The 114301-nt window shown below is 65.2% G+C and carries 106 protein-coding genes and 2 pseudogenes (2 of these 108 cut by a window edge); 37 read left to right on the forward strand and 71 right to left on the reverse strand.

What is annotated here, in order from left to right:
• Positions 1-1252, reverse strand: the 5' portion of a protein-coding gene (locus JYG32_RS36840) for an acetolactate synthase large subunit (protein ID WP_213268323.1). Its footprint begins 290 nt before the window's first position; the window shows 1252 of its 1542 coding nt (coding positions 1-1252); its start codon is at positions 1250-1252; its stop codon lies off the left edge, out of view.
• Positions 1253-1417: 165 nt separating this feature from the next.
• Here JYG32_RS36840 and JYG32_RS36845 point away from each other — a divergent pair, with 165 nt between their 5' ends.
• The gene (locus tag JYG32_RS36845) at positions 1418-2305 is read left to right on the forward strand and encodes a LysR family transcriptional regulator (RefSeq protein ID WP_213267667.1); all 888 of its coding nucleotides are present in this window, start codon (positions 1418-1420) and stop codon (positions 2303-2305) included.
• A gap of 20 nt (positions 2306-2325) precedes the next feature.
• Here JYG32_RS36845 and JYG32_RS36850 read toward each other — a convergent pair whose 3' ends face one another.
• On the reverse strand, positions 2326-2886 hold the full coding sequence (locus tag JYG32_RS36850) for a recombinase family protein (protein ID WP_174378089.1): 561 nt from the start codon (positions 2884-2886) through the stop codon (positions 2326-2328).
• A gap of 181 nt (positions 2887-3067) precedes the next feature.
• Positions 3068-3463 (reverse strand): hypothetical protein, encoded by a 396-nt coding sequence (locus JYG32_RS36855; RefSeq protein WP_174378088.1) that lies wholly within the window; start codon positions 3461-3463, stop codon positions 3068-3070.
• Positions 3464-3526: 63 nt separating this feature from the next.
• On the opposite strand from JYG32_RS36855, the gene JYG32_RS39375 reads away from it, so the two are divergent.
• Entirely contained in the window at positions 3527-4012 is a 486-nt protein-coding gene (locus tag JYG32_RS39375) for a LysR family transcriptional regulator (RefSeq protein ID WP_249744911.1), read from the forward strand.
• 244 nt (positions 4013-4256) lie between these two features.
• On the opposite strand, the gene JYG32_RS36865 is transcribed toward JYG32_RS39375, so the two are convergent.
• Complete coding sequence (locus JYG32_RS36865) at positions 4257-5594, reverse strand: MFS transporter (RefSeq protein WP_174378087.1); 1338 nt, start codon at positions 5592-5594, stop codon at positions 4257-4259.
• A gap of 159 nt (positions 5595-5753) precedes the next feature.
• Between JYG32_RS36865 and JYG32_RS36870 the strand changes: the two genes are divergently transcribed.
• The 3 genes from JYG32_RS36870 (at position 5754) to JYG32_RS36880 (ending at position 8291) form a co-directional block, all read left to right on the forward strand.
• Complete coding sequence (locus tag JYG32_RS36870; RefSeq protein ID WP_213267668.1) at positions 5754-6734, forward strand: asparaginase; 981 nt, start codon at positions 5754-5756, stop codon at positions 6732-6734.
• Positions 6731-7438: a GntR family transcriptional regulator gene (locus JYG32_RS36875; RefSeq protein WP_213267669.1), complete on the forward strand. Its 708-nt coding sequence runs from the start codon at positions 6731-6733 to the stop codon at positions 7436-7438. Before JYG32_RS36870 ends, JYG32_RS36875 begins: the two co-directional genes overlap by 4 nt.
• Positions 7439-7883: 445 nt before the next feature.
• Entirely contained in the window at positions 7884-8291 is a 408-nt protein-coding gene (locus JYG32_RS36880) for a DUF3224 domain-containing protein (protein WP_213267670.1), read from the forward strand.
• Between the two features lie 140 nt (positions 8292-8431).
• Here the strand turns inward: JYG32_RS36880 and JYG32_RS36885 are convergent, their stop codons facing one another.
• From JYG32_RS36885 to JYG32_RS36900, 4 genes are all read right to left on the reverse strand, one after another.
• Entirely contained in the window at positions 8432-9997 is a 1566-nt protein-coding gene (locus JYG32_RS36885; protein WP_213267671.1) for a methyl-accepting chemotaxis protein, read from the reverse strand.
• A 306-nt stretch (positions 9998-10303) separates the two neighbouring features.
• Positions 10304-10723, reverse strand: coding sequence for a VOC family protein (locus JYG32_RS36890; RefSeq protein ID WP_249744912.1), 420 nt, complete (start codon positions 10721-10723; stop codon positions 10304-10306).
• A 160-nt stretch (positions 10724-10883) separates the two neighbouring features.
• The gene (locus tag JYG32_RS36895) at positions 10884-11168 is read right to left on the reverse strand and encodes a cupin domain-containing protein (RefSeq protein ID WP_174378082.1); all 285 of its coding nucleotides are present in this window, start codon (positions 11166-11168) and stop codon (positions 10884-10886) included.
• A gap of 104 nt (positions 11169-11272) precedes the next feature.
• Positions 11273-12100, reverse strand: coding sequence for an SDR family NAD(P)-dependent oxidoreductase (locus JYG32_RS36900; protein ID WP_174378081.1), 828 nt, complete (start codon positions 12098-12100; stop codon positions 11273-11275).
• 99 nt (positions 12101-12199) lie between these two features.
• On the opposite strand from JYG32_RS36900, the gene JYG32_RS36905 reads away from it, so the two are divergent.
• The 3 genes from JYG32_RS36905 to JYG32_RS36915 all read left to right on the forward strand — a co-directional run bounded on the left by JYG32_RS36905 (position 12200) and on the right by JYG32_RS36915 (position 13666).
• Positions 12200-12574: a heavy metal-responsive transcriptional regulator gene (locus tag JYG32_RS36905; protein WP_034180335.1), complete on the forward strand. Its 375-nt coding sequence runs from the start codon at positions 12200-12202 to the stop codon at positions 12572-12574.
• A 385-nt stretch (positions 12575-12959) separates the two neighbouring features.
• Entirely contained in the window at positions 12960-13163 is a 204-nt protein-coding gene (locus tag JYG32_RS36910) for a cold-shock protein (protein WP_011549079.1), read from the forward strand.
• Positions 13164-13441: 278 nt separating this feature from the next.
• The gene (locus JYG32_RS36915) at positions 13442-13666 is read left to right on the forward strand and encodes a hypothetical protein (RefSeq protein ID WP_174378080.1); all 225 of its coding nucleotides are present in this window, start codon (positions 13442-13444) and stop codon (positions 13664-13666) included.
• Positions 13667-13858: 192 nt separating this feature from the next.
• Here the strand turns inward: JYG32_RS36915 and JYG32_RS36920 are convergent, their stop codons facing one another.
• The 3 genes from JYG32_RS36920 to JYG32_RS36930 form a co-directional block, all read right to left on the reverse strand.
• Complete coding sequence (locus JYG32_RS36920; protein ID WP_213267672.1) at positions 13859-14986, reverse strand: aminotransferase class V-fold PLP-dependent enzyme; 1128 nt, start codon at positions 14984-14986, stop codon at positions 13859-13861.
• A gap of 231 nt (positions 14987-15217) precedes the next feature.
• On the reverse strand, positions 15218-15757 hold the full coding sequence (locus tag JYG32_RS36925) for an AAA family ATPase (RefSeq protein WP_213267673.1): 540 nt from the start codon (positions 15755-15757) through the stop codon (positions 15218-15220).
• A 234-nt stretch (positions 15758-15991) separates the two neighbouring features.
• Complete coding sequence (locus JYG32_RS36930) at positions 15992-16702, reverse strand: TetR/AcrR family transcriptional regulator (protein WP_213267674.1); 711 nt, start codon at positions 16700-16702, stop codon at positions 15992-15994.
• A gap of 53 nt (positions 16703-16755) precedes the next feature.
• Between JYG32_RS36930 and shc the strand changes: the two genes are divergently transcribed.
• Positions 16756-18810: a squalene--hopene cyclase gene (gene shc, locus JYG32_RS36935; protein ID WP_213267675.1), complete on the forward strand. Its 2055-nt coding sequence runs from the start codon at positions 16756-16758 to the stop codon at positions 18808-18810.
• Positions 18811-18944: 134 nt separating this feature from the next.
• Here shc and JYG32_RS36940 read toward each other — a convergent pair whose 3' ends face one another.
• Positions 18945-19607 (reverse strand): ankyrin repeat domain-containing protein, encoded by a 663-nt coding sequence (locus JYG32_RS36940; protein WP_213267676.1) that lies wholly within the window; start codon positions 19605-19607, stop codon positions 18945-18947.
• Positions 19608-19723: 116 nt separating this feature from the next.
• Between JYG32_RS36940 and JYG32_RS36945 the strand changes: the two genes are divergently transcribed.
• Both JYG32_RS36945 and JYG32_RS36950 read left to right on the forward strand, forming a co-directional pair.
• The gene (locus JYG32_RS36945; RefSeq protein ID WP_213267677.1) at positions 19724-20008 is read left to right on the forward strand and encodes a hypothetical protein; all 285 of its coding nucleotides are present in this window, start codon (positions 19724-19726) and stop codon (positions 20006-20008) included.
• Positions 20005-20376 (forward strand): cupin domain-containing protein, encoded by a 372-nt coding sequence (locus tag JYG32_RS36950; RefSeq protein ID WP_174378075.1) that lies wholly within the window; start codon positions 20005-20007, stop codon positions 20374-20376. Before JYG32_RS36945 ends, JYG32_RS36950 begins: the two co-directional genes overlap by 4 nt.
• Before the next feature lie 30 nt (positions 20377-20406).
• On the opposite strand, the gene ampC is transcribed toward JYG32_RS36950, so the two are convergent.
• On the reverse strand, positions 20407-21576 hold the full coding sequence (gene ampC / locus JYG32_RS36955) for a class C beta-lactamase (RefSeq protein ID WP_213267678.1): 1170 nt from the start codon (positions 21574-21576) through the stop codon (positions 20407-20409).
• 605 nt (positions 21577-22181) lie between these two features.
• Between ampC and JYG32_RS36960 the strand changes: the two genes are divergently transcribed.
• The 3 genes from JYG32_RS36960 to JYG32_RS36970 are packed head-to-tail and all read left to right on the forward strand — an operon-like array spanning position 22182 to position 26271.
• Complete coding sequence (locus tag JYG32_RS36960) at positions 22182-23483, forward strand: hypothetical protein (protein ID WP_213267679.1); 1302 nt, start codon at positions 22182-22184, stop codon at positions 23481-23483.
• Positions 23477-24268, forward strand: coding sequence for a DUF1266 domain-containing protein (locus JYG32_RS36965; RefSeq protein WP_174378072.1), 792 nt, complete (start codon positions 23477-23479; stop codon positions 24266-24268). Before JYG32_RS36960 ends, JYG32_RS36965 begins: the two co-directional genes overlap by 7 nt.
• Before the next feature lie 14 nt (positions 24269-24282).
• Positions 24283-26271, forward strand: coding sequence for a DUF4034 domain-containing protein (locus JYG32_RS36970; RefSeq protein ID WP_249744913.1), 1989 nt, complete (start codon positions 24283-24285; stop codon positions 26269-26271).
• Positions 26272-26317: 46 nt separating this feature from the next.
• On the opposite strand, the gene JYG32_RS36975 is transcribed toward JYG32_RS36970, so the two are convergent.
• On the reverse strand, positions 26318-27130 hold the full coding sequence (locus tag JYG32_RS36975) for an alpha/beta fold hydrolase (RefSeq protein WP_213267681.1): 813 nt from the start codon (positions 27128-27130) through the stop codon (positions 26318-26320).
• A gap of 89 nt (positions 27131-27219) precedes the next feature.
• On the reverse strand, positions 27220-27690 hold the full coding sequence (locus JYG32_RS36980; RefSeq protein ID WP_213267682.1) for a hypothetical protein: 471 nt from the start codon (positions 27688-27690) through the stop codon (positions 27220-27222).
• A 406-nt stretch (positions 27691-28096) separates the two neighbouring features.
• Here JYG32_RS36980 and JYG32_RS39540 point away from each other — a divergent pair, with 406 nt between their 5' ends.
• Positions 28097-28231 (forward strand): hypothetical protein, encoded by a 135-nt coding sequence (locus JYG32_RS39540; RefSeq protein ID WP_283842758.1) that lies wholly within the window; start codon positions 28097-28099, stop codon positions 28229-28231.
• 105 nt (positions 28232-28336) lie between these two features.
• Positions 28337-28489 carry a hypothetical protein gene (locus JYG32_RS36985; RefSeq protein ID WP_213268354.1) on the forward strand — a complete coding sequence of 51 codons (153 nt, stop codon included), beginning with the start codon at positions 28337-28339 and terminating at the stop codon, positions 28487-28489.
• Positions 28490-28640: 151 nt separating this feature from the next.
• Here the strand turns inward: JYG32_RS36985 and JYG32_RS36990 are convergent, their stop codons facing one another.
• From JYG32_RS36990 to JYG32_RS37025, 8 genes are all read right to left on the reverse strand, one after another.
• Positions 28641-29828, reverse strand: a complete 1188-nt coding sequence (locus JYG32_RS36990) for a YncE family protein (RefSeq protein WP_213267683.1) — start codon at positions 29826-29828, stop codon at positions 28641-28643.
• 121 nt (positions 29829-29949) lie between these two features.
• Positions 29950-31452 carry a M81 family metallopeptidase gene (locus tag JYG32_RS36995; protein ID WP_213267684.1) on the reverse strand — a complete coding sequence of 501 codons (1503 nt, stop codon included), beginning with the start codon at positions 31450-31452 and terminating at the stop codon, positions 29950-29952.
• Positions 31449-32738, reverse strand: coding sequence for a Zn-dependent hydrolase (locus JYG32_RS37000; RefSeq protein WP_213267685.1), 1290 nt, complete (start codon positions 32736-32738; stop codon positions 31449-31451). Before JYG32_RS37000 ends, JYG32_RS36995 begins: the two co-directional genes overlap by 4 nt.
• A gap of 34 nt (positions 32739-32772) precedes the next feature.
• The gene (locus tag JYG32_RS37005) at positions 32773-33474 is read right to left on the reverse strand and encodes an ABC transporter ATP-binding protein (RefSeq protein ID WP_174378063.1); all 702 of its coding nucleotides are present in this window, start codon (positions 33472-33474) and stop codon (positions 32773-32775) included.
• Positions 33471-34238 (reverse strand): ABC transporter ATP-binding protein, encoded by a 768-nt coding sequence (locus JYG32_RS37010; protein WP_072440446.1) that lies wholly within the window; start codon positions 34236-34238, stop codon positions 33471-33473. Before JYG32_RS37010 ends, JYG32_RS37005 begins: the two co-directional genes overlap by 4 nt.
• Positions 34235-35278, reverse strand: coding sequence for a branched-chain amino acid ABC transporter permease (locus JYG32_RS37015; protein WP_213267686.1), 1044 nt, complete (start codon positions 35276-35278; stop codon positions 34235-34237). The genes JYG32_RS37010 and JYG32_RS37015 overlap by 4 nt, the downstream gene beginning before the upstream one ends.
• Positions 35275-36135 (reverse strand): branched-chain amino acid ABC transporter permease, encoded by an 861-nt coding sequence (locus JYG32_RS37020; RefSeq protein ID WP_072440443.1) that lies wholly within the window; start codon positions 36133-36135, stop codon positions 35275-35277. The genes JYG32_RS37015 and JYG32_RS37020 overlap by 4 nt, the downstream gene beginning before the upstream one ends.
• Before the next feature lie 69 nt (positions 36136-36204).
• Positions 36205-37413 carry an ABC transporter substrate-binding protein gene (locus tag JYG32_RS37025; protein WP_213267687.1) on the reverse strand — a complete coding sequence of 403 codons (1209 nt, stop codon included), beginning with the start codon at positions 37411-37413 and terminating at the stop codon, positions 36205-36207.
• A 229-nt stretch (positions 37414-37642) separates the two neighbouring features.
• Between JYG32_RS37025 and JYG32_RS37030 the strand changes: the two genes are divergently transcribed.
• Positions 37643-38497: a FadR/GntR family transcriptional regulator gene (locus JYG32_RS37030; RefSeq protein WP_174378060.1), complete on the forward strand. Its 855-nt coding sequence runs from the start codon at positions 37643-37645 to the stop codon at positions 38495-38497.
• Positions 38498-38679: 182 nt separating this feature from the next.
• On the opposite strand, the gene JYG32_RS37035 is transcribed toward JYG32_RS37030, so the two are convergent.
• The 3 genes from JYG32_RS37035 to JYG32_RS37045 are packed head-to-tail and all read right to left on the reverse strand — an operon-like array spanning position 38680 to position 42988.
• Entirely contained in the window at positions 38680-40119 is a 1440-nt protein-coding gene (locus JYG32_RS37035) for an aldehyde dehydrogenase family protein (protein ID WP_213267688.1), read from the reverse strand.
• Between the two features lie 29 nt (positions 40120-40148).
• Positions 40149-41546, reverse strand: coding sequence for an aspartate aminotransferase family protein (locus tag JYG32_RS37040; protein WP_213267689.1), 1398 nt, complete (start codon positions 41544-41546; stop codon positions 40149-40151).
• A gap of 50 nt (positions 41547-41596) precedes the next feature.
• Positions 41597-42988, reverse strand: a complete 1392-nt coding sequence (locus tag JYG32_RS37045) for an APC family permease (protein ID WP_213267690.1) — start codon at positions 42986-42988, stop codon at positions 41597-41599.
• Between the two features lie 253 nt (positions 42989-43241).
• Here JYG32_RS37045 and JYG32_RS37050 point away from each other — a divergent pair, with 253 nt between their 5' ends.
• Complete coding sequence (locus JYG32_RS37050) at positions 43242-44336, forward strand: AraC family transcriptional regulator (RefSeq protein WP_213267691.1); 1095 nt, start codon at positions 43242-43244, stop codon at positions 44334-44336.
• A 326-nt stretch (positions 44337-44662) separates the two neighbouring features.
• Entirely contained in the window at positions 44663-47098 is a 2436-nt protein-coding gene (locus tag JYG32_RS37055; protein WP_213267692.1) for a PEP-utilizing enzyme, read from the forward strand.
• A gap of 213 nt (positions 47099-47311) precedes the next feature.
• On the opposite strand, the gene JYG32_RS37060 is transcribed toward JYG32_RS37055, so the two are convergent.
• Positions 47312-47686 (reverse strand): sugar ABC transporter ATPase, encoded by a 375-nt coding sequence (locus JYG32_RS37060; RefSeq protein WP_213267693.1) that lies wholly within the window; start codon positions 47684-47686, stop codon positions 47312-47314.
• A gap of 334 nt (positions 47687-48020) precedes the next feature.
• On the opposite strand from JYG32_RS37060, the gene JYG32_RS37065 reads away from it, so the two are divergent.
• Positions 48021-48998: a bifunctional helix-turn-helix transcriptional regulator/GNAT family N-acetyltransferase gene (locus JYG32_RS37065; protein ID WP_213268325.1), complete on the forward strand. Its 978-nt coding sequence runs from the start codon at positions 48021-48023 to the stop codon at positions 48996-48998.
• A gap of 25 nt (positions 48999-49023) precedes the next feature.
• On the opposite strand, the pseudogene JYG32_RS37070 reads toward JYG32_RS37065, so the two are convergent.
• From JYG32_RS37070 to JYG32_RS37080, 3 genes and pseudogenes are all read right to left on the reverse strand, one after another.
• Positions 49024-49314: pseudogene (locus JYG32_RS37070) on the reverse strand (N-alpha-acetyl diaminobutyric acid deacetylase DoeB); the annotation flags it as partial.
• A 178-nt stretch (positions 49315-49492) separates the two neighbouring features.
• The gene (locus tag JYG32_RS37075) at positions 49493-49861 is read right to left on the reverse strand and encodes a BON domain-containing protein (RefSeq protein WP_213267695.1); all 369 of its coding nucleotides are present in this window, start codon (positions 49859-49861) and stop codon (positions 49493-49495) included.
• Complete coding sequence (locus JYG32_RS37080) at positions 49861-50403, reverse strand: sigma factor (protein ID WP_213267696.1); 543 nt, start codon at positions 50401-50403, stop codon at positions 49861-49863. Before JYG32_RS37080 ends, JYG32_RS37075 begins: the two co-directional genes overlap by 1 nt.
• Before the next feature lie 997 nt (positions 50404-51400).
• Here JYG32_RS37080 and JYG32_RS37085 point away from each other — a divergent pair.
• The 3 genes from JYG32_RS37085 to JYG32_RS37095 all read left to right on the forward strand — a co-directional run bounded on the left by JYG32_RS37085 (position 51401) and on the right by JYG32_RS37095 (position 54687).
• Positions 51401-51730 (forward strand): DUF4148 domain-containing protein, encoded by a 330-nt coding sequence (locus tag JYG32_RS37085; RefSeq protein WP_213267697.1) that lies wholly within the window; start codon positions 51401-51403, stop codon positions 51728-51730.
• A 67-nt stretch (positions 51731-51797) separates the two neighbouring features.
• Positions 51798-52178, forward strand: coding sequence for a DUF4148 domain-containing protein (locus JYG32_RS37090; protein WP_174378045.1), 381 nt, complete (start codon positions 51798-51800; stop codon positions 52176-52178).
• Between the two features lie 880 nt (positions 52179-53058).
• Positions 53059-54687, forward strand: a complete 1629-nt coding sequence (locus JYG32_RS37095) for an adenylate/guanylate cyclase domain-containing protein (RefSeq protein WP_249744914.1) — start codon at positions 53059-53061, stop codon at positions 54685-54687.
• Positions 54688-54779: 92 nt separating this feature from the next.
• On the opposite strand, the gene JYG32_RS37100 is transcribed toward JYG32_RS37095, so the two are convergent.
• The 3 genes from JYG32_RS37100 to JYG32_RS37110 form a co-directional block, all read right to left on the reverse strand.
• On the reverse strand, positions 54780-55565 hold the full coding sequence (locus JYG32_RS37100; RefSeq protein WP_213267698.1) for an anti-sigma factor family protein: 786 nt from the start codon (positions 55563-55565) through the stop codon (positions 54780-54782).
• On the reverse strand, positions 55565-56104 hold the full coding sequence (locus JYG32_RS37105) for a sigma-70 family RNA polymerase sigma factor (RefSeq protein WP_174378042.1): 540 nt from the start codon (positions 56102-56104) through the stop codon (positions 55565-55567). The genes JYG32_RS37100 and JYG32_RS37105 overlap by 1 nt, the downstream gene beginning before the upstream one ends.
• Positions 56105-56645: 541 nt before the next feature.
• Positions 56646-56963, reverse strand: a complete 318-nt coding sequence (locus JYG32_RS37110) for a DUF4148 domain-containing protein (protein WP_174378041.1) — start codon at positions 56961-56963, stop codon at positions 56646-56648.
• 608 nt (positions 56964-57571) lie between these two features.
• On the opposite strand from JYG32_RS37110, the gene JYG32_RS37115 reads away from it, so the two are divergent.
• From JYG32_RS37115 to JYG32_RS37130, 4 genes are all read left to right on the forward strand, one after another.
• On the forward strand, positions 57572-58234 hold the full coding sequence (locus tag JYG32_RS37115) for a YceI family protein (RefSeq protein ID WP_433960892.1): 663 nt from the start codon (positions 57572-57574) through the stop codon (positions 58232-58234).
• Between the two features lie 321 nt (positions 58235-58555).
• A complete protein-coding gene (locus JYG32_RS37120) occupies positions 58556-59257 on the forward strand; it encodes a pentapeptide repeat-containing protein (RefSeq protein ID WP_174378222.1) in 702 nt (233 codons plus the stop codon).
• 380 nt (positions 59258-59637) lie between these two features.
• Positions 59638-59859 (forward strand): hypothetical protein, encoded by a 222-nt coding sequence (locus tag JYG32_RS37125; protein WP_213268355.1) that lies wholly within the window; start codon positions 59638-59640, stop codon positions 59857-59859.
• Positions 59860-60099: 240 nt separating this feature from the next.
• Positions 60100-61209, forward strand: a complete 1110-nt coding sequence (locus JYG32_RS37130; protein WP_213267699.1) for a polyamine ABC transporter substrate-binding protein — start codon at positions 60100-60102, stop codon at positions 61207-61209.
• A 66-nt stretch (positions 61210-61275) separates the two neighbouring features.
• Here JYG32_RS37130 and JYG32_RS37135 read toward each other — a convergent pair whose 3' ends face one another.
• From JYG32_RS37135 to JYG32_RS37170, 8 genes are all read right to left on the reverse strand, one after another.
• Complete coding sequence (locus JYG32_RS37135) at positions 61276-62493, reverse strand: porin (RefSeq protein ID WP_213267700.1); 1218 nt, start codon at positions 62491-62493, stop codon at positions 61276-61278.
• 64 nt (positions 62494-62557) lie between these two features.
• Positions 62558-64369, reverse strand: coding sequence for a tannase/feruloyl esterase family alpha/beta hydrolase (locus tag JYG32_RS37140; RefSeq protein ID WP_213267701.1), 1812 nt, complete (start codon positions 64367-64369; stop codon positions 62558-62560).
• A gap of 226 nt (positions 64370-64595) precedes the next feature.
• Positions 64596-65303, reverse strand: coding sequence for a substrate-binding domain-containing protein (locus tag JYG32_RS37145; protein WP_213267702.1), 708 nt, complete (start codon positions 65301-65303; stop codon positions 64596-64598).
• 14 nt (positions 65304-65317) lie between these two features.
• On the reverse strand, positions 65318-66001 hold the full coding sequence (ligK, locus tag JYG32_RS37150; RefSeq protein WP_213267703.1) for a 4-carboxy-4-hydroxy-2-oxoadipate aldolase/oxaloacetate decarboxylase: 684 nt from the start codon (positions 65999-66001) through the stop codon (positions 65318-65320).
• Between the two features lie 2 nt (positions 66002-66003).
• On the reverse strand, positions 66004-67029 hold the full coding sequence (locus JYG32_RS37155; RefSeq protein ID WP_213267704.1) for an amidohydrolase family protein: 1026 nt from the start codon (positions 67027-67029) through the stop codon (positions 66004-66006).
• A 68-nt stretch (positions 67030-67097) separates the two neighbouring features.
• A complete protein-coding gene (locus tag JYG32_RS37160; RefSeq protein ID WP_174378213.1) occupies positions 67098-68447 on the reverse strand; it encodes an MFS transporter in 1350 nt (449 codons plus the stop codon).
• Between the two features lie 123 nt (positions 68448-68570).
• On the reverse strand, positions 68571-69875 hold the full coding sequence (locus JYG32_RS37165) for a gallate dioxygenase (protein WP_213267705.1): 1305 nt from the start codon (positions 69873-69875) through the stop codon (positions 68571-68573).
• A gap of 83 nt (positions 69876-69958) precedes the next feature.
• Positions 69959-70513: a hypothetical protein gene (locus JYG32_RS37170; protein ID WP_213267706.1), complete on the reverse strand. Its 555-nt coding sequence runs from the start codon at positions 70511-70513 to the stop codon at positions 69959-69961.
• Positions 70514-70966: 453 nt separating this feature from the next.
• Here JYG32_RS37170 and JYG32_RS37175 point away from each other — a divergent pair, with 453 nt between their 5' ends.
• Both JYG32_RS37175 and JYG32_RS37180 read left to right on the forward strand, forming a co-directional pair.
• Entirely contained in the window at positions 70967-72220 is a 1254-nt protein-coding gene (locus JYG32_RS37175; protein WP_213267707.1) for a LysR family transcriptional regulator, read from the forward strand.
• A 190-nt stretch (positions 72221-72410) separates the two neighbouring features.
• A complete protein-coding gene (locus tag JYG32_RS37180; RefSeq protein ID WP_213267708.1) occupies positions 72411-73307 on the forward strand; it encodes an NAD(P)-dependent oxidoreductase in 897 nt (298 codons plus the stop codon).
• A 57-nt stretch (positions 73308-73364) separates the two neighbouring features.
• Here JYG32_RS37180 and JYG32_RS37185 read toward each other — a convergent pair whose 3' ends face one another.
• From JYG32_RS37185 to JYG32_RS37250, 14 genes and pseudogenes are all read right to left on the reverse strand, one after another.
• Positions 73365-73931 (reverse strand): DNA-binding protein, encoded by a 567-nt coding sequence (locus JYG32_RS37185; RefSeq protein WP_174378026.1) that lies wholly within the window; start codon positions 73929-73931, stop codon positions 73365-73367.
• Between the two features lie 78 nt (positions 73932-74009).
• The gene (locus JYG32_RS37190) at positions 74010-75257 is read right to left on the reverse strand and encodes an MFS transporter (protein WP_213267709.1); all 1248 of its coding nucleotides are present in this window, start codon (positions 75255-75257) and stop codon (positions 74010-74012) included.
• A 320-nt stretch (positions 75258-75577) separates the two neighbouring features.
• Positions 75578-75907: an H-NS family nucleoid-associated regulatory protein gene (locus tag JYG32_RS37195; protein ID WP_213267710.1), complete on the reverse strand. Its 330-nt coding sequence runs from the start codon at positions 75905-75907 to the stop codon at positions 75578-75580.
• 1122 nt (positions 75908-77029) lie between these two features.
• Positions 77030-78457 (reverse strand): aspartate ammonia-lyase, encoded by a 1428-nt coding sequence (aspA, locus tag JYG32_RS37200; protein WP_213267711.1) that lies wholly within the window; start codon positions 78455-78457, stop codon positions 77030-77032.
• Between the two features lie 226 nt (positions 78458-78683).
• On the reverse strand, positions 78684-79841 hold the full coding sequence (locus JYG32_RS37205; RefSeq protein ID WP_213267712.1) for an asparaginase: 1158 nt from the start codon (positions 79839-79841) through the stop codon (positions 78684-78686).
• A gap of 189 nt (positions 79842-80030) precedes the next feature.
• A complete protein-coding gene (locus JYG32_RS37210; protein ID WP_213267713.1) occupies positions 80031-81530 on the reverse strand; it encodes an aspartate/glutamate racemase family protein in 1500 nt (499 codons plus the stop codon).
• Entirely contained in the window at positions 81527-82816 is a 1290-nt protein-coding gene (locus JYG32_RS37215; RefSeq protein WP_213267714.1) for a dicarboxylate/amino acid:cation symporter, read from the reverse strand. Before JYG32_RS37215 ends, JYG32_RS37210 begins: the two co-directional genes overlap by 4 nt.
• 180 nt (positions 82817-82996) lie before the next feature.
• Positions 82997-83911, reverse strand: a complete 915-nt coding sequence (locus JYG32_RS37220) for a LysR substrate-binding domain-containing protein (RefSeq protein ID WP_175963913.1) — start codon at positions 83909-83911, stop codon at positions 82997-82999.
• 222 nt (positions 83912-84133) lie between these two features.
• Complete coding sequence (locus tag JYG32_RS37225; protein ID WP_249744915.1) at positions 84134-85483, reverse strand: reverse transcriptase family protein; 1350 nt, start codon at positions 85481-85483, stop codon at positions 84134-84136.
• Positions 85484-85752: 269 nt separating this feature from the next.
• On the reverse strand, positions 85753-85968 hold the full coding sequence (locus tag JYG32_RS37230) for a hypothetical protein (RefSeq protein WP_249744916.1): 216 nt from the start codon (positions 85966-85968) through the stop codon (positions 85753-85755).
• Positions 85969-86414: 446 nt separating this feature from the next.
• A complete protein-coding gene (locus tag JYG32_RS37235; RefSeq protein WP_213267716.1) occupies positions 86415-87380 on the reverse strand; it encodes a dTDP-4-dehydrorhamnose reductase family protein in 966 nt (321 codons plus the stop codon).
• Between the two features lie 258 nt (positions 87381-87638).
• Positions 87639-88052 carry a DoxX family protein gene (locus tag JYG32_RS37240; RefSeq protein WP_047904525.1) on the reverse strand — a complete coding sequence of 138 codons (414 nt, stop codon included), beginning with the start codon at positions 88050-88052 and terminating at the stop codon, positions 87639-87641.
• A gap of 548 nt (positions 88053-88600) precedes the next feature.
• Positions 88601-88705: pseudogene (locus JYG32_RS37245) on the reverse strand (IS5/IS1182 family transposase); the annotation flags it as partial.
• Positions 88706-88713: 8 nt separating this feature from the next.
• Positions 88714-89622, reverse strand: a complete 909-nt coding sequence (locus JYG32_RS37250) for a LysR family transcriptional regulator (RefSeq protein WP_213267717.1) — start codon at positions 89620-89622, stop codon at positions 88714-88716.
• A 93-nt stretch (positions 89623-89715) separates the two neighbouring features.
• On the opposite strand from JYG32_RS37250, the gene JYG32_RS37255 reads away from it, so the two are divergent.
• Together JYG32_RS37255 and fliD are read left to right on the forward strand one after the other, a co-directional pair.
• Positions 89716-90771, forward strand: coding sequence for an alpha/beta hydrolase (locus tag JYG32_RS37255; RefSeq protein ID WP_213267718.1), 1056 nt, complete (start codon positions 89716-89718; stop codon positions 90769-90771).
• 828 nt (positions 90772-91599) lie between these two features.
• A complete protein-coding gene (gene fliD / locus JYG32_RS37260) occupies positions 91600-93111 on the forward strand; it encodes a flagellar filament capping protein FliD (RefSeq protein WP_213267719.1) in 1512 nt (503 codons plus the stop codon).
• 198 nt (positions 93112-93309) lie between these two features.
• Here fliD and JYG32_RS37265 read toward each other — a convergent pair whose 3' ends face one another.
• From JYG32_RS37265 to rbsK, 4 genes are all read right to left on the reverse strand, one after another.
• Positions 93310-93957: a hypothetical protein gene (locus JYG32_RS37265; RefSeq protein WP_174378014.1), complete on the reverse strand. Its 648-nt coding sequence runs from the start codon at positions 93955-93957 to the stop codon at positions 93310-93312.
• A 610-nt stretch (positions 93958-94567) separates the two neighbouring features.
• Positions 94568-95515, reverse strand: a complete 948-nt coding sequence (locus JYG32_RS37270) for a dihydrodipicolinate synthase family protein (RefSeq protein ID WP_213267720.1) — start codon at positions 95513-95515, stop codon at positions 94568-94570.
• Between the two features lie 44 nt (positions 95516-95559).
• Positions 95560-96879, reverse strand: a complete 1320-nt coding sequence (locus JYG32_RS37275) for an MFS transporter (RefSeq protein ID WP_213267721.1) — start codon at positions 96877-96879, stop codon at positions 95560-95562.
• Between the two features lie 60 nt (positions 96880-96939).
• Positions 96940-97866, reverse strand: coding sequence for a ribokinase (gene rbsK / locus JYG32_RS37280; protein ID WP_213267722.1), 927 nt, complete (start codon positions 97864-97866; stop codon positions 96940-96942).
• Between the two features lie 241 nt (positions 97867-98107).
• On the opposite strand from rbsK, the gene JYG32_RS37285 reads away from it, so the two are divergent.
• Complete coding sequence (locus JYG32_RS37285; protein WP_213267723.1) at positions 98108-99193, forward strand: LacI family DNA-binding transcriptional regulator; 1086 nt, start codon at positions 98108-98110, stop codon at positions 99191-99193.
• Between the two features lie 34 nt (positions 99194-99227).
• On the opposite strand, the gene JYG32_RS37290 is transcribed toward JYG32_RS37285, so the two are convergent.
• Positions 99228-100298 (reverse strand): lysozyme inhibitor LprI family protein, encoded by a 1071-nt coding sequence (locus tag JYG32_RS37290; protein WP_213267724.1) that lies wholly within the window; start codon positions 100296-100298, stop codon positions 99228-99230.
• Between the two features lie 117 nt (positions 100299-100415).
• Here JYG32_RS37290 and JYG32_RS37295 point away from each other — a divergent pair, with 117 nt between their 5' ends.
• The gene (locus JYG32_RS37295) at positions 100416-100682 is read left to right on the forward strand and encodes a hypothetical protein (RefSeq protein ID WP_213267725.1); all 267 of its coding nucleotides are present in this window, start codon (positions 100416-100418) and stop codon (positions 100680-100682) included.
• A gap of 27 nt (positions 100683-100709) precedes the next feature.
• Here JYG32_RS37295 and JYG32_RS37300 read toward each other — a convergent pair whose 3' ends face one another.
• On the reverse strand, positions 100710-101627 hold the full coding sequence (locus tag JYG32_RS37300) for a LysR family transcriptional regulator (protein WP_213267726.1): 918 nt from the start codon (positions 101625-101627) through the stop codon (positions 100710-100712).
• Positions 101628-101755: 128 nt separating this feature from the next.
• On the opposite strand from JYG32_RS37300, the gene JYG32_RS37305 reads away from it, so the two are divergent.
• Together JYG32_RS37305 and wrbA are read left to right on the forward strand one after the other, a co-directional pair.
• Positions 101756-102481, forward strand: a complete 726-nt coding sequence (locus JYG32_RS37305) for a pirin family protein (RefSeq protein ID WP_213267727.1) — start codon at positions 101756-101758, stop codon at positions 102479-102481.
• Between the two features lie 61 nt (positions 102482-102542).
• Positions 102543-103145 (forward strand): NAD(P)H:quinone oxidoreductase, encoded by a 603-nt coding sequence (wrbA, locus tag JYG32_RS37310; protein WP_174378004.1) that lies wholly within the window; start codon positions 102543-102545, stop codon positions 103143-103145.
• A gap of 108 nt (positions 103146-103253) precedes the next feature.
• On the opposite strand, the gene JYG32_RS37315 is transcribed toward wrbA, so the two are convergent.
• The 6 genes from JYG32_RS37315 to JYG32_RS37340 form a co-directional block, all read right to left on the reverse strand.
• A complete protein-coding gene (locus JYG32_RS37315; RefSeq protein WP_174378003.1) occupies positions 103254-103559 on the reverse strand; it encodes a hypothetical protein in 306 nt (101 codons plus the stop codon).
• Positions 103560-103782: 223 nt separating this feature from the next.
• Positions 103783-104517, reverse strand: a complete 735-nt coding sequence (locus tag JYG32_RS37320) for an LrgB family protein (protein ID WP_213267728.1) — start codon at positions 104515-104517, stop codon at positions 103783-103785.
• On the reverse strand, positions 104514-104885 hold the full coding sequence (locus JYG32_RS37325; RefSeq protein ID WP_213267729.1) for a CidA/LrgA family protein: 372 nt from the start codon (positions 104883-104885) through the stop codon (positions 104514-104516). Before JYG32_RS37325 ends, JYG32_RS37320 begins: the two co-directional genes overlap by 4 nt.
• A 339-nt stretch (positions 104886-105224) precedes the next feature.
• A complete protein-coding gene (locus tag JYG32_RS37330; RefSeq protein WP_213267730.1) occupies positions 105225-106259 on the reverse strand; it encodes an alpha/beta hydrolase in 1035 nt (344 codons plus the stop codon).
• Between the two features lie 57 nt (positions 106260-106316).
• Entirely contained in the window at positions 106317-106742 is a 426-nt protein-coding gene (locus JYG32_RS37335) for an organic hydroperoxide resistance protein (RefSeq protein ID WP_105391976.1), read from the reverse strand.
• A gap of 223 nt (positions 106743-106965) precedes the next feature.
• Positions 106966-107532 (reverse strand): TetR/AcrR family transcriptional regulator, encoded by a 567-nt coding sequence (locus JYG32_RS37340; protein ID WP_096476322.1) that lies wholly within the window; start codon positions 107530-107532, stop codon positions 106966-106968.
• Positions 107533-107821: 289 nt separating this feature from the next.
• Between JYG32_RS37340 and JYG32_RS37345 the strand changes: the two genes are divergently transcribed.
• Complete coding sequence (locus tag JYG32_RS37345) at positions 107822-109675, forward strand: ABC transporter ATP-binding protein (protein ID WP_213267731.1); 1854 nt, start codon at positions 107822-107824, stop codon at positions 109673-109675.
• Between the two features lie 168 nt (positions 109676-109843).
• Positions 109844-110356, forward strand: coding sequence for a DUF4262 domain-containing protein (locus tag JYG32_RS37350; protein ID WP_213267732.1), 513 nt, complete (start codon positions 109844-109846; stop codon positions 110354-110356).
• 61 nt (positions 110357-110417) lie between these two features.
• Here the strand turns inward: JYG32_RS37350 and JYG32_RS37355 are convergent, their stop codons facing one another.
• The 4 genes from JYG32_RS37355 to JYG32_RS37370 form a co-directional block, all read right to left on the reverse strand.
• A complete protein-coding gene (locus tag JYG32_RS37355) occupies positions 110418-111908 on the reverse strand; it encodes an aldehyde dehydrogenase (protein WP_213267733.1) in 1491 nt (496 codons plus the stop codon).
• A 25-nt stretch (positions 111909-111933) separates the two neighbouring features.
• Positions 111934-113349 carry an amidase family protein gene (locus JYG32_RS37360; RefSeq protein ID WP_213267734.1) on the reverse strand — a complete coding sequence of 472 codons (1416 nt, stop codon included), beginning with the start codon at positions 113347-113349 and terminating at the stop codon, positions 111934-111936.
• A gap of 47 nt (positions 113350-113396) precedes the next feature.
• Complete coding sequence (locus JYG32_RS37365) at positions 113397-113777, reverse strand: cupin domain-containing protein (protein ID WP_213267735.1); 381 nt, start codon at positions 113775-113777, stop codon at positions 113397-113399.
• A 71-nt stretch (positions 113778-113848) separates the two neighbouring features.
• A protein-coding gene (locus JYG32_RS37370) for an NAD(P)/FAD-dependent oxidoreductase (RefSeq protein WP_213267736.1) crosses the window boundary here: on the reverse strand, positions 113849-114301 show its end. 840 nt of this gene lie beyond the right edge of the window; only the last 453 of its 1293 coding nucleotides appear in the window; its start codon lies beyond the right edge, outside the window — the gene reads right to left on this strand; it ends in the stop codon at positions 113849-113851.

Consider the following 114301-nt stretch of genomic DNA (forward strand, 5'->3'; position numbering starts at 1 on the left):
AATACATGGCCGAGCCGTCGGCTTGCAAACTGATCACCCGACGGTTGCCACGCGCGCCAATGGCGGCGCCCGTCGCAACCGGCAGGCCATCGCCGATCGCGCCGCCGGTCAGCTGAAGCCAATCGTGCGGCGCAGCGGCATGCGTATGACGGTAAAACGAACGGCCGTAGGAAATACTTTCGTCGGAGACGATCGCGTCGTCGGGCATCAGCGCGGCCAACGTGCGCGCCAGGCCTTCAGGGGTCGGCGCGCCGCTTGCGATCTCCGGACGTGGCCCCGGGTCGGGCATCGCCGCTTCAGGCGCGTTCAGCGCGTCGACCAGTGCCTGCAATGCAGCTTCGGGATCTTGGTCATAGCGCGACAGGACATGCAGTTGCGCATGCGAAGGATATTGCCTGGACGGCTTGTCCGGGTAGGCGAAAAAGCCGACGGGCGGCTTCGCGTTGACGAGAATGATGTGCTCAAAGCTGGCGAGCGACTCGATGGCGTGATCGGTGCCGTACGGTACGCGTTCGACCGGAAGCCGCCCCTGGCCGCGCGCGAGGCGTCCGTTTACAAAGTCGTAACGAACGGCCGCACCGGTGGCCCGCGCGATGCGCCATGCAAGCGCCTGCGATTTGGCGAGCACGCCGCGCCCGGCCAACAGGATCAGCACATTCTTGCGCTCGCGCAGCACGCGCGCGGCTTGTTCGACTGCGAACGGATCGATCGCCGGCGCGACCGGAACGACGAGCGCTTCGGCCACGACGCCGCCCGCACTCCACGATGCATCGGCCGGCAGGATCATCGTGGCGATCTGACCTGGCGCGGTGCGGGCCGCCTGCACCGCGCCGGCTGCATCATGTCCGACCTCGGCCGAGCTGCCGCTCGTGCGCACCCAACTCGACACCGTGCGCGCGAGGCTGTCGGTGTCCGCCGTCAACGGCGCATCGAACTGGCGGTGATAGGTCGCCTGATCGCCGACGATGTTGACGATGCCGCTGCGTGCACGCCTCGCGTTGTGGAGATTTGCGAGGCCGTTGGCAAGGCCGGGACCACAGTGCAGCAACGTGCAGGCTGGCTTTTCGGCGATCCGGTAGTAGCCATCCGCCATGCCGGTGACGACGTTCTCCTGCAAGCCCAGCACGCAGTGCATGCCGGGGATCTGATCGAGCGCCGCGACGAAATGCATCTCGCTCGTACCGGGATTCGCGAAACAGGTGTCGACACCCGACTGCAACAGCGTTCTTACCAGACTTTCCGCACCATTCACCAAGAACTCCTTATGTGTGGGTGATGCCGTGATGATGAAAAGATGATGCCGCGACAAAAGACCGATTCTATGCAAACATCGCAATGCTCACGACGAACGTTGACCGCGGCTGAGCCGACGCAATGCAAATCACGCATCACCTCTGATCGTTCATCCCTATTTTTTATGGATACGAAGCTCCTGCAGGATTTCCTGGCATTGGCCGCTACCGGCAACTTCACTCGCGCCGCCGAGTTGCGCTGTGTGTCGCAAGCGGCGTTCAGCCGCCGGATTCAGGCGCTCGAAAGCTGGGCGGGCGTGCCGCTGGTGGAGCGAGGCTCGATACCGAGCCGGCTGACCGACGCCGGGCAGCGGTTGCGCGTCACTGCGGCGGAGACCGTCGCCAAACTGTCCAGGGCAAAGGCCGATCTGTCCGGAGCCGCGCCGCGTCAACACGAACACATTCGGGTTGGGATCAGCTCGGCGCTGGCCACGCTGTATTTGCCGCAGTGGTGGCCCACGTGGACCCGCGACATCCAGTTGACCGCCGAAGTCATGGTCGGCAATATCTATGATCTTGTGACGGCGCTCGCGTCGAATCACGTCGACATCCTGATCACATACGAATGCAACGAATTGCCGCTGCCGTTTTCCCCGGAGCGCTACGAGTCGAAGTGGATCAGAAGCGACTGCCTCAAACCGTTCGCATCCCGGCAGTGGGTACAAGAAAAAGGCGTTGTCTGGCCTGGCACGGCTGCTGCCCCCATTCCACTGTTGATGTGGACGAGGGGTCATTATCTGGATCGGCTCGTCGAGCGCGTCATCGAAAAAGCGCCGTTTCCGCTGATCGGGACGAGAGTATTCGAGAATCGCTCGCACGAAGTGCTCCACGCAATGACGTCCCACGGGCATGGGGTAGCCTGGATGCTTGAAACCCTGGTGCTGGCCGCCGGCAATGATTGCGTGTCGCTGGGAGGCGCGGCCTGGAGCTTACCGATGCCGGTCCGGGCATTTCGCGAGATCGAGAACGCGAATCCCGCGCTGGAGTGCCTGTGGCAAATGCTCTGCGCATAGCACGCGAAAGCGACGCAGCATCATGTATCCATCGTATCGAGCTTGAGATACTTCCGGAGCGTCCGGACATGGATCTTGAGCAGGTCGGCAACCTCCGCCTCGGAATGCACCAGCAATAATGCGCGCGCACGCTCGCGTTCTGCAAAGGTCAGCGCAGGCGGACGCCCGATTTTGCTACCGCGCAGTCGAGCACTTGACATGCCGGCGCGTGTCCGTTCGCTGATCAACGACCGTTCGAACTCCGCGAGTGCCCCAATCATATGGAAAGTGAACCGACCCAACGGCGAACCCGTATCAATGCTTTCCGTGAGCGATACAAAGTGCACCCCGTCTGCGCTCAGCTTTCCGATCACCGCTATCAGGTGACTGAGCGAGCGGCCCAAGCGGTCCAGTCGCCATACCACCAGCGTGCAGCCGTTGCCGGCTGCTGCAAGCGCCCCGCCAAGGCCTGGTCGATCGAAGCTGGCGCCGGAGATGCCACTATCGGAGAAAACGATATCGCAGCCGTAAGACTGTAACGCGGACAGTTGTAAATCAAGATGCTGTTCGTCGGTCGAGACGCGCGCATAGCCGATTTTCATGGTCTCTCCGGACTTAAAGTGAAAAAAATACGCATCCCTGATTCCAGAAAATCGGTACCCCCGTTCCCCGAATCGTCACAGCAAAGCTGATTTCCTCGTACGTAACCAGCCGCAACGCTGCTACGCCGATAAAGAGTCCGCCGTCCACTTATCTGAATACCCCGACTTGGTTCAACTCAGACTACAACGCATACTTTCGCCGCACCCAGCTCGCGGCAATGATCGAAGCGATCCGGCTGCATGCCGACAGAAAAAGAAAAGCCGGGAGCAAGCTGCCCTGATTCACCGTAACCGGGTAACCGATGAACGTGAGTGCAATCATCCCCGAGAGTTGCCCATCCAAATTCATGATCCCCGTTGCCCGGTCGGCCAGCGCATCCGGGAAATACTTGTCGGCATCGAAAACAAGGCCACAGAAGTCAGCTTGAACGCCAGCCCGCAACAGGGCCGGCAAGCCACCACCATGACCAAGCGATGAAAAGATGATGCCGCGACAAAAATTTGATCCTATGCAAACATCGCAATGCTCACGGCGAACGTTGACCGCGGCGGGGCCGATGCAATGCAAATCACGCATCACCTCTGATCGTGCACCCCTATTTGTTCTACGGATACGCAGCTCCTGCGGGATTTCCTGGCATTGACCGCTACCGGCAACTTCACTCGCGCCGCCGAGTTGCGCCATGTGTCGCAAGCAGCGTTCAGCCGCCGGATTCAGGCGCTCGAAAGCTGGGCGGGCGTGCCGCTGGTGGAGCGAGGCTCGATACCGCGCCGGCCGACCGACGCCGGGCAGCGGTTGCGCGTCACTGCGGCGGAGACCGTCGCCAAATTGCCCGAGGCAAAGGCCGATCTGTCCGGAGCCGCGCCGCGTCAACAAGAACACATTCGGGTTGGGATCAACTCGTTACCGGCCTTGAATGGCGCACTGAGCGGCTTTGGCATCGCGCTGCTGCCCGATTACGTGGCGAACCACGCAATCCAGGGAGGGTCGCTCGTGTGCCTGAGCCAGCAATCGTGGACGACCGCACGTGCCTATTATTTGCGATGGCCACAATGGCGCATCGAGTTGCGTGCCCTGAGCCAGTTCAAGACATGGTTGCAACGCATCTCGCCGGCGCATCCTTAGGTGCTTTTGCTGCCCGTGATGGCCCAAAATGCCGCCGTTCCGGCGCGAAGCAGGACACACTCAGGCCTCCAAATAGCGCCCTGAAATCCCGTTCCGTCGGCTCGACAGGCTATCCATAGTTATCCGAATCATATCGCCCAGGCAGCCCATCTTATCGGGAGCGATCGCAAGACGCCGGCAAAGCACGTCGGGCCCGTACAGCCTCGTTCGGGCGATACCCCGACAGGGGTATCGAAGCCATGGATCATTCCGCAGCGGCGATGGCGCCCGCATTGCCCTGCACGCGAGGCCCCTCGCCCGGGCGAACCTGCAGCATGGCGAACACGCCGATCGCGGTGGCGACCGACGTGGCGATGAACATCGACGAGTAGCCATAGTGCGCCGACAGGATGCCGGCCAGCGTGGGAGCCAGCACAGCGGCGATGTTGGCGATGAAATGCATGATGCCGCTGAAGGTGCCGACGCGCGAAGGCGTGGTATCGATCACCACCGCCCAGTAGACGGAGTTCGGCAGTGCGTTCAGGGCATTGCCGAGCGTCATCAGCGCAATGACGGTCCACACGCTATGCGCCTGTGACACCATCAGAAAGCACAGGGTTGTCAGCAGCAGCGAACCGGCGGCGAACCAGCTTCTCGCGATGACCAGTTTGCCCGTGCGCTTCAGCAGCCAGTCGGAAATGCGCCCTCCCAGCACGACCGTAAAGCACGCGCCGACCCACGGAATCATCCCGATATACCAAAGCGACGAGAGCGTGAAATTGAACTCGTCGTGCAGGTACTTCGGAGTCCATGTCAGCAGCATGAAGTTGACATAGATAAAGGAGAAGTAACCGATGGCGTTAAACATCAGCGTCCGGCTCTTGAAGAACGCCCACCACGGCAACGCGGCACTCGCCCTTGCCGCGACAGGCGCTTCTTCGCGTTCGGCCCGGATCAGTGCGAGCTCCGCGGCATTGACCTTCGGGTGATCTTCGGGACGGTTGGCGTACACGCGCGCAAACAGGGCGATCAGGATCAGGCCCAGCACGCCGAGTACAACATACATGGTGCGCCAGCTATCGGTCAGCAGGAGCAGGCCGACCGCGACCGGGGCGGTGAGCAGCGCGCCCAGCGGTGTGCTCAGCAGGCCGATGGACACCGCGAAGCCGCGCTCCGCCGGCGACGCCCACGCGGACATGGTCTTGTTGATGATGGAATAAGCCGGCCCTTCGGAGAAGCCGAAGAGGGTCCGCACCATCGCGAACCCGCTGAGCGCCGAGCCGCCGAATACCGCCAGCCCGATGTCGCCAGCCCAGACCATGCAGATCGCAAACAGCGACCACGCTACACCCGCGATCACCCAGACCCGCTTCGCGCCGAGACGGTCCGCCAGCGCGCCGCCAATCAACGCGCCAAACATATAGCCATAACCGAAGTAGCCGAGCACGGCGCCCCACCCTGCGCGGTCGAAGCCGTACTCGTCGATGATCTGCCCGGCCGAATACGCGATGGCGCCGCGGTCGATGTAGTTGACGAGGGCAATCACGACGATCAGGAAAAAGATGGTGAAGCGATACCGGCTTGGCGGCGGGGGGCGGTGCATGAGGATCTCCAGGACGTTGAGCGGATTGAGGGAACCGGCGATAGTTTTGCAGAATGTATAGCAACTATATATAATGCACAATGTATACTTTAACGCTACGGGAAAACCCATATGACGCGCCCACTAGTTGCCATCGCCTCCCTCGGGGGCACTATCAGCATGACGCCGTCGGATGCCGCCGGCGGTGTCGTCCCGAAGCTGGATGCCGCTCAGCTGGTTGCGGCCGTGCCGGGGCTGGGGGAACTGGCTGAACTCCTCGTGGAGCCGCTCTTTCAGTTGCCAAGCGCTTCGCTGGGTGTCGAACAGCTGCTGGCGTGCCTGGCGTGGGGCGAGCGCAAGATCGCGGAAGGCGCGCGAGGCGTCGTCCTGACGCAAGGCACCGACACCATCGAAGAGACCGCCTTTTTCCTGGATCTGTACTGGCGCCATCCCGAGCCGCTGGTCATTACTGGCGCGATGCGCACGCCGATGTCCGCGGGCGCCGATGGCCCGGCCAACCTGTTGGCGGCCGTTCAGGTGGCGATGGACGATGAGAGTCGTGGGCGCGGCGTGCTGGTTGTGATGAACGACACCGTGCACAGGGCGCGATGGGTCTGCAAGTCGGATGCCCTATCGGTCCAGACCTTCGCGTCATTCGACGGAGGGGCCGCGGGGCGAGTGGTCGAGGGGCGGCCTGAGTATTTTCATGGGCCCGGAAACCGGCCGTTGGCGAACTCGCCCAAGCGCCCGTTTCCAAAGGTCGCGGTAATCCCGGCCCTGCTGGATGACGACGGCGACCTGGCCGCGGCCGCGCTCGATCTCGGCTATGAAGCCATCGTGGTCTCCGCGTTTGGCGCCGGACACGTTTCCACCGGTTTCGCCGAGCAGATCGAACGCCTGGCCAAGGCCGTACCCGTGGTGATCGCGAGCCGTACCGGTGCCGGGGCGACGGCCTCCCGGACCTATGGCTTCGTGGGCTCCGAAGTCGATCTGGCACGGCGCGGCGCCATCCTTTCGAAGTGGCTCCATCCATTGAAGGCACGGCTGCTGCTGGGCGCGCTGCTGGCCGCCGACACACCGCGCCAGCAGATCCCTGAGGCATTCGCGAAGTGGAGTACACTGCCACGCCATTCGTTCACCAACCAGCAGCCAGCGCCTTGAAGACTTCGTCAATGCCCACGCCCCGAGTGCAAGCCGCGCCGTCGCGCCGGCTTACCGCCTACCAGTATGCGGTGCAGACCTTGCGCGCCGACATCCTGCAAGGCCGGATGGCGGCGGGCGAACGCTTGCGTCAGGATGACCTTGCCAAGCGTCTGGAGATGAGCACGACGCCGGTGCGGGAAGCATTGCGCACGCTGATCTCGGAGGGGCTGGTATTTTTCGACGCGCATCGAGGCGCGGTTGTGCGCGGACTGACGCTTGGCGATGTGCAGGAAATTTACCGACTCAGGAAAGTCCTCGAGCCCATGATGGTCGACGAGGCGATGCGGGGCATCACCTCGGACGATATCGCGCGGGCCGAGACGTTCCACGAAGAGATGCTGCAGACGCAGGATGTCACGCGCTGGACGGAGCTGAATCTGGAGTTCCACGCGGCACTCTGGGCATCCCAAGCCAACAGCAGGCTTGCCCATCTGGTCAAGACGCTGCGCGACGCTGCTGCGCCCTATATCGCGCTGTCGCTCTATATGAGCCCGGAGCACATCGCGCGCAGCAACACCGAGCACGACGACATCCTGACCCAGTACAAGCAGCGCGATGCCGAAGCGGCCAAACGCCAGACCATCCTTCATCTGGACGACACGCTGGAGATTATCGTTCGGGCAATCGACAACTCCGAGGATGTGGACAGCGGCGGCGCATAGCGGGTTTTGTCGCAATAAGGATACCGGAGTACGGTCAGCCGACACCGATGCAAATTGCCTGCAAGTCAATGCTTGTCGGCTCGAGGCATACTTCGTTCAGTACGACGAAGAATTTACGCTCAGTCCGCGTACTTTCCGTTGCACATTCGTTTCAAAAAAAACGCAGGGGAACGTCGAAGCAACCATTCCGTGCGTCGATTTCAAAGTACCTCAGCGCCGAATCCGAATCGCGGTGTGCGAGATTCGCCGATCACCCGTAAGGGCCCTGCCAATTCAGACGTTTAGTCACGGGTGCGGGTGGTTAAAGACGGGATGCCGATTATCGCCGCAAGCGCGACGCGGCATACGATCCACGGTCTATCCCGGCTGATAAAGCAAACCGTTACCTCCGACACAACCCGATTGGCCTATAGTGCGGAGTGCCCATTCGACGAGGAGATCTCCAATGAAACTGCAGGCCAACGGTCCGTTTGAAGTGAAGCTGAATCCCGAATCCCTGAGTAGCGTTGCAGAAAATACCGGGCTCGGCCGCATGTCACTGGACAAACAATTTCACGGCGACCTGGAAGCCGTCAGCCACGGCGAAATGCTCGCGTTTCGAACCACTGTTCAGGGCTCCGCCGGCTACGTGGCAATGGAAACCGTGCAAGGCACGCTGGGTGGCCGCCAAGGCAGCTTCGTCCTGCAGCACAGCTCCACCCTGACCCGTGGTCAGCCGAAGCAGTCGATCACCGTCGTGCCCGATTCCGGGACGGGGGAATTGCAGGGACTCTCCGGCTCGATGATCATCAACATCGACAACGGTCAGCACTCGTACACCTTCGACTACGAATTGCCTGAAGCGCCGCAGTGAATCGACACACAATGGCGCCGCTGGACGGTAACGCGTTTCAGCCTCTCGCGCGCCATACGAACAGCGGCGGCTTCATTCGTCAGCGCGTCACGAAAGCATTCGACATCGACAATCCGGCTGCGGTCGCGGACATAAGTCCGTCACGCGACTGCCTCGTCACGTAGCCGAAACTGCGCGACCGCCGCGCTTAGCCGTGAACCCTGTTCGTCGAGCGACAGCGCCGCGGCCGCCGCCTCCTCGACCAGCGCCGCATTGCGTTGCATCGTCTGCTCCATCTGGATGACCGCGGCGTTCACCTGCTCGATGCCTGACGACTGTTCCTCGAAGGCGTTGCTGGTTTCGCTCATGATCGCGTTGACGCGTTCGACCACGGCAACGAGTTCGGCCATCGCCGAGCCGGCCAGTGTGACGAGGCCGCTGCCGTCTTCGACGCGTCGTGCGGAATTGCCGATCAGGTCCTTGATTTCCTTCGCCGCCGACGCGCAGCGCTGCGCGAGCCCGCGAACTTCCGTCGCGACAACCGCGAAACCGCGCCCCTGCTCGCCGGCACGCGCGGCTTCGACGGCAGCATTCAACGCGAGAATGTTCGTCTGGAACGCGATGCTCTCGATCACGCCGACGATGCCGGAGATTCGCGCGGAGCTGTGCGAAATCTCGGACATCGTCTCGACGACGCGCCGCATCGCGTCGCCGCCGCGCGACGCGATGCCGGCCGCGCCCTCGACGTAAGTGCGTGCATCGCGCGCGTTGTCCGCATTCTGGCGCACGGCCGCGGTCAGTTGCTCGACGCTCGCCGCCGCCTGCTGCAGCGACACGGCCTGCTGCTCGGTGCGCGCGGACAGGTCGACGTTGCCGCTCGCGATCGTGCGGACGTCGCCGACAATCGTTTCGGTGCTCGCGCGCACCTGGTTGACGGTGTCGACGAGACCGTCCTGCATCCGCTTCAGCGCATTCAGCAGATAGGCCATTTCGTTTGCGTCGGGAATGACGACCGTGCCGGTCAGGTCGCCCTTCGAGATTTTTTCGAATTGGTCGACCGCGAGATTGATCGGCTCGATGATCGCCTTCGCGAGCACGCGCTGCGCAAAGAAGCCGACGACGAGCGCAAGCACGGCGACCGTCGCCATCCCCCATACGATCCGGTGGAAATGCACGCCGGCTGAATCGTAGCGGGCCTTTTCGCGCGCGACCTGGAACGACTCGAGCGCGTCGATCGCATCCTGGTACGCGGCGAACAGCGCCGGTGGCGCGGTGCGCTGCGTGTCGAGGAAGTTGAACGCGTCGTCGCCGTCGAGCTGCGACAGCGCCTTCAGGAACACGCGGTCGAGCAGCGCGCGACGACGGTTCTGCAGCGTGTCGAACAGCGCCTGCTCGTCGGCGTCGCGCGCGTGCAGGCGCGTGTAGGCATCCAGTTCGTCGTTGCTCTGCTTGAGGAGCGTGTGGAGTTGCGCGATTTCCGCCTTGCCCGACTGGCCGGCGCTGATGATCTGCGCGACGTCGCTCATCCGTTCGCGCAACACGAGCATCCGCTCGGAGCTGGTCTTCAGGTGCAGCAGCGACGCGGTGTCGTCGCGGTACATCGCCTCGAGCGACCCATTGCTCATGTAGAGGCCGGCGATGCATGCGCCGACCACCAGCACGAGCAGCACGGTATAGCCGGCGATGGTCGCGACGAGTCCGCCACGGATGGTGAATTGTTTTCGCATGACGTTCCCTTGCGCTGGCCATGCGCGGCCAGCAGCGGATGTGGATTCCGGATCACGAAAGACGAGCGCCGCGTCTCGACACGCGGCGCGTGGGCTGCGAACGAGTTAACGGCGGGGGCGGCGGGAAGGTTTTATCCGCACGCGACGCGAATCTTGACGATTGCGACAGATGGAGGCGGAAGCTGCGTGCAGCCGGTGCGTTCGCTGTCAAGCGAAGCGGGGCTGGCAGGGCCCCGTGGGCCGAATTCTCGCAACTGCGGACGGACAGCGAAACCCTCCGGTCGCGCCTTGTGCGGCAATGATCGGCTATCCGTCGTTGGCGAGCCTTGAACGGATCTCGTCAACCGGGAGGTCGCGCTGGTGCGTGGCGATCTGCCATGTGTTTCCCCACGGATCCGTCACCATCGCGCGCCTGTCGCCGTAGGGCATGTCGGCTGGAACTTCGAGCGAAATCGCATTCGCGGCAATCGCTCGCCGATAGGTCGAATCGGCATCCTCGACATAGACGTACAGAAACGCCGGCATCGGATTGCGCAGGCCATCTCCGCCGCTGATCATCACGACGGAATCGCCGATCCGGATTTCGGCAGGCAGCCCGGCACGGAATTCGCCCTGTGCGTGAAACACCGTCCGGATGAATTCGATCAGGTTTTCCGGATCGCGGACGACGATTCGGGGCGTGACGGTATGCCATCCATCGGGCTGAAATGTGGCCATGATGCGCATCCTCCGACGAGATTTCCGGGGGGTATTGTCCTCCGGGCGCCGGCGGTCTGCAAAGGGGCGGTTACAGCCGATTGCGTTTGTCGGCAACCGGCCACAAGCCGTCAGTCGGCTGGGCCAGTCCGAAGCGGCCGTTCGTCAGTGCTTCCTCTCAGGAACTGCCTTAGCGAATCTCCACCTCGATGAATACCACCTCGCGGTCGGTCGCGTTGACGACGTTGTGTTCCACCCCCTTCAACCCAGCGTAACTTTGCCCTGCGCGCAGTTGCGACTCCCGGTTGCCTTGCGCTGTCTCGAGGAGAAGTTGGCCGTCCGTTTGCGGCACCACGACATAGTCATGCCCGTGAACATGCCAGCCGGTCTCGGCGCCGGGTGCAAATCGCCACTCGGTGACGATCACACGTTCATTGAATACCTGCTGCGTTGGAACTGCCTGCGGACGATCCATGAATGTTTCCTCAGCGAAGTGGGCAACGAGGTTAGTCGGGTATCCGCCGAAGACGATCTGCGGATCGCAACGTCGAGAGACTACCATGTGGAAACAGCGCAACCCTACGCCTTGAGATCTGTTGCCGCGAGATCCAGAACTTCTCTTGGGCGAAGGATTTTTTCCACGAGCCGAGCCGACATCTGGCGGCTCAGTAGTCTCTGCAAATTCGCAAGCAGTCGATTTCGCGCCCCCACAACCCGATAGCTCAGATTGCGATCGAGCGCCCACAACGCATCCTGCACCACGTTCGCGACCGGCATCGGCACGCCGACTGCTGCCTCTTTCGCGCCAACAACGTCGAAAAAGGCCGTTTGCGTCGCGCCAGGACATAGCGCGACGACCCGGATGCCTCGATGCCGGTTCTCAGCCCAGACAGCTTCCGAAAATGACAGGAGAAAGGCCTTCGTCGCGCCGTAGACGGCCATATACGGATCGGGCTGGAATGCCGCGGTTGACGCGACGTTGATGACTGCGCCCTCGGATCGCGCTTGCATCCCCGGCAGCAGAAGATGAGTCAGCTCGATCGCGGCGATGCAGTTCACCAGGACTTCATCGCGCTGGCGCGTCAACGGAATCGTTTCAAAGCGCCCGTAAGCTGCGAAGCCCGCGTTGTTGATCAGCACATCGACGAACGTGCCGGTCCCCTTCAGATGACGATCGATCGTGTCGACGGCGTCGGCCGCACTCAGGTCGACCGTCAGAAAATTGGCGTCGCACGCATAGTCGCGTCGCAGTTCTGCGGCCAGATCGCGCAGCTTGTCGTGAGAGCGTGCGACCAGCAGGAGTCTCGCACCGCGTTCGGCCAACGCATAGGCAAACGCGCGCCCGATACCTGACGATGCACCCGTGACGAGTGCTGTTTTTCCGCCAAAATCGAAAGATTTGCTCATAGCGTGCTGATGGAGTGGAACGGGAGTTGCACTCTAAACCGTTGACTATAGGCAACGGTCAAGCGTAAATGATGTTCCACGACATTGATTGGAGGCAGCATGCGCATCGGCGAGCTATGCAAGCGGGCGGGTGTATCGCGCGACACCGTCCGTTACTACGAGCGCATGGGTCTGCTGGATAAAGCAACACAACCTAACGCGACGAACACTTACAAGCGCTATTCCGAACTTTCGTTACAGCGGATACGGCTGATCGTCCACGCGAAGGCGTTGGGTTTCACGCTGGCGGAAATTGGCGACGTTGTCCATGTATGGGAAAGTCCGACGTTCGGCGTTGACCAAAAGGTCGCGTGCCTGCAAGCAAAGCTCGCCGAACTCGACGCAAAGAGTCTCGCGTTGATCACGCTGCGAACAGGGTTGCTGAATGCGTTGGCGAAAGTTGGCGGCGATTGTGTCGAAGAAGAAATAGCGTGATGAGTCGCGGGTGTGCAAGTGTCATGCTGCCTCGAACAGGCACGTCAATGGCCGCTTTGATCGCACGCGAGAGTCCGCTCATGGTCGTTCAGAGCCCCGACCGCGTTAGGCTCTGTCCAACCTGCACGCCAAGCCAGGTATGGCGCGCAGCCAGTCAGGGCCACATCGCTTTACCCGCAAAACCGCCCGTCTGGTAAAACAGTTACAAGATAAATATTGACGCCGGCACTACCCGGCGGTTAGTGTATGCCCTGAAGTTCAAGAAGTTCGATTGCTGTTCATCAATTGATCGCCCCTCAGCGGTATTCGTTGTCCACTCCCTCCTTGATGCTTCTCCCGCTCTTCAACAGAGCAAATCTCCGTATTTTTTTCTCAAGGATTCTTCATGGATACCGGTATCGTCAAGTGGTTCAACGACAGCAAAGGCTTTGGCTTCATCACTCCGGACAAGGGCGGCGACGACCTGTTCGCTCACTTCTCCGAAATCCGAGCCGACGGCTTCAAGACGCTGGCTGAAAATCAGAAGGTGAGCTTCGAAACGAAGCAAGGCCCGAAGGGTCTGCAAGCGGCCAACATCAAGCCGCTGTAAAGTTTGAAGGACCCGGCCTCCCGAAACGGACGCCGGGTTGCAGCGACATCCTCGCGGAGCGTTGTCTCCCAAAGTTGGCGCGATCGCTTATAGCTGCATCTGTTTATTCAGCAGCTTGCCAAGCGCCACACGCCTCGTTGCACTTCATTCTCCCCTCTGGCTGCAAGGCCCTTTTTCGCATTCCGACTGCTTCAGATTCAGCTCGCAATGGCTTTGAATCGGCGCATCCGTGCACATTTCGCACGGCACGCGCGCATTCGCACATCATTAAAATTAAAATGCACAACAAACGAATTCAACAATACAACGGCTATGCCGTCCAACCTTCGGCACATCGTTTGCCCGACGGTAGTTTTTCATCCAACCTGCTGCTCGAACGCACCGATGGCTCGCGCGCCGAAGGCCGCTACCAGTTCTATTCGCTCGATTACTTCAAGAGTGAAGCGCAGGCGCTGCAGCACTCGACACGCTGGGCACGCAACTGGGTCGACACGCGCGGTTAAAGGCCACGACCCAGCACCAGACGTTCAACGCATATGAAGCACCAGGGCGCGCGCAACAAAGCGCGCCCAAACATCACGCGCGATCGATTCGTTATCTTCCGATTCGATCTGCACGCCCGGTTCGAACTTCCGGATTTTCTCTTTCGACGTCGCCGGCAACGATTCCGCTGCGCACCTGTTCCGCAAAACGATCTAAATGACGCGCTCCAGCGCGTCGGAGAACCTGGCGACCGCACCTTCGACGTCATGCAGTTTTTCCAGACCGAACAATCCGATACGGAAGGTCTTGAAATCTTCAGGCTCGTCGCATTGCAGCGGAACGCCGGCCGCGATCTGCAAGCCGACATCGGCGAATTTCTTGCCGGATCGAATGCCGTCATCGTCCGTGTAGCAGACCACGACACCCGGTGCCTGAAAACCCTCGGCCGCCACGCTCCGGAAACCTTTATCCGCCAGCAGCGCACGAATGCGCTTGCCGAGTTCAAGCTGTTCCGCTCTCACCTTGTCGAAACCGTATGCGTCGGTTTCCTTTATCACGTCGCGCAGCGTCGCGAGACTGTCCGTGGGCATCGTCGCGTGATACGCGAACCCGCCGTTCTCGTACGCCTCCATGATCTGCAGCCATTTGCGAAGATCGCACGCGAAGCTGGTGCTGGCGGTCGCATCGATTCTTTCGCGGGCGAGCGGGCTGAGCATGACCAATGCGCAGCAGGGTGATGCACTCCAGCCCTTTTGCGGTGCGCTGATCAGGACATCGACGCCGCTTGCCTGCATGTCGACCCAGACCGTGCCGGACGCGATGCAATCCAGTACGAACATACCGCCGACGGCATGCACGGCGTCGGACACCGCACGCAAATACGCATCGGGCAACATCATCCCGGAGGCGGTTTCGACATGCGGCGCAAAGACCAGATCCGGCTTGTGTTCCCTGATCGCGGCGACCACTTCCTCGATCGGGGCCGGCGCATAGGCGGCCTGTCTGCCCTGTTCGACCGGACGCGCCTTCAGCACCGTCGTTTCAGACGGAATGCTGCCCATGTCGAAAATCTGCGACCAGCGGAAACTGAACCAGCCATTGCGGATGACCAGACACTTCTGGTTCGTCGCGAACTGCCGGGCGACGGCTTCCATGCCGAACGTCCCGCTGCCCGGGACGACGACGATCGCCTTCGCGTTGTAGACCTTTTTCAGGGAAGCGGAAATGTCGCGCATGACGCCCTGAAAGAGCTGCGACATGTGATTGATCGATCGGTCGGTGTAGACCACCGAATATTCGAGGAGCCCCTCGCGGTCGACATCGGGAAGTAAGCCTGGCATGGTCGTCTCCGGTACAAGATGAACAATGGCATCAGGGCGAGCAGTGTCCGTGACTGGGTACCGCTGCACCGATGCAAATTCGTTTTTTTCTCGACGAAAGCCGATTCTAACGAAGGTCGCCCGCAACTTGGCGCTTATTTTGTCTGCTATTTGGCGCACGCATGAAGGTGCGCGCGCGCCGGCGGGAGCGGAGCGCGGGCGGCAAACCCGTCGTGCGGTAACGACGCGAGGCTACGCGCTGACGGCCCCCGTTTCGTCATAAGTCACGATACTCAACCCTTCGGTCGGATCCGGCGCGACGAAGTACCGCGTGATCTGCTCAAACTCGGCTTCCGACGCCTGGAACGGATGCTCGCCGCGCGCATTGCGCGCACGCAGACGCGCCTTGCAAACCGCATCGCCGACATCAAGGTAATGAAGTCGATGGCCGCAGCCGGCGGCCTGCGAAACGCCGCATCCCCACGCACGCGCCGCCACGGTATTGAACGGAAGATCGAGAACAACCGAAATGCCGGCGCGCAACACGGCACGGACGTGACCGGCGATCACATCCTTGACGCGCGTTGCGCAGCGGACATAGTCGTCGATCGACAGAATCTCGCCCGGATAGAGGCGAGCAAGCCAATCGTCTTCGCTGATCAACAGGGTCCGCTCGGCGCTCGCGAGCGTCGCGGTCAGCGTCGATTTTCCGGACGCGATCTTGCCGCATACCATGTGAAGCAAAACCGGGGCATTCGATGCTGTCGCGTGATGCGTCGTTTCAGTCTGCATTTCCAGGTTCTCCGTCGATTGCCCAGAAAGCAAAAACCCGCCTTCCGGGCGGGTTGCGATCACATGCATTCAGTCGATGGCTACCCCGCCGGCAAAGTTGCGGCGCGAATAATCGAAAGGGTATGCAATCGGTTCATGCGCACCAGCATAACCAACCGCCCGATCGTGAGCAAGCGGGTGAGAGGCCAAGGCCGCGCGACAACGTGACCACGTCGTTCTTCCAGCGCGTCCACGTCATGCCGCCCCACCGCCCTCCTTCGGAAACACGCCCTTGCTCATCGCATCCAGTTGCCGGACGATCTCCGAGCGCAACTCGGCCGACACCTCGACGCTGTCGAGCAATTCCGAAATCCACAGCCCGTCGGCCGCGAGCCGACAAATCATCAGCGTCGCCGCCCGCTCCAGCGGCACGGGATCGGGCCGCGTCCATTCCCGCATCGGCACCGACCAGCGCGCGCGCGTCTCCTGCTCGGTAATCATCGACGCGACCAGCACGCGCAGCACATCGGTACTCGCCGCCGGATTGGCCGCATCGAGCACCGCATGCAGATAGGCCCGTGCCGCCGCGCCGTCACCGCTGGAATCGGCGGCTACCCGCGCGGCCATCTGCGCGGCGAACCGCTCGGTCGCCTGCCCGAACAGCGCATCCAGCAGCCCCTGCTTGTTCGCGAAGTGATACTGCAGCGCGCCTTTCGTCACGCCCGCACGCTCGGCCACCGCATCGAGCGTCAACGCGGCCACGCCGTGATGCGTCGCAATCTCCGATGCGGCCGCCAGCAATTGCGCGCGCACCTGATCCGGCGCTTTTTTCCGCCGCACGCCGGCAGCGGCCGCGGCCGCGGCCACCGGCGCCGATGATCCTTCGGACGCCCGTGCAGCGGCCGTTCCAGCCGGTTCGACAGGCGCGGACACGTCGTGCGGCGCGGGTTCAAGGCGTTTTTTCATGGTGCGAATGTTAGCACCCGAGCGTCTCGATATAAACATTCCGGCTGGATGGTATGATCCGCCGCATGAACAAACCCACCCCATCCCCCTGGTCCGCGCTCGACACCGCCATCGCCCGTGGACGCGACGCGCTCGTGCGTCTTCAGCAGCCCGACGGCAGTTGGTGTTTCGAACTCGAATCCGACGCGACGATCACCGCGGAATACATCCTGATGATGCATTTCATGGACAGGATCGACGACGTCCGCCAGGAGAAGATGGCGCGCTACCTGCGCGCGAACCAGCGGCTCGACACGCATGGCGGATGGGCGCTGTACGTCGACGGCGCGCCGGACGTGTCGTGCAGCGTGAAGGCGTATTTCGCGCTGAAGGCGGCCGGCGACAGCGAACACGCGCCGCACATGGTCCGTGCGCGCGACGCGATCCTGAAGCTCGGCGGCGCTGCGCGCTCGAACGTATTCACGCGCATCCTGCTCGCGACGTTCGGCCAGGTACCGTGGCGCGCGGCGCCGTTCATGCCGATCGAATTCGTGCTGTTCCCGAAGTGGGTGCCGATCTCGATGTACAAGGTCGCGTACTGGGCGCGCACGACGATGGTGCCGTTGCTCGTGCTGTGCTCGCTGAAGGCGCGCGCCCGCAATCCGCGCAACATCTCGATCCGCGAACTGTTCGTCACGCCGCCGGACGAAGAACGTCACTACTTCCCGCCCGCGCGCGGCATGCGCAAGCTGTTCCTCGCGCTCGACCGCACGGTCCGGCATATCGAGCCGCTGATGCCGAAGCGCCTGCGGCAGCGCGCGATCCGCCATGCAGAGGCGTGGTGCGCGGAACGCATGAACGGCGAGGACGGGCTCGGCGGCATCTTCCCGCCGATCGTGTACAGCTACCAGATGATGGACGTGCTCGGCTACCCGGACGATCATCCGCTGCGGCGCGATTGCGAGAACGCGCTGGAAAAGCTGCTGGTCACGCGGCCCGACGGCAGCGTGTATTGCCAGCCGTGCCTGTCGCCGGTGTGGGACACCGCATGGAGCACGATGGCGCTCGAGCAGGCGCGCGGCGTGGCGGCGCCGGAAGCCGGCGAGCCGGCCGGCGCACTGTGCGAACTCGACGCACGTATCGCGCGCGCGTACGACTGGCTGGCCGAGCGCCAGGTGAACGACTTGCGCGGCGACTGGATCGAGAACGCACCGGCCGATACCGAGCCGGGCGGATGGGCATTCCAGTACGCGAACCCGTACTACCCCGACATCGACGACAGCGCGCTCGTCACCGCGATGCTCGATCGCCGCGGCCGCACGCATCGCAATGCGGACGGCACGAACCCGTATGCGCCGCGCGTCGCGCGCGCGCTCGACTGGATGCGCAGGCTGCAGTCTCGCAACGGCGGCTTCGCGGCCTTCGACGCCGATTGCGACCGCATGTACCTGAACGCGATCCCGTTCGCCGATCACGGCGCGCTGCTCGATCCGCCGACCGAAGACGTGTCGGGCCGCGTGCTGCTGTGCTTCGGCGTGACGAAGCGCGCGGACGACCGCGCGTCGCTCGCGCGCTGCATCGACTACGTGAAGCGCACGCAGCAGCCCGACGGCAGCTGGTGGGGCCGCTGGGGCACGAACTACCTGTACGGCACGTGGAGCGTGCTGGCCGGCCTCGCGCTCGCCGGCGAGGACAAATCGCAGCCGTACATCGCCCGCGCGCTCGACTGGCTGCGCGCACGGCAGCATGCGGACGGCGGCTGGGGCGAGACGAACGACAGCTATATCGACCCGCAGCTTGCCGGCACCAATGCCGGCGAGAGCACGTCGAACTGCACCGCGTGGGCGCTGCTCGCGCAGATGGCGTTCGGCGATTGCGAATCCGACTCGGTGAAGCGCGGCATCGCGTATCTGCAGTCGGCGCAGCAGGACGACGGCTTCTGGTGGCACCGCTCGCACAATGCGCCGGGCTTTCCGCGCATCTTCTACCTGAAGTATCACGGCTATACCGCGTACTTCCCGCTGTGGGCGCTTGCGCGTTATCGGCGGCTTGCGGGCGCTGCGTCGTCGGCGAACTCGGCCGCGCGAAGTGCGGCAGCAGTGGAGGCCACCGACACGGCAGTCGCCTGAGCGACGACGCGCCGGGGCGCCGCAGCACACCCGGCGCGTCGCTATCGAATACCCCTTCGCCGTCGGCACACCGCGCTGCCGAATCGCGCCGTACGCTTCTCCCGCATCCTGACGATGCGCTGCGCAAACTCGCGTCAGACGAATCCCTCTTCAACCAGCGTGCAACCATTCGCCGTGATCTCGTGCCGCTGGCCCGAGCCGCCGACCACGCGGCTCCAGCTCTCGGACACGAGCATGTCCGCGCCGCCGTCCGTGCGCAGCGCATAGCCGAATCCGCCGTACATGCCCGGCACCGCGAACCACATGCGTTCGGCCTGCGCGTCGAGTTCGAGCAGCGGTTCGAGTTCTGGCAAGCGCAACGCATCGACGCGCAGGTGCGCGATGCGGCCGACGATCATGTCGTGGAAATGGCGCTGGATGTCGCGCAGCGTATCGTCGGGCACGAAGCGCCGCGGCTGCGGCGTCAGCATGTCGACGAGATGCCGATGCCCGCACGTCACGGCAATATCGACCGCACGCTTGCGTTGCGCATCGCGCAGCATCCGCCATGCACCGAGCCGCAGCAGTTCAACGACGACCTCCTGCGGCGCGCCGCCATACGCGGCCTGGTGCAGCGGCGCATAGAGCGACGTGCCGCCGAGCCGCGTTGCGTTGACGAGCGCGGGTGCTTTCGCAACGCAGTCGAGCATCGTCGCCCAGTCGCCGTTCCTCGCCGCGTCGGCCAACGCGTGCCGGCTCGCGACCTGCGCGTCGTCGAGCACGTCGGCGCCCGTGATTCCGTCCCATGCGATGCTCAATTGGCTCTCCTTGTGTATCGCGTTTGCGTGACCGTGTCGCCCGCACATCATAAGCGCTCGTCACGGCTGCGCGATCACGCATCGCGTCTCCGGGCCGACGACGCGTCGAGCGCATCATGATCCAGCAGCAGGTTCAGCAACTTGCGGCGCGATGCGATGCCGAGCTTCGCGAACGCGCACCGCGCGCAGGTATCGATCGACGACGGCCGAATGCCGCGCTCGTACGAGATCGCGCGACTCGAGAACCGGCTCCGGCAACAACCGAAATCCGGCAACTGACGGGGCCGGCACATCGATCTGCGAAGATGTCGGATGCAGGACCGTTTGTCGCCATGGAATCGCACGGGCGCGCCGCCGGCGCGCCCCACTCCACCCAACTCGACGAAGCAGGAAAATCATGATCGACGTTTCATCCATTACCGACGCGCTCGCCCCGAGCGGCGAACCGACGCAGTACCGCGTGTCGCCCGAGAAACTGATTTCGGGCGATCCGCTGCAAACGCTCACGCCCGGCTTCGCGAGCCCGTGCGGCCGCTTCTCGACCGGCATCTGGGAAAGCACGCCCGGTTGCTGGCACGTCGCCTACACCGAAGCGGAATACTGCGAGATCCTGGAAGGCACGTCCGTGATCACCGACCTGGACGGAAACAGGAAGACCCTTCGTGCCGGCCATCGTTTCGTGATTCCGCCGGGCTTTCGCGGCACGTGGGAAGTCGTCGAACGCACGCGGAAGATCTTCGTCGCGTACGACGAGCAACCGCCCGAGTAAGCGGCGGCGCGTCATCCGCCGGTAGAAGCGTTACCGTCCGCCGTCGAGCGACGAGAGAATCCGGTATGCGGTCTTCACGCGGTCCTCGATCGGGAAGCTGCGGTTCGCGAGCATCACGATCGCGATCCGCTTCGCGGGAACGAACGCGACATACGTGCTGAAGCCGTTGGTCGAGCCCGTCTTGTTGATCCACGTGTCCGGATTCGGCGCGAGCGGCGGCTCGATCGCGCTGGCCGGCGTCGCATTGAACAGCATCTTCGGCGCATTGCCTTCGAGCAGCGTCGGCAGTGCGACCGGATACGGATACTGCTCCCAGATCAGGTCCTGCGTCAGCGGCCCCGCGCGGAAATAGCCGGTGTGCGTACGCTCGATCGCGCGCTGCAGCCTCGGCGCCGTTTCGACCAGACCCATGTTCGCCTGCACGAAGCGCAGCAGGTCGGCCGCCGTGGTCCGGACGCCGTACGCCGGCTGCCACAGCATGCCGCCCGTCATCCGGATCGGCTTGCCGTCCTGCGTATAGCCCTGCGCATAGTCGGCCGTGCGCGCATCGGGCACGTTGATATAGGTATGCGTCATCCCGAGCGCGGGAAAGAGCCGCTGCTCCATCAGCACCGAGAAATCGCGGTTCATCGCCTTCGCGGTGAGCCACCCGAGCATCCCGATCGCGACGTTCGAATACGTGCGGCGCGTGCCCGGCGCATACGCCGGCTGCCATGCGTCGAGATAGCGGATCAGGCCGGCGTCGTCGCGGATGCTGTCCGGCACCTGCAGCGGCATGCCGCCAGGCGTGTGCGTGCCGAGCTCGAGCAGCGTCACGCCGCCGAACGGCTTGCCCTGCACCGCGGGCAGGTACTTGGCCGCAGGGTCCGCCAGCGACAGCTCGCCGCCCTCCTGCGCGTCGGACGCGAGCGTCGCGGTCAGCGTCTTGCTGACGGAGCCGATTTCGAACAGCGTATCGCCGGTGACGGGCTTGCCGGATTGCGTCGACATCACGCCGTAGTCGAACACGTAGGGCTTGCCGTCGGCGACGATGCCGATCGCCATGCCGGGAATGGCGTACTGCTTCATCAGCGGCGCGACGTGGCGGGTCACGGTGTCGTGGATGCCGTCCTGCGTGACGGCGGCTGCGCGGCCGGCCGCGGCGGTGGCGCACGCGGCGACGAACAGGGTCGCGGCGAAGCGTGTCGCGTTGAATCGCATGGTTGCGGTTCCTTTGATATCGGATGGTTGCGTGGACAACAGATCCTGCCGCGCCGCGCGAAGATCGTGGCGGCCGGCCTGTCGAAGCAGGACTATCCACTACCGGCCGGCCGCCAACAATCGACGATATGTTGCGCGAGCCGAAAGAAAAACTTATGAGATCCGCGAAGCGCCGGAGTGCAACGCTGCAATTCCGAGTCGCTCACCGATTTTCCGGAAAAACCTGTCGGTTTTAACAGCATCCAATCCGGCAGCCGGATGGCGTTGCATTGAAATTCGATGAAAAAGAGATAAGTCCTGTCAGATTGGCGAGCGCCGGCTCACCGGGCGATTGATTCGCCCGCACAGATCGCAGTAGACTCGCGGAAGCAAAAAATAAAAGTCCTGAGAGAAATCATGAATCGCCATTCCTCGATCGCCCGCTCCCGCGTCATTGGCCGCCGCATGGTCGCGTGAGTTTCACGCGCCGACCGACCTGCATCGGGCACCCGCGACACCGCCGCGTATCGCTCGCGCGCAAGTTCGCCCGCATGCCCTCCAGCCCGCAAGCCAAAAACTTCCAGGGTCCCGCCCGCGGACGCCCTGCCTGACCGGAGAGTGACCCCGTGACCGAAACCGTGGCCGCGTCCGACTATCGGCCGCGCGATGTCGTCAATGCGCCCGACATCAAGGCGGCCATCGCGCGCCGCAGCGCCGAGCGCGGCGACCCGGCCGACATCCTCGCGTGGCTCGGCAACCATTTCTTCCGCTGGGTCGTCGGCGCGTTCGAGCAGGCGCAGCCGCTCGATTCGCTCGCCGATTACCGCGCGCTCGCCGGCGCCGACCGGCCGGCGCCCGACTGGCTCGTGCGCCGGTTCCGTGCGCAACCGGCATCCGGCGGCGCCATCGGCGCGGCGGCCGAACCGGCGCCGCAACCCGCGGCCGAGCCGCAGCCGCTCTACTTCATCGATCCGGAGCACATGCTGCTGATCGACCGCGAGCGCGTGCTGGTCGAATTCCTGCGCTCGCGCGCCGGCACGCGGCTCGCGCAGAAGCTGCAGCGCATCACGTGCGCGATGGCGCTCGACATGTGGGAACGCGAGCACCAGCGGATGCAGGCGCGCCGCGACAAGGGCTGGGTGCCGAGCAGCGGCCTCGCGCTGCGCGAGGTGCTGCGCACGCCGAACGGGATCGTCTTCGAATTCGCCGGCGATCATGCGGCGCTGCGCGAGGAACTGGCCTACGAGTCGTACTACATGCAGCACTGTCTCGGCCAGTTCGCGGATCGCCGCCGGCTGCGCGGCGGATACGGCGAGCAGTACGCACAAGCCGCGCAGGACGGCCGGCTTCGCCTGTTCACGCTGCGCGGCGCGGGCAACCACCCGCACGTGACGATCAGCCTGTCGGCGACCGGCGACGGCCTGCGCATCGACCAGATCAAGGGCAAGCAGAACCGTCATCCGGTGCGCCGCTACGCGGACGACGTGCGCCAGTTCCTGCGTACGCTCGCGCCGCGCGGCGAGCGTCATCCCGATTGCGAAGGCATGGGCCTCGTGTTCGAGCCGGAGACGCCGGGCGCGGCCGTCGGCGAATGGACCTTCGTTACCGACGTACGCTCGCCCGACCATCTGCTCAGCGTGATGAGCGAGAACTTCCACCTGATCGAGCATTTCGCGCAGCCGCCGGCCGTGCTGCAATGGCTGCTGCTGCGCAACGCGCCCTACGCGCTCGGCCAGCTCCGGCAGATCGATCCGGCCGTCGCGGCGGCCGCGCGCCACGCGTTGCCGGCCGATGCGCTGCCGGCCGCGCACGAACCGGACGCGCCGCCGGCAACCGCCGCCTTCGCGATCGAAGGCATTCCGATCGATCCCGCGCTGTGCGCAGCATTCGCGCTGCCCGCGACGGCAGGCGGGAGCCCGTCATGCTGAAACTGCTGATCGGCGCGGCCGTGCTGTGGCTCGTGTGGTACGTGTGGCGCTCGTTGCGGATTGCCGCGCGGATGGTGCGCGAAGTGGACGCCGACCAGGCCGCCGGTGCCACCGGTGCCGCCGGCACGGTGCCGGTCCGGCAGACCACCGCGGTCTCGCTCGCACGCACGCTCGCCGACCAGGCGCCGCCGAATCGCCGCCGCTGGGCGCTCGCGCTCGCCGACATCCTGCTGATCCGCAACGGGCTGCGCTGCGATTGCGACGACCTCGTGTACACGCTGCCCGACACGCAGCGCGAACAGCTCGCCCGCCAGTTGCGGCGCGAGCTCGACCTGCCGGCCGACCTGCCGGAATGGCAGATCGTGCAGCGCGTGCCGCCGATCCTCGCCGGCTGGATACGTGGCGTGGGCCGCTCGCACGAAGGCTTCTACGAACAGCTTGCAGCCGTTGGGCGCGTACGCGACGCGCTGGCGTTCGATTGCGCGCGCACCGCGTTTCTCGTGCGCTGCATCGCACTGCTCGGCTGGGCGTCCGAACAGCAGGCGTGGGTCGTGCTGCTGCTCAATGCGCAGCGCGCGCAGGACAGCTTCGATAGCTGGGAAGACTTCGGGCTCGCGTACGCGCGTGCGCGCCAGCACTGGTTGCGCGGCAGCGGCCAGGACGGCCCCGCATCGTCGCGCGCCACGCAGGAAGTGCGCGAGCACCTGCGCAACCCGTCCGGAAACTGGCTTTCGCTGCCGTGGAAGCGCTATCGCATCTTCGATCCCCAACCCGTTTCGTCATGACCGCCGACACCGACATGTCCTCCGCTCCCGCCGACCTGATTCCGCCCGCGAAGTCCCGATGGTTCATCTGCGACGTCGACGCGCTGTTGCGCGCGGGCGATTTTGCCGCGCTCGACACGCAACTCGACGCCGCGCTCGCCGCCAGCTTCACCGACCGCACGGCCGAAGCGCTGTACGTCGACGCGCTGCCGGCCGACGTGCAGCCGTGCATCGAAGCCGGCGCCGAAGGCCTCGCGCGCCTGCGCGCGTGGCAGGCCGCGAACCCGCACTCCGCGCATGCATGGCTGTGCGAAGCGCACTACTGGCACCACTGGGCGTACGAGTATCGCGGCTCCGGCTGGGCCGAGACGGTGACCGAATCCGGCTGGATCTGCGCGCATGCGTGCGCAACGATGACGATCGTCGCCGCGCTGCGCGCACTGGTGCTCGCACCGACAATGTGGAGCGCGCCGAAGGTGATCTTCACGAGCGTGTCGTCGTTCGACGAACCCGAGTGGCTCACGCAGCTCGTGCGACAGCGCCGCTGGCCCGTGACCGAGCTGCACCTGAACGTCGGCGCCCACGACGAGGCCACGCGCGCCGAACTGCAGGGCATGCTAGCAAGGTCGGGGCTGAAGCCCGAGGTACCCGTCGCCTGCCCGGCTGAATTTCCGGAAGCGCTGCCCGGCCCCGTCCAGGGCAAGAAGCTGCGCAAGGGCAAGTGGTACTGGATGGAAGCGACGCTGCACATCCACCCGCACGCGTTCTTCTCGATGCGCACGTTCATCTGGTACATGCAGCCGCGCTGGGGCGGCTCGCACGACCACGTCCGCGCGTTCGTCGATTCCGACGCGTGCGCGCACCTCGACGCAGTCGAGAAGGACCGGCTGCGCCACGAGATCTGGCGCGACGACTATATCGGCGATACGCTCGATTCGGATGACGACGACGACGATGCGCGCCGCGCGATGGCCGCGACGCTCGCGCGGGCGAAGGCCGCGCTGCATCCGTATCACCGCTGGGAAACGCTGCACTGGCTCGCGCACAGTCATTTCATGCGCAGCGAATACGAGCAGGCTTACGCGCGCCTGCAGGAAGCCGAGTGCGATCAGCCGATCAACGACAACCACGCGATGGCGATGGGCGTGCGGCTGGCGCTCGACCTCGATCCGCAGGGCACCTGGCTGACCGGTGCGATCGAACGCGCATCGAATGCGCGCGCGTGTACGTCGGCGATGATCCTGCGCGGCTACGCCCATCGCACCGGCACGTTCGGCTTCGCGCAGGACGACGCACGCGGTGACGCGTGGCTCGAAGCCGCGCGCGTGAACGAGCCGGGCTCGCTCGCATGGAACCAGCTCGCATCCGCGATGCGCAACGAAGGCCGTCGGCCCGCCGACGCCGTTGCCCTGTGCGAGCTCGGCTACGAAGCGGGCGGCGATTCGTGCGCCTACCTGCTCGGCTGCTTCTACGAAGACGGCATGCACGTGACGCAGGATCTGTACCGCGCCGCCCACTATTTCCGCGAGTCGGTCGACGACGGCGGCAACATGGCCGCCTACAAGCTCGGGTTTGCGTACTATCACATCGCGGGCGCCAGCAAGGACGAAGCCGAACGCACGCGCATGCAGGTCGAGGCCGTCGAGGCCGCGCGCATGGCGCACGAGATGGGGCATACCGAGGGGCTCGAGACCATGCTGATGTTCATCGCCGACGTCGACGATCTCCCGTCGCGCCATCGTTACGTCGACGAACTGCGCCGCCATGCGGAAGGCGGCCATCCGGCGGCGATGGCCGCGCTGTCGTCGATCCTGGCCGACAGCCGCGACAAGTCGCTCTACAACTATCGCGAAAGCGTGCGCTGGATCATGGGCGCGCAGGCGATCGCGCCGGACGACGAATACGTGCGCAACATCACGCGCCTGCGCCACGAGGACGGCATGCTCGGCAAGCTGCTGTACAAGCTGCACCGCAAGCAGATCAAGGCGCACGAGATTCCCGGCAGCGACAACGCGATGGTCTGAGCGCGGGCGACCAACGCGCGCGCTCGCCGACGGGCCGTGCGAGCGGTCATCCCGGCAGCCGGTCGAGAAAGGCCAGCATCGCCGCGTTGAACCGCGCGGGCCGCTGCAGCGGCGCGAAATGGCTCACGCCGGGCAGGATCGTCAGCGTCGCGCCCGGAATCGTGCGCGCCAGATATGCCGCATGCTCGGGCCGGATGAATTCGTCGTGCTCGCCCTGCACGATCGTCACCGGCACGGCGATCGCCGCGAGCTCCTGTGCGCTGTAATCCGGTTGCGTCCGCATCATTTCGCTGACGGCCGCGACGAATGCGTCGAACTGGTCCGGCGTCGCGGACAGTTGTGCGTAGTCCTTCCGGTGCCGCGCGAAGCAGCGCTCGATCAGCGGGCTCGGCACCATCTCCTTCGTGCCGCCCGGGTCCATGTTGCACGCGAAGAAGAACACGCCGGCCACGCGCTCCGGTGCGCGGGCCGCCAGCACGAGCGCGATGCACGCGCCGTCGCTCCAGCCGACGAAGCGCGCGCGGTCGACGTGCAGCGCGTCCAGGACCGCGAGCACGTCCGACGCCATGCGTTCGTAGGAATAGGGTTGGTCGTCGCGCGTGCTGCGGCCGTGGCCGCGGCTGTCGACCAGGATCGCGCGGTAACCGGCCGCGAGCAGCGCCGGCACCTGGTTGCCCCAGTTGCCGCCGTGGCCGAGGCCGCCGTGCAGCAGCACGACCGGCGGGCCGTGGCCGAACGACGCGTGCCAGATGCGCGCGCCGTCGTGTTCCAGCCATCCTTCGGCATCGGCCGCCGGCAGCGGCGTGCCGCCGTGCGCGTCGAAGCGGACGAGTTCGTCGTCGTCGAGTTCCGCATTCATCGTTCTGCCGTCCTTTCGAGGGAGACAAGCCTGCGATTGTAATGCGCGCGGCCGACGCGGCCGTGACGGCCGTGCGCGGCCGGAAACCGTCAGGCCTGCGTCGACACCAGCCCGCCCGCCGACGAGCCGCCCGCCTTCTCGATCGCCGCCGCGAGCTGCGAGATCGCCGTCGCCAGTGCCCCCGAAATCGCGCCGGCTTCCGCACTCAGCGACTGCTGTTCGATCGCCGCGGCCGGGTCGTCCTTCGCACGCTGCGCGGCGCTCGCCATCTGCCGCTCGAGCGTTGCGAGCTGCTTCTGCAGCCGCTCGATCAGCGCCTTCAGTTGACCGACCGCCGGGCTCTCCGACGATGCGCCCGATGCGCCGAGCGTTTCGCCGGTGCCGCCGGTCGCACTTTTCGTGCCGCTGGTGCTCGTCGTGCCCGAGCTGTCCGTCGAGCCGTCGGCGGGCGAGGTCGCGGCCGTCGCGGCCATCGTGGCCGATGCGGCGCCCGGCGTGTTCGCGGTGACGCCGCCGTCCGCCAGCGGGGATCGCGCGGTCGTAGAGAAATCGATCTGCATCGTGTCGGTCCGTATGTCAGTAAGCGAAGAATCGTGACGGGGAGGCGGAATATGCCTTCCAATTCGTTTACGGCATTCGTCACACGAAACTTGAGTATCGGGGTCGGACAGATTCTCCGCTGGATCGCAGCATTCAAGTAGCGAAAGGGCCAGATTTGCGCCACAGGGACGCTGGTAAAATTGCTGGTTCGCCGGCCGGATTCGCGCGTCGACAGCCTGCGGGCACGATCGCGCAAAGCCGCCGGTTTCGACACCCGCCCTTCCGGGCGCGGCACGTGACGCGCGCCGGGCCGCAGTCGCGGCTTCGCGGGTCGCCCTCTCCGTCGGCCTTCGTGCAGCGCCCGCCAGGTCGAGCGGCGAACGCCGTGCGGCGCGCTTAAATCATTACACATTCGAGGAACACACGATGGCCCGCATCGGCGCCTTCTGCATCACGACGTGGCTTGCCGCCGCGATTCTCTACTTCGGCCAGCACTCCGTTGCGATGATTGCGCTCAGCGGTGTCGTCGTATTCGGCGGGTTCGATCTGCTGCGTCAGTAACGCGCATCGCGACGACGGCGCACACGGCCGCGACAATCGCGACGGACAACGCGGCTGTCACCAACCGACACGCACGCGCCTCGCTGGCGAATGGGGGAACCGAACTTGATTCAAAGCCTGAACGACCATCCGACGGCCCTCGCCTGCAAAGTGTGTGCGGCCCGGGCGCGTATCTGCGGCCTCGTCGATTTTTCGCGCTGCGGCGCCGACTTCATCGCCGGCAAGACAAGCAGTGTCCCGAATTTTCAGTTTGTTTAACCAAACAAATCGGAGTTAAGTGGCTTCGGGTACAAATTGCCGCTATTTGTTGCGTTGCAGCGCCGCAGGAGAGGGATGCGCATCGGCAGGTGCCCGGCCAATCCGGGCGCCACATGAACTCACGGAGGTGAACGGACAGGCGCCCCGCGCGTCAGCGCGGCAACGTCCTCAATGAAGACGGCCCGCCCGTCAGCGCAATACGCTTGCCCGTATCGCTCAGCTTGCCGCCTTCCACCGCATAAAGCGCAAGCTGCCGTTCGACGTTGAACTGCACGATCACGTGCCGGCTGTCGGCGGTAAACACGATGCCCTGCGCGGCTTCGCCGCCGGGCAACTCGCTGGTCTTCACGGCCTGCCCGTCGCGGATCTCGAACAGCAGCACCTTGCCGAGCTTGTGGCGGCCCGGATTGTCGGGCGTCAGGTTCGAGCCGTCCATCGACTGCACGGCGATCCACTTCCCGTTCGGCGAAATCGCGACGCCTTCCGGCAGCGACGGCACCGTCAGGTACTGGACCGTGCGGAACGGCACGCGCGACACGTCGATCAGCGCGACCGAATCGGCGTCGCCCGCGAGCGTTCCCGTATAGCCCGGCAGCCCCGCGAGCCCGACGTTGCTGACGACAGCCCAGCGATTGTCGCTCGACACGTCGATCGTGTAAGGCGCGACGCCCGTGCTCAGGCGCGTGCCGCTGTCGGTCACCTTGCCGTCGTCGACGTTCAGCACCGCGACGCCCTGCTCGTCGCGCAGCGACACGAGCGCATGCTTGCCGTCGTGCGTGAAGCTGATCCCGGCCAGCCGCTTCTTGCCGATCTTCAGGTTGCCGTCGAGCGTCACCTGCGTGCCGTCGATGCGCAGGATCGATACGCTGCCGTCGACGTTCGCGACGAGCGCGAGCCGGCCCGAGCGGTCGATCGCGATCCCCTGCGGATGCGTGCCGAGTTCGATGCGCGTGATCGCGGGCGGTGCGGCGCCGAGATTCACGACTTGCAGGAACGTGTCGTACACGAGCTGCTTCGCAGCCGTGTCGTAACGCGTCGGCGCGCCGACGAGCGCGAGCTTCGCGTCGGGCGTGATCGCGACGGCCTGCGGCGGCCCCTGGATGCCGTTCTCGACGTCGACCTGCAGCGCGACTTTCGGCGGGAACACGCTGGCGTCGAGCAGCGTCAGCGTGTCGGCAGGCGGTGAGGGCAGGTAGGTGTCGCGGCCCTCGACGCGCTGGTATTTGCCGTCGTTGCCGGACACGATCCAGTCGGCGGCGTGCACGGCGACGGCCGTCGTGGCGAGGGTCAGCGCGGCGAGCAGGCGCGCGCTGCGCAGGCGGAAAGGATTCGAATGCATGGCGGTCGGTTCTCCGGATCGGTGCGGACGCAATGGATTGCACGACCCTGCTGCTCGACGGGTCGATGCCATCGCATGATGCCCGAAAGCGCGCAAATCCGGCGTCTCGCGCCCCGCTCCATCAGGCCGCCGGTGACGCGCCCTGCTCCCACCGATCGATGTCGTCGAGCGGATACACGGGCCGCGCGAGCCGCTCGTAGCGAAACAGCCCGTAGTCCGAGCCCGTCACGCCGCGGCTGTCGCATTCGACCAGCGCGGCCGCAATCGGCACGAACACCGGCCGGCAATACATTCGCGATTTCAGCAGCAGGAAGCGCGCGCGGCGCGGATCGACGCCGACGCTCTCGAACACGCCGAGATCCCACGGCTCCTGCGTGCACTCGGTAACAACGAGCGTGGCCGCGCCGATGTCGAGCACGGCGGTGCGGCCCATGTAAGCGCGCTGGCCCGTGTACGTCGGCCCGGTGATCACGTATTCGCCGTCGGTGAGCGCGCGCACGACACCCGTCGCGCGGAACGGCTCGCGCCGCACGCCGCCGTGCGACGGCAGCCGGTTGCCGACCGGCACCGTGACGGTTGCGCCGACGCCTGCATCGATCAACACCGCGACGGCCTCCGGATCGCACAACGGCCCGCTGACGATCCCGTCGAGCCCGTGCGCGAGCGCGGCCTCGAGCAGGTCCATCGTGTCGCACGGGCCGCCCGACATGCAGTTGTCGCCGTGATCGAGCATCAGTACCGGGCGGTCCGCGTCGCGCGCGAGTGCCGCGGCCTGCGCGACCGAATCCGCGAGCGGCGGGCTGCGGTACACGAACGCGTCGCGCGCATCCCAGATCTGCCGCGCGATGCGCTCGGCCACCGCATCGGCCGCGGCGCGATCGCCGTCGGCGACCACGACGACGCTGATGCATGGCGCGGGAATATCCGCGAGCGAAAAGCCGGGCAACACCGAAACCGCGAGCATCCCGTCGGCCTCGGCCGCGCGTGCGGCGTCCACCGCACGCCGCATCGCGCCTTCGGCGCTCGCGCTGAGCAGCGTCGACGTCATCAGCGGCGGCTGCCGCCATGCGAGCACGGGCCGTGCACGACCATGAAGCCGGTCGAGCAGCACGCGCGCCGCGTGCTCGCCCGTCTCGACCATGTCGACGTGCGGATAGGTCTTGAAGCTGACGATCACATCCGCGTGGTCGATCATCTTCTGCGTGACATTTGCATGCAGGTCGAGCGCGACCGCGATCGGCGCATCGGGCAGCGCCGCGCGCACGCGCGCGAGCAGATCGCCCTCGCCGTCCGCGCTCTGCTCGGCGACCATCGCGCCGTGCAGGTCGAGCATCACCGCGTCGCAGCCGGGCGCGGCCGCGACGATCGCGTCGCAGATCGCCGCATACGCGTCGGCCGCGACGGGCCCGCTCGGGTTCGCGGCCGCCGACACCGGCGTCACGATCTCGGCGCCCTCGCGCGCGGCCGCATCGATGAACGCGGCCATCGCGGTGCGCATCCCGCGGTTCGCGCGATACGCGTCGTCGCCCCAGTCGGGACCGTGGCGGCCGAACGCGGCGAGCGGCGTCGGCACCGGCGAGAACGTGTTGGTCTCATGGTTCATCCGGGCGATCAGGATCTTCATCGCGCGTCACCTTCCGCGATCCCGGCAGCACCCAGCATCGCCTGCAGCAGCACGTTGCAGCCGGCTTCCAGATGCGCCGGATCGGCGTCCTCGATCTCGTTGTGGCTGATCCCGTCCTTGCACGGCACGAAGATCATCGCGGTCGGCGCAACACGCGCGAGATACACGGCGTCGTGGCCCGCGCCGCTGATCACGTTCATCGACGACAGCCCGAGCGCGCTCGCGCCGGCGCGAACCCGCTCGACCAGCGTCGTGTCGAACGGCTGCGGCGGAAAGTACACGACCTGCTCGACGTCGATGCGCATGCCGGCCGATGCGCCCAGCTCGGCGCACGTCGCGCGCAGTTCCGCATCCATCGCCGCGAGCGTCGCATCGTCGGCCGCGCGCAGGTCGACGGTCAGCGTCACGCGGCCAGGAATCACGTTGCGCGAATTCGGGTACACGTCGACCCAGCCGACCGTGCCGCGTCCGTGCGGCGGATGCGCGCGCGCGATGCCGTTCACCGCGCGCACGAGATCGGCCGCGACCAGCAGCGCGTCGCGCCGCAGCGCCATCGGCGTCGGGCCGGCGTGCGCCTCCATCCCGTGTACGGTCACGTCATACCAGCGCTGCCCGAGCGCGCCCTCGACCACGCCGATCGTCGTGTCGTGCGCCTCCAGCACCGGCCCCTGCTCGATATGCGCTTCGAAATACGCGCCGACCGGATGCGCGTCGCGCCCATCGTCCGCATCGCCCGCATAACCGATCGCGACCAGCGCGTCGCGTACCGACACGCCGTCGCGATCGCATTGCATGAGCGCATGATCGAGCGTGAACGCGCCCGCGAACACGCCGGAGCCCATCATCACGGGCACGAAACGCGAGCCTTCCTCGTTGGTCCAGACGGCAACCTCGAGCGGCGCACGCGTGCGCACGCCCGCATCGTCGAGTGTGCGCAGCACTTCGAGGCCCGCGAGCACGCCGTAGTTGCCGTCGAACTTGCCGCCGGTGGGCTGCGTGTCGATATGGCTGCCCGTCGTCACCGGCGGCAGGTCGTCGCGTTCGCCCGCACGCCGCGCGAAGATGTTGCCGATCGCATCGACCCGCACCGTGCAGCCGGTTTTCTTCGCCCATGCGACGAACAGGTCGCGCGCCTCGCGATCGAGTTCGGTGAGCGCGAGGCGGCACACGCCCCCCTTGTCGGTCGCGCCGATCCGCGCGAGGCGCATCAGGCTGTCCCACAGCCGCGCGCCGTCGACGCGCAAGCCGGACGCCGCGACGCCCGGTGTCGAATCCTGAACTTGCATCGATGGAATTCCTCGCAATGAAAGGGCACGGCGCTTACGCGACGCCGACGCCCAGGTAACGGTCCTTCACCTCGTGATCGGCGGCGAACGCCGCGTTGCTGCCTTCGTAGACGATCACGCCCTGTTCGATCACGAAGTGGCGGTCCGCGAGCTGCGTGCACACTTCGAGGTTCTGTTCGACGAGCAGGATCGCGACGCCGGCCGCCTTGATCCGCTTCAACTGCTCGACGATCTCCTCGACGATCACCGGCGCGAGCCCCTCGACCGGCTCGTCGAGCATCAGCAGCCGCGGGTGGTTCATCAGCGCACGGCCGATCGCGAGCATCTGCTGCTCGCCGCCCGACAGCTGCGCGCCGCCGTTGCGGCGGCGCTCCTTCAGGCGCGGAAAGATCCGGTAGATGTCGTCGAGCTGCCACGGCGAATCGCGGCGCGCGCCGAGCCGCAGGTTTTCCTCGACCGACAGCAGCCGGAAAATCCCGCGATGCTCGGGCACGAAGCACAGGCCGCGCGCGGCGATCCGGTGCGCGGGCTGCCCGGACACCAGCCGGCCCGCGAACGTCACCGCGCCGCCGGTCGGTGCGACGACCCCCGCGATCGTCTTGAGCGTCGTCGACTTGCCCGCGCCGTTGCGGCCGAGCAGCGTCACCGTCTCGCCTTCGTTCACGTTCAGCGAAATACCCTGCAGGACGTGGCTCTTGCCGTAGCAGGCATGGACCTCCTTCACGTCGAGCATCATGCGCGGCCTCCCGTGATCATGTTGCCGAGATACGCACTGCGCACGCGCTCGTCGCCGCGAATCGCGTCAGGTTTGCCTTCGACCAGCACGCGGCCCTGCTGCATCACCGTGATCGTGTCCGAGATGTCCATCACGATTCCCATGTTGTGTTCGATCAGCACGACCGTGTAGTCGTCGCGCAGGCCGCGGATCAGCGCCTTCATGTCGTCGAGATCGTCGATCCCCATGCCCGACGTCGGCTCGTCGAGAAAAATCGCGCGCGGCCGCGCCGCCAGCGCCATCCCGACCTCGAGCCGGCGCTGCTGGCCGTGCGACAGCACGCCGGCCGCCGTGTCGGCGAAGCGCTGCAGGCCGAGCCGCTCGAGCACATCGTCGACGATGCCGTCGTGCGCGAGCGCGCCGCGCGGCGGCGTCCACGGATTCAGCGCGCGCCGCGATTCGACGCCCTGTGCGGCAACCCGCAGGTTCTCGCGCACGCTCAGGTTCGGAAACAGGCTCGTCACCTGGAACGAGCGTGCGATGCCGCGCCGCACGCGCTTGTGATCGGGTTCGCGCGACACGTCGTGACCGTCGAACAGGATCGAGCCCGACGTGATCGGCAACGTGCCCGTCAGCGTATGGAACAGCGTCGTCTTGCCCGCACCGTTCGGGCCGATCACCGAATGCACGGTGCGCGGCATGATCCGCAGATCGACGCCGCCCAACGCCGTGAACTTGCCGTAGCGCTTGACGACGCCGCGCGCCTCGAGAATCGCTTCGCTCATTGCTGCTCCCTGGCATCGGTCGCCGTGCCTTCGATGCGTCGCAGCTTCGCCGCGACGCGTTCGCCCAGCCCCCACAACCCGCGCTGCATGAACAGGCTGACCGTGATCAGCACGAGGCCGAGCAGCAGCAGCCAGCGCGGCCACAGCGTCGACAGCCAGTCCGCGAACAGCACGTAGAACGCCGCGCCGAGCACCGACGCGAACAGGTTGCCCGTGCCGCCGATCACCGTCATCACCAGGATCATCTCGCTCGTGTGATAGTCGATGTTCGACAGCGGCGCGATGCCCGTCATCAACGCATGCAGCGCACCCGCGAGGCCCGTGACCGCGCCCGAGATCACGAACGCCGCGAGCTTGAAGCGCTTCACGTCGTAGCCGGCCGCCGCCGCGCGCGCCTCGTTGTCGCGGATCGCGAGCAGCGTACGGCCGAACACCGAGCGCGACACGCGCAACAGCAGCCAGAACACCGCGACGAACAGCACCGCGACGAAGCCGTAGTAGCGCCACGGCGAGTCGAGCGAGACGAGCGGATGCCCGAACGCGGCGAGCGCGGGGCGCGGGATGTCGAGCAGCCCGTTGTCGCCGCCCGTGACGTCCGGCGTCGTATAGGCGAGAAAGTAGAACAGCTGCCCGAACGCGAGCGTCAGCATCACGAAATAGGTGCCGCGCTGCCGGATCGAGAACCAGCCGACGAGCGCGGCCGCGACGGCACCGAGCACGGCGGCCGAGAGCAGCGCGACGCTCACCGACGCGACGCCGTGCGTCAGCACCAGCCCCGCCGCGTAACTGCCGAGCCCGAAGAAGATGCCCTGCCCGAATGACAACAGCCCCGTCAACCCAAGCAGCAGGTTGCAGCCGAGCGCAGCGAGCGCGAACACCAGCACTTCGGTCGCGAGCGAGCCCGAACTCAGCGCAACCGGCAGCACGCACACGACGGCCACCGCGAGCCAGCCCTCCGGCCGCTGCAGCGCGCCGCGCCACGGCCGCGGGCGCTGCGAAGCTGCCGCCCCCGGCGGCAGCGGTTTCGACGATTCGATCATGCAGCCCTCCCCAGCAACCCGTTCGGACGCAGCAGCAACACGGCCGCCATTGCGACGTAGATCATCAATCGCGCGCCTTCCGGCCACAGCGTGCTCATCAGGCTCTGCACGATGCCCACCAGCAGCCCGCCGACGAGCGCCCCGAGAAAATTCCCCATCCCGCCGACGACGACCACGACGAACGCGACGCCGAGCGCCTCGATGCCCATGAACGGATCGACGCCGCGGATCGGCGCGGCGAGCACGCCCGCGAGCGCCGCCGTCGCCGCGCCGAGCGCGAACACGAGGCTGAACACGCGCGTCACGTTGATGCCGAGCAGCGATACCATCTCAGTCGATTCGCTGCCCGCACGCACCGTACTGCCGAGCCGCGTGCCTTCGAGCACCCACCACAGCAATGCGGCAAGCACGGCCGTGAACGCGATCACGAACAGCCGGTATTTCGGGTAGACGAAGCCGCCCCAGATCACGACGCCGTTCAGCGCGTCGGGCGGCGGCACGTTGTCGCCGAGCGGGCCCCATGCGAGGATCGCGCACTCCTGCAGCACGAGCGCGAGCCCGACTGTCGCCAGGATGTGGAATTCATGCTGCTGCGCGTACACATGACGCAGCACGAGTTTTTCGACGCCCCACGCGAACGCGCCGACGACGAGCGGCACGACCGCGAGCGCGACCCAGAAATTCGCCGACCATTGCAGCGCCTGGTAGCAGAGATACGCGCCGAGCAGGTAGAACGCGCCGTGAGCGAAATTCACGAAGCGCAGCAGGCCGAACACGATCGACAGGCCGACGGCGAGCAGGAAATACAGCATGCCCACGCCGATGCCGTTGACGATCTGCAGCAGATAGACGTTCATGGCTTCCGTGTCGGAAAGGAAGGTAACGGACGTCCGCGGCGCACGACGGCCGCGGACGCATGCACCGCGTCACGCGAGCTTGCAGCTCGTCTTTTCGATCGGCAGGAACGACTGGCCCGAGCTGACGATGTCGGCGTAATCGTCCGCGTTCTTCATCCGGCCCTTCGGCTTGCCCTTCAGCAGGTAGTAGTTCTTCAGCACCTGGTGGTCGCCCTTGCGGATTTCCTCCGGGCCCGTGAGGCCGTCGTACTTCATGCCCTCCATCGCCGCGACGACCTTCTTCGGATCGGCGCTGCCGGCCTTCACCATCGCGTCGATCATGATCTTCGAGCAGATGTACGAACCGGCGAGGCTGTAGTTCGGGTTCGCGTTGAACGCGGTGTTCGCGCGCTTCACCAGGTCGCGGTTCAGCGGCGAATCGATGCCGTGCCAGTACTGCGCGCCGAAATACACGCCGTCGCAGATGTCGGGCCCGAGCGCCTCGAACTGCTCGAGGCCCGATGCCCACGCGAGCAGGATCGTGCAGTTGCGCTTCATCCCGAAGCTGACGGCCTGGCGCAGCGTGTCCGACGATTGCGAGCCGAAGTTCAGGATCAGCAGCACGTCCGGCTGCGCGGCCGCCGCGTTCGTCAGGTAGCCGCTGAACTCCTTCTCGGCGAGCGAGTGGTAGCTGTTGCCGACATGCTCGATGCCCTTCTCCTTGAAGATCGCTTTCGCGGCCGACAGCAGGCCGTCGCCGAACACGTATTGCGGCGTGATCGTGTACCAGCGCTTCGCCTTCGGCAGCATCTGGACCAGCGGGCGCACCGTCTGCTCGATCGCGCCGAAGGTCGGCACCGACCAGCGGAACGTCGCGGCATTGCAATCCTTGCCGGTGATCTCGTCCGCGCCGGCCGTCGTGATGAACACGCCGCCCGCCTTCTGGACTTCCTTGCCCATCGCAAGCGATTCGGACGACAGGATGCCGCCCGCGAAGAAGCGCACGCCCTTCTGCTGCGCGATCTCCTGCACGCGCCGCACCGCAGTCGCGGGCTTGCCCTCGGTATCGAGCGCCGTATAGGCAAGCGGCGCGCCGAGCACCTTGCCGTATTGCTTGACGACGAGCTGCATGCCGAGATCGGCGTACTTGCCGTTGGCGGCGAACGGCCCCGACATCGGTACCGGGCACGCAAGCTGGATGGGCGAACCCTGCGCGAACGCGGCACGGGACGACATGCTGCCGAGCGCACCCGGCACGGCCGACAGCGCGGCCAGTTTCAACAGTTCTCGGCGATTCAAGTTGACGCTCCTGATAAAGGGGGACACACGCGATGCGACCGACTGCCAAACCGTGCCCACGCCCTGCAGGATGCGCGCCACCGGTTGATCCTATTTATCATGATAAATAGAATGAACCTGATGCTAGAGTTGATCAAAATTGGTGTCAATCAGGCAAAATTCCGTACCCTGCGCCGGAACGGATCGTCGACGATGACGTGGCGCGCAGTCACACAAAGGAGTCTTGAAGATGGTCATGGACCGAGCCAGGGCGGGCCTCGCGGTCGAAATCAAGCAGCCGAAGCGGGCCGACCTCGTTGCCGAGGAGATCAAGCGGCTGATCACCGAGAAGGACCTGAAGCCGGGCGACCGCCTGCCGCGCGAAGCCGAGCTGCAGCAGCTCTATGCGGTCAGCAAGAGCACGATCCGCGAGGCGCTGAAGTCGCTCGAGGTGCAGGGGCTCATCAAGGTCACGACGGGGCCGTCGGGCGGCGGGATGGTCGTCGAGGTGCCGCTCGACCGCACGCTGCAGCTCCTGCAGAACTACCTGTTCTTCAAGGACGTGACGATCGACGACATCTATACGGTGCGAAAGCTGCTCGAACCCGAGCTGGCGGCGGGCGCCGTGCCGCACCTGACCGAGCGCGACTTCGCGGCGCTGGAGTCGAACATTGCGTGTTGCGACGGCGCGTCGGGCGTGCACGACCGCGGCCACATGCTGCGTCAGCGGCAGGAGGACACGACGTTCCACGACATCCTCGCGGCCGCGAACCCGAACCCGTTCCTGCGATTCAGCTGCGAGCTGATCAACGAGATGATCCGGCAGTTGATCGAGTTCCGGAACGATACGCCGCTCGTCGAGCACAAGCGCTTCGGCGCAGCGAACGTGTCGATCCACAAGGCGATCCTGCAGGCCGCACGCGAGCGCGATGCCGAGCGCGTACGTGCGCTGATGGTCGAGCACATGACCGAGGCGCCCAAGCATGTGAAGCGGATGAAAGGCAAGCTGCGCGGGCGTCTGATCCTCGACTCCGAGATCCGCAGGCGGGCCGCCGCTCCCGTTGCGGGATCCGATGCGGCCGCAACGGATCCCGAAGAGGACTGATGGCCGGCAAACGCGGCGTTGATCAAGGCCGACTGCTTCGCGGCGGCCTGAGTACCTCTGCCGCGCGATGAATGCCGATGACGCTTCGTTTCGTGCCGTGCCGTTGCGACCGAACGTCGCGAGCGGCGTCGGCACCGGCGAGAACGTATTCGTCCCGTGATACACCCGGGCGATCGGGATCTTCAGCGCGCGCCGCCTTCCGTGTACCCCGTCGTGCCTTTCGTCTCCAGATACTCGACGAGGCCGAACTCCGCATACTCGCGCCCGTTGCCCGAGCGCTTGTAGCCGCCGAACGGCGCGGCCGGGTTCCACGCCGGGTAGTTGATGTGGACATTGCCGACCCGCAGCCGTGCCGCGATCCGGCGCGCGCGTTCGAGATCCTTCGACTGCACGTAGGCCGCAAGCCCGTAGACCGAATCGTTCGCGAGCGCGACGGCCTCGTCCTCGGTCCGGTAGGTCATGATCGACAGCACCGGCCCGAAGATTTCCTCGGTCGCAATCGTCATGCCCGGCGTGACGTTCGAGAACACCGTCGGCCGCACGTAGAAGCCGTCGCCGAGCCCGTCCGGCCGGCCGGGGCCGCCGGCGACGAGCGTCGCGCCCTCTTCGATCCCGAGCCGGATGAAGTGCTGGATGCGGTCGAACTGCGTGCGGCTGACCACCGGCCCGATGCCGGTTTCCGGCGAACGCGGATCGCCGACGACCGTACGCTCCGCCTCGCGGCGCGCGGCCTGCTCGGCCAGCGCCAGATGATCGGCATGCACGAGCATGCGCGTCGGCGCATTGCACGACTGGCCGCTGTTGCTGAAACAACTGCGCGCGCCGCGCGTGACCGCATCCTCGATATCGGCATCGGGCAGGATCAGGTTCGGGCTCTTGCTGCCGAGTTCCTGGTGCACGCGCTTCACGGTATCGGCGGCGGCCTTCGCGACCTCGACGCCCGCGCGCGTCGAACCCGTGAACGACACCATGTCGACATCCGGGTGCCGCGCCAGCGCGTCGCCCACTTCATGCCCGTAACCGTGCACGAGGTTGAACACGCCGGGCGGCACGCCGGCTTCGTGCAGGATCTCCGCGAACAGGATCGCGCTGAACGGCGCGATCTCGCTCGGCTTGAGCACCATCGTGCAACCGGCCGCGAGCGCTGGCGCGACCTTGCACACGATCTGGTTGATCGGCCAGTTCCACGGCGTGATCAGCGCGCACACGCCGATCGGCTCGTGCGACACCAGCAGCGAATCGGTCTGCGTGCTGAAGCGGAACGACTGCAGCGCGCGGATCGTCTGTTCGAGGTGCGCGGTGCCGACCGCGGCCTGCATCGCGCGCGCGAACGCGATCGGCGCGCCCATCTCCCGGCTGATCGTCTGCGCGACCGCTTCGTAGCGGCGTCGATAGATCTCGAGCACGCGCTGCAGCAGCGCGACGCGCTCGGCCACCGACCAGCGCGAGTACGTGTCGAAGGCCCGCTTCGCCGCGCCGACCGCGCGGTCGACGTCGGCTGCACCGCCGATCCCGAGCTGCGCATACGGCCGCGCGGTGGCCGGGTCGATCACGTCGATCGACCGTGCATCGACCGGATCGAGCCACTGGCCGTCGATATAGGACTGTTGTGACGTTCGCATCGAATGCTCCTGTGATGAACGATGCCGACTCAGCGCGTCGCACGCGCATAGGCGTCAACGAGGATGTCGCGGATCTGCGCGACGAACCACACGATCTCGTCGCGCGACATCACGAGCGGCGGCGAGAACTGCACGATCGGCGTGCCTTCATGATCGACACCCGCGCGGCACAGCAGCCCCGCGTCGAAGATCGCGGGCGCGAGCAGCGTCGACACGAACGCCTGCGCGCTGATGCCGGCCGACCAGCAGCGCGCGGCCTTGTCGGTCACGAGTTCGAGCGAATAGTGGTAGCCGTCGCCGCGCACGTCGCCGACGCACGGCAGTTCGAGCAGGCCGTCGAGCGTCTGGCGGAACACTGCTTCGTTGTCGCGAACGTTCGCGAGCATGCCTTCGCGTTCCATGATCGCGAGGTTCGCGAGCGCGGCCGTGCATGCGACCGGATGGCCGCCGTACGTCGCGCCGTGCAGGAACATCTGCTGCGGGCCGTCGAGCACCGTTTCGACAACCGCGTCGCTCGCGATCACGCCGCCGAGCGGCACGTAACCCGACGCGATGCCTTTCGCGAACGTGATGATGTCCGGCTTCAGCCCGTAGCGCGCCGACCCGAAATATTCGCCGAGCCGGCCGAACCCGCAGATCACCTCGTCCGCGACGAGCAGCACGCCATGCCGGTCGCAGATGTCGCGCAGCCCGGCCGCATAGCCGGCCGGCGGCGTCAGGCTGCCGCCCGCGTTCTGCAGCGGCTCGACGACGATCGCGGCCACCGTGTCCGGCCCTTCCTGCACGATCAGCGATTCGATCTCGTCGAGCAGGTGGCGCGTGAACTGCGCTTCCGTCTCGCCCGCCGGACGGCCGTAGCGCTTCGTGTTGCCGACATGCCGCACACCCGACATCAGCGGCTCGAAATGCTTGCGGAAGTTCGTCATTCCGTTCAGCGCGAGCGCGCCGAACGACGTGCCGTGATACGCGACGCGCCGCGCGATGAACTTGCGCCGCTGCGGCTCGCCGCGCGACTGGTGATACTGGCGCACCAGCTTGATCGCCGATTCGTTCGACTCCGACCCGCTCGACGTGAAGAACACGCGGTTCAGGCCGTCGGGCGCGAGCGCCGCGAGCTTGTGCGCGAGCCGGATCGCCGGTTCGTGGCCATAGCCCCAGTTGGTTGCGAACGGCAGCCGGACCATCTGCTCGCGGATCGCGTCGCCGATCTCCGCGCCGTGGCTGTAGCCGACCTGCACGCAGTACAGCCCGGCCAGCGCATCGAAGTAGCGCTTGCCGTTGCGGTCGACGAGCCAGCAGCCTTCGCCGCGGTCGAACACGGTCAGCGCGTTGTCGCGATACGCATCGGCGTGCGTGAAGTGCATCAGCAGGTGGCGCTTGCCGAGCGCCTGCAGGTCCGCATCGAGATTGACGTCAACAGCGTTCATGGGTCGTTCCTCCTTCAGGGTTTCAAGACCGGTATCCGGCGACCGATCATTCAGTTCATCGACAGTGTCGGCGCGGGACGCGTGAAGCCGCGCGTCAGCCACACGAGCTGGCAGAGCCCGAGCACGAGCCAGCCGATGCCGACGTAGAACGTCTGGCGCGACAGTCCCGACCAGAGCCACACGTTCATTGCGAAGCCGAGCGCCGGCATCACGCCGAACGTGATCCAGCCGGCGACATGGCGGTGCTCGGGCCGGCACAGATAGCTGCGCATCACGCACAGGTTCACGATCGCGAACGCGACGAGCGCACCGAAGCTGATCATCGTCGACGCGAGATCGAGCGTGATGAACAGCGCGGACAGCGACACCACGCCGACCACGAGCGTCGCCCGCACGGGCGTGCGCAGCCGCGCATGCAGGTGGCCGAACACGCGCTCGGGCAGCACCTGGTCGCGGCCCATCGCGAACAGCACGCGCGTCACGCTCGCCTGCCCGGCCATCGCGCTCGCGAAGCAGCCGGCCACGTACACGGCGACGAACAGCGCCGACAGCGTGCCGCCGCCGACGCGCCGCATCAGGTCGAGGCTGGCCGAATCGAGATCCTTGAATGCGTGCCAGTCGGGGAACACCACTTGCCCGATGTACGCGATCAGCATGAACAGCAGGCCGCTCGCGAGCGTACAGAGCAGGATCGCGCGCGGGACCGTGCGCCGCGGCTCGCGCGTTTCCTCCGACAGGGTGGTGACCGCATCGAAGCCGAGAAACGACAGGCACAGGATCGCGGACCCGGCGAAGATCGCGCGCGCATCGCCCGACGTCGGCAACGCGACGGCCATCGACAAGCCTTCGCCGCTCGCAACCCGCGCCGATGCGACGACGAAGATCGCGATGAATACGAGCTGGCTCGCGATCAGGATCAGGTTCACGCGATTGACGAGCCGGATGCCGACGATGTTCAGCCCGGTGATCAGCGCGATGCTCCCGACGATCCACACGCTGGCCGGCACGGCCGGGAACAGTTGCTTCATGTAGATGCCGATCGCGAGGTAGCTGATCATCGGGATGAACAGGTAGTCCATCAGCAACGCCCAGCCGACCATGAAGCCCGCCGACGTGCCGAAGTTGCGGCTCGCGAACGTATAGGCCGACCCGGCGCTCGGCATCAGCCGCGCCATGTAGCCGTAGCTGCGCGCGGTGAACAGCATCGCCACCAGCGTCACCGCGTACGCGGCCGTCAGATGCCCGTTCGTCTCGCTCGTGACGATCCCGTAAGTCGTGAACACCGTCATCGGCAGCATGTACGCGAGGCCGAAGATCACCAGCGTGAACAGTCCGAGCGGATGCGCGGCGCGTCGTCCGTTTGCGTCGCACGATTGCGCGTGCGACCCGGCGTCATGCGTCGAAACGGCCGATGCGAATCGACCTGACCTGTCGTTGTTCATGCGGTCCTCACGTGGATTTCGTTCATGACGTCAACACTCGTTTCGTCGGCAACGCCGCGCATTGCACGATTCGGAAACGAGTGTGGTGCGCCAAAAAATCGAGGGCGAATGAGAAAAGCGGACGTAATCTGGGGATATTTTCGGACACATCGCCGCGTGTCGCGCCGGCCAGTCGTGAATGCTGCTGTGCCGCACTGGCGTTTTGCGGACATTCCGGCTATGTTCTACGCGATCCCGTCGCCGCCTCAGCACCATGGACAGCCGCTCCCATCGAAACCAGAGCAGGGCCGAGCACAGCCTGCGTTCGTCCCTCGGCCTCGCGCGTCCGGCCGGGCGCCAGGAGGACATTCCCGCCACCGTCCACGCGATCGCGGTCGCGCTGGACGAGTGCCGCGTGCGGCACATCGACGGCGCCGCGCTGCTCGAAGGCACGGGGCTCGGCGCGGACGAAGTCGCGTCGCCGAACCTGCACGTGAATCGCGGCCAGGAGCAGCGCTGTTTCCGCAACCTGCTGCGCTGCAGCGGCGTGCCGTCGATCGGGCTGTCGATCGGCGCGCGGCTGCACGTATCGACGCTCGGCCTCGCCGGCTACGCGATGCTGATCAGCGGCTCGGTGATGCAGGCGTTCCGGTGCATGAGCCAGTTTCCGCTGTTCATGGGGCTGTATTTCGACGTGCGTATCGATGCGCACACCGACGGCATGAGCGTGACGATCGGCCGCTACAACGGCGAGCCCGATCTCGAGGTGTTTCAGGTCGACATGTGCCTGTCCAGCCTGCGCCTGATCGTGTCCGATCTCGTCGGCAAGCCGGTCTGGCCCGAGCAGGTGCAACTCGCGCGCCGCACGCCGCGCAACGCGGCCGACTACACGCGCCACTTCGGCTGCAAGGTCGCGTTCAATGCGGGCGACAACCGTCTCGTGTTCACGTCCGTGAACGGCACGGAAGCGCCGCGTCTCGCGAACGAAGTCAGCTTCAACGCGCTGCACGGCCAGTGCGAAGTGCTCGAACGGCAGTGGGCCGCGTCGGTCGGCACACGCTTCGCCGATCGCGCGAAGGAGCTGATGGCGCGCGACCTGTCGCGCTTCAAGTCGATGACGTCGCTCGCGGATGCGCTGCACCTGACGGAGCGCACGCTGCGCAGGCGGCTCGACAAGGACGGCATCACGTTTCAGGCGCTGCTCGACGACGTGCGTCGCGACGAAGCCGTACGGATGCTCGACGACCACACGCTGACGGTCGCGGCGATCGCGGAACGTCTCGGCTACAGCGAGCCGCGCAGCTTTCGTCACGCGTATCGACGCTGGACGGGCAAGACGCCGCGTGCCGAGTCGAACGTCGATGCGTGAAGCGAACCGGTTACGGCTGCATTGCCGGCATCAGGATTTTTTGCACCGGTAATCCCTGACCAGCGTCTGAATGGAGTCGGTCTGAACATCTCGGTCAATCGACAACCCGGTAACGCGTATTGATTGCTTATCGAATAATCCGAAACCCGGAATGAATATCGCAATGAATCGACTCGCGTAGAATGCCCGCAACAATCAACCCGAACAGGGCCACGCTGCAATTCCAATCGCACTGGCGCAATGCAGAAGAGACCCGTGGCATCTGCTGACGTCGCCACGTAATCGGGCGAGCGCAACCGCGACGTTCGTCGACCGACGAAGCCTCCATGAGCAAACCGATCCTGTACCTCCTCGCCGGCAACGGCAGCGCGGCCGACTGGTGGGACGACGCGCTGCCCCACTTCCGGCGCTACCAACCCGTGCCGCTGGAACTGCCGGGTTTCGGCGACAATCCCGCGCCGCCCTGCGAAGACCTCGCCGCCTACGCGCAAGCGCTGCTGGAGACGACCGAACCGGGCCACGCGATCATGGCGGTCGGCGTGAATGCACTGCTGGTGCTGCACGCGTTGCAGCGCCGCCCCGGCCACTTCAGCCGCAGCGTGCTGCTCGCGCCCGTCGGCGCGTTCCTGTGGGAGCGGCGCCTGCCGAAACTGATGGCGCCGAAGCCGCTGCGCAAGACCATCCACTGGCTGCTCGCGCATTACCCGACGCTGTTCGCACGCAAGTTCTCGAACCAGACCTGGACACGCGCGCAGTACCGCCGCATGGGCGCCGGCTATGCACGCTGCCGCGCATTCCTGCCGCATTGGGATCTCGTGCGCGCCGATACCGCGCTGCCGCTGCTCGAGTGGGTCACCGATCGCATCGAACTCGTGTGGGGCGACCAGGACAACGTGCTCGGCGTGCGCCAGGCCGCCGCATGGTCGGCGATCCTCGCGCGCGCCGACCTCACCGTCACGCTGCAGGCCGGCTGGGGACACTATCCGTGGATCGATGCGCCGGCGGCCTTCGCGCAGTGGCTCGAAGCAGGCGACACGGGCTTCGTCGCCCACACGAAAGGCGGGCGCCTGGCGCTGGCCACGATGGCCGGGCTGCCGGTGCCGCCCGCACTGTCGCTCACCCGCGCCGACGACCCGCGCCTGCCCGGCTTTCTCGCGAGCCAGCCCGACGCCGAGTGGGCGATCCGCTCGTCGAGTCATGGCGAAGACCAGGCCGATGCGGCCAATGCCGGCCTGCACACGACGTTCCTGCGCGTACCGGCGTCGCAGGCGGCCGCGCGCGTGGCCGAGCTGCTCGACGGCGGCCTCGAGGAAGCGGTCGTGCAGCGCTTCGTCACGCCCGTGCTGTCCGGCATCGCGTTCGTGCGTCATCTCGCGGTCGAAGTCGAATGGGTGCAGGGCCACCTCGAAATGCTCGCCGACGGGCAGGCGAGCCCGCAACGCGCGATCCTGTCGCGGCTCGGCGAGCCCTGGCAGAGCGGCACGTTCCCGACCGCGCACGGCTTGACCGCGACGCAACTGTGGACGTTCCTGCAACGCGTGCTGCGCGCGTTCCATTACGTGCCGGGCGATGTCGAATGGGCATGGGACGGCACGCGGCTATGGCTGCTGCAGTACCGGCCGATCAGCAGCTACGGCTGGCACCGGCACCTGACCTCCGCCAACATCGCCGAGATCCTGCCGCCGCAGCCGAGCCGGCTGGTCGAATATGCGCAACGCCGCGCGGCCGGCAGCATCCCGGCCGTCATGGCGCGCTGGGATGCGCGCGTGCTGCGCGACAACGAACCCTTCACCGCGCTCTATGGCGGCGCGTCGTACATCAACAACGACCTGTTCCTGGCGCGCCTGGCCGACTGGGGCGTATCGGCCGGCAACTACAGCGGCGAGATCGGCGGCGCGACGCCGCCGCTGCGCTGGCGACCGCTGCGCCTGCTGCGTTCGTTGCCGGTGTTCTGGCGCATGCTGCGCGTCGCGCGCGGGCACCTGCCGACGCTCGAGCACGGCTTGCGGCGCTTCGACCGGGAACTCGCGACACTCGTCGAGCAGCGCGCCGACGGCCGGCAACTGGCCGACTGGTTCACGCGCTTCTACGTGTTCGTCGTGCAGGGCAACCTGTGCATCGCCGCGTCGCTCGCCAGCAGCGGCGGCGCGCTGTGGGGGCGCCCGCCGACCGTGTATGGCCAACTCGACGACAGCCCGCACCGGCTACCGTGGGAAACCGATCCGGGCACCGCACGGCCGGCGGCCACCAACCTGCCGCTGCAGACGTTTCCCGACTGGCCGCTGCCGGTCCGCGTGCTCCACACGCTCGGCGCACCCGGCATGCGCGGCTGGTATCTGCAGGTGCGCGAGTGGTATCGCGACAACCTGATGCGCGTGTTCTTCCGCCTGCATCATGCGATGCCGGCCGCCGATCGCGACGCGTGGTTCGCGCTCCATCCCGAGTGCCGCGAACGCAACGGCAGCTTCTGGCAGGACGGCAGCGAAGGCACCGACGAAGCGACCGGCTTCATGATCTATCCGGGCCATGCGCAGGGCGTGCTCGGCCACGACATCCTGCTGGAAGACACGCTCGACCCGGGCCGGCACGCGCAGTACCAGGCCGCGCGCGCCGTGATCGCGCGGATGGGCGGCCGGCTGTCGCACGGCGCGACGCTGCTGCGCGAACTGCGCAAGCCGTCGGCCGTGCTGCCGCGCGTCGATGCGGCGTGGGTCGGGCGCGAGGTGCGGCTCAGCGACGGCCGGCTGACGCTGGTCGAATAAGCGCGGCGCGCCGTCTGCCGGCGTGTTGAAGGCGTTGGCGCCGGACGCACTGGCAGGCGATCGCGGGGATTGAAGCGCTGTCGCGCAACGGGCTGCGCTACCTGTTCGCGCAGTACGGCATCCAGCAAGACGTGCGCGCGGGGATGGAAGTCAGCTATCCGAAGACGACGTGACGCGCGACGCGTCGCGGCTGACGGAAGCCGGGATCGACGCTCAGCGCTGCGGCGTGCGGACTTTCCCGTCGACCTTCAATATGCGCCTGTCGCGCGCGGCCTCGTATTCGACCGTCTGCGCGGGCGTGACGGCGCCGTACGACCGGCCGTTCACATAGACGGTGCCGTCCCGCAGTTCGACCCGGTCGCCGTCGACCGTCGCGGTGGCCCGTTCGCCCTGCAGCACCGCGCCCGAGCAGCCGGCGGTCGAAAAGCTGCGGACCGACGTGCCCGGCATCGTGGCGTTCCCGCCCCGGTCCGCCGCATGCGCCGCGCTGCACGGCAGCGCATCCATGCTGCCGGCAGCGTGGAGCGATCCGGCGCCGATGCCGGATCCGGCAAGCAACGCAATCGTCATCGGCAACAGCTTGTTCATGGTGGTCTCCGTGGTCCGCAGACCTGGATCGACAACGACGCATCCCGTCCTGTCGACGGCCCGCGGTGCGCAACCGGATCGACGATCGGTCGACACCCCTGCCCGCAGGTCGACTCGATATGCCAAGTATGCGTCCACGTAACCGCACTCCGCCACCCGCGCCGCGACCATTCACCGCCAAAAACTGCCGGCTCGTTCGGGCCCCTTGAGCGGCTTCAACGCCGGCCGCCCGAAGGCGACTCAGGGGCCACCGCTTCGCCGAAAATCCGCCTTGATGAAGTTGCGACCCGCAACTATTATTGATTGCGACACGCAACCTTTTCGGGCAGACACCATGGATCTCATCGACGCTCCCGCCAAGCCTCGCGACGCGACCATCCTCGAACTTCGCGACTTCTCCCGCAAACTGGTTCGCGAGCTCGGCTTCATGCGCGCGACGCTGGCCGACAGCGACTGGGCGCCTTCGGCCGTTCACGCGATCCTCGAGATCGGGATGGCGCCCGGCATCAACGCCAAGGATCTCGGCAATATCCTGCGCCTCGACAAATCGAACACGAGCCGGCAACTCGCCCGGCTCGAGGCCGCCGGTATCGTGGAGCGCCGCGTGTCGAGCGAGGATGCGCGCGCGACCGAGCTGACCCTCACCGCCGAAGGGAAAAAGCTCCGGAAAAGAATCGACCAGTTCGCGACGGACCAGGTGTCGAATGCGCTGCGTCGCATGATTCCGGCCGACCAGCAGGCGCTGCTGCGCTCGCTCGCGCTGTATGCCGATGCGCTCGCGCAAGACAACGCCGCCATGGCGCCCGCCGCGGCACCCGACGCGCCGCAGATTCGCGAAGGCTACCAACCGGGCTGCATCGGCGACATCACGAGCCTTCACGCGCGCTTCTATGCGGAGCACTGGGGATTCGGCGTCTTTTTCGAACAGCGCGTGGCGACCGAGCTTGCCGAGTTCGCGGGCGCGCTGCCGGCCGACGGCAAGGCGCTTTGGCTCTGCCAGGAAGACGGACGCACGCTCGCGTCGCTCGCGATCGACGGCGACCCGGCAACCGACGTCGCGCATCTGCGATGGTTCATCGTGAACGACGCGTTGCGCGGGGCGGGCATCGGGCGCCAACTCATGACGCAAGCCATGCGCTTCGTCGATGAGCGGCGGTTTCGCGAAACCTGCCTGTGGACGTTCAAGGGCCTCGATTCGGCGCGCCATCTGTATGAGTCGTTCGGCTTTACGCTGACCAGCGAGTCCGCGGGCACGCATTGGGGAACCGAGGTGGTCGAGCAGCGTTTCAGCCGGCCTGGGCCAGGGTGCTGATTTTCAACGGCGGTTTGCGCTCAGGCTACGCTTGAGCACCTGATCGGACACCTCCCACCAGCATGTCGCGCTCGACTACGGCTGCAACGACCGCGATCGTGTCGCCGATCTTTACGAGTCCGGGAAAATGCCGTGCTGCCACGACCCCATCCCGCCCGGCCCGGTACTCCACCGGCGGAACGCCGGTCCGACCCATGTGATAAATGCGAGCCAGGATCTCACCGCACGCAACCGTATCGCCGAGGTCGCGGCACATCTCCAGCAGGCCGTCGTGCTCGCTGGTCGTGTAGCAGGATCCGTCCGGCATATTGAGGAGGATTGAGCGGCCCCCAGTAAACAGTGCCATCATGTGAGCGAGTTTTCGGCGGACTTTTCGATAGAATGGAGCCGTACTCTTCAATGAGCAGGGTGCAAGTCATGCCGATCTGCACCCTTGCCATAGCATGGCATCGGTCGTCGTTCGTCGAAGCCCATAGAAATTTGAACGCTCTGTATCATTGCCCCGCTTCCAATCGCAACTCGAGTTGGCTCGTCACCGACGTCACGCCGGATACCTGGCGAGCCGCGTCCACGGCGACTTTCTCTTGCGACTCGTCCGTTATCAATCCGGTCAGTGTAACTTCGCCCGTCTTTGCCTTGGCAAATACAGTGATTTCCGCGCCGCCGATACCACGCGCCCTAAAAATTGCCTGACGGATCGTCTTTGCGAACGCGCGGTTCGCTGCGCGCTCGGCCTTCTTTGCTGCGTGAGGCGACATTGCCGATTGAGTCGTTTGCGGGGCTGGCGTATCGGATTGCGCATCGCACATAGCAGATGAAAGCGCAACGAACCCTGCAACAACGATCATGAAACGCGTCTTCATTATCTTCTCCTCGACGAAAGCGAAACGGAAACTGCAGATTGGTGAACGCCGGAGTGCTGCGTTCGGTATTGCGCTTGAATGGTTCCCTCGAAATCCGGCCGACAGGCATCACTGCCTTGCACTGGAATCGAATCCAGTCCCCTCTCGTCAGCGCCTAGTGCAAGTGAAAACGTCATACTCAAATGATCAAGAAACGTCCTGATCTTCGCGTCCACGAGCTGCCTCGACACATACATTGCGTAAACGCCAAGCATCCTCTGGTGATATTCCGGCAAAACCCTGACAAGTCGGCCGCTTCGAAGATCATCGATGACCGCATGGATTGCCAATGGTCCGATATCGCGGACGATGCTCAGCAACCAGGCACGTGCATCAACACCCTGAAACCCATCGATAAACCTGAATGCCTTGACATACGCTTCCTGAACAACGTCCTGTGCATCCTGGTCGTTGTGGGTCAACCATCTGGCGCCACCGTATGCGGAATTCATATGAGGCATTACCAAGCTTTCAAAACGCCTTACATTAGTCTGTTCATTCATGTTGAACTCGAATTGTCAAAGCATCACGAGCCGTTCCCGACCGTTAGATGACCATCGGTGCACGCCTTTTATTCCGCACTACCGGTTGTGCACTGCGCGCTTTGGTATCCCCACATACAACGTCAAGCCACGAGCTTCCTCGAGCGTCCCCTGGTATGCCGGTCTGGATCGACTACACGATCGCGCCGGGGATACAAGCTGCCATTCGCATCGCCTTTCCTACCCTTATGAGGATTCCTTTTTGTATGGCAACAGGAATCCCAGTACAGGCTACGATTCCTGAACGCCGCCGAGTTATACAGCTATGCCACGTGCTCTGCGGCGACACTGCATCCTCCCTACTGCCGCCTGCCTCCGACCGTGTGCACTCTCTCACGACCGGTTCGCCGCAGTGACGCGCCTTACGCGCTCTGACTCCGTGGCAGGTACTTACGCGCAGTCGTGACGACCAAGCATCTGGAGACCAACAACCTACCGGTGTACATGCGTCGTTCGAGCATCATCTTCAGAACCCGAAGTTCTCGTGATCGCCGGCGTAGACTCCGGCACGGAGCGCACCACCGCGTCCGCAGCAGTTCAGCTGCATTCTGCGCACGAAATTGGTGCCACAAGCGTTCTTCTTTTTATACGTACGCGCCGACACTTTGAATCGAACTGATCAGAGGACGTCACTTCGCTGACGTTGAACGTCGCCTCCATGCCATGCGGCTGGGATGAATGTGTGGCTGAGGATGGAGCGACCAATGCCGTTGATCTGCTCCAGCAACTTGCCAGACGACCCGATCGCTAACTGCTTCATGTTTACCTGCGTCCTTGGCAACTTTGGGAATAAGAGGCACCCGCTCCCGGTATACCGTGGTGTGAGCACGCCAATCACGACTACGGCGTTTCTGGCCCCTCACATTGAAGTGAACAGAGAAAAGAGAAGCCGGGTAATTTTTCCGGGCGCTTCATGATACGAACCCACAACTCTCACAAATTTAAATCGGAGTCCAAAATGAACAAACGAACTATGATTCTCGCCGCAGCAGCGGGTATTTCGATCAATGCCCAGGCTCAGGAAAAGACCCGATCGCAGGTACGGCAGGAGTTGATTGAAGCCGAACGCAATGGTCTGAATTTCGTGAGCGACACGTCGTACCCCGACGTTGCGCCGATCTTTGAACAGCAAGTCGCGCGGCTCAAGCAGCAAAACAGCGACAGTGGAATGGGTGCCGCAACAACAGGCACAAGCAATGCCGGCCGGATCAAACGGGAGACACCCCCGTCATATCTGTCAGCCTGCGTTGGACCTGTCAGCTTCTGCACTATTTATTCCGGATCCTGAGCCACGCGGCAACGTTCTTCACCAGTTCCCCGGCAAACCGGGTCCCTTGTTGGAAGGAGTCAAGATCATGAAAAAGCTCGCCTTGCTGGCGTTGACGCTCAGCGCGCTCGTCAGCTCTTCAGTGACTTTTGCGCAGTCCGCGTCCGCTCCACTCACCCGAGCGCAGGTACGTGCCGACCTCATCAGGATCGAACAGGCTGGATACAATCCGTCGGCTAACGACGACACAACCTATCCCGCAGATATTCAAGCTGCGGAGGCGAAAGTGGCCGCTCAGGACGCTGAGCAGCAAGCCGCCACCCCCCAGCAGCAAAAAAGCGACAGTGGCATGGGCGCCGAAATGAACGGCGCAAGCGATTCCGGCCACATCAAACAAAAGATGACTCCCCCAGATCCGTCGACCTGTGTCGGACCTGCTAGCTTCTGCCATGTTTATTTCGGCTCGTGAACCACACGCCACCGAGCCTCGTCGGAAGTAGTTTCATACGCACCCTGTGCCAACCTCTCGTGTGCCGTGTCAGCTTGCCGGGCATGGCACGACGAGGAAAATTCGCCGAAGTGCAAGCTCGTGGTCATTGCAGATGACCATGATCTTTCATTTGCCGTGCACACGTTTTCTGCTGTACCCAGATGAAGTTGCCGTTGTCGACGCTACCGTTGGCCTACTCTGGAACCATACGAAACTGGGCAACATGGCGAGTGTCTTCTCGTATCTTCTACAGGAATTCTTAGGTCCGTATCGCTGATCGACTGCCTTTCATTCGAGCATCATAGATGCATGCCTGACAGCCGGTCGAATCCAGGAATATCTGAACCCAACCGACAGTCCTGCAAACAAGACCGCACGAAAAAAAGGGGCGAATAAGGGGAGAATAGGACATCAGCGGCATAGCCCGAGCATCGGGAATGTCAGTTATCCTCGACGGCAGGATCGGCCAAGAGGAATACCAGAGCGTTTGCGGTTCATTATCGGTGTTGCAGCGATTTTCTGAGGCAGTATGTCACTCCAAGGCGAGCTCGAAAGGTAATCCGGAGTGTGTACGATAGTCCATCTGCCACGCATGAGAAAAGCTGTGCAATGCTCACAGTCTGGTAGGGCGGTTCTCGCCACTCGGAAGCTGCCGTACTACGTATGCGACAAGCAGGACGTTGGGGCAAGACGTTGGATGCATGACTAGACACGCGCCGCCGCAACCTCGGGCTGTCCCCGAATTGACACTCAACGAATTGCACCTGATCGAGAGGGTTAAAAGCGGAATATGTCGCGCTTTCCCAGTTTTCATAGATTGCGGCCGACGGGGGTGCGATCAGTTCGGCTCGCCAGCGGATTGGTACTGTTTACCTATGTCGGGACGCATCTCCTGAATCACTCGCTGGGCAACATCTCACTTGCGTGGCTGGAGCGTGGTCTGCTCGTGCAGAAGTTCATCTGGCAGGGATGGCTTGGAACGGGTGTGCTGTACAGCGCACTGGCGACACATTTCTTCCTGGGTCTGTGGGCTCTGTATGAGCGGCGCTCTGTGCACTGGAATCGGGGTGAGGCAGCGCAACTCGTCCTCGGATTGTGCATTCCGCCGTTGCTGGCAAACCATCTCGCCAATACGCGGGTCGCATTTGCCGCGTTCGGCCTGAACAAGGGATACGCGCAATTGTTGTACTCGTTCTGGATCACTTCGCCGTTCTTCGGCCAGGTGCAACTGATGCTGCTGGTGGTTGCCTGGTCGCATGGGTGTTGTGGTGTCTGGTATTGGTTGCGGTTGAAGCCGTGGTTTGGGGCGTGGCGGAGCGTGCTACTGAGCGTCGCCGTACTGCTCCCGGTACTCGCCCTGCTAGGCTTCCTGCAAGGCGGACGCGAAGTGATCGCACTCGCTCAGAATCCCGTCTGGCGCGCAGCAGCGACCCGATCGACGATTGTCGGGACAGGATTGCAAAATCTCTGGCTCGCCGATCTGCGCAGCGACTTTTTGCTTTTCGATGGCGGTGCGCTGCTATTGGTATTTGGAGCGCGGCTGCTGCGCACAGTCCGGGAGCGCCAGCGCGGACGACTCTGCATCTTGTATCCGGACGGGCGCAAGGTATTCACGCCGCTCGGATTTTCGGTGCTGGAAGCCAGTCGGATGGCCGGCATTCCCCATGCCAGCACATGCGGTGGCCGTGCCCGATGCACATTGTGCAGAGTACGTGTGCTCAGCGATCTGCCGCTGCCCACGCCATCCGAGGCGGAGCGGCGCGTCCTGGAGCGACTGGGAGCTGACTCGCAGACAGTGCGGCTCGCTTGCCAGCTACGGCCAATCCACGATCTCTCAGTGTGGCCCCTCGTCCCGCCGGCCGCGTCCACGGCCTTCCTCCCGCGGCGTCAGCAGGACGTCACGCCGCAAGAGCGATTCGCGGCGTTCATGTTCGTGGACATGCGGGGCTCCACACAGCTTGCTGCGGCACAACTACCGTTCGACAGCATATTCGTAGTCAGCCGCTTCCTGAGCGCTGTCTGTGCCGCGGTGGTCCAGGCGGGTGGGATGCCAAATCAGTTCATGGGGGACGCCGTGCTCGCGATCTTCGGCTTACACTGCGAGCCAGCCATTGCTTGTCGCCAGGCGCTCCGTGCGGTGCCGTTGGTGGCAGCCAACATTGATCAACTCAGCGCTGTGCTCGAGCAGCAATTGCAAACACCCATACGGTTTGGCATTGGATTGCATTGTGGTAAAGCGGTAATGGGTGAGATCGGCTTTCGCGAGCACGCGACATTCACGGCAATTGGTGACCCACTGAACGTGGCTTCAAGACTCGAGGAACTGACAAAAGAACTCGGTTGCGATGCTATCGTCTCCGAACAGGTATTCCAGCATGCCGGCGTTTCGGCGGCAGACCTGCCGCGACTTGATGCACAACTGAAGGGCCGCGACGACCCGGTGCCTGTCCGCGTGCTGTCCAAGGCGTCCCAGATGTCCCAGGCCTGACAACCCTTCTCGACATTGCGCGGCACGCTGGCGAATGACGATGCATGAGCGTCACCCGGATAGTCCACAGTGCGCGTGCCGCGTTGCGCCGGCTAGGAAGCGGGATGCGCTCGCAGGTCCGAGATGAAGCCGTTCAGTTCCATGTCCCCGGCATCGGTAATTGCCCAGTAGTTCATTCCTCCAGTACTCCAGTGCGCGAGGTGATAGCCCTGCCGCTGGTAGATATGAGGTATGGCGCCCGCGTCGTCGCCCGGCCATACATAGAGATTGATCGGATGCAGCTTGTACCGGTACACCATCACGGCCACCGACCGCCCATTCAAGTAATCCAGCCGCCCACCGACCAGCGGATATCCCTGCTGCGCCAGATCGACCACTGGCGGCGCAAAGTCCAGCTTGCCGTCAAACCACGGCTTGACCGTGTGCCGGTCGGTTGAAATCACATCAGACAGATGATTGAACTGCAACGAGCGGATATGGTTGTCCACGAGTTCCTGACTCAGACGCGTCTCGCTCGACGGCACCGAAAGGAACAACCCTGCGCCCCACGTCAACGCGACCACACTCATCACCATCGCGCCGACCGGCGCCCAGCCCAATGCCTCGCCGCCACTGCGCGAACCGAATCGCTCAACCAGTCGTTGCCAGAGCGATGGCCGTCCCGGCAACGCGGCCTTGATACGCTTAACCAGTTCCGCGGGCGCCTCAAAACGCAAATCCGCCTGCCTTAGCTGCACACTCACCTGGTGCTGTTGCGAGTAGTCCCGCTGACACTGCTCGCAGCCTGCCATATGGCGCTCGAATTCAAGCGCCTCGGACAGGCTCAATTCCTGGTCGATATAGCCGGGCAGCAGTTCGAAGGCCTGGTCGTGATCCATCACGCCTCCTGATCCGTCGGGGCGAGAAGCGCCGCAAGTTGCTGGCGCCCGCGTCCGAGGCGCGACATCACCGTCCCCATCGGGATATCCACAATCGCGGCAATTTCTTTGTACGACAATTCCTCCAGCTCCCGCAGCACGATTACCTCCCGGTATTCCAGACGCAGACTCTGCAACGCCCTGTGCACCCGCTTCCGGCTCTGGCTGCGTATGAGCATTGCTTCAGGACCGTTGTCGTGATCAGCGGTACTCGTCTCAAGGCTATGCATATCTTCCTCAAACTCCAACGTGTCCGGTGCGTGGCCCCGGTTCTGCTGATACCAGGTGTAGAACGTATTGCGCACAATGCGCAACAACCAGGCGCGGGCATCGTCGCCGTGGAATCCACCAAAAAACCGGAACGCGCGCAGATACGCCTCCTGCACCACGTCCTGGGCATCCTGGTCGTTATGCGTCAGCCATCGCGCAACATTGAAGGCCGAATTCATGTGAGGTAACAGAAGCTTCTCAAAGCGCTGCGCGCTGACCGGATCAGCCATTGTGAAATTCCTGCAGTAACCACATTCCGTGACCGACAGTAATCTAACCGTCAGTACGTCGTTTTTATTCCCCGACGGCCAAAATCACCTCGTATTACTCTGGCGTAGCGCGCGGAGGTCATGTGATCGATAATCATGCGCGGACAAATCCTGGGGAAAAGCCTCAGCTGACGCAGATTCATCGAGCTAACCAAGCTTGCCGCCCCGAATTATCTCCGGCTTGAGTCGCCAGTCAAATGCTCCCTCTGCTCGATCAGGTGCACTATCCAACACCCCTCGCTCAGCTCCCCCATACCGGCTGGCGGTACCCTAGAGCGCGGGCAGACAGATGAGTGATTGCATAGACTTCTGCATCCGCGCTGAAGGTCACAGCCCCCTCGGCGAGAGCCGGGATTCGCGAGTGGTCCGATGTTAGAGACGTCTTGGTGAACGATGTCTTACCAACCAGTAGCCAAACCGAACCCGCCACGGGGCGCCCCTCAAACCGACCACGCCTGGCTTCGAGAAACCGCGGGTGACCTGTACACGCTACCTGTTGCATTCATGGCGCGGGCTTCGTCTGCACTTTCGGGTTTCTTCCGGTCAGCGCATCCCGTTCCGCTTGATGTTTGACCGCCAGTCTTTGTTCCGCCGCCTGAATGTCATCCGGGTAGTAGAAGTCATTGGGAACGGGGCGATATCCCACTGCCTCCAGTTCCTTGAGTTCCTGACGCACTTCTGCGCGGGTGATCTGATGGATACCGGGCTCCGTCGATGTTTGCGCGTACACACAGGCTGACGTTGCCATCAGCGCCGCGCTTACTATGAATGAACCACGTGCGGATTGGCCAGCAAGCCAATTAAGCGAATTCGATTTCATGTCGCTACCCCTTGGTTTTCGAGCGCGTGATGTCCACAGTCGACTTGACTCCAGCGCACGACGCTCTAATCGGTAAACCATTGAACCGGCATCCTTATTCCCCTACTCTCTTACACAGCCCGCGGGAATATCCGGCGACGGAACAGAGTCTACTCATTGCATATCGAAAGACTGTACGAGGCCGGCAGCGAAGGAACCTGACATGCAAGACGTTTTCACGAGAGCAAGCGCGTCGCGAGTGCTGACGGCGTTGAGAGGAATCGTGCCAGCGGTACCGCGGGCAGCGTCACTGCGCAAGGTCCCAGTTCGTGACGATATCAACACGCCTAAAAACAGCACTCGGCTGATGCAGCGAGCCGCACGCGGGAACGAGTACTCCGCCCACGGTGATCGGCAAGCGGGAGAACTGAATCTGAATCCAGCGAATCCGCGGGAGCAACTCGCCAAGGGTTTGCTGAACAACGCGCAGTCCAGCAGATATGGATCGCCACTAGCCGGCGTGACGACCTATGTCGTGCCACCTCCGATCAATTGAGGGTCCGGCAGAGCCGGGTTGATTGGACACTGGGATGGAAACGATGAAGAAGCATTCCGTTTATGCGATTGTCATGCGTGCGTTGTGGATCTCGGTGCTAGCAATGGTCGCTTCATGCATGCCACTCCGGGTGGTCACGCATACCGTCAGTCAGTCGGAGAAGCGGGTGCCGCCAGGCCAGTACGAACTTGATCCATACCACTGGAGCATTACATTCGATGTCGATCACTTCAAGTATTCGCGCTTCACGATGCGCCTCGATCGTGCAACCGCGAAGCTCGATTGGAACGAAGGTGGGCTCGACAGAAGTTCTGTCGCAGCGACCATCGATGCCGCCAGCGTGGACACCCACGTGCCGCTACTCGACAAGCTCGTCCAAGGTGCTGATATGTTCGACGTGGCGCGTTATCCGCAGATCCGGTTTGTCAGCACGCGTTTCGAACGCACTGGAGAGGCGCGCGGTACGTTGACTGGCGATCTGACGATCCACGGCATTACTCAACCAGTGACGCTTGACGTGACGTTCAATGGCTTCGCACCCAATCCACTGACGAAACAGGACACACTCGGCTTCTCGGCGGACGGTCGCTTCAGCCGCGCGAGGTTTGGACTATCGACGTGGTTCCCGGCCGTAGGCGACGAAATCGACGTGCGGATTCAGGCGGAATTCGTTCGGCAACCCGCGGCGCCCGTGCACGCTACTGGCATACTCGACACGTCGTTCAGGAGGTCATAAATGGTCCAGTCCGACAAGCGGGCCGATCGCGCTGAAGACGATTGCCCTTGCCCTGCAAGGCGGGGGGATGCACGGTGCGTTCACCTGGGGCGTGCTCGACCGTCTGCTTGAGAACGCGAGCGGCCGGTGGAAAGCGCTGCACACGTTTCGACCCCCATCCATGCCGTTATAGGCTGTCGACGCAAAATTCCCGCCCCGCAAACCAGGACGCCCGGCATGCTCGAACGTCTCGCGGCCATCGCGCGCTGCGCGGCCGTCACCGCACCTGCCGCCGTTGCCGCAAATTCCGGATAATGTCGACCCCGAACATTTCACATGACAATGGATCGCCTCATGACCCGCGGAGTCTCCATCACCGGCCGCACGCTGGATCGCGCCGAATTGCTGCTGCTCGTCGAAGGCTCGCCGACGCCTCTCCATCTGGAGGACTGCGACCTCGAGGGTGCGGACCTGTCGCGCCTGGATTTGCGAGGCGCGCGATTCGAACGATGCGCGCTCGCGGAAGCGTCGTTCGTCGGCTCGACGCTGGCGCAGACATCGTGGATCCGGTGCCGGGCCCGCCAGGCCAGCTTTGCGTCGTCGGACCTCGAGGACGCCGTGTTCCAGTCGTGCGATCTCAACAATACGAGCTGGCGACGCAGCAAGCTCGGATCGGCCCGCTTCAAGGAGTGCCGGCTGACCGGGGCCGATTTCGAGGAATGCAAGTCACTCGGCCTCGAATTCGAGAACACGTTGCTGGTCGGCGCAAGCCTGCGGCGCTTTTCATTCCGGAAGACCCGGCTCGTGGCACTCGATTTCTCGGACGCCGATCTCGCCGGGGCGGACTTTCGCGACGCCGTTTTCGAAGGCGGCAGCCTTCGCAATGCGCATCTGAACGACGTGAAGTTCGAGGGTGCCGACCTGCGCGACGTGGATCTGAGCGGCACGCCCAAACTGCTCGCGTCCGGCGTCCTCCGCGGCGCGACCGTCTCCTATGATCAGGCGGCCATGCTGATCGAGAATCTCGGGATTCGGGTCGCGTAACGATCGTGTAACGGGCACGCAGACACGTTCGCGCCCGGTTGATCACCGCTCGGCGGCTCAGGGCACAAACCGTCGAATATTCTCATCACTTCCGAAGCACGCCGGCCGCCGAACGCCATCTCGCGAGCGCGATACGAGCGTCGCCCCCTCTCCATCGGCATTCGAATCACTAGGGAAAATCCGGAGACATCCTTACAGCGATTTACCTGATGATTCACAGGAGCGCCATGTTTCAGCGATTCCGCTTGATGCCGAGCTTTCAATTCGCGTCATGAAGCCGTTGCCGCCACGCGGCAAACGCGATGACCGAAACTGGAAACGGCAGCCGTCGGCGAATCGTCAGGTGTTCAATACTTTCAACAACCCGGTCGAGAGTAATCGTGAGAATCCGTGGCCCGCTGGTGCGGTGGAGACGAGGCGATGCGCAAAACCTGCGCGCCGCGATCTCGTTTTCCGACGACAGTGAGGGCGGGCAACATCCTCGCCTGCCTCTGTCGATCTACACCATCCTGTCCCGCCGTTCCGTTCGCCGTCACAACGCCGTCGCCGCCCGCGCGTCCGTCGCGATCCATACCGACGACGTGGCATCGCTGCTGCCGTAGCGCTGCGCCTCCTTTCCCTTTGTCCGTTCGACCCGCTCGCCGTGTCGCCTGACCGGTGAAGGGATCGGCTCGCACTTCGTTTTCGCGCGATCCGGCTCAAGGTCAAACGGACTCCTGATCGTCGTGCACCGCCATCGCTCGCTGCGAGCGCCGGTTACGCACGCCTGCTCCATCCGATGAACCGTCGCGCAACGACCCGCGAACCATGGATCGACGCGCGCCGATATGGAAAACATCCTCATGCGAATCCCGATGCTTCGCCGTTCGATTGCAACCGCCGCCGTCCTGTCTGCCGCCGCTTTCGCCGGCGCGAATGCCCATGCAGCCGGCGAACTGAACATCTACAACTGGTCCGACTACATCGCGCCGGACACGATCCCGAACTTCCAGAAGCAGACGGGCCTTCACGTCCGCTACGACAACTACGACAGCGACGACACGCTGCAGGCGAAACTGCTGTCGGGAAATTCCGGCTACGACATCGTCGTGCCGACGTCGAACTACATGGCCAAGCAGATCCAGGCGAGCGTCTACCAGCCGCTCGACAAGTCGAAGCTGCCGAACCTGTCGAACCTCGATCCGCTGCTGATGAAGATGGTCGCCGACGCCGATCCGGGCAACCAGTACGGCGTGCCGTGGGCATACGGCACCGACGGCATCGGCTACAACGTGCAGGCCGTGAAGAAGGCGCTCGGCGACAAGGCACCCACCGACAGTTGGGCGCTGGTGTTCGATCCGGCCAACATGGCGAAACTGAAGAGCTGCGGCGTGTCGTTCCTCGACCAGGCCGTCGACGTGTTCGCCGCGACGCTGCAGTACATGGGCAAGGATCCGAACAGTACGAACCCGGCCGACTATCGCGCCGCGTACGAGGTGCTCAAGAAGGTGCGCCCGTACATCACCCAGTTCAACTCGTCGGGCTATATCAACGATCTCGCGAACAACGACCTGTGCGTGTCGTTCGGCTATTCGGGCGACGTCGGCATCGCACACCGTCGCGCCGCAGAAGCGAAACGCCCGTACGAGATCCGCTTCGCGAATCCGAAGGAAGGCGGCCTGCTGTGGTTCGACATGATGGTGATCCCGAAGGATGCGCCGAACCGCGACGCCGCGCTGAAATGGATCAACTACCTGCAGGATCCGAAGGTCAACGCGGGCATCACCAACGCGGTGTTCTATCCGACCGCGAACAAGGCCGCGCGCCAGTACGTGAAGCCCGCGATCGCGCGCGACCTGTCGGTGTATCCCGCCGACGACGTGCTGAGCAGGATGACGCTGCTCAAGCCGATGCCGCCCGAGATTCGCCGGCTGCAGAACCGGCTGTGGGCGCAGTTGAAGACCGGGCGCTGAGCGGCGCGCCGCAACGCCGCGCCTCCGGCAGTCCGGGCCGGAGGCACGCGCCCGATCGCGCCCGCATCAGAACCGGTGAATGATCCCGGCGCCGAACGCGAACTGGTTGCGGGTCGACGACGGCGCCGTGTTGAACCCGTCGCCCAGCGTCGCGGTCGCGTCGACGATGCTGCCCGTGCCGCTCGTGCCGAGCGTCTTGCCCTTCGCATGCTGGTACGCTTCGAGCAGGTACAGCCCCGTGCGTTTCGACAGCGAGTAGTACTGCGACAGGTTGAACTGGTGATACTGCGCGCTGTCGGTAATACCGTTCGACTCGGTCGCACGCGTGTACGCATAACCCGCGCCGAAATCCCACACCGCCGACGGCTTCCAGTGCAGCACCGCGCCGGCCGTGTTGAAAATCGCCGTATTGAAGAACTTCGATGCCGCGCCCGGAATGTATTCGGTGTTGGTGTAGGTGGCCGTCGCGTCCCATGCATCGCTGAACCGGTAACCCAGGCCGACCGCGAACCGCTGCTGCGCCTTCGCTGTCTGGTAGCCGTTCGTGACCGCCGATACACCGATCTGTGCGCCGCCGTTCGACGTCGTCGAATTCGCGCCCCACGTGCCGCCCGCCGTGTTCGAGTTGTTCACGCGCTCGAACGCGACGCCGACGCCGAGCGGGCCGGCCGCATACTGGATGCCGGTCGCCCACGTCGAACCCGCGTTCGTGCTGCCGGCCACGCCGCCGAGCGAATAGGAACCGCTCAGCGTCACGCCATACCATTTCGGCGACGTGTACTCGATCGTGTTGTTCGCGCGGTAGATGGTGTCGAGCCCGTCGACGTCGCCCGGGTGCGCGCCGTAGTAGCCGGTGATCCACGTGGTCGGGCTGAACGGCGACATCGTCTGGTAGTACGACGCATATTGCCGGCCCGCGGTCAGCGTGCCGTACGTGGCGTTCGTCAGCCCGACCCATGCCTGGCGCCCGAAGAGCGCATCGGTGTACTGCGCGGCGCCCGTCGCCGAATTGAAGCCCGATTCGAGCGTGAACACCGCCTTCGTGCCGCCGCCGAGATCCTCGCTGCCCTTCAGCCCGAAACGGCTGCCGGCCCAGACGCCCTGGTTCATCCTGACGACCGACTTCCCGCCGCTCGTCGAGCCGACCGTCGTCGCGTTGCTCTGGTAGCCGATGCCGTTGTCGACGATCCCGTACAGCGTGACGCTGCTCTGCGCGAACGCCGGCGCGACGACGGCCATCGCGACGCCGGACGTCAGCGCCACCCGCAATGCCTGCTTCTTCATTGAACTGTCTCCTTCCTCGCCTGCTTGTGTGAGTGAATTGTCGTGATCGCGGCCTGCCGCCCGGTCAGGGACGATACGCACGCCAGCCATTGCCGCCCGTGCAGACGAGCTGTGAACCCTTGACCTGGCACTGCGCCTCGTAGCCCGGCGAGTACAGCCATTCGCCGGCCCAGTGCAGGTCGACGAACGGGTCGGCCTTCGGTGTATCGGCAACGAAATTCGTCGCGTCGTCGGTGCTGCCGCTGCCTGTGTAGCGCGCGGTGGCCGGGTACGGAAACACCGGGCGCGTACGCGTCGTGTTGCCGTTCGCATCGACGATCGACGCGACGATCCTGCCGGGCGTCGCGCCGGTCTCGGTCCAGGCCATCAGCGGCGTGAGGACGTCGAACACGTTCGGCCCCTGGCCGCCGCCGCAGTGCGCGACACCCGGGAACAGGTAGAAGCGTGCGAAGCGGTCGACCTGCGCGTCGCCCATGGTCTTCTTCATCGCTTCGTAGTACGCGATGCTCGAACGCGGCGAGATGTGCTGATCCTCGAGGCCGTGCCACAGCAGCAGCTTGCCGCCGCGGCCGGCGAAGCGGCCGAGGTCGGGATCGGTCGCAGCCAGGTAGTTCGACACCGGCACCGTCTTCGCGAACGCGTCGAGCGTGAACTTCAGGTCGCCGATCGTCGCTGACGGATACGACGCGTTGTAGGAGTCGAGATAGCGCAGGAACGGCAGCACGAAGCCGATCGTGCCGCTCGGCGCCGTGGCGGTCGCCGGCACGAACAGGTTCCAGTTCAGCTCCGAGCCCCATTCGCGCGACACGAGCGGTTCGAGACGCGTGCCGTTCGCGGTCGTCGCGCCGTCGTGAATCCTACGCACGACGTCGGCTTCCTGCGGCGTCAGGCACGTCGCGGTCGATTGTCCGTTCGCGCATGCCAGCGTCGCGGGATCGAACCGGCACGCGCGCGGGTTGTCGATCACGCCGTCGACCACGCCATCGAGCCCGTCGCACGCCTTCAGCACCGCGGCATGCAGCATCGGCAGCTTGCCGGCGAGCAGGATCGCGTTGCCCGTCTTCGGGTCCGTGTTGACCGCGGCCGGCCACGCGTGATGGAACGTGTTCTGCACGATCAGATCGTTCGCGGGCGCGCCGGCCGCGATGCCGTCGAAATCGTCGGGGAAGCGCTGCGCTTCCATCAGCGCTTCGCGGCCGCCGTCCGAGCAGCCGTCGAAGTACGCGTAGCGCGCGGGCCGTGCATAGAACTTGCCGATGATCGCCTTGGCCACCTGCGCGGTCGCATGCTCGGCGCGATACGCGAAGTCGAGCTTCGCTTTCGGGTCGAGCGCCCACGCACCGTCGTTGCCGCCTTCGTGGCCCATGTCGGTCGCGGCCATCGCGATCGTCCCGTTGGTGACCGGCACGCAGGTCGACGCCATCGGCGCATTGACCGACAGGTTGCCGCACAGTCCGCCGCATCCCGTCTGCAGATAACGTTGCGTCCAGCCCTGCGTCGGCAGTTGCAGTTCGAACAGCGACGCGCCCGGTCCGATCGTGCCTTTCACGTCGCACATGGGCGCCGGCAGCGTGTTGTTGCCGACGACCGTACCGGCCGGCAGCAGCACCGCCGACGTGATCGTGACGGTGCCGTCGGTCACGCCGCTCAGGTCGAGCGCCGCGACGGCCGGGCACGACATCGCAGGCATCACCGCCGGAAGATTCGCGAGACCGCCGGCAGCGCTCGCGGCGCTTGCCGCGTTCGGCCAGCCGGCCAACGCCGCGCACAACCACACCATGCCGATCGCCAGCATCCGGACCAGCGCATCGCGCCGGACGCCTGCCGTGCGACGCCATGCGCGCACGCTCCACCCTGCCCTGCAGTTCGTCTGCATTCCTGTCTCCTGTCGTTCTGGTTGGCATGCCGCATGGTCGTCGAGAGACGATGCGGCGACTTCACGAAGATCCTGCGATACATCGGTCGGATCGAGGCGGTACCTCATTCGCCTCTTGCTCAGCATAACTAATCTCAATGCACACCCGCGTTGCGAAGAAAGCCGAATCTCATCTGATCCGTTTATCGATTCCGGTGTGACGCTGCGGCTGCGCTGCTATCCGGCCTTACGCCGGTTCCATCCCGCATTCACGCTTGACGCGATCGGCCTGCGGCGACGCCAGATACGCGAGAAACGCCGCAGCAGCGTCACAATCGTGCGCCGTCCGGCACACCGCGGCGGCAAACACCGTGACGGCCTGAACCGCGTCCGGCAGCGTACCGACGACTTCGATGCCCGGCACATGCATCAGCTCGCTCAACTGCTGGAAACCGAGATCGACATCGCCCGATGCGATCAACTCGCCGACCGGCACACCCGGCGGCGCCTGGACGACACGCGCTGCGATCGCGTCCGCGATGCCCCAGCGCGCGAACAGGTGGTTGAGGTGCGACCCGCTCGGCCCCGTCGAATAGCCGATCCGGCCGGCCTGCAGGATCGCGTCGCGAACGCCGGACTCGGTGCCGATATCCGGCCGCACCGCACCCGCCGCCACCGCGACCGCGATGCCCGAGCGCGCGATCGCCACGCGGCTACGCGCGTCGACCTGGCCGTCGACCGCGAGCCGCGCGATCGCATCCGACGCGAGCACGACGAAATCGAACGGCTCGCCGGCCTGCACGCGCCGTGCCGCGTCGACACCGCCGACGGACCTGACCGACACGCGGCATCCCGTTTCGTCCGCATAAGCGGCGGCCAGTCGCGCCAGCACCGGCCGCATCGCCATCGACGAAATGCCGGTGACGGCAGCAGCCGCGCAGTCGGTCTGCACCATCGTCGCCCCCCGCATCAGTCGATGTAGCGCAGGCCGGCCTGCCGCAGCGGCTCGCGCATGTCGTACATGTCGAGTCCCAGCACGCCTGACGCGAGCTTCGCGCGCTTCGCGGCTTCGTTCGCCTCGCGCGCGATCGCCTTGTCGAGCACGTCGGCAGCGCGCGCGGCCGGCACCACGACCACGCCGTCGTCGTCCGCGACGATCACGTCGCCGGGATTGACGAGCGCGCCCGCGCACACGACCGGCACGTTCACCGAACCGAGCGTCGCCTTGATCGTGCCTTTCGCGGAGATCGCCTTGCTCCAGACCGGAAACTGCATCGCTTCGAGCACCGCGACGTCGCGTACGCCCGCATCGATGATCAGCGCCTGTGCGCCGCGCGCCTTGAAGCTCGTCGCGAGCAGGTCGCCGAAATAGCCGTCGGTGCAATCCGCGGTGATCGCCGCGACGACCACGTCGCCCGGTCGGACCTGCTCGGCCGCGACATGCATCATCCAGTTGTCGCCCGGATGCAGCAGCACGGTGACGGCCGTGCCGGACGCCAGCGCACGCGGATAGATCGGCCGCATGTACGGCTTCAGCAGGCCGGTGCGGCCCATCGCCTCGTGCACCGTCGCCGAGCCGAGCGCACCGAGCCGCGCGGCGACGTCCGGATCCGCGCGGCGGATCGTGCGGTAAACCACGCCAAGTTCATTCATGATCACAACCCCTTCGCTTTCAGTTGCGCATCCAGACGCGGATACACGCGTCGCGCATTGCCTTCGTAGATCTTGTGCCGCGCGTGCGCATCGAGCGACGACGCCTCGATGTAGCGCTTCGTATCGTCGTAGTAGTGGCCGGTCTCGGGATCGATCCCGCGCACCGCGCCGATCATCTCGCTCGCGAACAGGATGTTGTCCACCGGGATCACGCCGGTCAGCAGGTCGATGCCGGGCTGGTGATACACGCACGTATCGAAGAACACGTTGTTCAGCAGATGGTCTTTCAGCAGCGGCTTCTTCAGCTCCTGCGCGAGCCCGCGAAAACGTCCCCAGTGATACGGCACCGCGCCGCCGCCATGCGGAATCACGAAGCGCAGCGTCGGGAAATCACGGAACAGGTCGGAGGTCAGGCACTGCATGAAGGCCGTCGTATCGGCATTCAGGTAATGCGCGCCGGTCGTGTGGAAGCACGCGTTGCAGCTCGTGCTCACATGGATCATCGCGGGAATGTCGTACTCGACCATCTTCTCGTAGACCGGATACCAGTAGCGGTCCGACAGCGGCGGGCTGGTCCAGTGGCCGCCGGACGGGTCGGGGTTCAGGTTGAGCGCGACATTGCCGTATTCGTCGACACACCGGACGAGCTCCGGAATGCAGGTCGCGACATCGACGCCCGGGCTCTGCGGCAGCATCGCGGCCGGCACGAAGCGATCGGGGAAAAGCTGGTGCACGCGATGGCACAGCTCGTTGCACACGGCCGCCCACGTGCTCGACACCGCGAAATCGCCGATGTGATGCGCCATGAAGCTCGCGCGCGGGCTGAAGACCGTCAGGTCGAGGCCGCGTTCGCGCATCAGCCGGAGCTGGTTGAGTTCGATCGATTCGCGCAGCTCGTCGTCGCCGATGTTCAGCTCGGAGACCTTCGGCCGCTCCGACGGGCTGTTGATCGCCGCGACCTGGCGATTGCGCCACGCCTCCAGCGCCTTCGGCGCGGTCGTGTAGTGGCCGTGAATATCGATGATCATGCATGCTCCTGCGTGTGATGACGTGTCCGGCCGCCTGCCGACCGCCGCGCCGGTTCGGCGCGGTCCGGTCAGTGCGCCGGGTTTTCCAGTTCCTGCGGTTCGGGCGCGCTCGCGCGCTGCGACGTCATGATCGCGATCGCGGCCAGCGTGGCCGGCACCGCGAGCATCGACAGGATCGCGTCGAACTTCCAGCCGAGCCCGAGCAGCGCGCCGCCGATCGCCGAGCCGAAGATGCTGCCGAAGCGCCCCATCCCGAGCATCCAGCTCACGCCGGTCGCCCGCGCGACGGTCGGGTAGCGACCCGGCGCATACGCGTTCAGCCCCGTCTGCGCGCCGCTCATGCAGAAGCCGGCCGCGAACACCAGCAGCGCGAGCGACGACGACAGCGCACCGGCCCATGCGAGCACGGCCACGCACAGCCCGCCGCCCAGATACGCGACGCCTATCACGGGCGCAGGCCGCACCTTGTCCATCAGCCAGCCGACGCCGATCGCGCCGATCGTGCCGCCGATCTGGAACATCGCGGTCACGTTCGCGGCCGTGCTGACGGACAGGCCCGCATCCTTGATCAGCGTCGGCAGCCAGCCCGTCAGCAGGTAGATCACGAGCAGGCCCATGAAATACGTGATCCACAGCGACACGGTGACGAACCCGTAGCCTTGCGAGAACAGCACGCCGATCGGCTTGCGCGTCGGCAGCGGCGGCTCGTTCGACACGAACGTCTCGTCGCCGGCGAACTGCCCGCCGCACACGCGGTTCAGCAATGCGGCGATGCGCTGCGACGGCGCACCGCGCACGGCCAGCAACCGTGCCGATTCGGGCAGCAGCCACAGCTGCAGCGGAATCAGCAGCAGCGGCAGCGCGCCGCCGAACAGCAGCACCGTGCGCCAGCCGTGCAGCGGAATCAGCCAGCCGGCGACGAAGCCGATCAGCGCCGAGCCGAGGTTGAAGCCCGTGAACATCACGGTGATCATCAGCGCGCGCATCCGCTTCGGCGCGTACTCCGACAGCAGCGTCGTCGTGTTCGGCATTGCCGCGCCGAGACCGATGCCCGTCAGCAGCCGCAGCATCGCCATCTCGAACGGCGAATGCGCCTGTGCGGTCACGATCGTGAACACGCCGAACAGGCATACCGACGCGATCAGCACGCGCTTGCGCCCGAACCGGTCCGCGCTCGGGCCGGCCACCAGCGCGCCGATCACGAGACCGATCGGCGCCGCACTCATCACGAGCCCGAACTCGGGCCGCGAGATCGCCCAGTCGTGGATGATCGACGGCGCGACGAAACCCATGATCGCGACGTCCATCCCGTCGGCGATCACGACGAGGCAGCACAGTACGACCAGCAGCCACTGGTAGCGCGTCACCGGCCGGTCGTCGATGAACGACTTGATGTCGACTATCTTTCCGCTTCCCATCATGTCTCTCCTGTCTCCTTGGCGACGATCGTTCATATCGATTCGTCATCCTATTTATATGGCTTGATACGCTGCCTGAACGACAGGACCAAGGCGCGCGATGTCACGCGCCCCCGTCACCCGTCAGGTGTTGTCCTGCTGCTCCGCGCCATCCCAGCCGAGCGGCCCCGCGCTCTTGCCCGCGACGGAATACAGCGCGCCGGGCGCGTTTCTCGTGCGCTGGAAATCTTCCAGCGATTCGCCGCGCATCGCCGCGTAGATATGCAGGTTCGAGACACCCGTCACCGCGCCGAGCTTTTCCAGCAGGAAGAAGATCACGCCGTAGCGCAGCAGGCCCGGCCAGTCGCGCCGGCGGATCAGGTCGCGCTCCTGCGCGCTGAGGCCGGCCGCGTCGAAGCTCGCTTCGGGGTCGCCCAGAAACTGCGCGCGATGTGCAGGCTCGATCATCCGGTGCAGATAGTCGTTGATCCGGTACGCGTCGACGGCCTTCGCGATCGTGAACGGATAGGTGCCCGGCAGTTGCTCGACGCCGGCGAGCTCGGCAGCGATCCGCTGCCGGTGCCGTTCGGCCGCCGCCGTGTCGATGTCGGTGTCCGCCGGCTCGTAGACGGCCGTCGCGATGCCCGTCATCGACGGCAGGTAGTAGCTGCGATGCCGGCACACGACGCCGGCCGGCAACGCGCCGCGCATCGTCAGCCACATCACGACCTCGGCCCCTTCGTAACCGCCGAGCGTCGCGTATTCGGCAAGCGGCATGCCGGCGAGGCGCTCGGGATCGCGTTCGAGCAGGTCGAGAAAGCGTTCGTCCCATTCGGGATGATTGAAGCCCGAGCGCTCGCCGTGTACCTGGTGCGACAGCCCGCCCGTCGCGACGATCGCGACGCGCAGATCCTCCGGATAGCTTTCGATCGCTCGGCGCAGCGCCTGCCCGAGCCGGTAGAAGCGGCGTGCGGACGGCACCGGCAACTGCAGCACGCCCATCTGCAGCGGCACGAGCCGGACCGGCCAGTCGGGCCGATGCGGGCACAGCACCGACAGCGGCGAGAAACAGCCGTGATCGAGCGGCTTGTTCTGGAAGAACGACATGTCGAACTCGTCGGCCATCAGCGACTGGCCGATATGCGCGGCAAACGCCGGATCGCCGGCGATCGGCGGCAGGTCGCGCGCGCCGCCGCCTTCGTCGGCCGGATGCCACTGCGGCCCGACGCCCAGCGCGAACGCCGAATAGTGATCGAAGAAGAACGACGTGACATGGTCGTTGTAGATGAACAGCAGCACGTCGGGGCGCCGGTCGGCGAGCCACGCGGCCAGCGGCGCGAAGTTCTCGAAGATCGGTGCCCACACGGGGTCGTCGCGCTTGTTCTTGTCGAACGCGAACCCGATGGTGGGCGTGTGGGAGGCCGCGATGCCTCCGATAATCCGTGCCATGCCAATGCTCCTTCGTGATGCTCGAATGCGGTCCGGCCCGCCCGGCCGTCCGCGATAATTTGAATGCGTGCCGCGCCCGCTGCCTATGCGCGGCCGTGCGGCTGCGGCGCGAGGCTGCGCTTGACGACCAGCGCGAGCGGAACGGTAAAGACAAAGTGCGACATGAACCCGCCGACGATCACGTTCGGGTCGAAGTAGTTCGGGTGGTTGTTCGACGCGATCATGATCAGCGCGTGCATCACGATCCACGCGACGATCGCGAAGAACAACGCGACGAACGTCGCTTCGAAGCCGCGCCGGCGAAACCACGGCCAGATCGCCGCGAACACGATGCCCCACGACAGCGCGAACGCAAAATGAATCGCGGTGCCGATGAAGTACGACCCGATGCCGAGCGCGTCCTGTACGGCCTTGCCGAACACGAGCCCCGTCGCGTTGCGCGGGATGCCGGCGAGCGGCATCAGGTGCTGCGCGCCGACCCATACCAGCGCCTCGTAGACCCAGATCAGCACCGCGCCCGTCAGGCCGCCGAGGATGCCCGCCCGCACCGTGTCCGCAACAGCGGCCCGTCCCGGCGATGCGTCTACCTGCATGCCGCCCACCGGCTTGCCGGCTCCCAACGTGTGCTGTCGTCCCATTGCGCTGCCTCGCTCGTTGAATGAGTGCCCCGCTCGGCGGGACGCCCGTGTGATCGGACAAACAATGAATCAGATGGCAGTCCGATACGCCGGCAACTGCGCCGATGCGGCTGCCGGGATCGAAATTACGCATTCGGTGGCTGTGCCAAGTAGCCGGGGAAAACCCTGAAATTTCATCGAGACGATATGACCGTCAAGCGTTCCCGTGCGACGCCGTTCACCTGACAGATAGCCGGGAAGCCCGCCGGATATGGCGCTCACGCCCGGCCGCGCGCGGGTCCGCCAGCAACGCCGCCGATCCGGACGATTAGAATCCGATAAACAAAACAGATAGGTTGATAAGCACGACGCAAGCTGCGGCGCCGCCGTTCCGGTAAAGTCGATCGACACCCGCCGCCGGCGCGCCGCATGCCGGCCGGCATGCAATGCGGCCCGTCCGCGCCTGACCGACCCATGGACAACACCGAACTCCCGAACCTCGCCTGCCTGTACGCGGTGCAGCGCGTGGCCGAAGCCGGCAGCGTGAGCCGCGCGGCCGCGACGCTGTTTCGTGCGCAGTCGGCCGTCACGCGCGCCGTGCAGGAAATCGAAACGGCGCTCGGCGAACCGCTGTTCGACCGGAAACCGTCGGGCATGCTCGCGACGCCGGTCGGGCGCGCCGTGCTGAAGCGCAGCGAGCGCGTGTTTGCAGAACTCGGCGAGCTGGCGAACTGGTGCGCGCTACGCCAGTCGCGCCGGCGCGCATCGGCCGAAGGCGGGCTGCCCGCCTACCTGCTCAATACACGACGGCTTCGGTTGTTCTCGACACTCGCGCGGCACCGGCACATGCCGAGCGCGGCGCGCACGCTCGGCGTCACGCAGCCGGCCGTCAGCAGCGCGATCCGGATACTCGAGAGCGGCGCGGGGTTCGCGCTGTTCCATCGCCATCCGCGCGGCCTGCTGCTGACGACCGACGGCGAAACGTTCCTGCTGCACGTGCGGCGCGCGCTGAACGAATTGCGGCATGTCGCCGATGACGTCGCGGCGCTGCACGGCAGCATCCAGGGCGTCGTGACCGTCGGCGCGCTGCCGCTCGGCCGCACGCTGATGCTGCCCGAAGCCGTCGCGCGCGTCGTCACGCGCTTCCCGAAGGTACGCGTGATCACCGACGAAAGCGCGTATGAGGCACTGGTCGCCGGCGTGCGCGCGGGCGACATCGACTTCATCCTCGGCGCGCTGCGCGCCAGCGCCCCGACGAGCGACCTCGAGAACGAACGATTGATGTCGGAGAGCCTCGTCGTGCTCGCGCGGCGCGATCATCCGCTCGCCGGCGTGCGCAACCTCGGCATCAAAAGCCTCGCCGGTGCGCAATGGATCCTGCCGCGCAGCCATTCGCCCGCGCGCGGCCTGTTCGACGCGCTGTTCCGCCGCATGAAGCTCAGGCCGCCGATGCCGACGGTCGAAACGGCCGACCTCGCCGTGATCCGCGGCCTGCTGCTGCATACCGACATGCTCGCGGTGCTGTCCGCGCAGCAGCTCCATTACGAGTGCGATTCGGGGCTGCTGGCCGTCCTCGACGTCGCGCCGATGCGCGAGACGACGCGCGATATCGGCCTGATGACGCGCACCGGCAGCCCGCCGTCGCCGGCCGCGCGTGCGCTGATCGACGCGATCCGCATCGTGGCGACCGAAGTCGCGCGCTCGCCGCACACGGCCGTCGCGCGATAAGGAAAGCGCATGGCTGTCACGCCATGTTCGCATTGCATGGGCGGCGGACCTCAACCGACAATTTCCAATGTTGTCCGGTCGGATCGGCATTGATTCGCCAAATCGTCATAAAAGATCGAGATACCGTTGCGGCGGCCACGTCTGCGCCCCGCGCGGTGCGCGCCAACCCACTTCTGAAGGAGCGACACGCATGCACGAATCGACGATCGCGTTCATCGGATTCGGCGAGGCCGGCGGCCTGCTCGGCGGCGCGCTGGCCGCGCGGAATGTCCTCGTGACGATGTACGACCGGCAGCTCGACGATTCACGCACCGCGCCCGCGATGCGCGACAAGGCCGCGCGCCTGAACGTGCAGGCCGCGCCGACACTCGCCGATGCGATCCGCGATGCGCGATGGATCGTCTCCGCCGTCACGGCGTCGTCCGATGCCGACGTCGTCGCAGCCGTGTCCGCGTGCATCCGGCCGGGGCAGACCTTCATCGACATCAACTCGGTATCGCCCGCGATGAAGCAGCACGGCCAGCGGCTGATCGAAGCCGCCGGCGGCCGCTATGTCGAATCGGCCGTGATGGCACCCGTGCCGCCTTACGGGCTCGCCGTGCCGATGCTGCTGGGCGGCCCGCAGGCCGAAACGGTCGCGCCGGAGCTGAATACGCTCGGCTTCGACGCGCGGGCCGTGTCGAATCGGGTCGGCGTCGCGTCGGCGGCGAAGATGTGCCGCAGCGTGATGATCAAGGGCATCGAGGCGCTGACCATCGAATGCCTGGGCGCCGCCCGCGCGTACGGGGCCGATGCGCTCGTGCTCGCATCGTTGCGGCAGACGTTCGATCAGTTCGCGACGTCGCCCGACCTGCCCGGCTACCTGATCAGCCGTGTCGCCGAACATGGCCGCCGCCGCGCGGCGGAGATGCGCGAAGTCTGCGAAACGCTGCGCGAAGCCGGCATGGCGCCGGAGATGAGCGAAGCGTGTGCGCGCGTGCAGGATCGATTCGTCGACACGATGGCCGCGCGCGGGCTCGATTACGATGCGCTGCTGCCGTTCGACTGGGCGCAGGTGCTCGACCTGCTGGACGACCGGCAGCGATAGGAACCGGCCACGCCGCGCGGACGTCGCGACGCCTGCCGTCGAAGCCGATCGCGCGAACTACCGCAGCGCCTGTGCCGCCTGCGCCTGCTCTGCCGAAAACGCGTCTTCCACGAACCGGATCACGTCGTCGAGCGACGACGTGCATACGGCGCCGGCAGCGAGCTCCCGAAACGCGCCATCCGGCCCGAAGCAGACGAGCGGCTTGCGCCAGCGTTGCGCGAGCGAAATCTCCTCGGCCGTGCCGTGCCCGCCCGGCAGTGCGACGATCAGGTCGCTGCTCAGCACGTTCACGTAGTTGCGGTTGATCGTCTGCGGATCGGCGCCCGGTTCGCGGCGCGGCAGCGGCGTGAGGATCGGGATGTCGACGAACGGATGCGGATAGCCGTCGAGCGGCACGAAGCCCGCGAGCGGATCGGCCTGCGTCGGCAGGATGCCGATCGAGCGCCCGGCCCGCCCCGGCACGCCGGCAAACGCGCGCGCGACCGCCAGCATCACACCCTGCCCGCCGCCCGTCAGCAGGTTGAAGCCGGCCTGCGCAAGCCACGCACCGAGCGGTTCCGAAAACGCGAGCCACGGCTCCTTGCCCGAGCCCATCACGCCGATCGTTCTGTTTTTCTGTTGCATCGTGGTTTGCGGTGAAGTCGTTGCTGTGCGCGCGAGCGTGTCAGGGTGCGGCTGCGGGCGGGCCCGCGCCCGCCGCGCTCATTCGAGCTCGACGCCCTTGAGCTCGGGAATCAGGAACAGCGTCGCGACCATGTCGAGCACATAGAGGCCGGCGAGCAGCGCGATGGCCGTCTGGAACGAATAGTGCGCGGCCAGTGAGCCGACCGCGACCGGACCGAAGCCGCCGACCGCGCGGCCGATGTTCCACAGCACGTTCTGCGCGGTCGCGCGCGCGGCGGTCGGATAGCCTTCGGACATCAGCGTCCCGTAGCCGCCGACCATCCCGTTGACGAACATCCCCATCAGCGCGCCGGCCCACAGCATCGCCGTCGGGTCCGACAGCCGCGCATACGCGATGACCGTTGCGACCGAGCCGAGCTGGTACAGCAGGAACGTCGGCTTGCGCCCGATGCGGTCAGCCAGTTGCCCGAACACCCAGACGCCGATCATCATCCCGACGACGGTCGCCGCCGTCCACAGCCCCGACTTCGTCAGCGAAAAGCCCATCTGTTTCGACAGGAAGGTCGGCAGCCAGATCATGATCCCGTAGTAGCCGAAGTTCTGGACCGAACACAGGATCACGATGCCGAGGCTCGTGCGCGCGGTGCGGCCGTCCGCGACGAGCATGCGGAACGCGTTGGCCTTCGGCTGCGCCGCGCGCTGCACGAACGCTTCCGGCTCGTGCAGCTTGTTGCGCATGACCCACGCGAGCAGCGCGGGCAGCACGCCGACCAGGAACATGCCGCGCCAGCCGATGCGGAGCAGCAGGAACGGCGTCAGCAGCGCGGCCAGCAGCACGCCGGCCTGCCAGCCGAGCGCGACGTAGCACGACACGCGTGCTCGCTTGCTCGCCGGCCACGCTTCGGCCGCGAGCGCCATGCCGATCCCGAACTCGCCGCCCAGGCCGATGCCCGCGATGGTGCGGTAGACGAGCAGATCCTGGAAGCCGCGCGCGAACGCGCACAGGCCGGTGAAGATCGCGAACAGCAGGATCGTCCAGGTCAGCACGCGCACGCGCCCGTAGCGGTCGCTCAGCGCGCCGAACACGATGCCGCCCGCGACGGCGCCGATCAACGTCCACGTGACCAGCGCGCCGCCCTGCCCGGGCGTCAGTTGCAGCGCCGCGGTGATCGCGGGCAGCATGAAGCCGAGGATCAGCAGGTCGAAGCCGTCCATCGCATAACCGATCGCCGACCCGGCCAGCGCTTTCCACGCGTACGGGCCGACCTGCTCCACGCGCGGGGCCGACGGGCCGCCGAGCGCCGAGGATTTGATGTTTGCTGCCATGGTGTCCTGCCACGAATGTCCGGCGACATTCTAAGGCCTGTGCCGGCGCGTGACGGGCTGGCGAACGCGCCGGTACGCGGTGCGGTACCGGCGTGCGTCGGCGCCCGTTCCTGTCCGTCAAGCGCGCGTCGGCGGCGACGGTTCAGGATGCGCCGCACGCCCGCTTCCGGGACGGAGAGCGGGAATCGGCGGGCAATGAACGGGAAAGCAGCGATCCGGTGTCGGCGGCAAGGCCGGCGATGTCGCGATCAGACCGGACACCGAACGAAAGACATCGTGCCGGCCGGGTGGCGCCGGGTGGCCCTGCGGCGCGGCCGGCATCAGCCCTGATCGTCCCCGGGCCACCAGGTCTTGGCCTCGCGGTCGACGACGAGCATGTCGAGATCCCTGCCTTCGAGCCATTTCGGCCGCGGGCCGCGGCCCGACCACGAGCGGCCGGTCGTCGGATCGTAGTACTTGGCAGGCGCCTTGCGTTTTCGCTGGACGATATAGCCGAGCGCGCTCAGCACTTCCTGCTGCGTAATTCCCAAAAGCGCGACCTGTTCCTTGAAGGCCGCGAGCGCGGCCTGCTTCTCCTTCTGCTTCGCATCCGACAGCTTGATGTTCAGGTCCCGAAGTTGTGCTTCGAGTTCCTGCAGGGCCTGGGTCATGTATTCATCCTCTTTGGGCATGTTTTGGCAAAAAGCTCCGATGGGCGAACCTACCACGAAGTTCCGCCGATCGGTGCTGTCATATTGGTGAATCGTCTGCCCGAGCCGGCATGGTTTGCGCGACGCGCACTAAACGACGTCGCGCGTCAAAAACAGACACGGAACGGGCCGGCAACGCGCGGCACGCCGCATGCGAATGCACGGCGAACGGCTGCGGCAAGTTATGCGCCGCACCATGGCACTGGCGCGGCATGGCGCGAATGATAGCAGTGCTCGGCATCGCGTTGCAGGAGTTGCAGGAGTTGCAGGCCGGAGCCTGACCGGCGCGACGTTTGCCGGCCGAGGTCAAGGCCGGCCCGGCGGCTTACCGGTCGACGGCGTGGGCGTCCCACGCGATCCGGTCGAACAGCGCGCGGCGCCGCGTTCAGCGCGGCCGCATGTGCGACGCGGCTCTGCGACGTTGTGCCTTCAAGCACGAAGTGTCCTGAAAATAACGCATGACCTATCCGTCAGGCCAGGCCTGCCGGCGGTTTGTCCTTGATGCGAAAAAGCATGGTTTGGCCAAACGGCACGAAGTAAAGCACAAGGTGACCAAAAGAATATTTTCCTTATAATCAATCGACTATATGATCATCCTTCAGAAAATCTGCTGGCTCCCATATGGATTGAACAAAGGCTGCGATATTTCGGTGCCTCGAAGCCAGTAAATCGGGGCAAGGATCACCCCGGGCAACCCGCTTCGCCTACGAACTCCCCCTTACAGTTTCCTCACTCCCAAGACGCACCGATACGCGTCCCGGCCGCTTGGACAGATCTTCGATGCTTTTCACGATTTGCCTGGGCTTAAAACCAGTCACAAGACTACCTCGCATTTCAAGAGGTGCCGCGTGTCTTGAGACTCAAGAGGCCGCTCCACTGGACGAGTGCGAATGTCAGCCATCGTGGCCCGGTAAGCGGGATGAACACACCCCCATTGCGGGTCGGGTCGCACAGGGTCTGCGAGCGCATGACCTGACGGACCTGTAGCGCCCCCTGACGGGGGGGCGCGCCTGGCTCATATGGTGCGTTTCGGATGCGGATTCAACCCGGCTCGACACCAGGCACTTCATACGGTCAGATCGCTTACCGTGTCGGCGGGATATGAAGCAGCGTGGGCTGCGTGAGTACCTCCGGCTTGAGGATCTCGTCGAGTTGCTGCCTGGACAACAGCCCCCGCTCGAGCACGATGTCATAGACTCGGCCGCCCGACGCATGTGCCTCCATCGCGACGGAGGTCGCGTTGGCATAGCCGATGTACGGATTGAGCGCCGTCACGATGCCGATCGAGTTCTCGACCGACGCGCGCAAGCGCTCCGCGTTGGCCGTGATTCCCTTGACACACCGCTCGGCGAGTGTCAAGCAGCCATTGCGCAAGTGGGTCACACTCTTGAACAGGCTGTGCGCAATGATCGGCTCGAACGCATTCAACTGGAGCTGTCCGGCCTCGGCCGCGAAACTCACGGTGACATCGTTGCCGATGACCTCGAATGCAATCTGGTTCACTACCTCGGGGATAACCGGGTTGACCTTTCCCGGCATGATGCTCGAGCCAGCCTGCATGGGCGGGAGGTTGATCTCTCCCAGACCCGCGCGTGGGCCGCTGGAGAGCAGACGCAAGTCGTTGCAGGTTTTCGAGAGCTTCACTGCCACGCGCTTGAGCACGCCGGACAACTGAACGAAAGCGCCACAGTCCTGCGTCGCCTCGACGAGGTTGGGTGCCGTGATCAGCGGAATACCCGTAATCTTCTGGAGATGCTTCAGGACGAGCGGTGCGTAATCGGGGTGCGCGGTAATGCCCGTTCCGATCGCCGTCGCGCCCATGTTGATTTCGCAGATCAGCAGCGCCGCCTCTCGAAGCCGTTCTTCATCCTCTCCAAGCATCACGGCGTAGGTGCCGAACTCCTGACCGAGCGTCATCGGCACCGCATCCTGCAATTGCGTACGCCCCATTTTCAGCACGTCCTTGAACTCCAGCGCCTTGGCTTCAAAAGCATGCCGCAAAATCTCCATTGCCTCGATGAGACTCAGGATACCGAACCAGGTCGCGACTTTCAGGGCCGACGGGTACACATCGTTGGTGCTCTGGCCAATGTTGACCTGCTCGTTCGGATGCAAATACTGGTATTCGCCCTTCTTCTTCCCTAACAGTTCGAGCGCGCGGTTGGCGATGACCTCGTTGGCGTTCATGTTGGTCGAGGTCCCGGCGCCCCCCTGGATCACGTCGACCACAAACTGATCATGCAGCTTGCCTCCCAGCAATTCGGCGCAGGCACCGACGATCGCGTCACATCGCGCCGTGTCGAGCAGACCCAGCTCGTGATTCGCCAGCGCGGCAGCCTGTTTGATGCAAGCCAGTGCCTTGATCAACTCCGGGTAGACAGAGATCGGTGAACCGGTTATCGGAAAATTTTCCAGCGCGCGTAGCGTGTGAACGCCATAGTAGGCGTCAGCGGGAACTTCACGATCGCCAAGCAGATCATGTTCGGTTCTAAAGGAATTTTCGGCAGCCATGGACATGCTCCTCGAGCGGAAACGGGGTTGATTGGGGTTGAAGACGCCCTTGAACCTTGAGGACGAGAAAATATGACGCGATCGCAATGCCAGTTTTTCGTGATTCGCGTCAATTCACGCACATGGCATGGCGGTTTCCGTGAAATCGCCACGCCGCTCCCCTCCTTCATGGTTTGCGCTGCCCGTTCAGCGTCGGACGCCGTTGAACAGCGCGCACGAGCCGCAATCAAAAGGTGCCGGAGAAGGCCTGCTGGACCTTGCCGGGGTTCGTTACGCCGTTTGCGATGAGTAACTGAGTCAGCAACCGCGCCTTTTGCGGATTCAGATCAAGCGCGACGACGAAGCCGCGCTTGTCGTCTTCGACCTCCACGTTCCTGTTGACGAATCCGGACATCACACGCGTCGAGCGGACCACCACGATCCCCTTCTTCGCGGCCCGGTCGAGGGCATCCAGCGCTTCCCTGGACGCATCTCCATCGCCCTCGCCCGCCAGCACGATGCCCTTCGCGCCATCGGCAATGGCATGGTCGATCTGGACGCCGTCCATGTTGCTATGCGCATAGACGATTTCCACGCGCGGCAGGCGGCCATTCGCCGGCAAGCCAAAAGCGTCGCGTGTCGATGCAAGCGCAGGCGCAACGAAACGAATGCTTGCCGGATCGACATAGCCGATCACACCTGCGTTCGGCGAAGCAAACGTCTGCACGGCAGTCGTGTTGGTCTTCGTAATCCAGCGCGGCGCGTGAATCTGGTCGTTCATCACCACCATCACACCTCTACCTCGCGATTTCGGACTTGCCGCCACTTCCACCGCTTCGTAAAGATTGTTGGGGCCATCCGCGCTGGTCGATCCGCCCGGCCGCATCGACCCTACAAGTACCACCGGCTTGTCCGAGTGCACAACGTTATGCAGAAAGAATGCCGTTTCTTCCATCGTGTCCGTGCCGTGGGTGATCACGATGCCATCTGCCTCGTTTCGATCGAAAGCCTCCTGGATCCGGTGCGCAAGCCGGAACCAGATCTCGTCGCTCATATCCTGCGACCCGACATTGGATATCTGCTCGGACCTGATGCTTGCGAGTTTTTCAATGCCCGGAACCGCCCGAACCAGTTCCTGGCCCTTGACGTTTCCCGAGTTGTAGCCAATAGCTGAACGCGGATCGACTGTGCCGGCAATGGTGCCGCCGGTTGCAAGGACAAGGATCCGCGCCGATCCGGCTGCCGGACTTGCCGCCGCAGGGGCTGTCGCGTTTTCCGGTGTTGTATCCGCAGCCCACACGCCAGCGCCGCTCAAGGAACAGGCGCATACGAGAAGCGCAGCGGCAACCGTTGTGCGCGACCTGCGCAGACAGCCGGCTTGCCGAAGGGTAGTCTTGATCTTCATATTCAGTCTCCTGAAGGGATTTGACAGCACAAGGAATGACGTCGCCTGTCAATGTCATTACGCAGTACTACTTTTATACCGGGTCCACGTTCCATTCGTTATGTTCGGCGAAGGTCGATTGACCCACGTGGCTGCCCAATATGACCGCCGAACATCCGTACCCTACGTTCGCTGTGTCTGCCGCGTCAGTCAGCGAGACTGATCGGGTCGGCCTGCTGACCGGGTAACCGGCCGCTCCGCTGCCGCGGTCGCCAGGGCGACGCATTGCCGTGCGAGAACATCGGTCGGATCGACAAGACTGACCCGTGTGCCTGTCCTTCCCACGAAGCTGCTCTGCGGCAGTAACAGCGGCAGTTCGGTACATCCCAGGACGATGACTTCGACGCCTTCCGCAATGAGCCCGTCAATGGCAGCGGAGATATCGTCGATGCAACGTCCGGTGGTAAATCCCGCTTTCACCCCTTCCATGCCGTAGATCGCTTCCATCACCCGTGCCTGCAATTCCACCCCAGGCACGATTTGCCGCAACCCTTCCGATTCCAGGGCTTTCTCGTAGACGTTGCTTGCGATCGTCCCCGAGGTTGCCAGCACGCCAACGCAGGAAATCAGCGGAAACCTCTCCCGGAGATGGCGAACCGTAACGGTCAGCATATTGACGATCGGGATGCCCAGATACGGCTGAATGCGTTCGACAAATGCATGGGCGGTATTACATGGAATGGCGATGATGTCCGCGTCGCCCGACTCGAGCTTCTTGCAGGTCGCGTAAAGCGAAATGGTCGGGTCGGGTCCGTCACCGACAAGGTTTTCCGTGCGGTCGGGAATCTGGGGATTCTGTTCGATCAGAAGCCTGATATGGTCCTGGTCGCAATTGGCCGGCGTGTTGCGTACGATCTTCTGCATGAAGTCCACCGTCGCCGCCGGCCCGACGCCACCGACTACACCCACTTTGAAAATGGATTCGGGCAAACCGTAATTGCCCGCTATCACGTACTGCGCGTATGCAAGATTCGAATCGATCAGCGGCACGCGAAACGGGCCCATTTCCTCTGCCACGAGCGCAATTTCCGTCAGGCCCGGCACAATGATATTTGCGCCTTGCTCGATGAGGTCCTCGCACGCGTCGCGCAGCAGCGCGACAGGCCGGCCACACAGGTTGCCGCTCTTGACGCCGTCGGCGCCGTAGACAGCTTCGGTGACGAGATCGATACCGTCACGTGGGCGGGGGTAAATAACCTCGAATTCCGGCGCCGCGAAATACTTTTCAAAGAGCCCTTTTCGACGGGAGTAGTCCGAGGTCAACACGCCGATTCGCCGGGCAGCCGGAAACTTCCTTCGAACATGGCTGCGAACGGCTTCCACCATATCGACGATCTGCAACGGCGAGTTGGCCTTCAGTTCATCGATAAACGTGTGACTGATGAAGCACGGGAGTACCACGGTCGTCACGCCGCGCTTCTCGAAGCCGCGGATCATGTCGAAAATGTACAGCTTCCGTTGAGTCGTCGCTTCGCCACCACTGGCGGCCCCTCGAAAGGGATGCTGCTCGAAAATGACGTCGACGTGTTCCGCATCGCTCGATGCAGGCGTCGATTTGACGAGCTTGAAAAAGACATCCGCGCTTGCCAGTGGACCCAGGCCGCCCACCACGCCGAACTTTTTCCCGCTCAGCACGCTTGCGCCGATCATTTCGTTTCGCCCTGCAATTGGCCCAAGGCAACGCTGTTCTCTCCATCGTTCTGCCTGGCGAGCCGCTTCAACTCCCACTTGGCAATGACGGCCGTCGAGATACTGTTGCCAATCACGTTCGTGGCGGTTCGCCCCATATCGAGAATCTGATCGATGGCGAGAATCAGCACCACGCCGGACGGCGGCAGATGAAACATCGGTGCAACTGCGGCGACCACCACCACGGAACCTCTTGCGACGCCGGCCATTCCCTTGCTGCTCAACATCAGGACGAGCAACATCACGATTTGCGTGCCGATCGGCATGTCGATGCCGAATGCCTGCGCGATAAAAATCGCGGCAAACGCCTGGTACATCATCGATCCGTCGAGATTGAACGCGTAGCCGAGCGGCAACGTAAAACCGACGACCTTCTTGTCGATACCGAACGCCTCAAGCTTCTCGGTCAGACGCGGATAAGCGGCCTCGCTGCTCGCGGTCGAAAAGGCGAGCATCGCGGGTTCACGGACAGCTCGCAGCAACTTCCAGATCGATTTTCCCAAAAAGACGTGACCGACGGCGACGAGGGCGACCCACAGCAGGACGAGACCGACGTAGAAGCTGCCGACGAGCTTGCCGTACGTGGTCAGCACATCCAGGCCGTTCACCGTGATCGCGGATGCGAGGGCGCCGAATACACCGACGGGAGCGAGCCGCATCACATAGTCGGTCAGCTTCAGCATTGCAGGGACGAGCGCATCGATGCCGGCGATCAGCGGTGTGACACGCGGATCCTTTTTGATGGCACTCAGAACGACGCCGAACAGGACGGAAAAGACCAGGATTTGCAGGATGTCATTTCGAGCCATCGCATCGATGATGCTGGAAGGAAACGCATGCGTGACGAAGTCCTTGAAATTCAGGCCCGCGGTGTTGAGACCGGTTGCCACATCGGAACTGGTCTGCGTCATATGCAGACCCGCGCCGGGCTGCAGCGCATTCGCAAGGACGAGGCCAAGCGCGAGCGAGAAAAGCGACGCGCACACGAACCATCCCACCGACCTGAACCCGATTCTGCGCACGTCGCTCGTTCCTTCCATGCCGGCGAGCCCGGACACCAGAGTGGCGAAGACGAGCGGCGCGATAATCATCTTCACGAGGCGCAGGAAGATATCCGTGATGATCGAGAAGTACCCTGCGATTGTCTTGGCTTCTGCAGCACCGGCGACACTCCGATGGCACACGTAACCGACGACGACGCCGAGCACCATGCCAGCCAGAATATATAAAGTCAGGCGATTTTTCATTTCCATCAGTCCGAGGAATGCGCACAAGGTCTGACGTGACCGCTGTACGCTGGCAGGAGGCAAAAACGTCGTCAGCGGGCGACGTTTCTGTGTATGGGACGGATGATAGAGACGATCAAAAAAAGCTCGATGCGGGTCCTGCATGGGGATATGCGAACCTCACATAACGCGGGATAACCCCTAATCGGCGACCGGCGACGCGGCACGAAGATGGCGCCAAAGCGTGTCCAAAAACTCATTGCGATTCGATGCATCGCGGTAGACGCGAAGTTCGATTTCGAGATTCCATGCGTCCCGCCCCGCCGGAACCAGTTCGCTCGCGTCGAGTTCGGCGACAATCGAGCTCTTCGGAAGCCACGCGACGCCTTCGCCTTCCAGCACCAGTTTCTTGACAACCTCCGCCATGTCGGACTCGTAATGCAGTCGCAAGGCCGGGCTCGTATCGACTCGACTCAACAGGAGTGCGAGGCAGCGGCCGAAATAGCTGGTTTCCGTATACGAAATCAACGGCAATGCATGGGTCGCCGTTCCTGGCAACCGGAATGCGGGCGCACCACGCGGATTTGGCCGGCAGACAGGCATCAGTACATCGACGCCCACGGCGAGATGCTCGTACCTGGTCGGGTCGAGATGGAGGGGAAGCTCCGGGTGATGATAGGCAAACATCAGCTCACAGTTGCCGTTCACGAGCATCAGGATCGAGTCGTGGACATTGGTGGGGATCACCCGGGCACGTACATCCCCAAAACGGCCGGTGAGCGCTTTCAACCAGCCGGGCAAGAAACCTAGCGCGATCGTATGACCCGCCGCAATCCGCAAGCCTTTGCCCGCCATGCGTTGGTCATTGCGAATGATGGCTCGCGTATCGAACAGCTTTCCCAGTATGTCTACCGCTGCTTCCCGAAACAGTTGTCCGGCAGGCGTCAGCGTCGGGGGGAAGCTGCTGCGGTCGATGAGATCCGCGCCAACCCACTGCTCGAGCGACTGAATGCGCCTGCTGAACCCCGACTGGGTGACGTTCCGAAATTGCGCCGCCCGCGAGAAGCTCTGATACTGCGAGAGGGCGATGAAGTCCTCGATCCACTTGATTTCCATATCGGGTCCTGTGACAAGGCGGTCGCTTCCGCGAGATCGATGGATTCTACGCCCGGCCCTTTCCCGACAACATCGCAGGACGCGGATGTCATCAGGCCGGGCAAGACCGGTGCGCTCGGCCATCGATGCGTTCAGGTTCCGTTCAACGTTGCGAGGCCCGGCTGAGTGATGCGGGTGACGACGTGCCGTTTCCCGGCAGAAGCCGATGCCTGCCCGGGCGCCTTACCGGCCGACGCCGTCAGCGTCCCACACGATCCGGTCGAACAGCGTGCGCAGCTTCGCGCCGCGCGCCGCGTTCAGCGCGGCCGCATGCGCGACGCGTCCGGCAAGATGCGCGCGAAAATCCGGATGCGCGTCGCGATTCTGCGACACCGGTCCGCTCCGGATGCAGTTGGTCAGGATGGCCTTCAGGAGATCGAACTCATCGCGCGCCAGATTCGGATGACGGTTGACGACCACGCCGGCCAGTTGCTGTCGCGTGCCGCGCCGCATCACGCGGGTCTTGCGCAATTGCAGCGCGAAGCCTTCCTCGAGCGCGATCGCGGCAACCCTGACCTGCAGCCGCTCGACGTCGCGCGCAAGCAGGCCGCCCCCCGAAAACGCGAGATCGTCGGCATAGCGCGTGTAGGTCGCATCGAGCGAACGCGCGAGCGCCGCGAGCCGCATGTCGAACCGGAATGCGCCCAGGTTCGCCAGCGCCGGCGACGTCGGCGCGCCCTGCGGCAGATGCCGGTTGCGGTAGCGCTGACGGGCGATCCAGTCGAACCGGTCGCGCAGGTCCGGCGCGAGCAGCCGCGCCGACGGCACGCGGTTGGTGCACAGTCCGGTAAGGGTGCGAGCGACTTCGGCCGGATACCCGAGCGTGACGAACAGCGCATGGACCCGTGCGGCACGCACCGACACGAAAAAATCCGCGAGATCGAAGCGGACGACCACGTCGCGATCCGCGTGCGGCGCCGCAAACGACACGATCCCGTGCCCCTTGCGAAAGCCGTGTACCGCGCCGTGCGGCGCAATGCGATCGAGCAGCTCGTGCAGGATGCGGCGCTGCGCTTCGCGCAGCCGTCCCTTCGGGATCTCGACCACGCGGCACCCGCCGCTGCGCTTGTCGACCGCAACGTACGTGTAGTGATGCCGCGGCGTTGCGCTGCCGCGCGCGTCGATGCGCCAGTGGTCGGACAGCCAGTCGAGCTCCGGCACGCTCACGCCGAGCCAGCCTGCGAGATCGCCGGGCGTCGCCCATTGCGGCACGTCGCAGCCGGCGAGCGGCGCCGGCAATGGCCGCTGGACCGGCGGCCGCCGCACGACGCGGATCACGGCCGGTCGATCGTCGCCGTACCATGCGCGCACGAATCCCGGCGCATCGGCCAGCACCGCCGCCAGCGCGTCGATGCCGACGTCGGCCCAGGTCGCGCCGAAGCGCGTGAGTGCGGCATCCGCGACTTCGTGCGTCCACGGCGGCGCAGCACCGAGCACGGCCGTCATCCGGGCGATGACGCCGTCGCGTTCGGGCGATCCGGCCAGCATCGCCTCGGCAATCGTACGGACGGTATCGAACAGGGAAGCGTGCATGGAAATCGATGGGCGGGACGATGAGTCAACGTGACTGGTGCTGCGAGAGCCGCCGTTACGCAACGCGCAACGTCCGCTCTTGCGACGCATCGGGGTGTCGAGCTCATCCACGGGGTAGCCCCGTAGTCCTGGAACATCGGTTGCCTGTTCCGGGCGTGTGCTTGACCCACCGGCCCGCGTTGCGACTTTACTGGCCGGGAATGCGGGATGTCAAACCCGGCGGCAGACCGGCGCCGGTGCGCGCCGCGAAAACAGTTCGCGGTTCGCGATCAGCGGTCGAGCAGACGCCCCAGCCGCATCATCGTGACGTGCACGCCGAGATGGCGCATCGACGGCTGCACGATCACGCAATTGTCGGACGGCGTGGCGATCACGTCGTCGCCGTCGCGCGTGATCTCGGTGCCGGCCTGTTCGATCACTTCGAGCCCCGTGACGGGCGGCGAGAACCGGAACGCCATCGAGCGCGCGACCACCGGCTCCGTCATCTCGATGAACTTCCGCCGGACCGGCGCGGCTTGCGTGACGAACGCCGCGACATCGTCGCGCGCTGACGGGCACCCGGACCTCGCGCGCGACCGACAAGCCAGTCGAAGCGGTCGCGATCGATCGGCAGCCGCGTGTGCGGGCTCGAATGGACGATCAGCATGTCGGCGTGAAGAAACCTGCGCGCGCAACCGTCGTCGTACCGGTCGGGAAAGAACGTCGCCGAGAGCGTGCGGCCGGTCGTGATCCCGAGGTTGTTCTCCAGCACCGGCGACGCTTCCCGCAGTTGCGTGCGCGCGAGTTCGACGGAGTCTTCGAGTCATTTCGGTTGCATGGCCCGGCTCCTGGGTGGGCGATCGGGAACTGCTCGGGACCTGCGATCCGCATGTCCGTCGAATCGGCCGGCCGGCGTCGGGCATGCGGTGCAGGCCGCGGATGACGAGCGATCCTACAGCCCCCGTGGCGCATCGCGCAGCACGGTGCGCAACGCGGTATCGAACGGCGTCGCGTAATCGATCCCGAGTTCGCGCACGCGCGATGCGTCCAGATGGCAGTCGTGCGGACGCGGCGTCGTGTCGGTCGGCTGGTCGATCGGCGTGAGCGATGCTTCGATGCCGAGCGCGGCCGCGATTCGCCGCGCGATGTCGTACTTCGTCATCGGCTCCTCGCCCGACCAATGACGGATGCCGGTGATGGACGCGCCGGCGAGATGACGCAGCGTCAGGTCGCGGATGACTTGCGCGACGTCCGGTGTGTAGGTCGGGTAGCGGATCGCCCATGCGTCCATGCCGACCGCGTCGGCACCCGGGCGCGCGGACGCGACGATCGCCGGGACGAGGCTCGTGACGGCCGATTCGCTCCAGTCGGCGATCGGGCCGTACAGCAACGGCAGGCGCAGCACGCATGACAGCGGCGACGCGGCGAGGAGTGCCGCTTCGCCGTCCAGCTTCGTGCGGCCGTAGATGTTCAGCGGATTCGGGGCAGCGTCTTCACGGTAAGGAGCGGACTTGCCGTCGAATACGTAGTCGGTGGAGATGCCAAGTGTCCACGCGCCGTATCGCGCGGCAAGCGCGCCGATGCGGGCCGGTGCGTCGACGTTGATCGCGCGTGCTGCGGCCGGATCGCGTTCGCAGACGTCGGGGCGACGTTCGGCTGCGCAGATGATGACGGCGGCGGGCTTGCGGGTTGCGAAGAGGCGTTCGAGGGGCGGCTGGTCGAGCGCGTCGAGTTGCGCGATGTTTTCCGATGGCAATGCAAGCATTTTTACGCCTGCGCTTTGCGGGTTCCGAATGGTCGCGAGCAACTTAAGCGACGATTCGCGGGCCAGGGACGCGGCAACCGCACGGCCGAGCAGGCCGGAGGCGCCGATGAGGAGGACGGTCGGGAGTTCGGTCGACGAAGTTGGGTTTGGCATGGGCGGCGATTCGGGTTACGCGGGGAAGCGCGAGGTCGCGTTCGGCGTTCTGGCTGCGGTCATGCCGAGGATAGCGGAAAAGGTACACGAGAGCCTATCCGGGACTTTGTGTGTGACGCATGAACTGATGGCCAAGGAGCCACTTTATGCCATGCAATCCCCGGAACCACCGGCGCTTCACCTGTCACCCCAAAAAACAAGGCCCGGCGCACATCCGCGCACCGGGCCCGTCACACCGAACAGAAACTTCGCAGTACTTTACTTCCGGTCGAACGAATAGCGCCCCGGCCCGGTCAGCGCGAGCAACAGCAATCCGCCGATGATGCTCACGTTCTTGTAGAAGTTGATCATCGCCATGTACTGGTCCATTCCCTGCAGCGCCCAGTAGCGATGGCCGATCAGCGCGGTCGCGAGCGTATAGGCGGCGAATACCAGCGCGAGCGGACGCGTGTAGAAGCCGATCGCGATCAGCGCGCCGCCGGCCAGCTCGACCGCCACCGCGATCGCAGCCGCCAGCTCGGGCGCCGGGTTCCCCGTCGACGCCATGTACGCGACCGTGCCCGAGAAGCCGCTCAGCTTCTGCCAGCCGAACAGCACGAACAGGATCATCATCAGTACGCGAGCCGCCAGCAGCAGCTCGTCCTTCTTCGACTCCAGCGAAATGTAACGCATAGCAATCACCCTTGAATTGACGGTTTGATGCATCCGCTGCCGATGCACGCCGAATCGGCGAGCCAGGCTGGCAACGGATCACTCCTCGCACGATCGGACAGCGGGCCGGCCGGCCCGCCGCCGAAGAATCCGCGTCCGGTCGCGCCGTTCCCGGCGCGCTTCGGATCGGTTCTGGCGAAGTACGGGATGAAGTCTACTGTCTCCACGTGAGTCATAAAACATTCAAAAAGCGATTTTCCGTCTCCAATTAGTGGACAATGAGGCGCGACAAGGCCGTTACACGGCGGCGAACGGGGCGGCGCCGACGATTCACGGCCCCGCGCACATCAATCCGTTCCCGTGTTTCCGGATCGGGAAAACTGCCCGGCCTCTTCCGGGCCACGTTATCCAATCGATATTGTTTGCGCCAATTGACACGTATCGGTCACCCCCACGCGTCTCGACAGTTATTCAGCGACACGTTCGATGCGCGACTCACACGTCATCGCTTCGATCCGGGAATTCGCCACTTTGCAATAATCCGCGAACGATCTTCTTTAGAGACGGTTTCATAAAGACTGGTCGGCCCGCCGAACGGTATTCCAGCAGATCAGGCAGCAACCGAGTTTGAGGAACGCGCCGTGAATGTCGGCACGGCGCTCGAAACGAATGCGCGCATTGCCTATGACCCTAGATCGGACACTGTTTTATGCGGCGAATACCCTTCGGAGAACATTTGCCAAACGCGGCGGACCACCGATGGTTGAGGCCTGTGCCTGGCAATCATGGCGAGAGACCAGGTCGGTAGAGGGGTATCGATAACCTCTGCGTAGCGAACGCCCTCGAAGGCAATGCGTCGGATCGATCGCGGCAGCAGTGCCGCACCCATGCCAGCTGAAACCAGCGACAGCATGGTCATCGCCCGCCTTGCTTCCTGAACGATCTGTACCTCGATGCCTGCATGCGTGAAGCTGTCCATGATACGAGCATGCAGCACCGGCCCCTGGGCAGCCGGGAATAGAATCAATCCGAATGCGGCGATCTGCGCCAGGCTAACCTCGGTGGTTTCTCCGCTATCCGGCAGCACGGCGATAGTCTCCTCGGCCGGGAACTCCATGACATCGAGACGTTCGCCCGTTCCAAACGGGGGATGGGCAAAACCGATGTCGATCGCCCCGTTCGAGAGGGCGTCCAGTTGATCGTTGGTCGAGAGCTCGAGGAGTTTGGGCCGTACGTCAGGAAGTACCCGCCTAAGCCGCGCCAGGCGCTGAGGCAGGTGCTGGTAAAGCGCCGCTGAATCGAAGCCAATTTTGACGATGCCAGCCACTCCATGCTCCGCGGATCTCGCGATGGCGAACGCGGCGTCGGCATGCACAACAGCGGCGCGTGCCTCGTCGATAAAGGCAGCACCCGCCCGCGTCAGCGTAAGGCGTCGATTCGCGCGATCAAACAGCCGGACGCCGAGTTCCTTTTCCAGGCGTGCGATCGACTGGCTGAGCGGAGGCTGCGCCATGCCAAGGAGCAGGGCCGCGCGGCCCATATGCAATTCATCGGCAACGGCGAGAAAGTGTCGAAGGTGGCGAAGTTCCATATCATGAAGATATCAGAACTCTTCAGATAGATTATCGATCCATGAGAGACGTGATGCTACCTTTTAGCCACTCCTTACGCTAACGGTAGCATCATGAGAATTCGCAATTTCGCTCTCGCGGCCGGCCTGAGTTTCGCTGTCGTAACATCCCAACCGGCGACGGCGAAAATCGTGCGTCGCGATTTTACGGTTGCGAGCGCAGATGGATTGAGGATTTTCGTGCGCGACCTTCGCGATACCGAGGCATCGTCCGATCGAGGTCCCATGCTGTTAGTCAATGGTGGGCGCCCAGGCGTGCTGGCAAGCTGGGATGTGAATGCGCCCGGCTCCTCCGCAGCCGAAGAGCTGGCCAAGGCAGGACATCACGTCTATATGATGGATGTTCGGGGTTTCGGTCGCTCCGAATTTCCCAGGGAGATGGAAGGCGGACGCTTCGATGTGCCGGTTGCCGTGCGTTCAAATGAAGCGGTACGCGACATTGCCGCCGTGGTCGCGGAAATCAAACGGGAGAACCCGGGTGACAGGCGCCTGGCCGCTATGGGCTGGGCCACGGGATCGCAATGGCTCGGCCACTATGCCTCTCTCTATCCCGACCAGATCAGTTACCTCATCTATTACAACGGGGCCTACGGTGGCCCCGCCGGTGGATGGGGCCTGCAAAAGGAGTTCGGTGATTCTCAGAAACCGTCCGAATTGGACTACAGGCGACTAGGTGCCTATCAGCTCTCAACTGCCGAGGATCTGGCCGCTCGCTGGCGACAGGAGGGTATCAATGCCGCCTTCCTCGACCGCTATATGGCGCTCTGCATGGAGGGGGACAAGACATCGAATACTCGCAAACCCGCCAGTTTCAGGTACCCGTCGGGACCGTTCGAGGACACGCTGAAGATGGTCAATGGCCGGCAGATCTTCGATGCCTCGTTTATTACATCACACGTGTTGATTTTGCGCTCGGGAAACGATTTCTGGTCCCGCCCGGTCGATGGGCAAACCATGCTGGCACATCTGACCCACGCTGCTTCCGCCGAACTCGTCGTGATTCCAGGCGTCTCCCATTACGTACATCTTCAACCAACGCCAGACCGGCAAAAGTTCCTGGATGCTGTACTCGCGTTCACGACCCCGATGGCCAAGGAGCGCCGACCATGAATGAAAGGTTTGTGCGGCCCGTGTGTTCCGTTTGTATGTGAGATCCCGGAGGCCAGTGCAGGATTTCACCCTCCCTCCCAGAAATGACCCCATGTTGGCTATTCAGCGTTGTCGATACGATCAACGACATTCCAGCCTCTGATCTGGGCGAGCTCGAAGCCCGCCCGGCATACGGGTATAACGCGAAGGCGTTGACTAGCACGCTGGGTGCGAAGCCTAAGAGACGGTTTCATAAAGACTGGAATACCCTTCGGCGGGCCGACCAGTCTTTATGAAACCGTCTCTTAGAGCAAATACACATGGCCCGGAAATGCGTATCGGCAAATGAAAACGTTTCAAGTGCATGCAGCCTGATGTTGTGTGGCCGGGTATCGTCCGCCTGACAAGGCTCACAGCTCGGCACCGACCACGAAGAACGCCTGCCCCACGCAGCCATTTCGCCTGATGTTCGGCAACATCAGCGAACAATTCCTCATCAGACATCCATGCTTTCTGCAATTTTTCAATGCCGACGAAAGCCCTCGAATAAGGACAATTAAAAATCATGCGATTGCACCGAAAAATCGCAAACCTCCGTCATGTATCCACCCGCCCATAAACGCCTACAGTTTTCTCAAGAAACATTACAAAAAATTACCAATTAATACCGATTTAAATATACGATAGCGCACCGATTCGTTCTTACGTTTCCCCGACGCCTCCCGTGAACCCCGGAATGCGTCGCGCGGGAAGCGGCATGCATGCGAATCGCGACGCGGCCGCCCCGATCACCGCAGGCGGACCCGACAGCCGTTCGTCACAGGATCGCCATTCAACCGGAGTTCACCCATGCCAACGAACACGCCCGTGAACAGCGGCGCGAACGCGAACAGCCTGATGCAACAGGCCGCGCAATCGATCATCAACGGCTCGACCGGCAATCCGTCGATGGACGTCGGCACGCTCGTCAAGACGCTGGTGAATGCGAAGACGGCCGGCCGGGCCGCGGCGCTTGCCGCGTCGCAAGCGACCGGCAGCACGCGGATTTCCGCATTCGGCGCGCTGTCGTCGGCGCTGGGCGCGCTCGAGGCGGGCCTCGCATCGCTGACGAACGGCGGGCTGCAATCGACGTTCAACGCCGTCGCGAGCGGCAAGGGCCTGACCGCGACGGCGGGTGCTGGCGCGGTTGCCGGCACCTACACGGTCGGCGTCACGCAGATCGCGACCGCGCAGGCGCTGTCTTCGTCGGGCTTCAACGGCAGCAAGGCGCTCGGCACCGGCACGCTGACGCTGTCGCTCGGCAGCCAGTCGTTCAAGGTCGAGGTCGGCAGCACGAACAACACGCTGTCGGGCATCGCGGCCGCGATCAACGCCGCGTCGAACAATCCGGGGATCAGCGCGACGGTCATCAACGGCACCGACGGCGCACACCTCGTGCTCGCGTCGTCGAAGACGGGCGCGGCGAACGCGATCAGCGTCGCGGTCAATAACGTGGCCAACGACGGCGGCCTGTCGAATCTCGGCGTCACGTCGACGGCAGACACGTCCGGCGGCGCGTCGAAGATCGAATCGGCGAACGGCGCGGCCGCGTGGAAGCAGAGCGCCGTCGCACAGGACGCGAAGTTCACGATCAACGGGATCGCGTCGACCAGCGCGAGCAACGCGGTGTCGGGTGTGCTGACCGGCATCACGCTGAACCTGTCGGCTGCCGCGGTCAGCGCGACCGATACGCAGACGCTGACGGTCAGCACCGACACGAAGTCGCAAGCGGCGACGATCACGAATTTCGTGAACCTGTACAACACGGTCGTCAAGACGATGGGGGCGCTGACGAGCTACACGGAAGGAGCGAACTCGCAGGGCGCGCTGATCGGCGATTCGACGCTGAACACGATCCGCAACTCGCTCGCGTCGATCGTCGCGCGCGGCGTCGACAGCGGCGCCACCACCGGGAAGGGCAACGAGCACCTGAACCTGATGTCGATCGGCATCAAGCTCGAGAAGGACGGCACGCTGAACGTCGACAGCGCAAAGCTCGGCGACACGCTGTCCGCCAACCCGACGGCGGTCGCGCGCCTGTTCAACCCGACGAACGGGATCGGCACGCGCCTGACCGAGCAGATCACGCACTTTACGAAGAAGAACGGAATGATCGACGTGCGCACGACTTCACTGAACGCCGATCTGAAGCGCATCACGCAGCAGCAGTCCGATCTGTCCGGCTACGCTGCGCAATTGACCAAGCAGTACCAGGCGCAGTTCACGGCGCTCAACACGCTGATGGCCAAGATGAACTCGAACACGCAGTACCTGACGCGGCTGTTCGGCGGCGCAAACAGCAGCGGCACGCTGCACAAGTGAACGAGCGGGCCCCGCGGTGACCGCTGCGGCGGTTCCCGCGCAAATGGTTCGAGCGGTTCGAACCACCGAACCACGGTGCGTTACGTACCGCGTGGACGCGTTCACGCGCGGCGGCGTGCAAGCGCTTGCGGTTACTTCACCAGGCCACACCATCGCGGCACACAGCCCGCACGCGGCTTGCCCGATACGCGCGCGCCGTCAGCCAAGGCCCTCGACGCGGTCCGCGAACAAATCGATCGCGCGCGACACCTGACGCCCGAAATAGCCCGGCCGTTCGCGCTCGTATGCGCGCAGCAGCGTCGTGCATTCGCGCTCGGCCCAGCGCCAGACGGGGCCCTGCTTCGCGAACACCGGATGATCGTGCAACTCGGCCGGCACCGCATGCTCATCCTCCCAGCCCCAGAAATACGCGTGGTATGCGCGTGCAAACGGGATCCCCAGCTCGCTCGCGACGGTCTCGTCGTGGCGCAGCGTGAAGTCGACGATCTCCTTGCGCATGCGACCGTCGACGTCGTCGTGGCGCGCTTCGATCCAGCAGTGATACCGCGTGAGGTGCGACAGATGCCGCGCGGTGCGGCGCCGCTCGCGCGTCGTGCACAGCGCGTACAGGTTGCCGCCGCCGAAATCCATCACTTCGCCGCCCGCGAACGGCCGATAAGGCTTGCCGGTCAGCAGCGTCAGCACCTTCGCGCCGACGATCGCGTAGTCGGCGCACCGCATGTAACCGCTGCGCGTCGTCGCTTCCGATACGCTCCGGTGGACGGCCTCGTCGATCACGGCGTGCAGCATGGCATCTACCGGCGCCGCCAGGATCGGTGGCTGGCTAGTCGTCGTCACTTGTTGCATGGGAGGCGAATCCGGATTCAACGGGTCATCGGTAAAAAACGCTCCGCGGCATAGTATTACGAATCGTTACAAGAAACGAAGGGGAGGATTGAGCAGATTTGTGAGCTTTTGTCGTGCAGTGCAGGCGCGTGGCGCACAGGCCGGCGGACGCCGCGGAAGCGGGAAGAGCAACGCGTCGGTCGGGCGCGCGTCGGCACCGCGCTCGCGGATCGCGGATCGCGGGCGGTTCGATTGTGTGATGCAGCGGATGAAGGTCCGACGGCGTGTCGGCGGTGTGCCGCCGTTCGTGACAACGGGCATCGTGCCCGTCGCGGCAGGCTGCCGTGGTGGCGTGGTGGCGGCCGCCGACGCAATCGGGAATCCCGATGGGTTCGTCGCGTTGCGCACCCGGCACGAACGCGGCATCAGGTTCATACCATCCGGGACGTTGCTGGAACGCGGTGAACACTGCATGGCGCGCCGCATTCGCCCTGCATCGCGAGACGCCGACCCTTCTTGCGGCAAACATGTGCCGCTGCCGGACACCCTTGATGAACGAGCGCAAAGCGGCCGACTCCGCGGCACGCCATCCCGTCCCGCGCCGCGCGCTCCACACGGCGCGCCGCGTCCGCTATTGCGCAGCGATCCGCCGGCGGAAATGCTCGGTTCCGGCCACGATCTTGTCGAGCACCGCATCGAGCGCCCAGAATCGTTCGCGTACGTCGTAGTCGATCGCGCGGCAACGGATCGACCCGAAGGTCCCGATCCGCTGGTGATAGAGCTTCGCGAGCGCCGGGTAGCCCAGCGCTTCCGACACCGCCGACACGACCAGGAACGTCGAGAGCTCGTCGGCCAGCGCCGGGTTCGTGTCTCCTTGCGTGCGCAACCACCGGTAGAGATCCGGGTGGAAGTTGGTGAACACGCCGTTGAAGCCCGCGGAACCCGCCTTCATTGCGTCCCACGCAATCGCGGCGTTCGCATTCAGGATCTTCAGCGGCGATCCCGCTGCGAGCGCGACCCGCCGCTTCACCGTCTCGAGGTCGCAGCTCACGTCCTTGAGCATCACGAACCGGCCCGTGTCGATGCACGCGCGCAGTTCGTCATCCGACAGGAGCCGCCGGTAAGGCGCCGGACATTCATACAGGCCGAGCGGCAGATCCGACGGCAATCGTGCGAGCAGCTTGTGAAGATGGTCGAGCAGCGCGGCGCTGCCCTTGCGCTGCGGATCGAGGCGGTTGGTCACGAGCACGACGCCCTGCGCACCCGATTCGGCCGCCGCGCACAGCTCGGCGACCTGCGCGTCGAGATCGTCGCTGATATGCCCCGATGCGACGACGGGCACGCGCCCGGCCACCCGCTCGACCACGAAGCGCGCCAGTTCCGCGCGTTCGGCAAGACTCAGGAACTGCATCTCGCTCGATTGCGCGACCGCGAACAACGCGTCCGCGCCGTGCGCCAGATACCATTCGATGAGCCGCCCGAGCCCGGCGTAGTCGATCGCGCCGGCGTCGTCGAACGGCGTCAGCATCACCGGTACGATCCCCTCGATGGTCACGTTCGATTGCGGCTGGTGTTGCATCTGTTTCTCCTTCCTTCAGTGAATGCGTGGTGCAGGCTGCGTGCTCAGGCCGGCAACGGTCCGGACGCGGCGTTCGCGGCCTGCTCGGGAATCGCCTTGCGCACCAGCAGCAGGTAGGCCATCGCGCCGGCGAGCGCGATCGCCGCGGCGGTCAGCAGCGCCGGTACGAACGACCATTTCTGCGCAATGACGCCCGTCAGGATCGGCGCGAGCGCACCGCCGACGAAGCCGCCGAAATTCTGGATCGCGCCGAGCGACGCGACACGGTTCGGCGGCGCGGCCGCCGTCGCGAGCGCCCACGAACAGGCCGACGCCGCGTTGGCGAGAAAGATCACGACCGAAATGCACGCGAGCGCGACCACGTTGCTCTGCACGAGCGCGGCCGGGATCGTGAATGCGACCATCCCGAGCATCGCGACCACCACCGCATTGCGCCGGCTCACGACCGGCGAACGGCTGCGGCGCGTGATCAGGTCCGACAGCCAGCCGGCGACCAGCGAGCCGACGAACCCGCACAGGAACGGCACCGACGCGGCGAATCCGGTGCGGATCAGGCTCATGTGCCGCTCCATCGTCAGGTACCCGGGCAGCCAGGTCAGGTAGACCCAGTTCAGGTACACGGAACCGAAATAGCCGATCAGCATCCCCCAGGTCGTGCCGTGCGAGAACAGGCTGCGCCATTCGCCGAAGGTCAGCTTCGGCGCCGCGACGACGCTTTGCGCATCGGCATCGAGATAGCTGCGCTCGTCCGCGGTCAGTTGCGCACGCACCGGATCGCGGTACAGCGCAAACCAGACGACGGCGACGACGAGACCGAGTGCGCCCGTCACAATGAACGCCCAGCGCCAGTCGAACGACACGACGAGGATCGACAGCAGCAACGGCGCGAGCGCGGTACCGAGCGGCGACGCCGCGTTGAAAATGCCGGTCGGCGTGCCGCGCGCGCGCAGCGGAAACCAGTTGCTCACCACCCGCGCGGCCGACGGGAACTGCGGCGCCTCGCCGATGCCGAGCACGATGCGCGCGACGATGAACCAGCCGAAGGTGGACACGATGCCGCCCGCCGCCTGCGCGAACGACCAGACGATCAGCCCGATGCCGAGCAGCCGGCGCGGACCGATGCGGTCGGCGAGCCCGCCGACCGGGAACTGGCACAGCGCATAACTCCACGAGAACGCCGACAGCAGCAGCCCCATCTGCGAGAGCGACAAGCCGAGATCGCCCCGGATCGCCGAGCTCGCGACGGCCAGCGTGCCGCGATCGAGATAGTTGACGATCCCGCTCGCCATCAACAGCGCGAGCGCGATGCGTTGCCCGCGCCGGATACGCGGCGGCGCGTGCGGAACAGATTGGTTTTCGCTCATTACGTTTGTCTCCATGTCACCGGTATCGGCCGGGTCCGGCCTTTCCGTCTCATGCGGAATTCAGGTATCCATACGTGTCACTTCTTCGCGCGTCGGGATCGAGGTCTGCGCGCCGTAGCGCGTGACGCTGATCGCGGCCGCGCGCTGGCCGAAGCCGATCGCGTCGTCCATCGACGCGCCGCTCGCCCGTGCCGCCGCGAACCCGCCGACGAACGTGTCGCCGGCCGCAGTCGTATCGACGGCGGCCACCGCCATCGCACGATGGCGACCGTTCCCTGCGCTGCCGCGCCAGCAGACGCCGCGCGCACCGAGCGTGACCAGCACGTTGCCGACGCCCTTCGCGCGCAGCGCATCGGCGGCGCGCACGGCCGCCGCATCGTCGTCGACGGCGATGCCGGTCAGCGACTCCGCTTCGGTTTCGTTGACGACGAGATAGTCGATCCGCGCCAGCAATGCGTCGAACAGCGGCTGCGCAGGCGCGGGATTGAGCAGCACCGGCGTGTGGTGCGCGCTCGCGCAGGCAATCGCGCGCGCCACGGTCGCGATCGGCACTTCGAGCTGGCACACGAGCAGCGCCGCCCCGGCGATCGTTTCGCGCGCCGCGTCGATCCGGTCGGCATCGAGGCATGCATTCGCACCGGGCACGACGACGATGCTGTTCGCGCCGCCGTCGTCGACCGTGATCGCGGCAACGCCGGTCGCCGTGCCGCCGATGCGGTGCAGGTGCGTCACGTCGATCCGTTCCGCCGCCAGCGCGCCGTGCAGGCGTGCACCGAACGCATCGTCGCCGACGCAGCCGATCATTGCGACCGACGCACCCAGGCGCGCGGCCGCGACCGCCTGGTTCGCCCCCTTGCCGCCGTGAACGGTCTGGAATTCCGTGCCGAGCAGCGTCTCGCCCGGCACCGGCAGGCGCGGCGCGCGCGTGACGAGGTCGATGTTCACGCTGCCGACGACAGCGATACGCGATGAATGGGCACTGTTCATTTCGCAATGTAACCGCTTACATTTGAGGCGGACAAAACGGCCGGGAAGGCCGTCATCGATGAAAATTTCGCCACGCGGATGGAATATGTGTCTGACATAATACGGAACAGCATCAAGATAGCGCTTACATTCTCACAGGATCGAATCGGGATGCAAGCGGGACCACCATGAATCGAGGGTAAACAATGACGCTTTTGACGGCGCATGGCGTCGGCAACACCGCCACGCCGGGAGACGGCCGATGAGCACGCCCCCGTCCCGCGGCGGCGCATCGCGTGCGCGCCGCGGCAGCGGCCGCTCGGTGCTCGGCGATGTCGCGAAGCTGGCCGGCGTGTCGACCGCGACCGTCTCGCGCGTGTACAACGACCCCGGCAAGGTGTCCGCCGACGTGCAGCAGCGCGTGCGCGACGCGGCGCGCGCACTGAACTGGATTCCGAATGCGGCCGGCCGCGCGCTCGCGTCCACGCGCACCCACATCACCGGCGCGATCATTCCGACGCTCGACGACCAGGTGTTCGCGTCGCAGGTCGCGGGCATGCAGACGGTCATGGCGGAGCACGGCATCACGCTGTTCCTCGGTTGCTCGAACTACGATCCCGCTCAGGCGCTGGCGCAGGTACGCGCGATGCTGTCGCGCGGCGTGGAAGCCGTGTCGCTGGTCGGCGAAGCGTATCCGCCGGAACTGTTCGAACTCCTTGCGATGCACGGCGTACCGTACGTCGTCACGTACGCCTATCGCGACGACAGCCCGCACTGCTGCATCGGCTTCGACAACCGCGCGGCGTTCGCGCAGCTCACCACGCACCTGCTCGACCTCGGCCACCGCGATTTCGCGATCATCATGCAGCCGTCGGCCGACAACGACCGCGTGCAGGCCCGCCTGCGCGGCATTCACGACACGCTGGCCGCGCACGGGCTCGCGGTGCGCCCCGTGCATCAGCACGAAGGCGCGGCCACGATCGCGTTCGGGCGGGCGAGCCTGCGCGCGATCGCCGACAGCGACGCGGCGACGCGGCCGACTGCCGTGATCTGCGGCAACGACGCGCTCGCGCTCGGCGCGTTGCTCGAGGCGCAGGCGCTCGGCATCGACGTGCCCGCGCAATTGTCGATCACCGGGTTCGACGACATCGCGCTCGCGCGCGAAATCCAACCGCCGCTGACGACGATGTGGGTCGACACCGATGCGATCGGGCGCCAGGCCGCGCACGCGTTGCTCGACGCGCTCGAGAACGGCGCAACGGGGCCCGGTCGTGCCGTCCTGCCCGAGTTGCGCATGCGGGAATCGGCCGCGCCGCCGAAGCAGGCGGGTGCATCGCGCAAGAAATGAAGATGCGTCGGGCGGCGCCGGTCGCCCCACGCGCTCACTGCATCACGTCGATTGGCAGCGTCTTGTCCAGATTGTCGTGCCATGCCTGGATGGTCTTCGGCACGGTTTTCTTCCACGCCTGCGCGTTCGCGTAATAGCGCATCCGGACCTTGTTCTGCGCGTCGAACACGAGCAACCCGATCCACAGATCGGTGCCGCGGCTCATCACGATCGCCGCGTTCGTCGTCGCGATGCCGCGCACCCAGTACGACTTCACGCGCGCGTCGAGCCCGTCGAGATCCTTTTCTTCGGCGCTGTAATTGACCATGTCGACGAGCGTCGAGTAGTCGGCGCCGAGCAGCTTGTGCGCGGTCGCGTTCTGCGTCGCGTCGGTCACGACCTTGAGGCTCAGCAGGTCGGCCTGCGGTTTGGCCTGGAACTGCGATGCGGTCACGTAGTCGCCCGCGTAGACGACGCCCGCGCCGGCGCCGCAATCGAAATCCCCACCCTGTTGCGTGACACGGATGCGCCCGCCCTTCCGGTTGAAATCGAGCCGGCATTTGTCCTTGCGGTAGGTGCCGCTGTCACCGTGCAGCACGATGTCGCCGTCGAGCCCGCCGGTATTCGCGCCGTTGTTGGCGCTCAATTCGAAATGCAGCCGAGGCATCGCACCGGTGAACGTCAGCACGCCCCCGAACGACGGGTTGTCGCTCGCAAGGTACCACGTCTGCTGCCAGCGGTCGGCGGCAAGCGGCGTGCCGTTCAGGCTCGCGAGCCGTTCGCGATAGCGGTCGCCGAGGCACGGCGCTTCGGTGCCGCACTGGTCGCGCTGCCTGAGCCACTTCAACTGCGCGGCCTTCAACGCGGCCGCATCGCCGCCTTTCGCGAGCGCCTTCTTCCACGCCGCCGACAGGTCGCCGTCGAGCTTCGACAGCGCGGCGTCCGCGCAGATCGTCTTCTCGGTCGGCGAAGCGGCCTTCGCGCAGTCGAAGCCGGCCGCATGCGCGGCGATCGGCAACAGCGTCAGCAGCGCGGCCGCCGCGATGGATCGCAGGTGCGGGTGCCGCGCATCCCATGCGGGAATCGCGGCTTGCCCGCGCGCGTTCGATCGGTTCTGGATGATCATCGGCTTGGATCGTCGCTGGGTCGCGCGCCTGTAGAAGCTACCTGCACGCGACGTTCGAGGTAAAAACGCCCGGCCCGGCATGCGACGCATGCCGTCGCCCGCCGAAGCGTAACCCGAATGCGCGACGCCGATCAATCGCCGTTCGATGTCGGCGCAACCGTCCCGGCGGCCACGCTGCATTGCACGATGCCGTCGCGCAATGCGGCTTCGACGGCGGCATCGATGATCCCGGTAAACACCATGACGTTATCCCTTCGTGCGCAGCCGCACCTTGTCGAGCACATCCGGCACGCCGACGCGACGAACGGGCGCAGCCCGGAAGACGACAGGAAAACGCTTCGCCACGAACGGAACGCCATTCTCCGCAAATTCTGCGGAGAATAACGCCCCCGTTCACCGCAAACCCGCCCGCTACCGCCGCCTGCCCGCCCCGCCCTTCGCCGCCGGCACCGCCGCCCCGAGCCGCTCCGCGAGAAACCCGATGAACGTGCGCAGCGTGACGAACCCTTCGCGATGCTGCGGAAACACCGCATTGAGCGTGATCGGCGACGGCGCGTACGCGTCGAGCACCGGCACGAGCGCGCCGCTGTCGAGCGCCGCGCCGGCGATGAAGTGCGGCAGCAGCGCGATGCCGAGCCCCGCGATCGCCGCGTCGCGCACGACTTCGCCGTTGTTCGCGACGAGCGGCCCCTGCACGTCGAACGTGCGCGCAACGCCGTCGACCCGAAATTCCCAGCCGACGCGCCGCTCGCGCCCGTACAGCAGGCACGTGTGGCCGGCGAGCTCGGCCGGCGTCGCCGGCGTGCCCTGCCGCTTCAGATAGGCGGGGCTCGCGCACGCGATCATCCGCCACGCGCCGAGCGGTCGCGCGATCAGCGTCGAATCCTCGAGCGAGCCGATCCGCAGCACGAGATCGAAGCCCTCGCCGATCACGTCGACGCGCCGGTCGGTCAGGTCGAGGTTCAGCCGCACGGCAGGGTGCGCGGACAGGAATTCGGCGATCAGCGGCGACACGTGCGTGATCCCGAACGACAGCGGCGCACTGATCTTCAGCGACCCATGCAGCTCGGTGCTGCGCACCGACATCGCCTGCTCGGCGTCGGCGATCTCCGCGAGGATCCGCTGCGCGCGCGCATAAAACTCCTGCCCCGATTCGGTCACCGCGAGATTGCGCGTGTTGCGATGCAGAAGCCGCACGCCGAGCGACGCCTCCAGCGCCATCGTGCGCCGGCTGACGAACTGCTTGGACAGCATCAGCTGGTCGGCCGCCGCCGTGAAGCTGCCCGCGTCGACTGTCGCGACGAAGATCCGCAAGTCGTTGAGTTCCATATTGTCCACTCCATAGCGACAGTCATTATCTCTACAGCCATTTATTTGTCAAATCGATTGACCTAAGATTCTTCTCAACGAACGGCCGGGCCCACTTCCGAGGTCCGGCGACTTGAAGGACAAGAATCATGATCGAAATCCGTGCAGCAAACCAACGCGGCCGTGCGGAGCATGGCTGGCTCAGCTCCCGTCATACGTTTTCGTTCGCGAATTACTACGATCCGAAGCAGGTCGGCTTCTCCGACCTGCTCGTGATCAACGACGACCGCGTCGCACCGGCCCGCGGCTTCGGCACGCACCCGCACCGCGACATGGAAATCCTGTCGTACGTGCTCGAAGGCGCACTCGAACACAAGGACTCGATGGGCACCGGGTCGGTGATCGTGCCGGGCGACGTGCAACTGATGAGCGCGGGCACGGGCGTGCGCCACAGCGAGTTCAACCACTCGCCGGAAACGCCGGTCCACTTCCTGCAGATCTGGGTCGGGCCGGCCGAAAAGGGTGCCGAGCCGCGCTATCAGCAGACGAATGTCGCGGACGGCGACAAGCGCGGCAAGCTCACGCTGGTCGTGTCGCCGAACGGCGACGCCGGTTCGCTGAAGATCCGGCAGGACACGCGGATTTACGCGGGCCTGTTCGACGGCGCTGAACGCGCTACGCTGGAACTGGCACCGGGCCGCTTTGCTTACGTGCACGTTGCACGCGGCAGCGTGACGGTCAACGGCGTGACGCTCGGCGAAGGCGACGGCGCACGCATCCGTGGCGAACAGGCGCTGACGCTCGCCGACGGCAACGATGCCGAAGTGCTGGTGTTCGACCTGCGTCCTGTCGAAGTGACGGCCGAGTGGGCATGACGCCCGTTCGGGAAACCGGGCCCCGCTGAAAGCGGGGCCCTTTTAATCGGAGATTCGCAACATGGCCAAGGTACTCGTTCTTTACTACTCGTCCTACGGGCACGTCGAAACGATGGCGCAACACATCGCGGAAGGCGCGAAATCGGTGCCCGGCGTCGAGGTCGCGCTCAAGCGCGTGCCGGAAACGATCCCGGTCGACCAGGCCAGGGCCATCGGCGTGAAGGTCGACCAGGCCGCACCGGTCGCCACGGTGGACGAACTCCCCGATTACGACGCGATCATCTTCGGCACGCCGACCCGCTTCGGCAACATGGCCGGCCAGATGCGCACGTTCCTCGACCAGACCGGCGGCCTGTGGATGAAGGGCGCGCTCGTCGGCAAGATCGGCAGCGTGTTCGCGTCGACCGGCACGCAGCACGGCGGCCAGGAAACGACGATCACGTCGTTCCACACGACGCTGCTGCACCAGGGGATGGTGATCGTGGGCGTTCCGTACGCATGCAGCGGGCTCGTCAACATGAACGAAATCACCGGCGGCACGCCGTACGGCGCGACGACGCTCGCGGGCGCGGACGGCAGCCGCCAGCCGAGCGCGAACGAACTCGAAATCGCGCGCTACCAGGGCAAGCACGTCGCGGAACTCGCGAACAAGCTCGCGTCGTAACGCGTCGCGCCATCCGGGAATCCGCCGGCCGCAGACGGTCCGGCACTCCCGGAAACGGACGGCGCCGGGGCAACCCGGCGCCGTCCGTTCATGCGCGCATGCCGGCCGTTACTGCCCCGACGCCGGTGCGGCAGGCGCCGCCTTCGTCGCGGGCGCCTTCTGCACGGCATTCTGCGGATAGTTGCTCTGGTCGTTGGTCAGCCGATAGCCGCTGCCGGTGCCGATCGCCTTCAGGTCCGACGCGTGGCGCGCGCGGGCCGCCTTGCGCGCCGCCTTCTTCTGCGCCTTGTCGAGCTGCTTCTGCGTCGGCGCGGACGCCTGATCCTGCGCGTATGCCGCCGGCGCGGCGGTCAACAGCAGACCGAACGACGCCGTTACCGCTACTGCCACCGAAACCACGCGAGACTTCTTCATGGCCGGAACTCCTTGTCGATTGTTGGTTGTGGGTCGAATATCAGCGCGCGACGGCTTGCGACAACGGCGCCGATGCAACGTTAGCCGATCGCTGCGCAAATGTCCGCGCGCGTTCCTGAATTCTCCTGATAACGGCAGCGATACGTGCGCGCCGGGCACGCCGTCGTGTCGGCACGTCGCCCGCGCCCATCAGGGAAACCGATAACCCCGGGGCCGCCGGCGCTCAGACCCAGCGCGACAGCAACGGCAGCAGGATTGGCACGACGAACGCCGTGAGCACGCCGTTCAGCCCCATCCCGAGCCCGGCGAACGCGCCGGCCTCCTCGCTGACCTGGAACGCGCGCGCGGTGCCGATCCCGTGCGACGCGACGCCGAGCGCGAAGCCGCGCACGGCCGGCTCGTCGATCCGCAGCGCGTTGAGGATCCCGCGCGCGCATACGGCACCGAAAATCCCGGTCGAGATCACGAGCACGGCGGTCAGCGACGGAATGCCGCCGATCTCCGCGGCGACGGCCATCGCGATCGGCGTCGTCGCCGATTTCGGCGCGAGCGACGCGATCGTCTGGTGCGATGCGCCAAACAGCGCGGCGATGCCGACCGCCGACACGATCGCGGTCAGCGAGCCCGCGAGCAGGCCGACGAGCAGCGGCAGCGCGGTGCGCCGCAGCTTCGACCACTGGCGGTACAGCGGCAGCGCAAGCGCGACGGTCGCGGGGCCGAGCAGGAAATGGACGAACTGCGCGCCTTCGAAATAGGTCGGATACGGCGTATGCGTGAGCGTCAGCAGCATGACGATCAGCGCGACCGCGATCAGCACGGGGTTCGCGAGCGGGTTGAAGCGCGCCCGCGCATAGACGGCCTGCGCGAACAGATACGCGACCAGCGTGATGGTCAGGCCCAGCAACGGGCTCGCGGCGAGATAGACCCAGATCGCGCCGAGTTTCGGGAAGGCCGTCATTGCGTGCCCTCCGCGGTGCCGCCCGCGCGGCGCTGACGCCGCAGCAGCGCACGCGTGACGAGCGCCGTCACCGCGATCGCGAGCGTGGTGCTCACGGCCAGCGCGACGACGACCGCGACCGCGTCGCCGCGCACGCGATCGGCCGACACCATGATGCCGACGCCGGCCGGCACGAACAGCAGCGACAGGTGGCGCAGCAGCTCGAGCGCGGTCGGCTCGATCGCGTCGGCCATCTGCGGACGCAGCATCACGAAGCCGAACAGCAGCAGCATGCCGATCACCGGGCCCGGCACCGGCAGGCCGAACAGATAGGACACGCCTTCCCCGAGACACTGGAAGGTCAGCAAGACCGCGAACGCCTGCAGCATGAACCGCTTCTCCCGAAGGTGGCCGCGATACCGCGCGGCCGCGCGACCGATAGGCCGGCGGCTTGCAGTGCCGGCGTGGACGATATGCGCGATCGTATCAACAATGCTCGCGGCCGGTCGCGACGGCGCAATCGCACGATCTCGCTCAATCGTTTCAATCTGGCTGGATCAGGCAAGAGATCGGGCGGAACCGGGCGGGACGAAGGAGCGATAGCGCGCCGGTCCGGACGCCGGTGGTGCCGCCTTTCACCGCACCGCTCGTCCGCATGCAGAAACGGCGGGCACGAGCCCGCCGTTTCGTCGTTCGCATTCGAACGCATTCGAATGCCGCCCGCCGCGTTACTTCAGCCGCGTCGCGATTTCATTCGCCAGCGCCTTCGTCGCGGCCTTCGTCGGTGCATCCGTGGCCAGCGCGTTCAGCAGACCGAAATCGTGGATCGTGCCGTCATAACGCGTGGTCGTCGCGTCGACACCGGCCGCGTCGAGCTTGCGGCCGTACGCTTCGCCTTCGTCGCGCAGCACGTCGAACTGCGCGACCTGGATCAGCGCGGGCGGCAGGCCCTTCAACTGCGCGGTGCTCGCGCGCAGCGGCGACGCGTAGATCTCGTTGCGCTGCGCTTCGTTCTTCGTATAGGCGTCCCAGAACCACTTCATCATCGGCCGTGTCAGGAAGTGGCCTTGCTGATACGCGTTGTACGAGCCCGTGTTGAAGTTGTGGTCCGTGACGGGCCACATCAGGCCCTGGAAGCGGATCGCGGGGCCGCCCTTGTCCTTCGCCATCAGCGACACCACGCCTGCCATGTTCCCGCCGACGCTGTTGCCGACCACCGCGAGGCGGCTGCCGTCGACGCCGATCTCCGCGCCGTGCGCGGCCACCCACTGCGTCGCCGCATACGCCTGGTTGATCGCGACCGGGTAATGCGCTTCCGGCGACGGCGTGTAATTCACGAACACCGCGACGGCACCCGACTGCACGACGAGATCGCGCACGAGGCGTTCATGCGTCGGGAAGTCGCCGAGAATCCAGCCGCCGCCGTGGAAGAACATGAACACCGGCAGCGTGCCCGTCGCGCCTTGCGGGCGAACGATCGTGATCGGCACCGACAAGCCGTCCTGTTCGATCGTGCGGTTCGACACGTCGATGCCCGACAGGTCGACCTTCGCGCCGTTCTGCGCGTCGACCAGCACCTGGCGCGCCTTCGCTGGGCTCAACGTTTCGAGGCCGGGGCCCTTCTGGCCGTTCAGCGCGGCGAGGAACCCGCTCGTCGCCGCATCGGGCCGGACGGTTTCGGCGCCGGCGGCGAATGCGGTGGGCACGGTGGACAACGCCGCTGCAACGGCGGCGACGATCAGCAGCGGCTTGACGATCTTCATGATGAAACTCCTTGGCTTAACCGGTGAATGACGATGAATGATTCGCAGTACGATTGATCAGACAAGCGTGAGCGTGACGTCGATGTTGCCGCGCGTCGCGTTCGAGTACGGGCAGACGATGTGCGCGCGATCGATCAGCGTTTGCGCGGTATCGCGATCGAGGCCAGGCAGCGAGATCTTCAGTTCGACTTCGATGCCGAAGCCGTTCGGGATCGCGCCGATGCCGACGCTGCCTTCGATGGCGGCGTCCGCGGGGATCGCGATCTTGTCGCGGGCCGCAACGAACTTCATCGCGCCGATGAAGCACGCGCTATAGCCGGCCGCGAACAGTTGCTCGGGGTTCGCGCCTGCGCCGCCCGCGCCGCCAAGTTCGCGCGGCGTGGTCAGCTTCAGGTCCAGGCCGCTTTCCGGCACCGTGGCACGGCCGTCGCGGCCGCCGGTGGCTTTTGCATGGGCGCGGTACAGCACTTTTTCGATCGACATGACAGACTCCTTTTCAATCAGTGAGTGAAACAGCCTTCCAACCCGGGACCGCGCACCGAAAGCGTTGCAGTCGGCATCACGTTTGTTTATCTACTCATAGATAGATAAACATCCCCAAAAAATGCAGGTGGCCGATCCACCTGCTCCGACCATCTATCTACCAAAAGATAGATAACAAAACCCGACAAAAGGCGGCGAACCGCCTGACTGCTTGCCCCGTCCATCAGGACCGGGTTTTCCAGACGGCCTCGACATCCTCGAGACGCGCCCGCGTGTGAAACAGCCGGCTGGCCAGCACGCTGCCCTGGAACGCCGCGTACAGCGTGCGCGCCGCCGTTTCGGGCTTGCCGCTGAACTGCAGCGTGCCCTCCTTCGCGCCCTGCGCCAGCAATTCGGCGAGCCAGTTCTCGTTGCCCTTGAAGAACGCCTGCACGGCCTGCCGCACGTTCTCCGGCAACGATTCGATGTCGGCCGCGAGCATCCCGCACAGGCAGATCTGGTTGCCGTCGCCAAGCGTCCGGCCGAACAGCTTCGTGTACAGGCTCAGCTTCACGTCGGCCGGCAACGCCGGATCGATCGCCCGCATGGCCGCGAGGACTTCGTCGCTGTACGCCGCCACCGCTTCCAGCACGAGGTCGTCCTTCGACGGGAAGTAGTAGTGGATGCTCGACGTCTTCACGCCCACCAGGTCGGACAGGTCTCGATAGCTGAAGCCGTTGTAACCGCGCAGCATCATCAGCGTGATCGCGTGGTCGAGAATCTGTTCGCGGACGGTCGGTTTCGTTTCCATGGATTGAACTTTATCTACTCGTAGATAGATAAGCAAGAACTTTTTTTGGGGCAGCATGAAAAATCCGGAAAGCCCCGAGCGCGGATAGGCGCCGTCCCGCGCGGCCGCTACCGCTTACAACCGGCCTGCAGCCCGATCGAATCGATGCGACACTCGCAGCCAGGCGACGCGACCACGACGCAATCGTCGGTCGGCCGGATGTGCGCGCCAGCGCCCCGACATCGCGTCGCGCCCGGCGCATGCATCACCGGTCCGCCCGCTTCGCCGGACCGCACAAGGAGAACAGTCGATGTACTCGTGGTTTGAACGGCGCCTGCCGACTTTCCCGCTCGAAGATCCCGTCACGCCGCCGCGGGGATTCTTCTCGTTCGTGTGGGCGTGCACGAAAGGCGCGCGTAGCTGGATCCTGCTGATCGCGCTGACGTCGGCCGCACTGGCCGCGTACGAAGCCGCGCTGTTCGCGATGATGGGGCGCGTGGTCGACTGGCTGTCGTCGGCGACGCCAGCCGAATTCGGCGGCCGCCACTTCGGCACGCTTGCCGGCTTTGCGGCGATCCTCGCCGGCAGCGCGCTGCTGATCGCGCTGCACACGATGGTCAAGCACCAGGTGCTCGCGATCAACTTCCCGATGCGGCTGCGCTGGCTGTTTCACCGGCTGATGCTCGACCAGAGCCTGTCGTTCTACGCGAACGAGTTCGCCGGCCGCGTGACGACCAAGATCATGCAGACCGCGCTTGCGGTGCGCGACGCGCTGTTCATGTCGGTCGATGTCGTGATCGGCGTCGCCGCATACCTGATCGGCATCCTCGCGCTCGCGGCGAGCTTCGACTGGCGGCTGATGATTCCGCTCGTGCTGTGGGCGCTCGGCTACGGCGCGGCCTGTGCGTACTTCGTGCCGCGCCTGGGCGCCGTCGGCAGCCGGCAGGCCGACGCGCGCGCACTGATGACGGGCCGCATCACCGACGCGTATTCGAACATCACGACCGTGAAGCTGTTCTCGCACACGCGGCGGGAAGCCGATCACGCACGGCGCGCTATGGAAGCGTTCAAGTCGACCGGCGACGCGCAGATGCGCCTCGTCAGCGCGTTCGAGATCGTCAACCACCTGCTGTCGACGCTGCTGCTGGTCGGCTCGACCGGCCTCGCGCTGTATCTGTGGATGCACGGCGAAGTGAGCGCGGGTGTCGTCGCGGCCGTGATCGCGATGGCGCTGCGCCTGTCGAGCTATTCGCACTGGATCATGTGGGAGATGACCGAGCTGTTCGAGAACGTCGGCACGATCCAGGACGGCATCAACACGCTGACGAAGGTGCGCAGCGTGGTCGACGCGCCCGATGCGAAGCCGCTCGCGGTGCAGCGCGGCGGGATCGTGTTCGACAACGTGCAGTTCGCGCACGAGGACAACGACCGCGCGGTGTTCGACGGACTGAACCTGACGATCCGGCCGGGCGAGCGGATCGGCCTGATCGGCCGCTCGGGCGCCGGCAAGTCGACGCTCGTGAACCTGCTGCTGCGTTTCTACGACGTGGGCGGCGGCACGATCCGGATCGACGGGCAGGACATCGCGCACGTGACGCAGGACAGCCTGCGCAGCGCAATCGGGATGGTCACGCAGGATACGTCGCTGCTGCACCGGACGATGCGCGAGAACCTGCTGTACGGTCGCCCCGATGCAAGCGAGCGCGAAATGCAGGACGCGGCCATGCGCGCGGAAGCGTCCGAGTTCATCGACCGGCTGCGCGACCGCCACGGGCGCAGCGGCTACGACGTCGAGGTCGGCGAGCGCGGCGTGAAGCTGTCGGGCGGCCAGCGGCAGCGTGTCGCGATCGCGCGCGTGATGCTCAAGGACGCGCCGATCCTCGTGCTCGACGAAGCGACCAGCGCGCTCGATTCCGAAGTCGAAGTCGCGATCCAGCGCAGCCTCGACAGCCTGATGAGCGGCAAGACGGTGATCGCGATCGCGCACCGGCTGTCGACAATCGCGGCGATGGACCGACTGATCGTGCTCGACGAAGGGCGCATCGTCGAGGAAGGCACGCACCGGCAACTGCTGCAGGCGGGCGGCATCTATGCGGCGCTGTGGGCGCACCAGAGCGGCGGGTTCCTCGGCGAAACGGCGGAGGCGGAAGGCGCGGCGCAGTAGGCGGGCGGCATGTCCGAGACCGGCATGTCCGAGACCGGCACCGGCAGGCCGGCCATGGCAACATGGCGGCGCATCGATCATCGGCGGATTCGACCGGGATCGCTTTTCCGACGGTCGGACGCCGTCGCCCGGTTTCGTATCGACCGACGACAGATCCAAGGAGCCCATATGACCACGCGACCGGATATCGCCACCGCGCTGGACGCGCCCGATTCGGTGCTCGAAGAAGACGAGCAACGATTCGTGAATCAGATTCGCACGCACGGATGGTTCCGCACGGAAGTGTTTGCGGAAGCGGACCAACCGGGCTTCTCGTTCACGACCGGGCTCTGGGTCAATCACGGTTTTCCGGAGATCATCGTATTCTCGTTGCCGGCGCGCATCGTCCATGACGTGCTGTGGGACGTCTACCGGATGGTCGCGGCCGGCACGCCGCCGCCAGTCGGAGAAGTCACGGCATCCGTCTACGGCAACGCGAACGCGCTCCTCATGCCGGTGGCGAAGGCACACTACGAAGCCCACCTCGGCTGGAACCGCTGGTTCTACGGCAACGACGATTTCCCGTGCGTCCAGTTGCTGTGGCCCGACCGCGACGGGATCTTTCCCGGGCAGCCGGAAGCCGACGACGCGTTGAACGCTGCGCAGCCGCGCCTGTTCGGATCCGGCGACGATCACCACTGACGTGCACACCGGAAACGCGTGGCACGCGGGAAGCGTACCGCGCGGCCGGCGTGGCCCGACACTACAACCGCACGATCGTCGATTTCAGCTCGGTGTATTTGTCGAGCGCGTGCAGCGACTTGTCGCGACCGTTGCCCGACTGCTTGTAGCCGCCGAACGGGAAGTTCAGGTCGTCGCTGCCGTCGCCGTAGCAGTTGACCCACACGGTGCCCGCGCGCAGGCGCCGCGCAACCTGGTGCGCCGTCGCGAGATCGGCAGACCAGACGGCCGCGGCCAGCCCGTACTCGGTGTCGTTGGCAATGCGAACGGCCTCGTCGACGTCGTCGAACACGATCACCGACAGCACCGGCCCGAAGATCTCCTCGCGCGCGAGCGTCGCGTCGGCCTTCACTTCGAACACCGTCGGCTCGACGTAGAACCCGCCCGTCTCCTCGCGCACGCGCGCGCCGCCCGTCACGAGGCGGCCCTCGTCGCGCCCGACACCGATGTAACCCATCACGCGATCGAGCTGCACGCGATCGACGATCGCGCCCATCGTCACCGAAGGATCGAGCGGATGCCCGGGCGCGAAGCGCCGCGACGCGTCGACCAGCTTCGCGACGAATGCGTCCTTGATGTCCCGATGCACCAGCAGGCGCGAGCCTGCCGTACACACTTCGCCCATGTTGAAGAAGATCGCATCGGCGGCCGCCTGCGCGGCGCGGTCGAGATCGGGGCAATCGGGCAGCACGATGTTCGGCGACTTGCCGCCCAGTTCGAGCCACACGCGTTTCAGGTTCGACTGCGCGGCACACGCCATGATCTGCCGGCCGGTGCGCGTCGACCCGGTAAATGCAATGCAGTCGACATCGCGATGCAGCGCCAGCGCCCTGCCCGGCTCCGCGCCGCCCGGCACGACGCTGAACACGCCGGGCGGCACGCCGGCGTCGCACGCGAGCTGCGCGACGCGGATCGCGGTCAGCGGCGATTTCTCCGACGGCTTCAGCACCACGCTGTTGCCGGCCGCGAGCGCCGGCGCGAACTTCCACGCGGCCATCAGCAGCGGAAAGTTCCACGGCACGACCGCCGCGACTACGCCGATCGGCTCGCGCGTGACGAGCCCGACGAGATGACGGTCCGCCGGCACGACTTCGCCGCCGACCTTGTCGATCGCTTCCGCATACCAGTCGACGCAATGCGCGGCGGCCGGCACGTCGATCGCCGTGGTATCGGCGATCGGCTTGCCGGTGTCCAGCGTCTCGAGCAGCGCGAGTTCGTCAAGATGCTCGCGCATCAGCGCGGCCCAGCGTTGCAGCACGGCCTTGCGGGCGCGCGGGTTCATGCCGGCCCAGACCTGCGCGTCGAACGCGCGGCGCGCGGCCGCGACCGCGGCGTCGACATCGCCGCCGCCGCAGTCGGCCACGTGCGCGAGCATGCAACCGTCGATCGGGCTCACACAGGCGAAGGTCGCGCCGGCTTGCGCGTGGCGCGCTTCGCCGTCGATGAACGCGCGCCCCTCGATCCGCAGCACGGCCGCGCGGGCCTGCCAGTCTTCGAATGTCCGTTGATTCATTCGTATTCCCGTGAAAAGTCGTGCATCACGATCCGGTGACCGGATCGATCGGCGTGAAGATGCCCGCGCGGGCCTCGATCGCCTCGCCCGCGGCGAGACACAGCGCCTCCTGGAAGCGTCCGGCGACGAGCTGCACGCCGGTCGGCACGCCGTCGCGAATGCCGGTCGGCACCGACAGCCCCGGCAGCCCGAGCAGCGCGGTCGCCAGCAGCGGCCCCTGCCGGTCGACGATCTCGCGCATCGCGTCGTCGCCGTGCTGGTCGGCATCGATCGCGAACGGCCGCGCGCACGACACGGGCATCAGCAGCAGCGGATAGCGCGTAAGGAACTGCTGCCAGTCGCGCAGCAGCGCGGTGCGCCGCGCGAGGCCGTTCATGTAGCCGGCGAGGTCCAGCGGCGCCGCCAGATTGCGCTGGCTCGCGAACGCGGTGCGGATCGCCGCGTCGCCGTGCTGCATGATCACGTCGCCGAGCCCGCTGCGCGCTTCGTTGGTCACGAGGTCGAGCCACAGCTCGCACGCTTCGGCGATCCGCGGCGGTTCGACTTCCTCGACGATGCAGCCGGCGTCTTCGAGCCAGCGCGCGGCCTGCCGGATCGCGTCGACGACCACGGGATCGGACGGCACGCCCGGCAGCACCGGGCACACGGCCACGCGCGCGGGGAACGCGGCCTCGCGCGCGGCCGGCACGACCGGCATCCACCATGCGTCGCGCGCGTCGCCGGCCGCCATCGCGTCGAGTGCAAGGCGCAGGTCGCCGACCGTGCGCGCGAGCGGCCCCTGTACGGACGCGAGCTGCACCGCGAGCGTGCGGTCCTTCGACTGAGTCGGGTTGTACGCGGGGACGCGCCCGGTGCTCGGCCGCAGCCCGGCGACGCCGCACGCATACGCCGGGTAGCGGATCGAGCCGCCCAGGTCGTTGCCGTGCGCGATCGCGCCGATGCCGGCGGCCACGGCCGCGGCCGCGCCGCCGCTGGAACCGCCCGGCGTCAGCGACGCGTCCCACGGATTCGACGTGCGGCCGTGCAACTCGTTGTCGGTGAACCAGCGATACGAAAACGCCGGCGCGTTGCTGCGCCCGATCACGATCGCGCCGGCCCTGCGCAGGTTCGCGGTCACCGGGCTGTCCTCCTGCGCGACCAGGTCCGAAAACGCGCGCACGCCGTTGGTCGTCGCGCATCCGGCCGTGTCGACGTTGATCTTCACGGTCACCGGCACGCCGTGCAGCGGGCCGACTGGCGCGCCGCGCGCGCTCGCGGCATCGGCATCGGACGCCGCCTGCAACGCGCTGTCGGCCAGCACGTCGACGATCGCGTTGATGACGGGGTTCACCTGTTCGAGCCGCTGCAGGCAGCTTCGCGTGAGTTCCGTCGCCGACACGTCGCGCCGCGCGACATGCGCGGCCATCTCGGCCGCGCTCAGACGCCACAATTCCTGGGTCATGGGTTGCTCCTCGTTGATATCGATGGTTGTCGCAAGTCGGCCACGCGTTACGCGTGCGGCTGCCCGGCCTGCGGGGCATGCGACGCATAGATCTTGCGGCACGTCTCGACGACTTCCCACGTGCCGCGAAACCCCGGCGGGATCACGAACCGGTCGCCGGCGCGCAGCACGCGTTCGCGGCCGTCCGCATCGCGCACGATCGCGACGCCGCTCAGCATCTCGCAATACTCCGACTCGTCGTACTCGATCGTCCAGCGGCCGGGCGTGCATTCCCAGATGCCGCAACTGAACTGCCCGCACGGGCTGATGTAGTGATGCGACAGCGTCTGCATCGGGTTGCCGTCGAGCAGCAGCCCGCTCGGCACGCGGCTCTGCGTGAGCTTCGCCGGCGCCCGCATCAGGTCGACGAGATTCGTGATGTTGATCATTAGTGCCTCCAGGGCATGGGTGTTTGGAAACGTTTCAGTGCCGCGCGGCCGGACCAGCCGGCCCGCACGGGTCAGAGCAGGTCCATCGTCCGGTGCCACGCCATCGCGAGCGCCAGCATCGGCGTGCGCAACAGGCGCCCGCCCGGGAAGTCGCGATGGCGTATCCGGCCGAACAGGTCGAAGCGCGCGGCCTGCGCGTCGATCGCTTCCGCGATCAACCGCCCCGCGAGGCCGGTCACGTTGACGCCGTGCCCGGAGAAGCCCTGTGCGAAATACACGGTTGGCTCGAGCCGGCCGAAATGCGGCGCGCGATTCATCGTCGCGTCGATCAGGCCACCCCACGCGTAGTCGATCCGCACGTCGGCAAGCTGCGGGAACGTCTTCAGCATGTCGCGCCGCATCGCGCCCGCAAGGTCGCGCGGCGTGTGGGTCGAGCTGCTGGCCTTGCCGCCCCAAAGCAGCCGGCGGTCGCGCGTCAGCCGGAAATAGTCGAGCGCCGAATTGCTGTCGCAGACCGCCGCATC

Source organism: Burkholderia pyrrocinia, assembly GCF_018417535.1.
GTDB classification, from domain to species: domain Bacteria; phylum Pseudomonadota; class Gammaproteobacteria; order Burkholderiales; family Burkholderiaceae; genus Burkholderia; species Burkholderia pyrrocinia_E.

Coding starts and splice junctions, on each gene's coding strand:
- JYG32_RS36845 (WP_213267667.1), top strand. CDS start 1,418: ATGGATACGAAGCTCCTGCAGGATTTCCTGGCATTGGCCGCTACCGGC.
- JYG32_RS36850 (WP_174378089.1), bottom strand. CDS start 2,886: ATGAAAATCGGCTATGCGCGCGTCTCGACCGACGAACAGCATCTTGAT.
- JYG32_RS36855 (WP_174378088.1), bottom strand. CDS start 3,463: ATGCGTGATTTGCATTGCATCGGCCCCGCCGCGGTCAACGTTCGCCGT.
- JYG32_RS36865 (WP_174378087.1), bottom strand. CDS start 5,594: ATGCACCGCCCCCCGCCGCCAAGCCGGTATCGCTTCACCATCTTTTTC.
- JYG32_RS36870 (WP_213267668.1), top strand. CDS start 5,754: ATGACGCCGTCGGATGCCGCCGGCGGTGTCGTCCCGAAGCTGGATGCC.
- JYG32_RS36880 (WP_213267670.1), top strand. CDS start 7,884: ATGAAACTGCAGGCCAACGGTCCGTTTGAAGTGAAGCTGAATCCCGAA.
- JYG32_RS36885 (WP_213267671.1), bottom strand. CDS start 9,997: ATGCGAAAACAATTCACCATCCGTGGCGGACTCGTCGCGACCATCGCC.
- JYG32_RS36890 (WP_249744912.1), bottom strand. CDS start 10,723: ATGCGCATCATGGCCACATTTCAGCCCGATGGATGGCATACCGTCACG.
- JYG32_RS36895 (WP_174378082.1), bottom strand. CDS start 11,168: ATGGATCGTCCGCAGGCAGTTCCAACGCAGCAGGTATTCAATGAACGT.
- JYG32_RS36900 (WP_174378081.1), bottom strand. CDS start 12,100: ATGAGCAAATCTTTCGATTTTGGCGGAAAAACAGCACTCGTCACGGGT.
- JYG32_RS36905 (WP_034180335.1), top strand. CDS start 12,200: ATGCGCATCGGCGAGCTATGCAAGCGGGCGGGTGTATCGCGCGACACC.
- JYG32_RS36910 (WP_011549079.1), top strand. CDS start 12,960: ATGGATACCGGTATCGTCAAGTGGTTCAACGACAGCAAAGGCTTTGGC.
- JYG32_RS36915 (WP_174378080.1), top strand. CDS start 13,442: ATGCACAACAAACGAATTCAACAATACAACGGCTATGCCGTCCAACCT.
- JYG32_RS36920 (WP_213267672.1), bottom strand. CDS start 14,986: ATGCCAGGCTTACTTCCCGATGTCGACCGCGAGGGGCTCCTCGAATAT.
- JYG32_RS36925 (WP_213267673.1), bottom strand. CDS start 15,757: ATGCAGACTGAAACGACGCATCACGCGACAGCATCGAATGCCCCGGTT.
- JYG32_RS36930 (WP_213267674.1), bottom strand. CDS start 16,702: ATGAAAAAACGCCTTGAACCCGCGCCGCACGACGTGTCCGCGCCTGTC.
- shc (WP_213267675.1), top strand. CDS start 16,756: ATGATCCGCCGCATGAACAAACCCACCCCATCCCCCTGGTCCGCGCTC.
- JYG32_RS36945 (WP_213267677.1), top strand. CDS start 19,724: ATGATCCAGCAGCAGGTTCAGCAACTTGCGGCGCGATGCGATGCCGAG.
- JYG32_RS36950 (WP_174378075.1), top strand. CDS start 20,005: ATGATCGACGTTTCATCCATTACCGACGCGCTCGCCCCGAGCGGCGAA.
- ampC (WP_213267678.1), bottom strand. CDS start 21,576: ATGCGATTCAACGCGACACGCTTCGCCGCGACCCTGTTCGTCGCCGCG.
- JYG32_RS36965 (WP_174378072.1), top strand. CDS start 23,477: ATGCTGAAACTGCTGATCGGCGCGGCCGTGCTGTGGCTCGTGTGGTAC.
- JYG32_RS36970 (WP_249744913.1), top strand. CDS start 24,283: ATGTCCTCCGCTCCCGCCGACCTGATTCCGCCCGCGAAGTCCCGATGG.
- JYG32_RS36975 (WP_213267681.1), bottom strand. CDS start 27,130: ATGAATGCGGAACTCGACGACGACGAACTCGTCCGCTTCGACGCGCAC.
- JYG32_RS36980 (WP_213267682.1), bottom strand. CDS start 27,690: ATGCAGATCGATTTCTCTACGACCGCGCGATCCCCGCTGGCGGACGGC.
- JYG32_RS39540 (WP_283842758.1), top strand. CDS start 28,097: ATGGCCCGCATCGGCGCCTTCTGCATCACGACGTGGCTTGCCGCCGCG.
- JYG32_RS36990 (WP_213267683.1), bottom strand. CDS start 29,828: ATGCATTCGAATCCTTTCCGCCTGCGCAGCGCGCGCCTGCTCGCCGCG.
- JYG32_RS36995 (WP_213267684.1), bottom strand. CDS start 31,452: ATGAAGATCCTGATCGCCCGGATGAACCATGAGACCAACACGTTCTCG.
- JYG32_RS37000 (WP_213267685.1), bottom strand. CDS start 32,738: ATGCAAGTTCAGGATTCGACACCGGGCGTCGCGGCGTCCGGCTTGCGC.
- JYG32_RS37005 (WP_174378063.1), bottom strand. CDS start 33,474: ATGATGCTCGACGTGAAGGAGGTCCATGCCTGCTACGGCAAGAGCCAC.
- JYG32_RS37010 (WP_072440446.1), bottom strand. CDS start 34,238: ATGAGCGAAGCGATTCTCGAGGCGCGCGGCGTCGTCAAGCGCTACGGC.
- JYG32_RS37015 (WP_213267686.1), bottom strand. CDS start 35,278: ATGATCGAATCGTCGAAACCGCTGCCGCCGGGGGCGGCAGCTTCGCAG.
- JYG32_RS37020 (WP_072440443.1), bottom strand. CDS start 36,135: ATGAACGTCTATCTGCTGCAGATCGTCAACGGCATCGGCGTGGGCATG.
- JYG32_RS37030 (WP_174378060.1), top strand. CDS start 37,643: ATGGTCATGGACCGAGCCAGGGCGGGCCTCGCGGTCGAAATCAAGCAG.
- JYG32_RS37035 (WP_213267688.1), bottom strand. CDS start 40,119: ATGCGAACGTCACAACAGTCCTATATCGACGGCCAGTGGCTCGATCCG.
- JYG32_RS37040 (WP_213267689.1), bottom strand. CDS start 41,546: ATGAACGCTGTTGACGTCAATCTCGATGCGGACCTGCAGGCGCTCGGC.
- JYG32_RS37045 (WP_213267690.1), bottom strand. CDS start 42,988: ATGAACAACGACAGGTCAGGTCGATTCGCATCGGCCGTTTCGACGCAT.
- JYG32_RS37050 (WP_213267691.1), top strand. CDS start 43,242: ATGGACAGCCGCTCCCATCGAAACCAGAGCAGGGCCGAGCACAGCCTG.
- JYG32_RS37055 (WP_213267692.1), top strand. CDS start 44,663: ATGAGCAAACCGATCCTGTACCTCCTCGCCGGCAACGGCAGCGCGGCC.
- JYG32_RS37060 (WP_213267693.1), bottom strand. CDS start 47,686: ATGAACAAGCTGTTGCCGATGACGATTGCGTTGCTTGCCGGATCCGGC.
- JYG32_RS37065 (WP_213268325.1), top strand. CDS start 48,021: ATGGATCTCATCGACGCTCCCGCCAAGCCTCGCGACGCGACCATCCTC.
- JYG32_RS37075 (WP_213267695.1), bottom strand. CDS start 49,861: ATGAAGACGCGTTTCATGATCGTTGTTGCAGGGTTCGTTGCGCTTTCA.
- JYG32_RS37080 (WP_213267696.1), bottom strand. CDS start 50,403: ATGAATGAACAGACTAATGTAAGGCGTTTTGAAAGCTTGGTAATGCCT.
- JYG32_RS37085 (WP_213267697.1), top strand. CDS start 51,401: ATGAACAAACGAACTATGATTCTCGCCGCAGCAGCGGGTATTTCGATC.
- JYG32_RS37090 (WP_174378045.1), top strand. CDS start 51,798: ATGAAAAAGCTCGCCTTGCTGGCGTTGACGCTCAGCGCGCTCGTCAGC.
- JYG32_RS37100 (WP_213267698.1), bottom strand. CDS start 55,565: ATGGATCACGACCAGGCCTTCGAACTGCTGCCCGGCTATATCGACCAG.
- JYG32_RS37105 (WP_174378042.1), bottom strand. CDS start 56,104: ATGGCTGATCCGGTCAGCGCGCAGCGCTTTGAGAAGCTTCTGTTACCT.
- JYG32_RS37110 (WP_174378041.1), bottom strand. CDS start 56,963: ATGAAATCGAATTCGCTTAATTGGCTTGCTGGCCAATCCGCACGTGGT.
- JYG32_RS37115 (WP_433960892.1), top strand. CDS start 57,572: ATGCGTGCGTTGTGGATCTCGGTGCTAGCAATGGTCGCTTCATGCATG.
- JYG32_RS37120 (WP_174378222.1), top strand. CDS start 58,556: ATGGATCGCCTCATGACCCGCGGAGTCTCCATCACCGGCCGCACGCTG.
- JYG32_RS37130 (WP_213267699.1), top strand. CDS start 60,100: ATGCGAATCCCGATGCTTCGCCGTTCGATTGCAACCGCCGCCGTCCTG.
- JYG32_RS37135 (WP_213267700.1), bottom strand. CDS start 62,493: ATGAAGAAGCAGGCATTGCGGGTGGCGCTGACGTCCGGCGTCGCGATG.
- JYG32_RS37140 (WP_213267701.1), bottom strand. CDS start 64,369: ATGCAGACGAACTGCAGGGCAGGGTGGAGCGTGCGCGCATGGCGTCGC.
- JYG32_RS37145 (WP_213267702.1), bottom strand. CDS start 65,303: ATGGTGCAGACCGACTGCGCGGCTGCTGCCGTCACCGGCATTTCGTCG.
- ligK (WP_213267703.1), bottom strand. CDS start 66,001: ATGAATGAACTTGGCGTGGTTTACCGCACGATCCGCCGCGCGGATCCG.
- JYG32_RS37155 (WP_213267704.1), bottom strand. CDS start 67,029: ATGATCATCGATATTCACGGCCACTACACGACCGCGCCGAAGGCGCTG.
- JYG32_RS37160 (WP_174378213.1), bottom strand. CDS start 68,447: ATGGGAAGCGGAAAGATAGTCGACATCAAGTCGTTCATCGACGACCGG.
- JYG32_RS37165 (WP_213267705.1), bottom strand. CDS start 69,875: ATGGCACGGATTATCGGAGGCATCGCGGCCTCCCACACGCCCACCATC.
- JYG32_RS37170 (WP_213267706.1), bottom strand. CDS start 70,513: ATGGGACGACAGCACACGTTGGGAGCCGGCAAGCCGGTGGGCGGCATG.
- JYG32_RS37175 (WP_213267707.1), top strand. CDS start 70,967: ATGGACAACACCGAACTCCCGAACCTCGCCTGCCTGTACGCGGTGCAG.
- JYG32_RS37180 (WP_213267708.1), top strand. CDS start 72,411: ATGCACGAATCGACGATCGCGTTCATCGGATTCGGCGAGGCCGGCGGC.
- JYG32_RS37185 (WP_174378026.1), bottom strand. CDS start 73,931: ATGCAACAGAAAAACAGAACGATCGGCGTGATGGGCTCGGGCAAGGAG.
- JYG32_RS37190 (WP_213267709.1), bottom strand. CDS start 75,257: ATGGCAGCAAACATCAAATCCTCGGCGCTCGGCGGCCCGTCGGCCCCG.
- JYG32_RS37195 (WP_213267710.1), bottom strand. CDS start 75,907: ATGACCCAGGCCCTGCAGGAACTCGAAGCACAACTTCGGGACCTGAAC.
- aspA (WP_213267711.1), bottom strand. CDS start 78,457: ATGGCTGCCGAAAATTCCTTTAGAACCGAACATGATCTGCTTGGCGAT.
- JYG32_RS37205 (WP_213267712.1), bottom strand. CDS start 79,841: ATGAAGATCAAGACTACCCTTCGGCAAGCCGGCTGTCTGCGCAGGTCG.
- JYG32_RS37210 (WP_213267713.1), bottom strand. CDS start 81,530: ATGATCGGCGCAAGCGTGCTGAGCGGGAAAAAGTTCGGCGTGGTGGGC.
- JYG32_RS37215 (WP_213267714.1), bottom strand. CDS start 82,816: ATGAAAAATCGCCTGACTTTATATATTCTGGCTGGCATGGTGCTCGGC.
- JYG32_RS37220 (WP_175963913.1), bottom strand. CDS start 83,911: ATGGAAATCAAGTGGATCGAGGACTTCATCGCCCTCTCGCAGTATCAG.
- JYG32_RS37225 (WP_249744915.1), bottom strand. CDS start 85,483: ATGCACGCTTCCCTGTTCGATACCGTCCGTACGATTGCCGAGGCGATG.
- JYG32_RS37230 (WP_249744916.1), bottom strand. CDS start 85,968: ATGACGGAGCCGGTGGTCGCGCGCTCGATGGCGTTCCGGTTCTCGCCG.
- JYG32_RS37235 (WP_213267716.1), bottom strand. CDS start 87,380: ATGCCAAACCCAACTTCGTCGACCGAACTCCCGACCGTCCTCCTCATC.
- JYG32_RS37240 (WP_047904525.1), bottom strand. CDS start 88,052: ATGCGTTACATTTCGCTGGAGTCGAAGAAGGACGAGCTGCTGCTGGCG.
- JYG32_RS37250 (WP_213267717.1), bottom strand. CDS start 89,622: ATGGAACTTCGCCACCTTCGACACTTTCTCGCCGTTGCCGATGAATTG.
- JYG32_RS37255 (WP_213267718.1), top strand. CDS start 89,716: ATGAGAATTCGCAATTTCGCTCTCGCGGCCGGCCTGAGTTTCGCTGTC.
- fliD (WP_213267719.1), top strand. CDS start 91,600: ATGCCAACGAACACGCCCGTGAACAGCGGCGCGAACGCGAACAGCCTG.
- JYG32_RS37265 (WP_174378014.1), bottom strand. CDS start 93,957: ATGCAACAAGTGACGACGACTAGCCAGCCACCGATCCTGGCGGCGCCG.
- JYG32_RS37270 (WP_213267720.1), bottom strand. CDS start 95,515: ATGCAACACCAGCCGCAATCGAACGTGACCATCGAGGGGATCGTACCG.
- JYG32_RS37275 (WP_213267721.1), bottom strand. CDS start 96,879: ATGAGCGAAAACCAATCTGTTCCGCACGCGCCGCCGCGTATCCGGCGC.
- rbsK (WP_213267722.1), bottom strand. CDS start 97,866: ATGAACAGTGCCCATTCATCGCGTATCGCTGTCGTCGGCAGCGTGAAC.
- JYG32_RS37285 (WP_213267723.1), top strand. CDS start 98,108: ATGAGCACGCCCCCGTCCCGCGGCGGCGCATCGCGTGCGCGCCGCGGC.
- JYG32_RS37290 (WP_213267724.1), bottom strand. CDS start 100,298: ATGATCATCCAGAACCGATCGAACGCGCGCGGGCAAGCCGCGATTCCC.
- JYG32_RS37295 (WP_213267725.1), top strand. CDS start 100,416: ATGCGCGACGCCGATCAATCGCCGTTCGATGTCGGCGCAACCGTCCCG.
- JYG32_RS37300 (WP_213267726.1), bottom strand. CDS start 101,627: ATGGAACTCAACGACTTGCGGATCTTCGTCGCGACAGTCGACGCGGGC.
- JYG32_RS37305 (WP_213267727.1), top strand. CDS start 101,756: ATGATCGAAATCCGTGCAGCAAACCAACGCGGCCGTGCGGAGCATGGC.
- wrbA (WP_174378004.1), top strand. CDS start 102,543: ATGGCCAAGGTACTCGTTCTTTACTACTCGTCCTACGGGCACGTCGAA.
- JYG32_RS37315 (WP_174378003.1), bottom strand. CDS start 103,559: ATGAAGAAGTCTCGCGTGGTTTCGGTGGCAGTAGCGGTAACGGCGTCG.
- JYG32_RS37320 (WP_213267728.1), bottom strand. CDS start 104,517: ATGACGGCCTTCCCGAAACTCGGCGCGATCTGGGTCTATCTCGCCGCG.
- JYG32_RS37325 (WP_213267729.1), bottom strand. CDS start 104,885: ATGCTGCAGGCGTTCGCGGTCTTGCTGACCTTCCAGTGTCTCGGGGAA.
- JYG32_RS37330 (WP_213267730.1), bottom strand. CDS start 106,259: ATGAAGATCGTCAAGCCGCTGCTGATCGTCGCCGCCGTTGCAGCGGCG.
- JYG32_RS37335 (WP_105391976.1), bottom strand. CDS start 106,742: ATGTCGATCGAAAAAGTGCTGTACCGCGCCCATGCAAAAGCCACCGGC.
- JYG32_RS37340 (WP_096476322.1), bottom strand. CDS start 107,532: ATGGAAACGAAACCGACCGTCCGCGAACAGATTCTCGACCACGCGATC.
- JYG32_RS37345 (WP_213267731.1), top strand. CDS start 107,822: ATGTACTCGTGGTTTGAACGGCGCCTGCCGACTTTCCCGCTCGAAGAT.
- JYG32_RS37350 (WP_213267732.1), top strand. CDS start 109,844: ATGACCACGCGACCGGATATCGCCACCGCGCTGGACGCGCCCGATTCG.
- JYG32_RS37355 (WP_213267733.1), bottom strand. CDS start 111,908: ATGAATCAACGGACATTCGAAGACTGGCAGGCCCGCGCGGCCGTGCTG.
- JYG32_RS37360 (WP_213267734.1), bottom strand. CDS start 113,349: ATGACCCAGGAATTGTGGCGTCTGAGCGCGGCCGAGATGGCCGCGCAT.
- JYG32_RS37365 (WP_213267735.1), bottom strand. CDS start 113,777: ATGATCAACATCACGAATCTCGTCGACCTGATGCGGGCGCCGGCGAAG.